The following is a 99905-nucleotide window of genomic DNA, read 5'->3' on the forward strand; positions in this document are numbered from 1 at the left end:
CTGAGCATTCCGGGTATCCGGGGCGAAGTGTTTCGGCCTGAAATAGTCGTAATTCATTATTTCGATACCGACTGGAACGAACACGAAGAAGAATATGAAGGTATGGCGGCTCGAATCATCCAGCATGAATACGACCACCTGGAAGGTAAACTCTTCACCGACTACTTACCTCCTATTCGCCGGACACTCATCAAGAAAAAACTGGCCGACATCTCAAAAGGCAAAACCGACGCCGAGTACAAAATGAAATTCCCAAAGTAATGGCATAGGGCTTAGGGTACGGGGCAAAGAGCATATTAACTCGCAGCCCATGCCCCACGCTCCATGTCCCATGTCCCATGCACATCACCCTCCTCCAAACCAACCTGTACTGGCAGGACCCCGTGGCAAACCGGGCCATGCTGGAGGAGCGTATTTTTAATCTGCCTGAACCTACTGACCTGATTGTATTACCCGAAATGTTTACCACGGGTTTTACGATGGATGCCTCTTCGGTCGCTGAACCCATGAACCTGACGACCTTCCGCTGGCTCAGGCAGATGTCCGCTCAAACCAATGCCGTAGTGACTGGCAGTTATGTAGTAAAGGAAGGCGGCAAGTTCTTCAATCGGCTCGTTTGGATGCAACCTGATGGGCAGTTCGATACTTACGACAAACGGCATCTGTTTCGGATGGCGGGCGAGGATAAAATTTATACGGCTGGTACTAAGCGAATTATAAAAGAATGGAAAGGCTGGCGGATCTGTCCACTTATCTGCTACGACCTTCGATTTCCGGTTTGGAGTCGCAATACGGATGGTCAGTCGAATGAGTTTGCATATGATCTGCTCCTGTATGTAGCCAACTGGCCAGCCGTTCGTCGGGCGCCCTGGAACACGCTGTTGCAAGGGCGGGCCATCGAAAATCTGGCCTATGTCGCTGGAGTGAATCGCGTGGGTAACGATGGTAATGGCCACCCCTATTCAGGCGACTCGGCTATCATCGACTTCAAGGGCGAGGTACTGGTCCGCCATACAGATACCGAAATCGTCCATCAACAAACGCTTTCTTTAGACGACCTACAAGCATTCCGCCAGAAATTTCCGGCCAATCTGGATGCGGATGCATTCGTTATTCAATAGTGGTGTATGAATAGTAAGCCAGTGACGCCCGGGAAACTCTTCGCATTTGACCTAGACGGTACACTACTCCGACGCGACAAAACCCTCTCCGACCGAACCGTTCGTGCCATCAATCTGCTGATCAGCAAAGGGCATTTGATTACGATAGCCACCGCTCGCCCGCCCCGAGACGTCGCTCGTCTTCTGGCCGATGTGCTCACGTATCACTACTGTATCTGCTATAACGGAGCCGAAGTGTATAAGGGTGGCACCCGCATTGCCCAGTATTCGATTCAGCCCGATTTAGCCTATAGTCTTGTTTACGAATTGGCGATGCTTAAGCATGACCTGTTTATCGGCATTGAATCCGATGATACGTTTCATGTCAATCGATCGCCCGTCCCTTTATTTGGGGAGGTCCCTCACCGGCAAATCGCTTTCTCCGAACAGCAACATCCCATTTTCAATCAAGGAATCACTAAAATTATTCATGAAGGCTTAGGGGCTTCGTCCGAAACGGTTACCCTTCAATCTGTCCACGATACTTGTGCCGTCACGCATACAGACAATGGCGCTATCGTCCAGATCATGGCACAGGGCGTAAACAAATGGGCCGCTCTACAAACCATCGCCCAACACGAAAGCATAAGCCTACAAAATATCATCGCTTTCGGTGATGATCATAATGACCTCGCCATGCTGACCTCCTGCGGCATGGGTGTTGCAATGGCCAATGCTACTGCGTCTGTATTAGCAGCCTCTGCACACAGAACCACATCCAATGATGAAGACGGTGTAGCCTGTTTTCTGGAAGATTACTTTTTATAGACCTCAGCCGCACATTTACCTGCTATCTCACGCATCAGAACAGAGCCAATAATTCCCGGGCACTTTCTAGCGTGGTAAATGACTTACCGATCAATTGCTCATCTTCTACCCGTTCGTGAATCCAGGTGATGGAATACGGAATATGAATTGCATGGCCGCCAATGTGTACGACGGGTAAAATGTCGGATTTTAGCGAGTTGCCGATCATGATAAAATCAGCCGGTTGCACATTGTACTTCTGTAACACCCGCTGATACGCCTGCTCGTTCTTTTCGCTGACAATCTCCATGTGCTTGAAGTAATGTCCTAAACCTGAACGGGCAATCTTACTCTCCTGATCAAATAAATCCCCCTTGGTCAAAAGCATTAAGTCGAAGTTTCTGGAAAGCGTATCCAACACTTCAGGAATACCATCCAGCACATCGATCGGGTAGTCAATCAGTCGGCGTCCGGTATCGATAATTTGCTGGATTTCAGAACCCGTTATGGCCCCATTGGTCAGTTCAATAGCGGTTTCGATCATCGACAGAATAAAACTTTTGGCCCCGTAGCCAAAGTGATTCATATTCCGGATCTGCGTGTCGTAAAATCGGCTCGAAAGTGTCTCCTCATCAATATGGTGCGAAAGCAGATCGCATAGTTTCTGCTTCACATCTACGTAGTTTGGTTCGTTAACCCAAAGTGTGTCGTCGGCGTCAAAAGCGATTAGTTTCATGGCAATGTATTAGTTTAGAGCCCGGCAAAGGTTCGTGATGAAAAAATGACCAAAGACGTGTAAAATTGGCATTTATTTATGTGTTTTTGCAATAAATTGATTTGCGTCCTATTGCCGAAATCAGCAATTTGCCACCCGTTCCAAACGTTATTTTCATCTTATGTCTATGCAGTTCACTGAGCAGGACCAGGATCAGATTCTGGTACAGGGCGTATCCCTCGACCAGATTGACCAGCAAATACAGCACTTCGTAGAGGGCTTTCCATACCTGAATGTCATTAAGGCCGCAACCATTGGCGATGGTATTGTTCGCGTTCCCGACGATCAAATAACGAACTATATCCATCGTTACGATGAAGCTGCCCATGAACGTGACTTAGTCAAATTTGTACCGGCCTCAGGAGCGGCTACCCGAATGTTCAAATCGCTGTTTGCTGCACTGGATGGAAAATCCGACAAATCGGTAGATGAATTCTTCGCACGTATCGTTGATTTCGCCTTTTACGAAGACTTAAAAGCCGCTATGGCCGCTGATGGGCTGGACCTGGACAAAGCAGTGGCCGAAAACGATCGCAAAACGGTGCTGACGTATTTGCTGACTGACAAAGGGCTTGACTACGGTAGCTTGCCAAAAGGACTGCTCAAATTTCACCAGTACATCGATGGTCCTCGTACGCCTGTCGAAGAGCATCTGGTCGAAGGAGCGGCCTATGCCAATGCGGATGGTCTGGTAAAAATTCACTTCACCGTTTCGCCCGAGCACCGTTCCCGCTTCGAGCAACTCATCGATGAGCAGAAAGCTGATTATGAAGCCTGGCTTGGCGTAACCTTCGACATCAGCTTTTCGGAACAGAAAAAGTCGACCGATACGATTTCGGTTAATACCGATAACTCGCCTTTCCGCAATGCCGACGGTTCGTTATTGTTCCGCCCGGCTGGTCATGGTGCGCTGATCGAAAACCTCAATGATATTCATGCCGACATTGTGTTTATTAAAAATATCGACAATGTGGTACCGGATGAAATTAAGGAACCAACCGTTACCTATAAAAAAGTACTAGCCGCCGTACTGCTTGACGCTCAGCAACAGATAGCCCGTTTACAGGGTTTGCTGGAAGGCGATGATGTCAGCGAAGGCTACCTGGCTGAAGCGGATGAACTATTCCGGCGAACGTTGTTTACGCTGCCGCCCGATGAGTTTAATCAGTTATCGAACGAGGAGAAAGTAGCGTATTTCCGTCGCAAGTTGGATCGGCCGGTGCGGGTATGCGGGATGGTTAAAAATGTGGGCGAACCTGGTGGTGGACCATTCTGGGCCAGAAATCAGGACGGCTCTGTATCCCTCCAAGTGGTTGAATCAGCCCAGATTGACCTGGCCAACCCCGCTCAAAAAGCCATTTTCGATGAAGCTACTCACTTCAACCCAGTCGATTTAGTGTGTGGACTGAACGACCGTCACGGCCGCAAATATGACCTTCCAGCCTACCGCGATCCACTGACCGGCTTTATCACGGCAAAGTCGAAGGATGGCAAAGAGTTGAAGGCGCAGGAACTACCCGGCTTGTGGAATGGCGCTATGGCCGATTGGAACACCATTTTTGTGGAAGTTCCGCTGATTACGTTCAATCCGGTAAAAACGGTCAACGACCTACTGCGGAAAGAACACCAGCCAGCCGAGGACTAAAGTTAAAAAGTTGTAGGGTTATACGGTTGTAAAGTTGGCAGACATATCGTCAAACTTTATAACCGTATAACCCTACAACTTTTTAACTTTATTTTACTTTACCGCTTCAGCAAGTTCAGGAGTAGTTTCCCCAACAGCTACGGTCAAGCCTGTGGCTTGAAATGTCAGTAGTGACGTATTTTCATATACGCTCAGGTTTGCATCCCGAACACGCTCCATAATTGGGCGCAGCGCACACGTAATTTCATCATCGCAGTCGTCGCATTTTACGTAAAAGTTAAACGACACACAGGGTGTGGGCGCAATGGGCCCATCGATAACCCGTAATACCTGCGCCAGATTAACGCGACTCGGATCGACCCGTAGCAGATACCCGCCCCCTTTGCCTTTCTGACTTTGCAGAATGCCGTGATTACGAAGTTCGAGCAGGATAGCTTCCAGAAATTTTTTCGGGATATTCTCTTTGGCTGAAATGTAGGAAATCAGTACGGGGCCTTTTCCATACTCTTCAGTCAATACCTTCAGGGCCTTAATGGCATACTTAGCCTTCTTGGAAATCATTGTTACGGTAGTTAGTGGGTAAACGGATATATTAAGCAATTACTGAACTCCTTTTCAGCAAATGAAAGGTGCCAAATTACTAAGTCCTTAATTGCCAGCCAAAAACTTGTCTAACTTCTATGCTAAATATTTTACTATTTTCATTTAATACGAAGTTGTAATACAAGTTTACTGCCGAACGTCGATAAACAGCCTAAAAGTTCATCGACTTAGTCGGGTATTAGACGAACACCCTGAGAAGAAGTAACAAGCAGTTAAAGTATATTTTTCTACTGCTGCTACTCCTGGCTATTGATTAAGCTTTTTTACTGCATTCAGGACTATATAATTCATAGGTTATCAAATCTATCTTTTTCTTAACAAATTCTTAACCATCTCAATCGGCTTCATAACATTTGCTTAACACCGGACGCGCTGATTTCCCTGAATTTTGCACCGGAATCAATGCGCTATTCGCAAATGAAGTCGATCGTATCTACCTTATTAATTATAGTAGTTTTCATCACCACTGCTTCGGTTGCCTGGGCACAGGTAACAACCAGTGGCCTTAGCGGTGTCATTATCGACGCCAAGAAGGAAGTTTTGCCGGGCGCTACCGTTCAGGCGACCTACATGCCCACCGGCACTAAATATGCCGCCGTTACGGATATTGAAGGCCGTTTTCGGATCAATAACATGAATGCCGGAGGACCTTATCAGATTGTGGTTACCTACGTAGGCTATAATCCTGAGACGCTGTCGGACGTGGTTTTACGCTTAGGCGAAACCACCAATTTGAACGTTACGCTACAGGATGCCAGTACACAACTCACTGAAGTTGTCATCAAAGGTAGCCGCGAAGGCGAGCGCCAGGGTGCAGGCAGCAGCATCAACAGCGAAGCCATCCGTCGCTTGCCCACTATCTCGCGAAGCCTGACGGACATGACCCGGCTGTCGCCCCAGGCAAACAATAATAACTCGTTTGCCGGTACAAACTTCCGATACAACAACGTAACCATCGATGGAGCCATTAACAACGATGCTATTGGCTTTAGTCCTTCGCTCGGCGGCTCTACCGGATCGTCAGGCCAGCCGGGCTCTAGTACCCGGACCAATCCAGTCAGTCTGGACGCTATTCAGGATATTCAGGTAGCCGTTGCGCCATTTGACGTTCGGCTTGGAAACTTCCTGGGTGGTTCTGTCAATGCGGTTACCCGGAGTGGAACCAACGAAGTAACGGGGTCTGTATACGGCTTTGGCCGGAATGCTACGCTGACAGGTGCCTGGAACGGTGCTTCGGATGCAAAAGAAAAACTTCCCAGCACGTTTTACGAATACCAGACCGGTGTTCGCGTTGGCTTACCGATCATTAAGAACAAACTGTTCTTCTTTACAAACGAAGAAATCACCCGTCGTCAGGACCCGGTTCAGTTCCAGGCTGGCACGCCTAGCTCATTGATTAAAGATGCAGCCGTAGCGCAGCAGATCAGCGATTTTGTAAAAACGAATTATGGCCTTGACGCCGGTTCGGCTGGTAACTACTCGATCTATTCCAACAGCACAAAGTTCTTCAACCGACTGGACTGGAATATCAATGACAAAAACCAGTTGACGATTCGGAACAATACCGTTTTCTCGGAGGCCACGAACCTGGAGCGTGATGCCGCTAACTTCCGCTTTGGCAGTATTGACTTCAAACAGACGAACAACCAAAGCAGCACTGTTGCCGAATTGAAAACGCAATTCAGTGGCCGGGCATCGAACAGCCTGATCGTCGGTTATTCGAGCGTGCACGATTTCCGCAACACCCTTTCCAACGTTCGGACCTTCCCACAGGTTGAAATCGGCTATAATGGTGGAACCATTTTCCTGGGTAATGACCGGGAAGCGTCTGTGTTCAACCTTCGTCAGAAAACCTTTGAAGTGACCGACAACTTCACGTTCTATCTGGGCAAAAACACGTTCACGCTGGGTACACATAACGAATTTTATACGATCGATTACGGCTTTGTCAACTCGCCAAACGGCCGGATTTCGTACCGGTCGGTCGATGAGTTTCTCGCCAAGGTACCCAACCGGGTTCGGGGTAGCTACCCATTTGGCGATGCGACCAACAATCTGGATAACCAATTCAACAATCCGTACGCTCATTTCAACGTAAATCTGTTAAGCCTGTATCTACAGGACGACATTCAGCTTACCGACCGGATCAAACTGTCGCCGGGCATTCGCCTGGACTACTCAGGCTTGCCAAAGAAACCTACGCTTAGTTCGCAGGTAACGGCTTCGGCGGGCGACGCGGCTAACTATGGCAAAACATACTCCTATACTCCGCTGAACCAGATCACAAACTCGTATCTGAATAATGTTCAGATATCGCCCCGCTTAGGCTTTACAATCGATGTGAAAGGTGATAAGAGTTTGGTTATTCGCGGTGGTACCGGTTTGTTTACGGGTCGGGTTCCGTTTGCCTGGTTAGGGTATGCCTTCTACAACAACGGCGTTGGCTATGGCGCTTATGACTTCAATAACAACGCTACGGCTACGACCAAACTGATTGGTGATCCGCTGGTTCCGAATGGTGGGCTGCTCATCAACAACAATCCAGCCAATGGTGGTGTAACCCGCACGCAGGTCGACCTGATCGACAACAACTTCAAAATGCCCCAAATGTTCCGCAACAACATCGCCGTTGATTACACAGTCGGTGGTTATAAGTTCACGGTTGAAGGGTTGTACACCAAAGTGATCAACGACCTGAAGTTTATGCAGGTGAATACCAAAGATGTAGTTCGGTACTACAGCTACGACACGCAGCAACAACAGCCTATTTACGTAGCCAGCAACGGAACCGCCGGAGCACAACGCATCGACAACAATTTCGCCAATGCCTATATGCTCACGAATACCAACAAAGGGTATCGGTATAGCCTAACTGGCCAGATTCAGCGGAATTTCCCAATGGGCTTTGGCTTCTCAACAGCCTATACCTACGGCAAATCGTTCGACCTTACCAACGGCATTCGGAACTCGATGGAATCGAATTGGCAGTTGAATCAGTCATTAACCCCGAACGATCCACAACTGGCTTACTCAAACTTCGATATTCGCCACCGGATTGTGGGTACGGTCAACTACCGCCATATCTGGAATCCACGCAATGCCACCACCGTTACGCTGTTCTACTCGCTGCAATCGGGCGCTCCTTTCTCATGGGGCTATGTGAATACAACCGTCGATGGTACGGGCCAGGCCAACAGCTTAGCTTATATTCCACGCGACCTGGCCGAAGCGCAGAAGCTGCTGCCGACGGGTACACAAGCCACTGATTTTATGGCCTTTGTTGAATCGGCCCCGTATCTGAAAACCCGCAAAGGCAACTTTACCGAGCGTAATGGTGGCCGGACGCCCTGGAACAACACGATGGACCTGCGCTTCCTGCACGAGTTCAAGCTGAAAGGCCGTCAGTCGATCCAGATCAGCTACGATATTATTAATTTCCTGAATCTGCTGGATAAGAAGCTGGGCTATTACTACTTCTCGCCCAACACCTTCAACTCGACAGCAACGATTGGTCTGACACGGGCAACGAACCCAGCTACGGGCGACCCCACCTTTACCTGGTCAAGACCATCCGCTCCTTATTCCATCGACCCACTCAGCTCACGCTGGCAAATGCAACTGGGAGCCCGGTTTAATTTTTAATCTTCCTCGTAAAAACCAGAAACCCCCAACTTGTGCCAAGTTGGGGGTTTCTGGTTTTATAGACCTCATCAACTATACACACGTAGACTTTTCATCCATTCGCCTTTCTATCTTCATGTAGTCTTAATCCTAGACAGCTCGCATGAAGCGTAAACTCAACTTATCCCTTTTGCTGATAACGCTTGCGTTTTCTACCATCGGTCAATCTTCCAAAACAAACACGTCGCCAGTAAACTACCTGCAAAATCGGACTCCTCTTCGGCCAAACTCCTATCTGGAATTACCGCTGGGTGCGATAAAGCCACAGGGCTGGCTCAGGGAAATGCTGATTCGCCAGAAAACCGGCTCGACGGGACAGTTGGATAAACTCTACCCGTTGGTTATGAACCAGCGGAATGGATGGCTGGGTGGCGACGGTGATCAGTGGGAACGCGGGCCTTACTGGATTGATGGACTTTTGCCCCTGGCGTATATTCTGGATGATCATGAGCTAATCGCAAAGGCGAAACCCTGGGTTGAATGGGCGTTGAACAGCCAGCAACCCGATGGCTATTTCGGACCATCGAAAGACTATCCGCACGAACCGGGTGTGCAACGCGACAACAGCCGCGATTGGTGGCCGAAAATGGTCATGCTCAAAATTTTGAAACAATACTATTCGGCAACGAACGATAGTCGGGTTATTCGCCTGATGACCAACTATTTTAGGTACCAGCTTCAGGAATTACCGCAAAAACCGCTCGATCACTGGACGTTCTGGGCACGCTACCGGGCTGGCGATAACCTGATGGTCGTTTACTGGCTGTATAACATTACCGGCGACAAGTTCTTGCTTGAACTGGCCGACCTGCTTCACAAACAAACCTTCGACTACACCGACGCTTTCCTGCATACCGATCTACTGGCCAAACCGGGAAGCATTCACTGCGTTAATCTGGCACAGGGGATTAAAGAACCCATTATTTATTACCAGCAGCATTCGGAACAAACCTATCTCGACGCGATCAAAAAAGGGGTTGCCGATATTCGAAAATACAATGGCATGGCGCATGGTTTGTATGGGGGCGACGAAGCGCTTCATGGCAATAACCCAACCCAGGGCTCGGAACTGTGTACGGCTGTTGAAATGATGTTTTCGCTCGAAAGTATGCTGTCTATCACTGGCGATGTGGCTTATGCTGATCAGCTTGAAAAGATCGCTTTTAATGCTTTACCCGCTCAGGCTTCCGACGATTTTATGAAGCGGCAGTATTTTCAGCAGGCCAATCAGGTCATGGCGACGCGACATCATCGCAACTTCGACGTTAATCATGGCGGTACCGATTTATGCTTTGGACTGCTGTCGGGCTATCCTTGCTGTACATCCAACATGCACCAGGGCTGGCCGAAGTTCACTCAAAATCTCTGGTATGCTACAGCCGATAAGGGATTGGCCGCGCTGATATATTCACCCAGCACGGTACAAGCTTACATAGCCAATGGGGTTAAAGTGACGGTGCAGGAAGAAACGGCTTATCCATTCGAAGAAACCATAAAATTCACCGTTAACCTGGAGAAAGGTACGTCTTCGGTTGCTTTCCCATTTCATCTGCGTATACCACAATGGTGTAACAAAGGGATCATCAACGTGAATGGCCAGGGCTGGCCATTCACCGCTTCGAATGGCGTTGCCATTGTGAACCGAACCTGGAAATCAGGCGATGTCGTTGAGCTGACCTTACCGATGCACATCGTTAAAAATACGTGGTTTGAAAACTCGGTATCGATAGAACGCGGCCCTATTACGTATGCTTTAAAGATTGGCGAGTCGGTAACGCCGGTCAAAAACGAAAAAGACCCGGTTGCCTACGGTGATACCTACGACGAAATCCGTCCAACTACCCCCTGGAATTATGGCCTGATAAAGGTTGCCGACAAGGATTTAGGTGCCAATTATACGGTCGAGAAAACAGGGCTGACAGGCTCATATCCATGGAATTCGGAAAATGTACCTATCCAACTTAGGACAAAAGCCCGACGCATTCCATCCTGGCAACTCTATAATGAGATGACGGGCCCTATTCCGTACAGCCTCACCTATGGTCTGGAAACGAATCCTGAAGCCGAAGAAATCATCCTGGTCCCCTATGGCTGCACACGGCTACGAATCTCTCAATTTCCGGTGGTTGGACGGTAAAATCCCAAGTAAATACCAGTGGGGAGCAATCGTTGGAAGCTAATCAACGGCTATTCAAAATCCGTCCAGATCTGGACGGCCAACCGTCCGTTTTCGGACGGTAAACGATCTTCTGAGAGCATAAAATAGGCCCTGATCGGCCCCGAAAGGGGATTAGGGCGATTGGCCTTCTATTTGCTATGCAAAGAGGAAAGATAGTATCGCTGTTGTAAAATCATCCTTACGATGTATGAAAGGCACCCAGCTTGGTGAGTTCGAAGAGATTGTTTTATTGATGATTGCCCGGCTTTTCGACGATGCGTATGGAGCAGCTATTGTGGAGGAACTGAGTGATTATTTAGAGCGACCTATAAGCTTAGGTGTTGTTCATCGTACTATGCAACGGTTAGAAGAGAAAGGGCTAGTTCATTCCCGCTTTAGTGAACCAATAGCTGAACGAGGTGGGCGGAGCAAACGGCTGTTTACAGTAACCCTGGCGGGCGAGCAAGCTCTGCGCGAAGCCCGACGCATCCGGAATGAATTGTGGGATGGCATCCCGAAAACTGCTTTTGACCATCTGACATGAATCAGAAAAATTCCATTCACAAACGCAGACAGGTCGATCCCCCACGCTGGGCCGAGCGACTGCTGACCAGAATTACGGCTCCTCATATTCAGGATGAAATTTTGGGCGATCTGTATGAATTATTCCAGAAGCGAGTTCAGCGATATGGCTATACCATTGCCCAACTGTTGTATGTGCTGGAAATGACATTATTGGTACACCCCCGTCTTTGGCGTAAACAAGCCCCAAATCCCCACTTGTACTCGAAATCGACTGTTTATTCAACACCAAACCCAATGGCCATGCTGAGCAATTATATTAAAATCGCACTGAGAAAACTGAATCGGCAGAAAGCATATACGCTGATCAATGTGGTAAGTCTGAGCCTGGGCATTGCCTGCGCCATTCTGATCTTTACGCTGGTCAAATACCACCTGAGTTTTGACACCTTCCATGCAGCTCAGGATCGTATCTATCGTATTTATACAACACTTCAAACAGAAAAAGTGTCCTACAGTACGGGCGTTCCCAGCCCGATGGGAGAAGCCTTCAAGCGGGGATATACAGTTGCGGAGGAGATTGGGCGAATCGGCTTTTTGAAGAAACGCGTGATTGCCGTATCACCCGAGAAAAAGTTTGAGGAAGACGTTGCGTTCGCCGATCCTGATTTTCTACGCATTTTCAATTTTCCATTGCAGGAAGGTAGCTCACAAACCGCGTTGCAGGAACGCAATACGGCCCTAGTCACGGAGCGAATCGCCAAAAAATACTTTGGCACTCAAGATCCTATCGGCAAACTTCTAAAACTGGACAATTCCCTGGTGTTCAGAATTACGGGAGTTCTTCAAAACCTGCCTGCTACGACGGACTTTCATACTGAAATCTATCTCCCTTACGACAATTTGCACGACCACAGCCCCTGGTTGGTCGAAAAAGACTGGTGGTTAGGTTTTAATAAAGAAATACAATGTTTTATCCGACTCAAACCGGGTGTATCGGCAGCTAGGGTCGACTCAGAAATTCTTCCGGCCATTTCCAATAAATACTATGACAACGTGAATGCAAAGCTTTTTCAGTTTAAGCTACAGCCACTGTCCGATGTTCATTTTAATCCGAAACTACGCGGCTACACAGAAAAAAAGAATCTCTGGACGTTTGTCCTAATCGGCCTTTTTCTGGTCGTTACGGCCTGCGTGAATTTTATTAATCTGGCAACGGCCCAGGCCCTTGGGCGCTCCAGAGAAATCGGCGTTCGGAAAGCGTTAGGCAGTCAGCGGGGAGCCCTTTTCTGGCAATTTATTACGGAGACCGCTTTCATCACTGGGTTTGCCTTAGCCGTTGCACTAGGGCTGGCGTATCTGGCTGTACCTTTTGTCAATCAATGGTTCGATATAGAACTGACCATCAATCCATTGGCAGATATGTATCTACTTGCCTTTTTGGTCGGCCTGCTACTAACCGTGGTGTTCTGTTCGGGTGCCTATCCTGGTCTGATTTTGGCTCGTTTTCAACCTGTGCTGGCACTAAAAGGCAAACTTTCTCAGCAGGCAGCGGGTAATTTTTCATTGCGTAGGGGATTGGTTGTCACGCAGTTTGCCATCTCACAGTTGCTCATTATCGGCACGCTGATCGTTACCAGCCAGTTACGGTATTCGCAACAGGCCGATATGGGTTTTCGGAAAGACGCAACGGTTATTCTACCGGTACCAGACAATAATCCGGCAAAAATAAGTACACTACGGGCACAGCTTTCGGAACTAGCCGGGGTAGAAAACGTAACGTTTTTCGATACACCACCCGCATCCGAATTCCTGGGAAGTACGGGAATTCGCTTTGATTCCCGCCCTAAAAATGAAACTTTCAACATCTCCATTAAAGCGGGTGACCATCAGTTTGTCCCTACATTCAAAATACCCATTCTGGCTGGTCGCAACCTGAATCCGTCCGATACCGTTCGGGAGTTTCTGCTCAATGAATCGGCTGTAAAAGCGCTGGGGTTAGCGTCCAATCAGGCTGTAATCGGCAAATCGGCGACAATCAATGGACGGCTGGGGACCATCGTTGGGGTGATGAAAGATTTTCACTTTAAGTCGTTTCGCGTTGCCATTGAGCCTCTCTGTCTAACGACCTGGAGCGAGGTGTATAAAAGTTGTGGGATAAAAGTCAATCTGGCGAATTTGGGAACAACCCTGACTGGTTTTGAAAAATCCTGGACGGCTTTATATCCGGCATCTATTTATACGTACCAGTTTCTGGATGAGGAAATTGACCGGCTCTATAAGCTGGATAACATGCTGCTTCGGCTCATTCAGGTATTTGCGGGCATTGCCATTTTTGTGGGTTGTCTGGGCCTGTATGGGTTGGTGTCGTTCATGGCGGCTCAGAAAACGAAGGAAATCGGTGTACGCAAGGTATTGGGAGCCAGTACAGGCAACATCCTTTGGCTATTTGGGAAAGAATTTATTCGTCTATTGGTGGCTGCGTTTGTACTGGCGGCTCCGCTGGCGTGGTGGGCTATGAACGAGTGGCTGGCTACTTTTGTGTATCGGATCGAACCGGGTGCTGGCATTTTTGGGCTAGCCATGCTGGTTACATTAATTGTTGCTCTACTGACTGTTGGTTTTCGAAGTGTGAAAGCCGCGCTAATGAACCCAGTAAAGACTTTACGAACAGAATAGCCGCCTATCTGTCATTACATTGTAATTGAAGTTTTCTGTCATTCCGACCGGGACGCGTAGTCGAAGATTCCTTCTTCGACTACGCGTCCCGGTCGGAATGACAGAAAACACTACAAAACTTAAGTTACAGTGTAGTCATTTTAACTGACGGAAGAAATCTTAAGGCTCTTAATAGGAAGGATTACCATTTCCCCCGTCGGTTAAAATGACAAAATCAGCTCGATATTATTTTTTGGGCAACTACACAAAGAAAAAAGCCAGCGCAAAGCTCTGGCCTTTCATGCGACACCAATATGAAAATGTATAGAATGGCTTAGCGGAATTAGCCAACCGACTACAGGACAAATCTACCCCTCTGTTGTTACCTCAACATTACGCCAGTATTACGCTTGAATTATACTTATCCAACGCGTTACTCTATCACGCCATTTTGCGGGCTACCCGTACTCAGCGGCCCCTCTTTCCAGAACCCGTTGACAAACTGATACTGAATTTGATCGTCTTTTTTCAACAGGAAGGTTGGTATCTGCTCCAGTTGAAGTGGCTGAGCGGGCAAGTCGCCTTCGTAAAGCAGATGAACCAGTTGTGACGGGAATTCTTTCTTACTTGATTTTCGAACCTTAAACGCAACAATTCCGTCGCGCCGTAAAGCAGGCAAATCCAACTTAGCCAAGTCAACCACTGTATCAAGCGTTTCAGGATATACCTGAGCTGGAACGAGTGTCAAGCCCGTAGCATCGATCTCTTCGATCCCGTAGAAGGTCGATAAATCGCCAATGTCTTCAACCGTACTTTTGTACTGAAACGTCCGGGCGGCTTCATCACTGACTTCAGTATGATTGATACCTACGTCGACAATAACCGGACGGCCTTCCCGGATGACAGTTGCATTACGAATGAGCACATCGAACAACGCGCGGCCATTTTCTGGAATCAACGGATAATCGGCAATGGATTCCTGCTTGTACGACCCATCGGCAATAGCTTTTAAGGCGGTTAGAATAGCGACGAAGTTCAACCGACGGATGGTCATTTTCTCCGAATCGCCTTTATACCCACCCGACTCAATCAAAATCAGCGTTGTACCCCATTTCTGGATGTTATCGCCAAACGCACGTGGTTCAAACTCATCGTCGTACCGCGCTATTTGCCCCGGCACAAACTGCTGCAACACCCGATTCATACTGACGATCAATTGCATAGAGCGTTGGCGCACGTCGTTTACGTTCCGGTCTTCGTCGTAAGCCGTTGCCAGAAACGATACTACGGCTTGTTTACCGGTTTTGCCTACGCCATAACGGGGATTCTGGTCGTGCAGGTTAAAGCCTACCAATGGTTTCAGTGTTTGTTGTAGGTTTTTCAGTAATGCTCCTTCGGGCGTTTGCAAGCGTAGTGCATCCCGGTTCATGTCGATGTCGGTAGCGGTTCGGCGCTGAAATCGCTCGGCCCCATCCGGATTGAGCATCGGCACGAAGTGCACTGTCATCTGGCCCAAAATGGACTGCCGTAGCGCATCGAAGCCATCATTTTTAGCCTGAAGAAAGTTAAAAATATCGAACAGGGCCATCGTTGCGGTAGCTTCATCGCCATGCATCTGGCTCCATAAAAGGATATTCGTTGCGCCCGTCCCGACTTTCACTTTATAAATCGCCCGATTCTCCAACGACTCACCAACCTGACTGACCGACAGAGGTTTACCCAGTGCATTAAGCAAAGGAATAATATCCTTGTGTTTGAATCGGCGGTGGTTGAGGGCTTTTTCTTTGAACGTTTCATGGGCATCGAATAACCGACGCGATATTTCCTGTGCCTGAAGGGCTGAACTCATTAGTGATAATAAAATATATGCTATGTACAGGTGTTTCATGGTTATATGCCTTTTCCAAGCGCTAGCCCACTAGCAGAGGCCATTAAGCAAAGCAGAACGTTTAAGCCAATATTAAGCAGCGCTGCGGTAAAGCGACCATTTTGCAATAGGACGACTGTATCATAACTAAAGCTGGAAAATGTACTGAGTCCTCCGCAAAAACCTACACCAATCAACAGACGCGCTTCTTCGCCAGCCGACCGGTTGATAACCCAGCCGACAACAGCTCCCAGCACAAAACTGGCCAGTACGTTCACGAGCAAAATGGCGTTTGGAAATGGCGTTCCTGTCAGCGTAGCCGGAATGAGTCGACCAGCGTAATAACGGAATAGGCTCCCTACTCCGCCCCCCACAAAAACCAGCACCGCAGGATGTGTAAGCAAGACTCTCATATCGACAAACTTACGAAAAAACAGGATTGAAGCCCGTTTGCGCCTATGTCCCTGACTGATACAGGAAAGTTTTTGCTATCATTGTAAATCAGGTTTATAGCAAAGCCAACCCACTCGAACGAATGGCCCAACATCAACTCAAGAAATTATTAGGCGTCGGCTTTGGCATTGCCGTTACCATTGGCGGTACCATTGGCACGGGTATTTTACGGAAGCCGGGGCCTATAGCCCAGGACATTGGCGATCCGACGCTTATTATCGCTGTCTGGTTGATTGTGGGAGTCTATGCGCTGGCCGGGTCATTGTCGGTAATGGAGTTAGGAACCATGCTGCCTAAAGCGGGTGGATGGTACGTATTTGCACACCGGGCTTTTGGCAACTATGCCGGGTTTATCATTGGCATCAGTAGCTGGCTGGGTAGTATATCGGCCATGGCTTTCGGAGCCGCCGTTATGAGTGAGTACACGGCACTATTATATCCATCAGTTGCTGATTATCAGAAAGGTATTGCGATTGGAATTCTGGTACTTTTTGTCGCCTTTCACTCCATAGGTGTCCGGTTGGCTAGTCGGGCGCAGGAAGTAATGAGTGTGCTGAAAGCTGTTGGCCTACTAGCCTTCGTCATTGTGTGCTTCACCGTGACGCCGAAAGAACCTGCTATAGCGACAACTGCCATCCGCCCACTGGCCGAAGGTGGCGTATGGCTGGGTATTCTGGCGGCCTTACAATCGGTTTTCTATACCTACGACGGCTGGCATACGGCGGCTTATTTTACGGAGGAAGATGTCGATCCGAGCCGGAATTTACCGAGATCGATGATCAGCGGTGTTCTACTGATCATTGGTATTTATATACTTGTCAATCTGGCGTTATTATATGTACTACCGGTGCCTGTTCTGGCAGGTTCCAAACTCCCCGCTGCCGATGCCGTTCAGCTTTTGTTTGGCCCCGGTAGCGCTCAGGTAGTTACCTTCCTGTTGATGATTTCGATCATGGGCATCATCAACGCACAAATCATGTTCAACCCGCGCGTCATTTTCGCCATGGGCCGCGATGGGCTATTCTTTCGATTCGTGAATCAGGTCAACTCGGGCGGCACACCGATGAATGCCACGATCTTAACAGCTAGTGCATCGATCCTGATGATTTTGACCAATACGTACAGTAAGCTTTCCGATATTGCTACCTTCTTTTTTGTGCTCTGTTACGCATCGGCCTTCGCGGCACTGATTCGCCTGCGCCAGACCGAACCGACTCTGCTCCGACCCGTGCGGGCCTGGGGTTACCCTTTCACAACCTGGGCACTCCTGATGGCGTCGCTGGCGTTTTTGATCGGGGTGGTTATCGGCGACTTTTCGAGTAGTATGTATGCCATTGGCTTCATCGTGGTCAGTTATCCAGTCTATTTGTTTATCAAGCGCTAAACCTGTAGGTAAACCAATTCAATTTGTAGCTTATACGACATAGCACTTTGCTTAACGTTGTTAATTGCTATGAACCGGTTTTGCCTCTTTGTCCTTGGCTTATTCTTCCTGATACGTTTTTCGTCAACGGCCCAGGTCGATCATCTGGCTACAGCCAATAAACTTCCAACCCATCCCCGATTACTTCTTTTAAAAGGTGAAGAAGAAAGCATAAAACGCACTATTGCTGCCGATAAAACCTGGAATAGCCTCCATCAGGCCATACTGGCAACCTGCGATGAACTGGTAGACAAAGCCCCACTGGAACGTATCAAGATCGGCCGACGATTACTTTCGGTATCCCGCGAAGCTCTGCGCCGTGTTTTTTATTTGTCCTATGCCTGGCGACTGACCCATCAGGCTAACTACCTGAAGCGGGCTGAAAAAGAACTCCTGGTACTCTCGGCCTTTGAGGACTGGAACCCAACGCATTTTCTGGACGTAGCCGAAATGACCATGGCAGTCTCCATTGGGTATGATTGGCTGTACAACGATTTATCGGAACAGTCCCGATCTGCCATCAAAGAAGCCATCCTCAAAAAAGGCATTGAACCTTCGCTAGATACCAAATATAATAGCTGGCTAAAGGCATCTCACAACTGGAATCAGGTTTGTAATGCGGGTATGACCTATGGCGCGCTGGCCATTGCCGACGACCAGCCCGAACTGGCCAAAATGATCGTAAATCGGGCTATTGACGCTGTTGTGTTGCCCATGGGCGATTACCGACCGGATGGCGCCTATCCCGAGGGTTATGGCTACTGGGGTTATGGCACCAGTTTTAATGTGATGTTGATTAGTGCGCTCGAAAAAGCCTATGGAACGGATTTCGACCTGTCAAAGAAACCCGGTTTTTTGCAGACGGCGGCTTATCTGGAAAATATGACCGGCCCATCTGGAAATGCCTTTAACTATTCGGACTCGGGCCTGTCAGGCGAATTACAGCCAGCCATGTTCTGGTTCGCACAAAAGCAGAATAACCCCTCCCTGCTGTGGGTTGAGCGCGGCCGGTTGATGACCAATGATCCCAAACGACATACGGGCGAACGGCTCCTGCCCGCCATTATGCTCTGGAGTAATGGTATTGGCATGTCAGCTATCGCTGAACCAAAGTCAACAATGTGGGTCGGCGAAGGTAAAAACCCGGTCGCGTTGATGCGTACGTCCTGGTCCGATCCCGCAGCCATTTTTATCGGGCTGAAAGCAGGGAGCCCTTCGGTCAATCATGCACACATGGATATTGGCTCGTTTGTGATGGAAGCCGACGGGGTACGCTGGGCAATGGATTTTGGGATGCAGAGTTATGAATCGCTGGAATCGAAAGGTGTAGATTTATGGAATAGTCGGCAGGATTCGCAACGATGGCAAATTTTCCGATACAATAATTTTACGCATAACACCCTTACGGTCAATAACCAGTTTCAACGTGTGGTGGGTAAAGCGGGTGTTACCAGCTCGTCAACGAATCCTTCTTTTTTAAACGCACAAACCGACTTGTCAGAAGTATATAAAGATGACGTTATGAAGGCCGTTCGGGGAGTTGCCATTGTCGATAAAGCGTATGTGGTAGTACGGGATGAAGTAGAGACATTACCGACCGAAACCACTGTTCGCTGGACCATGCTTACCCCAGCCTCGGTCACTTTGTTGGGCGGGAATAAAGCTGAACTGACTAAAGACGGGAAAAAGCTGGTTTTGGAAGTTGTTGAACCCACTGGTGCAACATTGAAAACCTGGTCGACTGACCCGCCCCAGGACTATGATGCAACCAACCCCGGAACAACACGGATCGGCTTCGAAGTCGCGCTACCGGCCAACAGCAAAACAGCCCTAACCGTACGATTACTTCCCGAGAAAGCCGCCAACGCCAAAACGGCTAGTCAGCCTCTGGCGCAGTGGCCCCGTTAATAACTTAACCTGTTCAACGTCTCTAGTACTGCTGCTAGTCGAGTGATGAGTTTGCCATTCTGAATGGAGATTGGAATCTCGCGTTTGATGAACGAGACGTTTAGGTAGTTCTGCGGGAAATTGACCACTAGTCGCCCAGAAAATTCGCTATTTGCCTTAAGTAGTACAAACAGCCATATCACGAAAAGAGCATTTTTGAGAATGGCGCTGCGCGTAAATCGGATATCAAATAAACAATCCATGCTTATTTATTACCGGACATCTTTTGTACGGTTTCGGACATATAAGTAATGTTCACTAGTCTAGTCTGCTAATAATTAGTTAGTTACAGAATTGGCACTCTATTTGTTCAACAAGTACTAAAGAAATACGCCTTTTTAACCTGCTTGTCATGAGTCGAACCTACCTGGGCGAGTTTGAAGAATTGGTCTTACTCGCCGTTGCCCTCCTCGAACAACAACCCACTGGGGCTTATGGCGTCACCATCGCCGACGAACTCCAGCAACGTACTCACCGGACCACCTCCGTGACGGGGGTGCATGTGGTCTTGTATCGCCTGGAGGAGAAAGGGCTCGTTGGCTCGGAATTAGGCGGAGCTACCCTGGCCCGGGGTGGACGGCGCAAACGCCTATTCACCCTGACGGCCGCTGGTCAGCAGGTGCTACGGGAGATGCGCCAACTCCGGATGGGTTTCTGGGAAGCTATACCCACCCTCTTCTATTCCTAGGCCATGAACAAGTCTTCACCCAGTCCAACACCTCAGCCTGAGCGCCGAACGTCGTTGGACCGACAATCGGCCCGGCCGCCCCGCTGGGCCGACCGTCTGCTGAGCTGGTTGACGCCCCCTGATCTGCTGGAAGAGTTGCAGGGAGATCTGCAGGAGCAATTTACCCAGCGAGTTGACCAGGTTGGTCCCTGGCGGGCCCGTTGGTGGTATGGTCTGGAAGCCCTGAAGGTCATTCGACCTTATTACCTACGCCGTCGAGTGGCCAGCCTGGCCAACCGGCAAAAGGAGCCCTTCCCGAATCGACGGGCTACCACCCCTCCTTACTTTACCACTCAACACCCCTCATCACCCCTACTAAATCCTGACATGATCCGAAACTATCTCAAAATCGCCTGGCGAAATCTGCTGAAATATAAACTGTTCTCGCTAATAAATATACTGGGTTTAAGCCTGGCTATTCCTATGGCCTTAATGGGCTTAATTCAGATCATCAATTATTACGAATACGATAACTTCCACCAAGATGAGGGCCAAATTGTCCGATTAATCACTGACGAAAGGCTGAACGATGGCCAAATTACCAACTGGGCAACCAGCCCGGTTCCACTAGCGCCTTATATGCGGAAAAATGGGACAGGCATTGAAAATTCAGCCACCATCGTCAGGGACATGAGCTGGGTATTAAGTAGTGCCATAAAAACGAAGAACATCAACGCCATTTATACCAAGGGCGCTTTTTTCCAGCTGTTTAATTTTCCCCTGGAAAAAGGCACTTATGCGGTTGACCCTAACACGATGGTGATAACCCAGGAAACCGCCCAGTGGTTTTTTGGTGATACCAATCCCATTGGTAACATTCTGGAACATCCCACCTTCGGCAGTTTTAAAATTGTTGGCGTTTTAAAACCCTTCAATAGCCTTAGAACCCAGTTCCGGGCCGATGTCTTTGTCCCTCTGACCGGATATCTGACCAGTAAAATTTCACTCAATGACTGGTCTGCACTGAACGCCTATACATTCCTGAAACTGGCCAAACAGGTAACGCCAGCCAACCTTGACCGCCAATTGGCAAAAACCGAGGGAGAAATAAATAAAGTACTGAAAACAACGACACCCAGTCGACTGCATTTCAAAGCCCAATATTTGGCCGACATATCCCCATCAAAAGCGATTTTAAAGAATGACTCCTATATTCAGGACATCCGGAGTATGTATGTCAATTTCGCTTTTCAGTTGATCCTCCTTTTACTGGCGTCCTTAAATTACATCAATCTAACGCTGGCCCGGTCAATGAACCGAAGTCGTGAAGTGGGGGTACGAAAAGTGGCCGGTGCCACCAAATTCCAGTTGGTGCTTCAGTTCCTGGTCGAATCGGTCTTAGTTTCATTTTTAGCGCTAGGGATTGGTTTATTACTATTAGGGTGGATTAGGACCCACATCCAGCTGACATGGCTTACCTGGGAAATTGACCATCTGGGTTACCTACTTCTGTTGTTTTTCGTTTTTAACCTGATCCTGGGCTTAGTAGCCGGTGCCGCTCCCAGCTTTATCCTCTCCTCCTACCAGCCGGTAACCGTGTTGAAAGGGACTATCGCACCAGCCGGTTTTGGAAAATTGGGCTTTCGTAAAGCATTGATAGTTATGCAGTTTACGATCGCATTGGTCTATATTTTCTTTATTGGGCATATTTATCATCAGGTAGATTACATGGCCACGGATAATGAAAATTACCAACGCAGGAATATACTCAATATAAACATTGTTGGAAACCAGTATAAAACCTTTGCCGCAGATGTAAGTACCATCAAAGAAGTACAAAATATAGGCTATACCTCCCTCCTGTTTGGCAATAAGCCTACGCAGGCAGACATTAAAAAAACGAAAGGGGAAGTGTCCAATCCTGCTTTTTATTATGCCGCCGATCATCAGTTTATTGACAATATGGGGCTACGGTTTGTGGCAGGCAAAAATCTCATTTCCAGTACCTCCGACTTGCCATCCCCCCTGGTTGTGGTCAATCAGAAAACGGTCGAAAAACTAAACCTGGGTTCGGAGCAGGAAGCTATTGGCAAACTCATCGTGTTAAATGACACCATTTCAGCCACCATTATTGGGGTGGTGGCCAATTTTTGCCACTATGATTATGAAAGTAAGATCGAACCGATCGTTTTTCAGTACCGGCCTGCTTTATTTAAGGTTATGTGTATAAAAACGAGCCCTGTCGGTGATCGCAAGGCATTTGAATCCAGCCTGAAAAGTCGATGGATGACCTACATGCCTTACCAGGACATGAATGCATTGTGGCTGGATACAGATATGTATGAGCGCTATTTTAACTACGATGAAATGCAGTTTATGGACATTGAAGGTGTTTCCATTTTTCTGATTGCCATGTTAGGGCTCATCGGCATCCTTACCTACAGTTTGGAGAAAAGAACCAAAGAAATCGGCATCCGAAAAGTTATTGGTGCTACGACACTCGAAGTCATCAAATTGATGTCCAAAGAGTTCATTAAACTCCTCAGCCTTGCTATCATGATTGCTTTCTGCCTGGGGATTGTCATCGGACGGTATATGAATAGTTATTATGTATTCAACAAGGGAATTGGGTATATGACCATGTCAGCCTTAGTATTTGTCACCCTGGGAATTACGTTGGCAACAATTCTCTGTTTATCCTGGCGGGCTGCCCAAGCTAATCCAGCCAAAACCTTGAAGGCCGAGTAGTGAGTGGTTGGTGGATCCGGTCAACCCTGTCCAACCGACGGTCTATGAAGTTAATAAAGGCGCTGCTCGATTTTATAACCTGCGGCTGAATCCGGCAGTCTCTGTTCAGGAAAGTCTAGCTAAAATTGAGCGAGTCTACAAAAAGAACGTGCCTGCTCTCCCTTTTCAGTATGGGTTTGTGGACCAGGAATATGCCGCCAAGTTTTCAGCCGAAGAACGAGTTGGCAAACTGGCCAGTATTTTTGCCTCCCCGGCCATCCTCATCTCGCGCTTAGGCCTGTTTGGTTGGCTTCCTTCACGGCGGAACAACGAACCAAGGAGATTGGTATTCGAAAAGCACTCGGAGCGTCGTTGACCAACCTTTGGCAGTTGCTTTCGAAAGGCTTTGTGGTGTTGGTCCTCATTGCCTGCCTGATTACGATCCCAATCATTTATTACCTGATAAACATCTGGCTGGATCACTATACCTATCGCGTGGATCTGTCCTGGTGGATCTTTGTGGTAGCCATTATGGGGGCTTTGCTGCTGACGTTACTAACCGTTAGCTTCCAGGCGATGGAAGCAGTCATGATAAATCCGGTAAAAAGTCTGCGTTCCGAATAAATCTTCTACTTGGGTCAATCTCTGATTGACCTAGAAACCTGAACAGGCTCGTTCGGAAAGGTAGCCATCGTCTAAAACCGTTCGTGGATTTCTTTCAGCAGTTCGCCTGTCCGTCGTCGCATCTCGCTTACCGTTTGAGTAAAGTTGTTATGCATGATGCTGAAGTAGAGAACTTTACCCGAACGGACCAACACATAGCCGCTAAGGTTATAGACACCCGTCATCGAACCGGACTTAGCGAATACATACGGTTTGCCGGGCATCGATATACTTCGCAATGTGCCCGATTGTCCAGCGGCTGGTAGTAGGGAAAATAGGCGCTGCTGGGGAACTTTGGCATAGATACGCCCGAGCAAATCAACCAACACATTCGGCGAAAACACATTATACCGCGACAACCCTGACCCATCGACCCATCGGATGGGTGAATGCCCTTCGGGAGCAGCCGAGAAACGTAAAACACTATCCACCATCCGATGCAATTCGGCAACGGGTGTAAGTTTACCTGCATTTCGCTCGGCCGATACCATAAACAAGACCTGCTCGGCAAACTGATTGTCGCTGACATACAGCATTCGTTTGTAGAGCGAATCAGTTGATGAACCACGCAGTAAACGAGCCGTAGCCGGAACTGGTACATGTACAACACTGATAGGTCGGTGCAGAGTATCCGCCAGTAATTGAGCCGCCAACTCCGCCGACCAACGAAACGGCACATCCTGCCGAACGGGCTTCTCCCCTACTGGTTGTATAAACTGATTACTAAATTCGTCCCTACGAATGCCTACTGGCCCTTTTTCAGCTGAAACGGCTTGCACACTATCGGCTAATCGACGGGGGCTAATTTTTTTATTTCTGAAGCGAACAACATTGCCGTATATGGGCAGCGATGCTAGTTCAGGGGAATAGTCATCATTGTAGTCGTCCCAGGCCCAGCCGGGACCGAAACGTGGCCCATCGTAATTAGCTGGTGAAAAAAACAGGCGTTCTGGCCGACTCCGTAGAAAAGCGAGTACAGTTGTATCGGGCAAATCGGGATGCAGCAAAAGTGGATTGCCCGTTCCCCAGAAAATCAACGAATCATGCCGCACCGTATAGCGCAACGTCGGCAGTGAGTCAGGTAGCGAAAGGAGTCCGGCGTAAAAGCTAAACAGTTTTGTATTCGACGCGGGTGTGAAAGGTTTATCGGCATTGTGCTGAATAAGTGCCCGTTTCTGAACCGGATCGTACAGGGCAACGCCCGTAAAATGATCAGTATAAATGGGTTTGGTGCGTAACTCACGGCTAATGCGCCGGGCAGGTGAGCACCCCACAATAATCCAGATCAGCAGAAAAGGAAGGCAAACTTTTATCATTGGAATTACAGCTATTATTCTCCGTTCGTAATAATAACCTTCTTTGTCAGAACTATATCACCCGCGGTCAATTGCAAGAAATACAAGCCATTGGGCAACTGGCTAACATCAAGTTGTTTATCCAGTTTTTTACTGCCAATTCGAATCGTCTGTTGTCGCAGCGACTGTCCTATCAGATTATTGACTGTAATGTCTACTTCGGCAACTGATTTTGGCAGATCGGCCTGAACACGAAGCTGACCATTACTGACCGGATTAGGATATACGTCAAATGTTGCTGCATTAACGGGATCAATTCCCAGAACCACCGGCGGAGGGGGCGCCTGAATCCGAAGATTATCGATAGCCCAGCCCCAGCCATACGATAACTGATCGGCAAACAACCGAAACCGGATCAGGATTTGGTCGCCAGCCTGAAACGCACTTTTGGGTTTTAACAAAAAAATTTCCCGCTGCCGGTAAAGTGCCGGACTTCCTACCGCTTCTGAATTCCATTCATTGTACGGCCCACCGACCAGATACAGGTTATAGAGGGTTAACCAGTCTTTTTTATCGACAGAACTGTAGGCATCAACCAGCGGTTTCCAGGTTTGGCCGTTATCGTTGGAACCTTCTACAACGACGTAATCGTAAAAATTAGCATCACCTAGTTTACTCCCCGTCTCACCCGGTTCAATCAGCACAATTTCGTCGAAACGAATGGTTGCGCTATCGGGATTGGCCTTGATCCGAATGGGTGAAAGCAGCCGATACTCATAATTCGTTTCCAATAGTAAATCGCTGCCATTGCGATACGGATGCACCGAATGAATGGCCGGATTACTGAATCCGGTTGGCGTAGCGATGCTAAATCCATAACCGGCAAAATCGCTTGTGGAGGCCGAAGCGTCGAAATTATTGATGTATTGATCACGCACCGGCTTTTGAGCCACTACGGTCAATTCATAAAAACCCGACGCTGGATTAACTGACTGATTCTTAGCCCGTGCAGCATCCTGCGCCACAATTCGGTAGGTAATCTTGTCGCCCACCTTCAATGAATTAGCCGGGAAATCGATTCGTCCAGCGTAGACACTATCAATTTCAATGTTGTTGATTTTCAAAAAATTATAACGCAATGGTATGTTTGGCTGTGCTACACCATTGATCTGATACTCAACGTACGCATTGGCAACTCCGGCTCGGTCGTCGGTAATACGGGCATAGATCGGGAGGCTATCGGCAACAGTGGTTGAGAATATGGTATTTTTTGCCGGTCCATACCAGATCGTCGGAGCCAGATTATCAGGGCCAACCAATACGTGATTCCAAAGCTGGGTTCCGGTAGTGCTTTTACCTGGATTCGTATACGTTCGCCCTAGTAGATCCTGTGCCTGAAAGTAATACCAGGTATCGCCGTTTGCCTGGGCAGCCGGAAGTGTGTACTGATACTCATTGGTGGAGCCCACCTGTTTTAGATCGACAAACGTAAAAACCGTATCAGTGGCTGTAGGCGTTTTTTTTCGATAAAAGAATCGCACCGAACCCGCCATTAGGGTCGTGTCGCTGATCACGCGTGTACTAAACACCAGGTCTTTTACATCTTCTGTATTTTTAATGGGGTCATGCAGCACCGACGTGGTTTTCCACTCCATATCGGTCATGAACTGCAACACCAGCGGCCCCGGTGTATGAATGGATTCGCCTAGCGCCAGTTGGGGGGTCATTAATGAATTGATGTTGCCCGGCGGATACTCCCGTTCATCCAGATGGTAAATACTGCCAGACCGGGTGTATTCATACGGCACCCACACTTTTATTCGCTGAGCAGATGCCTGTTTCAAATTGGCACCGTTCAGGTAGAGGTTATAGCCTGCCAACTGGAATTTCAACTCGACCGAATTATTCGGAAAATCTTTCGTTGAGGTAACCAGTCGTTTGCCCTGTCCCGTTTCCAGAAAATAGTCATAAACGGAGGGTAAGGCTTCCATATACACCCCATTGTCGCCTACCAAGCCAAAGAAGCCAATAAAGCCCAGCGCATGTCCTAACTCATGAAGTACGACCGTAACCAGATCCGTCTGGCTTTTCAGAGGTTTCCCATCGGTGCCATAATACCAATCGTTATTCCGGTTAAATTCCGCAACAATATCCGCGTCGTTTGGGTCATTTAGTTGGCGACGGGCAATTTTTTCGGCCAGGGCAATCGGATAAAATGCATAGTTCTTCTGCGCTCCATCGACATTATATCGGTACGAAGCGGGACCTGCCGAACCCAGTAAATTAGGATCATCGGAAATCCAACTTGCCTTAATCCGAATTGGTACTGGCGAAGAAATCAAGGTCGACCAGATATCAACAGCATATTGAAAAGCCGTACGGGCTTCGGCCGTGAAGTTGGTATAGTCGACAATAAATTGAGCTGTAGGCGCTGCTAACCGGCCATTGGCGCTAATTCGTTTCAGAAATGCGTCAGGAGCAGGTACCTGCGTCAATACCTCACGATTGTCTTTGTAATAGTTAATTTTTGAACCCGCCAGTGATAAACTAATCGGAGCAACAACGCTTGGGTAAACGCCTGATGAGTAAACTTTTTGGGCACGTACCGGATTTGCCAAAAACCAAATCAGACCAAGCAATCCCAGCCACTTCCCGTACTTCATAAAAGGATAGTATAGTTCAATCCATACAAATCTCGGTTCTGGTTACCGATTAACAAGGCCATAGGGTAAAATCGTCATTTTATTGTCATTCAATAGTCACTGATCGTCATTCGGTAGTCATTTACTCCAGGCTACTAATGACTACCGAATGACAATGAATGACCACTAATGACGATAAATTAAACGGTTTCAGTTGTTCGTTTCAACACCAGCGCCACCGAGTTCAGGCAATACCGCATGCCATTGGGTGGCGGACCATCGTTGAATACATGGCCGAGGTGGGCATCGCAGATGTTGCATAATACCTCAACCCGGGACATGCCGTAGCTAAAATCTTTTTCCAGCCGGACACGATCTTCTTCAATGGGTTCGGTAAAGCTTGGCCAGCCTGTACCTGACTCAAATTTTCGCTTCGACTCAAATAATTCGGTCCCGCAGCATAAGCAGGCATAGATGCCCGGATCATGGGCTTCACAATATTCACCCGTAAAGGCCCGTTCGGTTCCCTTCTCCCGGGTTACCCGATATTGCTCCGGCGTTAGAATTTTACGCCATTCTTCGTCCGATTTAATGACTTTCTGAATCATAGTTGTTCCCGTTGCTCTGTGCGAATTTACTTGTATTCCTTAAACTCCCTGCTCCGACTTCTGTTTTCAAACCGTAAATTCGCGCAATAGTCGATAGTCGAACGCCGTTAATCATCCACTTTTTCGGCTCTCTCCTGTCGGCAGCTGACTAACGACTTCAACTTTGACAACCCGGCAAATCTTACAGCACTTTTGGGGATACGACACCTTCCGGCCGATGCAGGAAGATGTGGTCAACACGGCGCTGGCCCGGCAGGACTCGCTTGTGCTCATGCCAACAGGTGGGGGAAAGTCGATTTGTTTCCAGGTTCCGGCGCTGGCCATGAAAGGTGTTTGCCTTGTGGTAACGCCCCTCATTGCGCTGATGAAAGATCAGGTCGAACAGCTACAACGACGGGGTATTCCGGCAGCGGCCGTGTATTCGGGTATGCATTACCGCGAAATCGACACCATTCTGGATAATTGCATTTACGGCAATACGAAGTTTCTGTATGTATCGCCCGAACGGCTGCGCACCGAAATCCTGATTGAGCGGGTAAAGCAAATGACGGTTTGTTTGCTGGCGGTGGATGAAGCCCACTGTATTTCGGCCTGGGGGTACGATTTCCGTCCACCGTATCTGCAGATTGCCGAATTTCGGGAGTTAATCTCCGAAACGCCCATCATTGCCCTGACAGCCTCGGCTACCCCCGATGTGCAGACAGATATTGTCGATAAGCTGGCATTACGGCAACCAACGGTATTCCGGCAAACCTTTGCCCGGCCTAATCTCTCCTACTCGGCGGTATCTGAAGAAAATAAAGAAGCCCGACTGTTACGCGTGTTGCAGAATGTGCCTGGTTGTGCCATCGTATATGTGCGTAGCCGAAAACAAACTCAGCAAATAGCCCAAGGGCTTAGTCGACAAGGTATTTCGGCCGATTTTTATCACGCCGGACTGACCACCCAACAGCGAACCGAAAAACAGGATGCCTGGATTCAGGATCGTACTCGCGTTGTGGTAGCGACCAATGCGTTCGGGATGGGTATCGACAAGCCAAATGTTCGGGTTGTTGTCCATCTGGATGTTCCCGATTCGCTGGAAGCCTATTATCAGGAAGCCGGGCGGGCTGGGCGCGATGGGCAGAAAGCGTATGCTGTTATGCTTTATTCCCCCAACGATCTGAGCAAACTTCAACTTCGGGTCGAACAACTGTATCAGCCGGTCGATATGCTCCGGCGGGTGTATCAGGCACTGGCCAATTATACGGCGGTTCCGGTAGGCGGGGGCGAATTCAGCAGTTATGATTTCGATCTGGGCGCTTTTACCAATACATTTAGTTTACCACCACAGGAAACCCATTACGCCCTCAAACAACTACAACTGGAAGGCTTTATTCAACTCAACGAAAACTACTTTCACCCATCGCGACTAGCTTTCGTTCTCGACAATCGGCAGTTGTACGAATTTCAGGTAATGAACCCCAAGTATGATTCGTTTCTGAAACTGCTGTTACGCATGTATGGGGGTGAATTATTTACTGACTTTGTGACCATATCGGAGTCAACACTGGCCCGAACGTTTTTGCTGAACCAGCCTGAAATTGAACAGATTTTGAAGCAATTGCACGAACGAAATGTGGTTATTTACGAAAAACAGAAAGACAAACCGCAACTGACATTTCTGACGCCCCGCTTCGACGCAACTACGCTACCCATTAATATACAGGAGTTGAACCGACGAAAGGAACTGGCCTTACGGAAGGTTCAGGCCGCTATCACCTATACCGAACACCCAACCCAATGCCGAACCCGACTGCTTCAGGCTTATTTTGGTGAGAAACCAGGTGATCGTTGTGGCATTTGTGATAACTGTCTGAAACAGAAAAAAGCGTCGGAAGCGGCTGCTCTGGCCGTTCGCAAACAGGTGCGAGACTACGTTGCTCTGGCCAACGGACCTGGCGTATCACCTAAACAACTGGCTCATCACTTTGCCTATACCAACGCCGATATCCTTGCCGAAATCCTGAAGCTAATGCTGGCCGAAGAAGAAATCCGTTACACAAAAACCGGCAATCTGACCTTAAATCTGGCGTAACCTGCTTTGCCAAACCACCCGGAATAAGCTGTCATTACTCCCAATAGTGCTGTTTATCCCTAAATCGTGCGGTTTGTCCCATCAATTTGCTCACTCACGAAGGGCATCTTTATGTTTGTGCTGTCAAACAATTCAACACAGCACACTTATGAAAACGATTATCGCTGCTATTCTCGCCAGTATCCTTTTTATCAGTACGCTTAGCAAGCCCTGTCTGGCTCAACAAGCCCCTTCAGCTACCGTTAGCAACACCTATTCATTATCGGTAGTGATCCATAATGTAAACAACCGGACGGGTAAATTATATGTTGGACTGGCCAACACGCCCGCCAATTTTGGTGGTGAATCCCTACAAAGAAAAGTGATCGATGTACCGGCTTCAGGTGAAATCACCTGCGTCTTTGACGGACTAGCTTCAGGTCGGTATGCTATTCGTCTTTTTCAGGATTTAAACGACAACAAGAAAATGGACTTTGCCGGACAAATGCCTGCCGAACCGTTTGGCTTTTCGAATGTGGCTATGCTCATGGGCCCACCCGATTTCGACCAATCGGCATTCGACCTAAACGAGAATAAAAGCATTCGGGTACGCGTAATTGAAATGTAACTTATCCTACTTATGCTTGATAAGCGTGCCACGGTTCGGAACCGTGGCACGCTTAAGATACAGACACAAAGAAAAAAAATGCCTACTGCTTGACCGAACGAAACGAAACCGTTTATATTTGTGCCCTCAATGCGGGGTGTAGCGCAGCCTGGTAGCGTGCTACGTTCGGGACGTAGAGGTCGTGGGTTCGAATCCCGCCACCCCGACCAAGCAACTGACGATAAATGACCACGTAAGTGGCTATCAATAAAATGAATAATACGGTTAATAACATGATTTGGTGGTGGCACTCTCCTACGTTGGGATGAGGGTTGCCGCTATTGTTGTTTACCAACAAACTTGCTAAAGGCTCACCGTCATCCCGGTGAGCCTTATTTTTTTCATCCCGTTGAACCATTGACAGATATAAACAGCATGACAACCGACTTTCCTTCAACAGTAACCTACCGAATTGTCAGCCGCCACAAACGGATGCTGGCCGACATCATCACGCCCGTAAGCATTTACCTGCGCATCCGTGACCGATTCCTCAACAGCATTCTGCTCGAAAGCTCAGACTATCACGGTAACGACAACAGTTACTCCTACATCGCTTTCGACCCGGTAGCCCGCTTTTCGTATGACAATTCCCGGCTGACCGTACAGTTACCCGGCGAATCGGAGCAAACGCGTGAACTACCCATTCAGGAAATGCGTGAGGCTTTGCAGCAGTTTAAAGACTGTTTTACCCACGAAAAGTCGAAGTTCCCGTTTATCACCAATGGCTTGTTTGGCTATTTCGGTTTTCCGTCCGTACAAGGTTTTGAAGACATAACCTTACAAGCTCCGGTACCGACCGAAAACCAAATTCCGGCGGCCGTTTTTACCGTATACCGCTATGTACTGGCTATCAATCATTTCAAAGACGAGCTTCACCTGTTTGAGCATAGCTACTTACGCGATGGCGATGTTGAACCGGAAAGCACACTGGACTACATCAGCGACCTGATCACCAGCCGTAATTACCCCATTTATTCATTCGATACCGCCGGGCCTGAGCAGTCCAATTTTACCGACGATGAATTCCGGGCAGTCATTCAGAAAGGGAAGGACCACTGCTACCGGGGCGACGTATTTCAGATCGTTCTTTCCCGTCGGTTCTCGACCCCGTTTACTGGCGATGAATTTAATGTCTATAGAGCCCTACGGTCGCTAAATCCGTCACCGTATCTATTCTATTTCGATTACGGCAATTACAAACTCTTCGGTTCGTCGCCAGAGTCGCAGATTGTGGTCAAGAATCGGAAGGCAACCATTTATCCGATTGCCGGGACCTTCCGACGCACGGGCGACGATGTTCACGATGCCGAACTGGCGCAAAAACTGTACGACGACCCGAAAGAATCAGCCGAACATGTCATGCTGGTCGACCTTGCCCGCAACGACCTGAGCCGCAACTGCGATGTGGTCAAGGTGGAGACGTTTAAGGAAGTGCAGTACTATTCGCACGTGATTCACCTGGTATCCAAAGTTGTAGGCGACCTGACCGAATCGGCCGATCCACTCCAAATCGTAGCCGAAACCTTCCCGGCCGGTACGCTTTCGGGCGCTCCCAAACACATGGCGATGCAGCTCATTGACCGGTATGAAAACATAAGCCGTAGTTTCTACTCTGGCAGTATCGGCTACATGGGCTTCGACGGTGAGTTCAACCACGCCATCATGATTCGGACGTTTATGAGTAAAGACAATACGCTGTATTATCAGGCGGGCGCTGGTATTGTAGCCAAGTCAGTCGTTGAAAGCGAATTGCAGGAAGTACATAACAAACTGGCAGCCCTACGCACCGCTATTGAGCAGGCAAAACAATTATAACGTATTAAGAGCGAGGAGTTAGACGTGAGAATGGCCGGGCCGCGCAGGCGGACGCAGACAGTTGCTACCGGATGGATTCTCACCGCTCCGGCGGCCCGGCCCTCGCTCCTCACTCCTCACTTCTGAAAAAAATGAAACTTTTAGTCTTAGATAACTACGATTCGTTTACGTACAACCTCGTGTACATCCTGCGGGAACTGGGCCATAAGCCCGATGTGATTCGGAACGACAAGATTGCGCTGGAAGCCGTTGACCAGTATGACAAAATCATGCTGTCGCCGGGGCCGGGTATTCCTTCTGAAGCGGGTATTATGCAGGACCTGGTTCGCGAATATGGTCCAACCAAAAGTATTCTGGGCATCTGCCTGGGGCATCAGGGCATTGGCGAAGTCTACGGAGCCACGCTCGAAAACCTCGGTGATGTACTCCACGGCATTGCCCACCGGGCAACCATTACCGACCGATCTGAACCCTTATTTGCCGGTATTCCCGACGAACTGACAGTTGGCCGCTACCACTCCTGGACGGTTATGCCCGATTCGATACCCGCTGACCTTCGTATTACGGCTGTGGATGAGAACGGCCGGGTAATGGGTTTATCACATAAACAGTATGATGTACGTGGATTGCAGTTCCATCCCGAATCGGTACTGACCGAAAACGGCGTGAAAATGATAGAAAACTGGTTGGCAATATGAAGCTGGCCCAAATTGTGCCCTGGGGTCGAACCCGAGAAGAGTATCAGCGTATGTTTAGCCTGACCGAGGCTGATTTACGGAGTCGAATGCTGGGGATAGGCGATGGACCGGCTAGTTTCAATGCTGAACAAACTGCAGTTGGAAACTCAGTTGTTTCGGTTGATCCGATCTATATTTTTTCAGCAGAGGAGATCGAAAAACGGATCGAGGACACTTATCAAACAATTATCGGGCAATTACAAAACGCTGGCGACCAGTACAACTGGACCTTATATCGAAACGCCGATGAATTAGGCAATGAGCGGATGAAGGCAATGAATCATTTTCTGGCTGATTATGAAATCGGGCGGCAACAAGGTCGCTATCTGGCTCATGCGTTACCCAAGCTGCCCTTTCCCGATCTGTCGTTTGATTTAGCGGTATGCTCGCATCTGCTTTTTCTGTACTCCGATCAGTTATCGGAAACGTTTCATCTGGAATCTATTCGGGAGCTGATGCGTGTGGCGAATGAGGTTCGCATCTTTCCCTTGATTTCGCTAGCCGGTGATCCCTCCCCTTACCTGAACTCTGTTCTGGCGGACTGTCAGACGGCTCGGATTCAGGCAGAACTAGTAGACGTACCTTATCATTTTCAAAAAGGAGCCTATCAAATGCTCCAGTTAACCCGAATCGTTTAACCATTTAACCGCTTCTTTCACGCATTACGTACGTATGAAAGCCATTCTAAATCATCTGTTTGAATACAAGTCGCTCACCAAAGGCCAGGCCCGTGAAGTGCTGCTGGGTATTGGCCGAGGGGAATACAATGCCGCACAAATCGCTTCGTTTCTGACCGTTTACATGATGCGTAGCCTGAGGCTCGAAGAATTGGAGGGATTCCGCGATGCGATGCTTGAACTTTGCCTTCCGGTTGATCTGTCAGCCTATGATCCAATGGACTTGTGCGGCACCGGGGGCGACGGCAAAGACACATTCAACATTTCAACTCTGTCGTCATTTGTGGTGGCGGGTGCCGGTCAGTGCGTAGCTAAACATGGGAATCATGGTGTTTCGTCGTTGGTCGGTTCATCGACGGTGATGGAGCGGCTGGGCTACACGTTTACCAACGATGTAGGCGAACTACAGCGCAAAATGGAAACGGCCGGTATTTGTTTTCTGCATGCGCCCCTCTTCCACCCTGCCATGAAAAATGTGGCTCCTATCCGAAAAGATTTGGGAGTAAAAACATTTTTCAATGTACTCGGTCCCATGATTAACCCAGCCAAACCTCAAAAACAGCTTGTTGGGGTATTCAGCCTTGAATTGGCGCGATTATATGCGTACCTTTATCAGCAAACCGACAAAAAGTTCATGATTCTTCACGCCCTGGACGGGTATGACGAAATCTCGCTGACAGGACCATTCAAAGTCATTAGTAATCAGACCGAACAGGTTGTGAAACCCGAACAGATGGGGCTGGATACTTTAACACCTGAATCGTTGGCAGGTGGACAGACATTGGATGAGTCGGCACAGATCTTTATGAATGTGTTGAACGATGAAGCCACTCCTGCGCAGAAGCAGGCCGTTTTAGCCAACTCGGCCATGGCACTGCTGGCAGCCGGAAAAGCCAGCACTCAGGAAGAAGCCGTTGCTATAGCTCGCGAATCGCTGGAAAGTGGCCGGGCGCTGGCAAGTTTTAAAAAATTGATCCATAAATAATGTACAGTGGACAATGCATAATGCACAATGAAAAGTGGGCTTATCCAGACACTACTATTTTTCATTTTACATTAATCATTATTCATTCATTCGGAAATGACCATTCTTGATCAAATCATTGCCCAAAAGCGAATCGAAGTAGCCCAGCGAAAAGAAGCCACACCTATCAGCGTGCTGGAACAAATGCCCGACTTTCGGCGAATGGGCCTGTCGGCACGGGATGCGGTTCAGGAGTTTCGCTCGTCGGGTATCATTGCGGAGTTCAAACGCAAGTCGCCTTCAAAAGGGATTATCAACGACATAGCCGACGTAGCCGAAACGACCCAGGGTTACGTTCGGTCTGGTGCTGCCGTTTTATCGGTACTGACCGATGAGCCATTTTTCGGCGGTACACCTGCCGATCTGCAAGCGGCTCGGCAGGCCAATCCGTCAACCCCGATTCTGCGTAAGGACTTTGTGATCGATCGGTATCAACTGCTGGAAGCCAAAGCCTGGGGGGCTGATGTGGTCTTACTGATAGCGGCCTGTCTGACACCCGACGAAGTGGCCGAACTTAGCCTGCAGGCCCACGACCTGAGCTTAGAGGTACTGCTTGAGGTACACGACGAAGACGAATTGGACAGAAGTTTCAACGTCAATGTTGATTTGGTCGGTGTCAATAACCGCAATCTGAAGACTTTTACTACCTCAATAGACACATCGCTGCGCCTGGTGGAGCGAATTCCCGACACGGTTGCCAAGATTACCGAAAGCGGGCTACATGATGCTGACACCATGCTAACCTTATTTCGGGCCGGTTTCGATGGCTTTCTGATTGGCGAAGCGTTCATGAAAACGGCCGACCCTGCCGCAGCATTACAGCATATAGTCACGGATTTTACGTCACGGATGTCCACTTCTACAAACTTGTACAGCTCATGAAAATCAAAGTGTGCGGTCTGCGAGACCCGAACAACCTGAAAGAAATTGCCGCTCTACACCCTGATTTTATCGGATTTATCTTCTACGATCAATCTCCTCGTTTTGTGGGTGAAGAGTTAGACGAAGAAGCGGTTAAGTCGCTACCTCGCAGCATACGAAAGGTAGGTGTGTTTGTCAACGCCAGCCCGGACACCATTCTGCGGACGGTGAAAAAGTATGATTTTCAATATGTACAGCTACACGGCAACGAAACGCCTGATTATTGCCGAAGTCTGCGAAACCGGGGTATCAACATCATCAAAGCGTTTCGGGTCGATTCGTCGTTCAACTTTTCGATGCTGAACAACTACAAAGCGCAATGCGACTTTTTCCTTTTCGATGCTAAAGGCGATCAACCTGGCGGCAATGGTATTACGTTCGACTGGAATATTCTGAGCCGCTACGATAACGAAAAGCCATTCTTCATCAGTGGTGGTATCGGACTGGATAACCTCAGTCAGTTGGATACCTTAAAAGGCATGAAACTGTACGGGGTCGATGTAAATAGTCAGGTAGAGATTGCACCCGGTATAAAAGACGTTGCCAAAGTAAAAGAACTGATCGACCGTGTAAGGCCTGTAGAGGAAGAAGAAACGGTGTAACTCGTCAGTAAATCATTCTGAACCCGATCTTGTTTAACCAGTAAACAGACAAGACTAATGGAAACGACGAAACAGATAGAAGATGAGATTCCTCCTCTGAGAAGAGGACAGAGTTATAAACCAGAAGATATTAAACGGTGGGGGGTTAAGAATTTCCTAGATACTATTATACCTAAAACACCATTTATACGTCAGTTCCCCGATTTTACAGAGGAAGAAAATAAGCGGATGAATGAATTACTGGCAGAAGCAGATAGGATATAAAAGAAAGTATGGTTCGACTAAAAAGGTTATTGGCCTGCTTTACTTTTACAACAATTCTATGGTTAACACTCTCCTGGCTTGGGCTGACTTGTAGCGACTTCATTCTACACAACTTCATTGGCAATACTTGGATTTTTCTCTCAGATCATGGATTAAGGCTTAACTGGAGCCGCTATTTTGTTACTATCACAAGCCTTCTTTTATTCTTCACTATTGAGATCGTAGCTATTATTTATAGCAAGTCCATATCTAATTTTTAAAGCTACCATGCAAACCACTCTCGAACCCCAAACCTCTTTTGAGGTATCCGATAAAGGATTTTATGGCCACTTTGGCGGAGCATTCATTCCTGAAATGCTTTATCCAAATGTCGAAGAACTTCGTCAGAATTATCTGAAGATTATCAACGATCCAGCATTTCAGGCTGAATTCTGGCAATTGCTCGAAGATTATGTGGGTCGGCCAACCCCGTTGTTTCAGGCTAAGCGGTTATCGGAAAAAGTTGGCGCAACAGTCTACCTCAAACGCGAAGACCTATGCCATACAGGTGCTCATAAGGTCAATAACACCATTGGGCAGATTCTGGTAGCGCAGCGGCTTGGCAAAAAACGGATTGTGGCCGAAACCGGGGCAGGTCAGCATGGTGTGGCTACGGCTACCGTCTGCGCGCTGATGGGTCTCGAATGCATTGTCTACATGGGTAGTATCGATATGGAGCGCCAAAAACCCAACGTCGATCGGATGCGGATGCTGGGCGCTACCGTTGTCCCAGCTACCTCGGGAAGTCAGACGTTGAAAGATGCTACCAACGAAGCTATGCGGCACTGGATTAATAACCCTGTCGATACGCATTACATCATCGGCTCGGTGGTTGGTCCTCACCCCTACCCAGATATGGTTGCTCGCTTTCAGTCGGTCATCTCGGAAGAAATCAAAAAGCAATTGTTTGCCAAAACCGGTCGCCAGAATCCCGATTATGTAGTAGCCTGCGTAGGTGGAGGCAGTAATGCAGCGGGTGCATTTTTCCATTATCTTAACGAGCCAACCGTTCGTCTGGTAGCGGCCGAAGCAGCCGGGCAGGGTGTCACCTCAGGCCATTCGGCAGCCACAACGGCACTGGGGAAACCCGGTGTCTTGCACGGAAGCCGCACGATTCTGATGCAAACGGAAGATGGTCAGGTCATTGAACCGTATTCCATTTCGGCCGGGCTTGATTATCCAGGAATTGGTCCACTTCATGCCCATCTGTTCGATTCGGGCCGGGGCGATTTCTATGCCATTACCGACGACGAAGCTCTGCAAGCGGGTTTTCAACTCAGTAAGCTGGAAGGTATTATTCCCGCGCTGGAATCGGCTCATGCCCTAGCAGCACTCGAAAAAATGGATCTCAAGCCGGACGATGTCGTCGTCGTTTGCCTGTCGGGCCGGGGTGATAAAGATTTAAGTACGTACTCAAAGCATCTGCTATCGTAACGCGGACAAGATGTCCGCATGCCCTAAGGCAAATTATATAGCTACCTTATTAGCCGTAAGACTTGCGGACAATATGTCCGCGTTACATCATGACTCAGGAACTTACCCAAAACCGCATTTCGGCACTATTCGCCAAAAAAAGTGAGCGGTTATTAAGCATTTATTTCACTGCTGGATTTCCAAATCTCAACGATACGGTACCCATACTACGCAGTTTAGAGGCCGCTGGGGTTGATTTTGTCGAAATCGGCATGCCTTATTCCGACCCCGTTGCCGATGGTGAAATCATCCAGCAAAGCAATGGCAAAGCACTGGAAAATGGCATGTCGCTGAAGACGTTGTTTGCTCAGTTAGAAGGCCTCCGGGAGGAACAGTCCAGCGCTCCGGTTCAGATGCCGGTTCTATTGATGGGTTACATCAATCCAGTGCTTCAGTTTGGGGTTGAAAATTTCTGTCGAAAATGTCGGGAAGTGGGTGTGGATGGCGTTATTATCCCCGATTTACCGCTTGATTTATACCTGTCCGACTATGCTGCTACATTCCGGGCATACGGCATCTTGAATGTGAACCTTATAACGCCCCAAACGTCTGAAAGCCGCATCCGAAAGATTGATAATGAGTCTGATGGATTTATTTATATGGTTTCTTCGGCCAGCATTACCGGTTCAACAAAGGGCGTGAGCGATTCCATGCGTGAGTATTTCGAACGTATTCAGGCCATGAACCTGCGCAACCCATACCTGATTGGATTTGGCATTAAGGACCATCAGACGTTCGATACAGCTAGCCAGTATTCAAACGGAGCTTTTATAGGAACCGCCTTCATCCGTCATCTGGAGGAAAAAGGTACATCGGCAGAGAGCATTCGAGAGTTTGTGCACACGATTCGGGCGTAGAGCTTACCTTTGCGACTATGAATTCCGAAATCAATTTTGATAAATCGCCCGACGGTCTGGTTCCTGCCGTTATTCAGGATGCTGATACGGGTAAAGTGCTGATGCTGGGCTACATGAATCGTGAAGCGTACGATAAAACCGTAGCTGAGAATATTGTCACGTTTTTTAGCCGTAGCAAACAGCGTCTGTGGACAAAGGGCGAAACGTCCAACAACTTCCTGCACGTCCGGGAAATTATGGTTGACTGCGATGGCGATACGTTATTGATCAAAGCTAGCCCTGCCGGACCAATTTGCCATACGGGCGCTGATACCTGTTTTAACGAAGTAAATCAGGGTAAAGGCCAGTTTTTGAACTATTTACAAAACATCATCCACGATCGGAGAGTAAATCCGTCTGAGCAATCGTACACGGCCAGCTTATTTAAGAAAGGCGTTAATAAGATTGCGCAGAAGGTTGGCGAAGAGGCTGTGGAGCTGGTTATAGAAGCAAAAGACAACAACGATAACCTGTTTAAAGGGGAAGCAGCCGACCTGATATTCCACTTCCTGGTGTTGCTGGAACAGAAAAATATTCAACTCGACGACATTGTGGCAGTATTACAGGGCCGACATTCAAAACAATAATTTCTGATTTGCAGTTTGTTGTTCGATATTAGCAACCATCAACGCGATTGTTGTGCTTAGTTTCTCACCAAACACAAACAGACTCTATGGGATTGATTATTCGCATTCTGATTAGTGCAGTAGCCGTTTACATCGCCAGTATATTTATTCCGGGCATTCATGTTTCGGGCGGGGCCGGTACCTACTTGATGGTAGCCATCGTTCTAGGTTTTCTCAATGCCTTTATTAAGCCTATTCTAACCGTACTGACTATTCCTATTACCATTATTACACTGGGACTTTTCCTACTGGTTCTGAATGTGCTCATGGTTTACCTGACCGCCTACCTGATTCCGGGTTTTCATGTGACAGGATTCATCGCAGCGCTGCTGTTCAGCTTTGTAGTGTCGATCGTGACTTCTTTGTTGGATGCCGTAGTGTAAGAACCGGTTTATGACGCTATTATTTGAATGCCATAGCCTGAAGCTGTGGCATTCGTCATTTTTCAGGGTCGTTGTTTTTCTGTAGGTTACGCCATGAATTTTTAAACCATCATGACTGAGCCGAATACGTGTTACGATGCGATTGTTGTTGGGGCAGGCTATGCAGGTCTGGCCACAATGAACGAACTCTTTAAAACCGGGAAGAGCGTTTTGTTGCTTGAAGCACGTGATCGCATTGGCGGCCGGGTCTGGACTCAACGGTTCGAAGATGGAACCTACGTCGACCTGGGCGGTGCCTGGGTTGGCCCAACGCAGGATCGGCTGTACGCACTGGCTCGTGAATTTGGTGTTGAAACCTATAAAACGTACGACGAAGGAAAGAGTACTCAATATTTTCGTGGTCAAGTCAAGCGCTATAAAGGCCTGATTCCTCCGTTACCCATTGGTGCTCTGCTGAGTCTGGATGCAGCCATCAAGAAACTGAACAAACTGTCGAAAGCCGTAAATCTGGCCGAACCCTGGACAACGCCCAATGCTCAACGTCTCGACTCAATGACGCTGGCCGAATGGATGAATCAGCAAATGCGTTTTGGCGTGGCCAGGCAATTTTTCAAAGTAGCCGCCGAAGCTATTTGGGCTGCTGACCCCGCTGAAATTTCGCTTCTTCATGCGTTGTTCTATACAAAGTCATGTGGGGATTTAGACAGGCTGATGAATATTAAAAACGGAGCACAGGAGGAGCGTTTTATAGGTGGTGCCCAGACTATTGCCGACCGGCTGGCGGCTACGTTCATCAACCAGATTATATTCGATTCACCCGTTAAAGCGATTCTACAGGATGGGGAGACTGTCAACGTAGTAACGACAAAGGAAACCTATAAAGCTAGGCGCATTGTTGTTACGGTTCCGCCTGCCCTTCAAAACTATATTGATTTCCAACCGATATTTCCGGCGCAACGAGCCCAATTGATTCAGCGAATGCCTATGGGATCGGTCTGGAAATGCTATGCCATTTACGAAAAGCCATTCTGGCGCGAACAAGGGTTGAATGGCCTGGCCGCCACTCCTGACGGACACATAACCGTTACATTCGATAATTCGCCTAATGACAGCTCTTATGGCGTGTTGATGGGCTTTGTACTGGGCAATCAGGCCAGATCATTTGCAGAATTGACCGAAGATGAACGAAAGCTATCTGCTCTTCACTCATTCGCTACTTTTTTTGGCAATCAGGCGCTAAAACCGGTCCGTTACCTCGATCATAGTTTTATGAATGAAGAGTGGTCGCGCGGTTGTTATGCTGGGCTTATGGGACCCGGAGTCTGGACCACACTAGGTCCTGCCCTACGCCAGCCCATTGGCCGAATTCACTGGGCTGGAACTGAAACCTCCGACATATGGAATGGCTATATCGACGGGGCAATTCGCTCTGGTGAGCGAGCGGCCAAAGAAGTGATGATGTATGATGTATGATGTATGATTCTACAAAATCATTTGGGTTTTCTTCAGTGTATTCGTAAACTATAAAGCAAAATGACGTTTATCCAGACACCCAATGCGCCCGTTCCGGGCGGCCATTATTCGCAAGCCGTTGTCCATAATGGGTTAGTTTTTGTATCAGGCATTTTGCCAATTACACCTGATGGCCAGAAACTAGCCGAGGCTACTATAGCCGAACAAACCAAACAGATTCTGGCCAATCTTGACGCTATTTTACAAGCAGCCGGAAGTCGTCGCGATCAGGTTTTAAAAGTTAGCGTATTCATTTCGGATATAACTGCCTGGGGAACCGTCAATGAGATTTACTCTACCTTCTTCGGTAGCCATCGCCCTGCCCGCTCTGTAGTACCAGTTGGTCCTTTACATTATGGCTTCGCCATTGAACTGGAAGCAACAGCTATCGTTTTCGAGCATTGATCTGACAGATACACGCTTATTTACACAATACACTTTCTACTATTCAACCTGTTTCACCCGTACCCGTTCGCCCGCTGAGTGTGCCGAAAATTCGGGCGCGTAGAAGCACTGAACAGTAGCGACACCAGCCGAGAAATCACCCGTTTGTGCCACGCGTAAATCGTACTCAAATACATGCGTTCCAACGGGCAGGTAACTCATGAAGAAATCGGTGCTGGCATCGCGGGGGGATTCGTAATAGCCAATGCCATTCTGGTATTTGTAACCCGACAAAGCGGCTACTGGCTCAAAACCAGATGCCCGACTGTCTTTCAGGTGGACATACTCCATAGTTCGGTCAGTTTTTAGTACCAGCCGCACTTTAATCAGGTCGCCGGGCTTGAGTGATGTTTTTTCGGTTACGGTCGAAATCACTGGTCCACTGGGTGAATCCCGTTGGACATACAGCGTCTTTTGCACCGATAGTCCGGCACTGCCCGGCATGACCCGATCGAGCGGTTCGAAATGCTGCCAGTACAACGCTCCCCAGGCTGGTCCGTCGGTTGTTTTCGTGATCTGAATCGTACCCATTTCAGGCTTGATTTCCGAAGATGCGTAGGTTACTTTTTCGTAGCCGGTAATGGCATCGGCTTTGGTGACCCGACTTTCAATTGGCTGGCCTCCCAAACTTACCTGCGTGCTTACGCCCGTGCCGAGCCAGTCAGTTCCTCGTAGCAACAGCGCATAAATAGCTTCGGTGGTTGCTTTGGTCGATGCCCACGATTGCGTTTGTTTCTGGCGCAATAGCCATCGTTTCATATCGTCTATTTCAGTCTGGTTCGGGTTAATTTCTCCGAATGCTTCAATGAGATAAGCCTGCGTTTCGATGGGTGTCTGATACCAGTAAAGACCGCTGGTATTGTCGGGCCAATACGTTCCCAATTCCTCACTTTTCCGCGTACGCTCCCGTAGCGATGCCAGAATGCCATTCGCGGTTTTGGTATCGCCAAACCGAGCGAGTGCTATGGCCGAAAGTGCTTGTCCCTGCAAACTTTGGTTCTGCCATTGCTCAGCAGTTTTACTTTTCAGATAAGCTAATACCGTTTTATCGACGGGCTTATCCACATAAAAACTTCGGGCGTATAGATACTGAGTCGCTGAGAAATACCAGTTGTATACTGTTTTTACGCCCTTCTTTGATTCAGCCTTTTGTTGTTCCTCAATCAATCGCTTCACTTCAGCATCCACAAACCGAATGGCGCGAGCTTGCATATCGGCCAATTTAGCCTGCATGTCATCGGGGAATTTAACACCTAGTTTCTGCAAATGCCCAAAGCCACTCAGGATATGTAAGGTCATTGATAAATCGGGAGTCATGCCACCAAACCACCGCAGTCCGCCACTTTCGGTTTGCAGTTGCTGCAACTTCTCAAACGCCCGCAGTTGCTCACTTTCCATCCGATTGGCATCCAGTAACTGACCTAATTTTGCCTGGCGCTCATTCTCCGACCGGGCACTTGCCAGCCAGGGCGAATTTTCCAGCGTAACGGTCTTTAGTTCTTCATTCGTTTGCAGTGGACTTTTAGGCGGATTCTTTTGCCATTCTGCAATTACCTGTCGGAAAATCGGCTTACTCCCTACAATATGTGCGGCCAAACTATTGGCATATAAACGGCTGAAGAGTTGCTCTGCACACTCATATTGATATTCCATCAAATACGGCAACGATTGCAGCGCATACCAACTCGGGTTGCTCGTTACCTCCACCGTTAATCGTTCATGCTGTACTGGCAATTCAGGATTTAAATTCGTCAGGGGCTTCAATTTGAACGCTTTGGTTTCTGTCGAACGCGACCCCGGACCATTTACCCAGAACGGCTGCGAATCGGTCACCAGGAGCCGATTGGGCAGAATCGGAATGGTGAATTCTTCGCCATCGGTGAACGTACCCGATTGCGCCGATAACCGACAGGTGACAGCCTCCAGCCCTTTTGGTACAATTATCGTCCAGCCAATTGATGTACTTAACCCAGGAGCCACCATAGCCACTTGTTCGCCAGCTATTCGTTGCGGTACTGGTAATGGCTCGCCAGTCAATGCGTTGGTTAGCGTTAGGTTGGTTGTAGCGTCATATAAAGGTCGTTCTGACAAATTGGTGAGCCTCGCCCGCACCTGAATGGTATCGCCTTCCCGCAGGAAACGAGGAGCATTGGCCGTAATCATCAATTCTTTCTGCGTAACGATTTCCCGCTCCAATGTTCCTGTTTTCAGATCTTTCGTATGGGCGAAGGCAAGCAATCGCCAGCGCGTGAGCGCTTCGGGCATCGTAAATTTCAGCACGACTCGCCCCTTCTCATCCGTTTTAAGTTGTGGGAAAAAGAAAGCCGTTTCGTTGAAATTCCGGCGCGGATTGATGAGCTCAGGCTGTTTGGGTGTATTCGATTTATTAGAGCTCCCACCTACTTGTTCGCTTGCATCGGCCGACTTTTGCATAGGAGCCGCCATAACACCCGGAGCGGCACCTTCAAGTTTTGCTACCGCACCTGTAACACCACGTCTTGCCTGTGTTCCGTACCCTACAACCACTACCTCACTCAATGCCTGTACATTGGGCAGGAGGTCCAGTGTCTGCTTTTTCTTCGTGATGGTTAGTTCACCTGTATTATACCCGACAAATGAGAAAACCAGTGTAATCGACTTATTTCCAGTACCTACATTCAGAGAAAATTCTCCTTTTGCATTCGTATTTGTCCCCTTGCTTGTTCCTTTCAGGCTAATTATAACACCGGGTGCCCCTATGCCCTGCGCGTCTTTGATAACTCCCGAAACTACTCCACCAGCCTGTGTAATTGTTACACGCAGCGCGTCATCCACTAGCCCAAATGGTCTATCAGGATGATACGGAAACGGACGGTTGCCAGTAGGGGAAAATCGGTAACCTAGCCAACTTAACTGGTCATAACGCCAGGCTGGTACGGCCAGTGTGGGTCTGTTTCGATAAAATAGGTCACGGCTACCCACAGCCGAAAAGCCTCCCGATTGCCAGTAGGTTGAATACGAGGTGTAGTTCTGATAAAAAGTGTTCTGCCAGTCGAGTCGGGCAAAGGCGTCGAGTGAAGCATCGTAAAGGGTAGCAACCGCTTCGGCCATTTCTTTATTTAAACCGCTAATTTTTAGGGTCCACTCTTCGCGTTGACCTGGCTTTAGCTTATTGCGGAATGTCTCTGTTTCAATCGTAAGCTGTTTGTTTGTAAAAGGTACCAGAATCGGTTGGCTTCGCTCATAAAATCGCCCATTCTGAATCATCGAGAAATGCACTGCAAAGCCTCCCCGTTGATTCTCCGTAATAGGCAACGTCACCTGCTTCGGACGCCCTTCGGTTTTGATCCATTCCTGACGAACAATTGCTCGTTTTTCTTCGACAGTCATCAGCACCCAACTGGGTTGGTTCGTTCCTACCCAGAAAACAGCTTTTTCTCCGGGATTAACCGTACTTTTTCGAACCTGCAACCAGCCATTCGGGCGGGCCGAAGCAATCGGTTGTTTTTCGTCGATAAGTGTAAAATACGCCTGTTCTTTAGCCTGCTCTCCCGCCGAATCGGTTACGGCTAATTCGGCTACATACTCGCCAGCAGCATACCGTTTCAGATCGGCCTTAACAATAGAATCCTTTGGTAATGTAACGGCCTGTTGCTGTACTATTTCACCTTTAGTCCAAGAACGCGGATCTATTTCATTCGCATACAGATCGTTGGGAAACAGCCTTTCGAACTCCGCCCGGCTCATGAGCTGCCGGTCGGGCCGCTGCCACAATCGCTTACGCAGCAGGCGAATCGGTGGTTGTAGTTTATAGACGATCAATTGGCCTTTTGCCGAAACCGACTGCCCCGACTGATTCGTGATTTTTATCGGGAAGTTGGATGGACTGTCTTTTTCGATTTCTGCCGGTATCTTCAATTCAGCCTGCAGCGCCGAATAGCCAATCCCCAGCGTTTGAGTCACGCTGCGCGTTTCTCCGGCAACGTCAGTAACATCCACCGTAACCTCAAAATCGAAGACTGGGTTATCTTTAGGTGATTGAGCAAGGTCTGGTGTTGCCGTAAATGAAATCTGTACACTACCCTGTTCGTCGGTAGTTGCCGTACCGTTAGCGATTTCTGCCTGGGCCATATTGCGTGGGCGATACCACCAGTACCACCGTTGCCGTAAACGTCGTGTAATCCTGTACCGAACTGACGCTTTATCGACTACTGCTCCCGAGAACGTTTTAGCTTCTGCCGTCAGCGAAACCGTCTGACCGAGTTTAAACGATTGCCGGATCGGCTTTACCTTCACTTCAAAGGTTGGGCGTTTATATTCTTCGACCCGAATGCTTACACTGCCATACTCTGTTTGCAACGTCATTTGCCCCGTCAGCCGACCAGTTGGAGCTGTAAACGTAGTTGTAAATGTTCCGAACTCGTTGGTTTTTAGCGTCTTTTCAGTTATTTGATCCCAATTCTGATCGCGCAGTTCAATAGTAACCTCTTCGCCCGCTTCGACTGTGTACTGATTCGCTTTTCCCTCATACAGTATGCCCTTTACATAAATCGGCTGACCAGGACGATAGATGCCACGGTCAGTAAATAAAACGACATGCTCTTCATGGGGCTCCTCCTGGTCACGATAGCCCGAAAAATAGTGAGTGTCAGAGAGCAACGTATCATTACCGGCTGTAATCTGATAATAAAAAGATCCATTGGACACCTCATACCCCGGTATTGTAACCCGGCCGTCCTTGTCACTCACAGCCACTTTTTTGCCTGACCTATCTGGTTTCAAACCGGCTTTATGAATGCTAACCGACGCATTGCTGATTGGCTGGCCCGTTGTCCGATTCGCTATAAACAGGGTTTGATCGGTTTTCGAAAGATTTGTTGGAACAACCAGATAGCTAAGTTCCGAGACGGTGAATGATGCCAACTGTACCGATTCTGATTTTGCAGTAAGCTTATCTTCGCTCGTAATTAGGAGCATATACTGCCCAGCAGGCAAGCCTGATATGGGAATTTCGACCGAGTGAGCATTCAAATCACCATCATCAGGTAATTTTATTACGCTTTCCAGTGCCTTAGTCCGGGCAAGCCATTTCGTCAGTAGGGCCTTACGGCGATCTTCGCCATACCGAAATTCGTCCTGATACGCCTGTCTTTCCGACATTGTCATCGGAATGATCCGGTACAAAAGCTTTGGAACGTTTCGGTAGGATACCAACGTCCGAAAAGGTTGCCTGGGAGTTGCGACATTTTCGATTTGAATAGAATAAGACGGTTCAACTAAATCGCTCAACAACGCCTTAGCTTTTTGCGACGACTGCGTAGACGGATACCGCTTAATGATGTCCTGGCAAATATCTTTAGCCTCTTTCCTGTACCAGTGATTAGGACCAATAAAGGGCTCGTCAGCGAAATCTTCGCCATCACCAGATCGAATAACTTCAGCATGTTGCGCCAAAAATTCGGCTAATCGATAGGCATATACCGCTTCGATAGGGTTATTTTTAAACCGATCAGTCTGCTTTTCAAGTGTTTGTCGATAAAGTGTATCCTTATTGGGTACTATACTGTATCTGTACACAAAAGCAAGGCGAAGTACATCAACATCAGCCAGCGCATCTGGATTAGTGTCTTTTAAATGAAGCGCCAGCAATTGCTGGTATAGCAACAAAGCCTGATAACGACCAGAAAGAGAATCCAGGCTTTTTATAGGGAGTTGAGCAAATACATCCGGCCCAGCCAGGTAATCGGCCTTATCAAGCTCAAATTTGAAAACAGGTTTTAGTAAATCAGGCTCTGTGTTCTGGAAGAAATCCAGTGCCCGATGGGCCAGCAAATCGTAGAGCGAAGGTCGGAGCGGTCGTGCTGCCGGGTCCCCTTTTTGCAACAACACGTCGAAATCGCCAATTGGTGTTTTCTGAAGAATGTCTTTCGACCGTACAGAAGCCAGATAGGTCGACGTGGCCGCTCCAACTAACTGACGAGCATCCCAGGTTCTAAAATCGGCGGCTAATGAATCCTTTGCATTGGTTGCGGCTGTGTTTACGACGGCCCGATTATAAAACTTATACCGGTTCTGCTGGAAATACTGCCAGTATATATCGGCCAGTACGGATTGTAGAACTGACCGGGCGGGTTCGGGTGTATCGTTAATATCGGCCTGTACGGATTGTACCAGTTCGGCATACGCGTTTTCGTCCGAAAAACTTCTGAAAATCATACGATGCATAGCTGCTTTGACCACCTGCGGGTAGTTCTTCTGCGCTTTAGCTTCCTTATAAATCCGATTGGCAATGTCCAGAGCCGATTTAGGTAACCCTTTGTTGGCTAATGAATCGGCCCGTTTCCAATCGCGGGCGTAGTCGGGTTGGCGACTCTGTGCCGATGCGGCTATAGTTATCAAGACAAAAAGAACCGATAAGTAAGCTTGCATAATTTTCGATGAATGTAGGTTGCTGGGATAGATGATAGCTGACTCGCTTTTCCACAACGTTTGGTACTAGGATTCGGATTTGTAGGAAATGGTTTAATAGGTATATTTAGCTTCTTCCGATCATCAACGCTCAATTCGATGGCGCCACTCCTTCTTATACTGACTTATTTCCTCTCCTTTTCAAACCCTCCCATTAAAGAAAAAACCTATCCGATTGGTCAGATCAAAACCAATATGGGTGAAATTCTTTTCTGGCTCTATGATGAGACGCCAAATCATAAAGCAAGTTTCATTAAGCTGGCGGATCACAACTATTGGGATACGCTTACGTTTAACCGGGTCATTAACAATTTTGTGGCGCAGGGCGGCTGTCCTGATACACCCGCTGGCTTTGCGGATTCGCCTTATTTGCTAAAACCCGAATTCAGACCAACTATCCGGCATATTTATGGGGCTGTTGGAGCCGGGCGCGACAATAACCCGGAGAAACTCTCGGCTGGTTGTCAGTTCTACATCGTCCAGAACAAGAAAGGCGAACACCGTCTCGACGATAAATTCACCGTATTCGGTCAGGTATTTAAGGGAATGGAGATTGTCGATGCGATCGTAGCTGTTAAGACCGACTCGACCGACACACCCCTCTCTCCGATTAAACTGGATATCAATGTCCTTAACCTCACCGCTTCTCAACTGAAAAAGCTGGGGTACGTAGTTAAGTAGTGTTTATTGTTTCAGCAAAAACGCCGTCAGATCAGCCAGTTGCTGGTCGCTGATTCCTAACGCTTTGGGGTCGGGCATCAGGCTGGTCTTGTATTGCCGACGCGAAAAAATCTGGTCGGTCGGAATCGTGTGTTTATAGCCTTTGATTCCCTTAACTACAACCGATTGGTCGCCATCGCTTACCAGGAAGCCGTAGAACGTCTGCCCTTTTTTCGTCGTAATCAGCCAGGGCTCATACCCAAAGGCAATACCCGCACTGGGGTTCATAATGGCATCCAGTAATCCATTCCGATCAAACTTCTGATGAATTTCTGTGAGTTCAGGGCCAACATCCGTTCCAAGCTGACCGTGTTTGTGGCAGGTGGCGCAATTGGTTTTAAACACAGTTTGGCCTTTTTTGGCGTCTCCGGTCAGCATAGCCACTTTAGCAATAGGAGAATCAGAGTCTATACTGGTTGATACAGACGACGTTTTCTCAGCAACTGTACGTTGATCGGTAGCCTGAGCCTGTAAGGGAACGGTTGACACGGGGGCTGTTTTGGCCGGTTCTGGCTCTGCGGGTTTATTCTGCGTGACCTCGACCGATTGAGAGGGTTCGTCCTGCGTGGCAGCCACCGATGGTACGGGATGTAAGGTCGGCTTCAGCGGGAAGAATTCGCGGCCCATTGTCCGTACGGTCTGGTCTTTATTCGTCCGAATACCTGGCCCAGCCGCTTTAATCAGATCGTCTGATAGCTTTTTATCAGCCGCTAAGCCGATCAACACTTTGGCTCCTTCAGGGTCTCTGGACATCGAAATGGCTATTTTTCGCTTTTCAGCATCTGATAAGCCTTCATCCAGCAGCAATTGTCGTTTATCCAGCATCTTTTGCTCTTCAACCGATACCTGTGGTTTTTCGGGTATCACCTGATCCCAATTCAGCAGTTTTGCCCAGTCGTTACCTTTCCGGAAGTCCAGCCAGTAAGCAGCCTGAGCAGCTATGTCTTTATCTGTTGATCTGGACAGGTCGACCATAGTCTTAGCCGCTTGCTCGGTTTTGATAAAACCTAAAGCCGTAATGGCCTGTTCGCGTGCTTCGGCTGTCAGATTTCCGCTCTCTGCCCGCTTCTTCAACAGTGGTACTGCCGAAGCCGGATGTAGCTCCCAAACCAGATTAGCGGCTCGTTGATCCCAGTCGACAGGATTTTGGGGCAAGGTTTGGCGAATATCAAAAAACAAGGCTTCTTCTTTTCCATCAGCCGCTTTACCTAGCGCATCCAGATACCAGCGATCCTGTCCATCATAGCCTTTTACCAGATTCATAAGCATAAATCGGCATTCATCATAGGGCACATCACGTAAAGCTATAGCCACTTCCCGACGAACAGCCGGGCTTCGGTCAGTCGATAAGTTACCGAGTAGAGGAAGTAACGCCCGTTGCGAAGCGGTCAACGCTGGAATCGATTTTGAGTTTTCGGGGGTAATGCTCCGTAGCGCCCGTAATGCTACTAATCGGACTGGCGCATCAACGGCTTTCAGCAATCGTTCTACTTCAAATTGTCCCTCCGCTCCCAGTTGGGCAAGCAGAAAAATGGCTCTCGCCCGATGAAATTGATTTGCTGATGACAACAGTGCCTTGACGGGTTCAATCACTTTTTCGCCCTGTTCCCGCAACGCATTAAAACCCAGCATCCTGACATTGACGGCCGGACTGAGTAAGGCCGCAATCTGCCCCTGGGTTGAGTTAAGATCGAGTTTGGGCGTTTTTAGCCGTTTCCCTTTGGGTGTGATGCGATAAATACGTCCGTAGCCTTTCTGGTCTTTCATCTGATGCCCGCCTACTATCGGATCGTACCAGTCGGCAATGTAAAGGGCGCCATCGGGTCCAACGGCGATGTCGCTGGGTCGAAACCATTTGCGCGTATCAGTAGTGGTCGCATTCCATTTATAATTGGCATCTACTTCGGGCATAGAGCTGATCAGATCAACCCGTGCCATTTTATATCCCGCGCCCTGTGGTTCAGGCCGATACCCAAAAATCACGTTCCGACCAGCATCGGCACTAAGTAGCATACCTCGATACTGCGGCCCAAGTTCGTCGCCTTCGTACATGACAACTCCTGTAGGTGATCCCGCACCGGTAATGTCGCCAACGGGCATAACGCCGGGGTCCTGCTGGTGCCAGTGTGCCACCGGAACGGGTTGTCCGGGGCGTTGATCGGCCTTCCAGGTTCGGGTGCCGTCGGAACTAAAAAACCCAGCGTTGGCCCCTTCCATTAACCAACTTGTTCGGCAGGCAACCACTTCATCGTCATTGTCGTTCTGCCACATATTTCCGTATGAATCCAGAGCGGTTTCGTAATTGTTACGGAAATTATGGGCCATCACCTTCAGCTTCGAACCGTCGGGGTTGATACGTAAGGCCAAGCCACCCGTCCAGACTCGTCCATCGTCGCTGACCTGGTTGCCATGATTCAGTTTATTATGGGGTGTTCCGCCCGTATACATGCTACCCGAGCGCAACGTCCAGCCGTCAATATCCGAAACCACATGAGGACCTGCATTGCCGGTATTGAAATAGTATTTTCCGTCGGGCCCTGCAACTACGGCATGTAGTGAATGGTCGTGGTCCATGCCGCCGAAACCCATGAGCATGACCTCCTTTTTATCAGCTTTGTCGTCACCATCTTCGTCGATATAAGCCACCAGATTAGGCGCAGCGGATACAATTACTTTATTACCGATTACGGCAATGCCTAGTGGTGAAACCAGATCGGGGTCAGTGACGAACACTTTGCTGTCGTCGGCCTTCCCATCACCGTTTTTATCCTCCAGGATCATAATCCGTTCGCCTTCTGGATGATTGAGCCGATCTTCGGGTTTATTGTTGAATTTCCGGTAGTTGACAGCCTCCGTAATCCAGACACGCCCTTTGGCATCAACATCCATGTTCGTTGGATTGTAGAACATCGGCGTTTCGGCCCATAAGGTAGCTTCCAGATCGTCGGGCAAGTAGAGCGTATTCGAATCGGCAATTGCCACTGAAGCCATGTTACGGACAGACTCCTTAGCCAGCAGATAGTCAGTCGATTTATCAGATTGAATACCCTGACCAGCCATGGTTAAAAAGCCAACGGTCGTCAACGCAAACGGAAATGGATTCAGCGAGAACAGCTTTTTCATATATGCCAAGTTTAACGTTCCAGGTTTCATGTTTCAAGTTGGCAGTCGTACAACGAATAGATGCGCCAGCCAACTTGAAACATGAAGCCTGAAACTTGAAACAGTAAACCTTTTATCAACTAAACAGCGCTCGTACTGTCTTATTGTTTTCAATATAACTTTCGAGTATAGGTTGCCCTTTGGGCACGGCGCCTTCTATATGCAACCAGCCTTTATAGTGGATAGCATCCAGTTCTTGCCGAACTTTTGCCAGATCGACAATACCTTGGCCGAGTAATTGATCATTCTCTTTCAGGTGAATTTCACAAATCCGGCTTTTACCCAGGTCGCGAATTTCCTCAAAAATATTGTAACCACGAATGGACGAGTTGCAGACATCATAATAAACCTTGATAGCTGGTGACCCAACTGCTTCGATAATCGCCATCAGCTCAGGGGCTGAAAGCCAGGATTCAATACCTAAAATGACACCTGCTTTTTCAGCTTTTGGTGCCACCGCTTTCAACCGTTCAATAACTACCTGAATACCTTTTGGGTCGTTTCGAAGGTCATTTTTGTTGAAGAACGCCAGCAATACCGCCTTGACATCTAGGGCAGCGGCTACATCAACACTGTCCTGTACCCACTGTTCTGTTCGAGGATCGGATTTGTAGGGAATTTCGTTTAATAAACCAATGGCTAATCCGCCAATGGCTACGCCCGCTTTCTGAGCAGCTACTTTATAGGCTCGCTGTTTTTCAGGGTTGCGCAGATGAACGTGGTCGGTCGATGTGTTTAAACTAACCTGAACGCCATCGAGCCCAATTTGTTTGGCAACGGCGAATGCATTTATATCGCCAACGGGGCCAATTGACCAGTCGCAGGCACCAATTTTGAAGCGAGCTTTAGCAGGCGTTGGCCGTGGTAAAGCTGATGAGGTAAGCATTGACAGACCAACACCAGCAGTATAACGTAGGGCATCCCGACGATTCATAACAGAGGTTTGCTTGAAAACACACCAAAGGTACAACCAGAGTAATTATCATAGACAAAATAGTATGGAAGCAAGAAGTAAGAAATTTTTCCGTCTACTTCCAACCGTTCCGGTTCAGATGTGGTCATATAGGTGTCAACAGTGCTATGCAGGATGATTACGCATTAGTCGAAGGATGCCGACGACAGGACCGTAGTATGCAGCGACTGCTCTATGAGCGGTTTGCCGGAAAGCTCTTTGTCCTTTGCAAACGCTATGTAAAAGACCCTGACGAAGCTGAAGACATATTACAGGATGCCTTTGTAAAGATTTACCGCCATATCGACTCATTTCGGTTCGAGTGTCCGTTGGAGGCCTGGCTGAAACGGGTTGTAATTAATACCGCTTTAAAATTTTTACGAAAGCAAAAACCCTGGGAGCATACCACCGATGTACAGGAACTGGCCCCGGTGCTGCCACAGGCCGACGAAAGTCTGCCAACACTGAATTATCAATACCTGTTGCAACTGATTCAGGAACTTCCGCCCGGTTGTCGAACAGTGTTTAATTTATACGCCATTGAAGGTTATACCCATCCCGAAATTGCTGAGATGCTGGATATAGCCGAAGGAACCTCAAAATCACAATTTGCCCGCGCCAGAAGCCTATTGCAACAGAAACTACTATCCGATGGACATCCTGCTGAAGGACGACCACGTTGAACAGAATAAAGATGGATGAATTAGAGAAAAATATGCCGGACGATTTTTGGCGAAAGGTATTCGACGAAGCCGCCGAAACACCGCCCCCTCGAGTATGGGACGCGATTGAGCGCCGGTTAGATGAGCCTGACAGTACCAAAATTCTCCCTCTTTGGGGAACAGGTCTGGCTTCGTCGCGACCAATGGTTTGGGGAACTCGTATGGCTGCCGCAGTAACCTTGCTTTTGCTTGGCTGGTGGGCTGTTCGTACCCTACCGTCGGAAAATTCATCACGCACGGCTGATGGCCCTCATGTAATTGCAGAACATGCGGACAGGACAACGGACAGGGCAATCCATAACCCGACTGAAAAAGGGCAAAAAACAACCACAGAGCAATCTGATCTGGCTAGCTCATCGACTGAACTACCTGAATCAGTTGTCCCTTCTTCACAGCCGCAAACAGAATTGGCGACAAAAAAACTGAAAAAATCCGGACGTCAGCAACTTACTCCATTTAGACCTTATTCAGTAAATAACACACTGGCCGCACTTGCGTCGAAAGCGAGAGTGAATAGCTCGATCGGTTCGGAGTTGCTAATGAAAACAGGTCAGCTAGCACAGGCAAGATCAGCCGCCAGACAGCCCGAAACAGCAACCAGTCGGGCATTGATAGCTTCCTTTGCAACGTCACGGGCGGTAGCTGATCATGCAGATGCGGCCAACCCGACTGTTACTATTGCCTTTGAGCCACTCTCGGGCCGTTCGTTACGTTTGCGTGAGTTTGGTCAGATTCATCGGATTGTCTGGTTCCGTCCAGCCGAACCCGAACTGAAACCAGAAACTTCGAAATCGAAGCAGAAATCTCGTGATGTCTGGGCATCGGCCAGTGTTATGCCAGGTTCTTTCAACCCGATGGTCGCCGTAAAGTCAACGTCCGTTGCATCGGTGGGTACGGCTTCATTGGATGCGCTCAAGGCATCGACAACAAGTCAGCAAACAGTGAGTAGCCAACCTAATTTCTCGGTAGCGTACCAGGCTGGCGCTGGTGTTCAACTATCCGAACGCTGGTCGATCGAATCGGGCATTGGGTATCTGGCTGGTCGGTCGACGATTGAAACACCAGCCCAATTTGCCTCTTCTTCGCTACAGGCAGGATTAATTCAAAATTCATCATCCAGCAATCTGTACGTTGATGCCCTTAAGAATAGCATCCACCGAAGTGATCTGGCTTATGCGGTTCCAACGGCCAATTATGCGAATGTTTCTAACTCATCCATCCAAAACAGCTATAATGGTCAGATACGGCAAGTGTTAACCAACAATTATCAATACATGCAGGTGCCTGTTCAGGTTGGGTATCAGTTGCGGCCCAAGAAAAAGCTTAGCCTGGCGTTGCTGGGGGGGATCATTACCAACATTTTCATCCGTAATACGGTCGAAAATGAAGTGGTCATTACGGCAAAAGATGGTGTTTACCGGCCGGTATCAATGGCAGCAGCCATGGGGGCTCGGTTCCGCTATCGCCCTACTCGCCAATGGTCGGCTTCACTGGCCGGGATTTATCAGTCTTCGTTAGGATTAGGCACACAAACTGATGCGCAGGTACAAAGTCAACCAACTACGACTGGTATGAGCCTTGGTGTCGATTACCACTTTTAATCAATCCGACGATGAAATCGAGTCTGTTATTAGCTGCTTTCATCCTCTTGTTTGGGCGCTGTTCGAGCAGTCTTTCTCCAAAGAAATTGACGGATGCCGATGGTTTGGTGATCCGTACAGGTACTTCGGCGGGCATGTGTGTCGGGTATTGTGTGTTCGACTATGTACTTAGTGGCACGAGTATAACACTCACCCAAAGTCCCAACCGATCTCAGTCGACCATTGCGACGAAAACCTGTCAGTCAACGCTCAGTCAGGCGGCTTGGAATGACCTGCTGACCACTGTTGATCTGGACGCATTCGAGAAACAACCTGCTGTGTTGGGCTGCCCGGATTGCGCCGATGGCGGAGCCGAGTATGTGGAACTACAACTTGGTGAGCAAAAACACCGGGTGACGTTCCAGTATGGCCAGACGATTCCGGGCTCCGAAGCATTGGTCGATAAATTACGGAGCCATCGGGCTACCCTTAAAGAATGTAAATGACCGATTACCGCACGGTTATGCTCCTGCCTGAACATACTAAACACAACTACTACATGAAAACGACTCTTTTCACCACGTTAGCGAGTGTAACAGCCAGTGTTTTGCTAACGACTATTAGCTGTACGAATTCGAACCTAACTCCTGATACGAGTACGGCAAGTGAATTGCGTGTATCGGCTCCTTTTGCCAGCCAGACCGCACAGTTTGCGTTCGACGTGACCAAACAGGTCGTTGCCGAAGAAGGACAGGCCAAAAACGTATTTATCTCTCCCCTAAGCCTGCACATTGCTCTGGGCATGATTATGAACGGCGCTAATGGCCAAACCGCCCAGGAGATACAGAAAACGCTTAAACTGGATGCTCAAACGCTGGCCGATGCCAACAAGACCTACCAGAACCTGATGGAAAACCTGCCGGGTGTTGATTCTAAAGTGGCGCTGAACCTGGCCAACTCGGTGTGGTATCGCAACACGTTCTCGGTTGAGACCTCGTTTCAGGATTTGTTGAAACAGTCGTTTCAGGCGGAAGTGTCGGCGCAGGATTTCAACGACCCCGCTACGTTAAACAAAATTAATGGATGGGCCAGCCAGAAAACGAATGGTAAAATTCCGAAAGTGCTTGACCAGATTCAGCCTGACAATATGATGTTTCTGATGAATGCGCTGTATTTTAAAGGCGATTGGAAAACGCAGTTCGATGCTGGCAAAACCGTCGATATGCCGTTCAAACTGGCGTCAGGCAGTACCACCAACGTTCGGATGATGCGGCTCAAAACAGAATTGAATCGAGCGTCCAGGCCAACCTATACCGCTTTTGAACTACCGTATGGCTCCGACAAATTTGCCATGACCGTGCTACTCCCAGCGGAATCCAGCTCGGCCGATGCCCTTGTCAATAGCCTGAACGACAGTGAATGGACTCAACTCCAGAAAGCGATGACGTCGGGCACCATCGACATCGGGCTGCCGAAGTTTACAATGGAGTATGAAATAAAGCTAAATAAGGCTCTGTCAGCATTGGGCATGCCCACGGCCTTTACCGATGCCGCCGATTTCACGAAAATTAATGCGAAGGGCGGTTTAACACTTAGCTTTGTAAAACAGAACACGTTTGTGGCTGTTGATGAGAAAGGCACTGAAGCGGCTGCCGTCACAACAGGAGGCATTTCGGTAACCTCAGCGCCCATGCCGGTACTGTGCGACCGTCCGTTCCTGTTTGTGATTCATGAAAAAACATCGGGTACAATCCTATTCGTTGGTAAAATTGCTGATCCAACCAAAACGAAGTCATGAAAGTCGGGATAGTAGCTGCTCTTGTGATGATGCTCTGCTTTGCCTGTGAACAGGCTCAGAATGGGCCCTTAACGACAACGGATACGCAGCAGTTGCTGGGTAACTGGCGGTTAATTAGTCCATCGTCTTCCTTCAAGACAACGCTTTCTATCGACATTGATAAACCATCGGGCGGGACAATATCGGGTATCTACTCGTTGAAATTTACGGGTGGAGCAGCCGTTAATACTTATATGACAACCGCCTTACTTGTTAACTCGGCAACGGGCTCAATCGATGTTGATGCCATTTCAACAACTAAAATGGCAGGATCGCCCGACGCTATGCTGTTTGAGCAAAGCTATTACACGAATCTAAAAGCGGCTAACAAATACGAATTAACCAACACCAATACGCTTAGGCTTTTTTTTCGAAGATCACCAACAGAAGTGATGATCTTCGAAAAACTAAACTGAATGAATAAACTACTCAACGTTATTTCTCTGCCCATTTGCTGCCTGCTACTAATAGCCGTTACGGTTCAATGCAAAAGCTCGGAATCGAAACTGGCTCCTAAAATAGCAGGGCTGATTGGCACCTGGAAACTAATAGAACCCGATTCAACCTATGGTGTGACCTTAGTTTTTACGTTGGACACGGCTCATCCTCCACAAGATATTACATCATTTAAGGCAAGTGGTCGATCAGCCGTTAACGCCTATAGCCTGAATTTATTTGCTGCCATCGATGGCATGATGATGGCCGATCAGGTAAGCAGCACAGATATGGCTGGAACACCCGCAGCTATGCAGTTTGAACAGAGCTATCTAAAAAATCTGAAGGCGGTAGCTCGTTATGAATTACTTACTGATCATCAGCTTCGGCTTTATCACGGTGGCGATCAGCCAAGAGTACTGGTGTATGAAAAACAAAACTGATTATGGCAAATCGACGGCTTATTCCCTGCATCATATTCCTGATTTTAGTCGTATTGAGTTGTGAGAAGCGCGTTTGTGGCTGTGTAAATCCTCCTGCACCACTGGCAGGCGACTGGACACTGAATACAATCACATACCCAATGACTCAAAAGACGGTTACTGCTTCAGAAGCTGGTTATTCCGAAATGTTGACATTTGATGGACTAAATGGTACCTATCGACAGGTTCGAAATGGCCTACCGATTCAAAACAGTACGTACACGCTCTCTTTTCCGAAAGGAGGCAGTACAGAAGGTATAGTCTACTACAGTAAAGACTCTACCGAGCAATCCTTTCGGCTGTCCAACATGAAACTTTATCTATCGGAGCGTATTCCACGGGGAGCGGTCATTGCAGACGGAGCTACGTACGAATACAAACAGCAATAATTTGCCCTTTTTGTGTAAGATCAACATTGCCAGGCCGTAATCAGGACAGCCTGGCAATTTTATTTTCATTACATTCCAACGGTCTTTCATACTTCAGAATCATAATACTATCCATAAGCCATGATTCTATGAAAAACCCTTTACTCTTCCTGCTTCTGCCTTTAGTATATCTGACCAGTTGTACCGACAACTGTGAGCGGACAACAACCTACCGAAAATATACTTCGGTTCAGCTACCGATTTCGGATGTACGGCAAGCCGTTTCGTCAGGTTCTCCACAGCCCCTGGTCGAGCCTGGAAAACTGTACGTCAAAGACCAGTATCTATTTATTGTTGAAATCAAGAAAGGCATTCACGTTTTTGACAATAGCAACCCTGCCAATCCGAAAGCGATCTCTTTTCTGAGTATTCCTGGGAATGTAGACATTGCGGTACGGGATAACATTCTGTATGCCGATAGTTATATCGATCTGGTGGCTCTGGACATCAGCAACCCAACGGCCATTAAGGAAGTAAATCGGGTCGAAACCGGTTTCACAAATGGTTTAGTTGGCCGTACATACTGGTCGTACGATAAGACAAGCATGAAGATCTACGATCAGAAGGAAGAAATAGCTACCACGACGGTAAAAACCGACTGCGAAGGCTCGTTTAACATACTTCCCTACTTAATACCAATCGCCTGGTTTGGCCGGTACTATGAAAGCTTTGCGTTTGCCGACGTGGCTTACAACAGCGCCAAGGCACCTACCACCACCACACCAACAACTGGCGTTGGCGGTTCTATGGCCCGATTTGCCATTTCCAACAATCAGCTTTATGTGGTTAGTAACAGTACCTTACAACTATTCGACATTACAAATCCAGCCAGTCCGGTAAAAGGAAAATCAGCGAACCTGAACTGGAACGTTGAAACCATTTTCCCCTACCGAAACAGCTTGTTTATTGGCACAACGACAGGCATGTACATTTACGATGTTACCAGTCCTGCCGAGCCCAAACAATTATCCGCTTTTTCACACGTGCGCTCCTGCGATCCTGTGGTCGTCCATGACAATTACGCGTATGTCACCCTTCGGGGTACCAGTACCTGTGGGGTTGCCGGTACGCAGGATGTATTGGATGTGATCGACATCAGTAATTTATCCGCTCCCCGTGTTGCCAAATCCTATCCGCTCGAAACACCCTATGGTTTAGGCATCGACTACCCAACCTTATTTGTCTGTCAGGGAAGCAAAGGACTTCGCGTGTTTGATGCTTCGAATCCGCTGGATCTAAAACCACAGCAGACTTTCGCCAATGTAAATGCGTTTGATGTCATACCCATTTCGAAGACGCTCTTAACCATCGGCAAAGATGGACTTTACCAGTACGACTATTCCAATCCGGCGGACCTGCGCTTATTGAGCAAAATTGCAGCCCAACCTGCTTATTAATCCTTATCCTACCATGAAAACCATTACGATCCTGGCTTTATGTCTGATGGCTCAGGTAGCCATTGGGCAAAACACTGATCTGAAAACCAGCCACTGGCGCACGACTATAGATATGGGTGTGCAGATGGGACAGGTAAAACCCGATGTGCCTGCCGGTTATCCATATTATGGATACGACATTATTTATACCCCTTATTACAACTACAATTATTCGTATTACCCTGTTCGGGATGCAGGAAACCGGATTGGCCTGACAATCCACGCCTTTACAGGCTATGTAGTACGCCCTCAATTAATAACCGGCTTATCGTTTGGTGTAGACTATTTCAACAACTCAGCTTTTCTACCCATCGCAGCGGCTGTGCAGGGCGATTTGTTTGGCCGCACGAAGAGACTGACGCCATTTTATACACTGGAAAGTGGGTACGCCATTGCCGGTCCTAATCCCCACGGTCGAGAATTAAAAGGCGGTTGGGTGTTGAGTCCAGGCGTTGGCGTACGTATCAACAAGGGCAATGGGACAGGCTTTCTGATTAGTGCAGGTTACAAACATCAGGAAGCAAAACAAATTGCTTCGGTCGATGGCGTTCAGACTTTATCGCAGATTGAATATCGATCTTATAATCGGTTATACTTTCGAATGGGCTTCAGTTTTTAATTTTTTCAGGTTAAGACATTGGTTTTATCCAACAATTCTTCCAATCTGAAGTTAGATACGCAGACCATCTACAGTTAACTCGATTAGAAACTGTAAACTCTTAATCTGAACACCGGATGAATAAATTTTTTAAAATTATTTATCTAAATCAGTAACCTAAAGCGGTTTGGGGCAGTCTTAACCTAAATCGAATGCTAACCGGATAATAAGTAACAGAGCGATTATTCGCGTATATACCCGTAAATTGACGCAGATTTTAACGAAACCCACGTTGGAACTGCATCCATACCTATTAAAAATGTACAAGGGAGCTACAACCGTTATGAAAAAGATTAGTGTCGCTGTTATCGGAGGTGTACTATTTGTTGCTGGGCATTACCAGGTCCGCCGACAAACTGAATATGTGTCAACAAGAGCTATGATGGTCAGCCCGGCTCCGGCAGTAAAGCCGATGGTAATTCCATTCAAACCCACCTCCACATTTGCCTTTCGGCTCGATGGAGCTTTTACAGGTACTCATTAGTAAATGTCTTTTTTCAACAGAACAAAAACCCCAGATGGATCTCCATCTGGGGTTTTTGTTAATCAATATTTATCAACAAATCAGGCCATTGCAAATTTGTTCTGATTGCGTTTGCGTTCGTTCTCATCCAGATAGATTTTACGAATCCGCATCGACTTTGGCGTTACTTCAAGGTATTCATCTTTCTGAATATATTCCATGTTCTCTTCGAGGGAGAACGAGATTTTCGGAGCAATTTTCACGTTGTTGTCCGAACCAGAAGCCCGCATGTTGGTCAATTGCTTCGCTGTTGTCACGTTAACAACAATGTCGTTCTGCCGGTTGTGCTCGCCAATTACCTGACCTGTGTAAATCTCATCACCTGGCTCGATAAAGAACGATCCCCGATCCTGAAGTTTATCAATCGAATAGGCGGTAGCTGAACCACTCGTCATCGAAATTAAAGAACCGTTGATCCGCTCTGGAATTGGCCCTTTATACTCCTGGTATTCTTTGAAACGGTGGCTCATAACAGCTTCACCATAGGTAGCTGTCAGAACGTTCGACCGGAGGCCAATCAGACCACGTGATGGAATATCGAATTCAAGGTGTTGCAGGTCGCCTTTGGGTTCCATAATCAGCAACTCGCCTTTACGCTGCGTCGCTAATTCGATAACCTTACCGGCGGTTTCTTCTGGCACATCCACAACCAGGGTCTCGATAGGCTCTAATTTACGGCCATCTTCATCCTCTTTGTACAATACTTGTGGCTGACCAACCTGCAATTCGTAACCTTCCCGACGCATCGTTTCAATCAGGACCGACAAGTGAAGAATACCTCGGCCATAAACCAGGAACCGATCTTCACTATCGGTGTTTTCAACGCGCAGAGCCAGATTTTTCTCAATTTCTTTGTAAAGCCGCTCACGCAGGTGACGCGAGGTTACGAACTTACCCTCTTTTCCGAAGAATGGCGAGTTGTTGATCGTGAACAGCATATTCATGGTCGGCTCATCTACCGAAATCCGGCTGAGTTGTTCTGGATTATCATAATCCGTCAGCGTGTCACCAATCTCGAAATCTTCCAGACCCGTTATTGCGCATATATCACCGCACTGAACTTCGCTAACTTTTTGTTTGCCAAGCCCTTCAAATGTATGCAGTTCTTTAATCCGAACCCGTTTTACTGTACCATCCGATTTGGCAAGACCCATGCTAACGCCTTCTTTCAGCGTACCACGGTGTACCCGACCAATAGCGATCCGACCTACGAAGGCCGAATAATCGAGCGAAGTAACCTGCATTTGCGGTAAACCTTCATTTATCGGAGCAGCAGGAATATTCTCAACAATTGTATCGAGCAGATAGGTGATGTTATCGGTTGGGGTTTTCCAATCGGGACCCATCCAGCCTTGTTTTGATGAACCATAAACGGTCGGAAAATCCAGCTGGTCTTCGGTTGCACCCAGGTTGAACATTAGGTCGAATACCTGCTCATGCACTTCATCCGGGCGGCAGTTCTCTTTATCGACCTTGTTGACGATTACGATTGGTTTCAGCCCTAACTGAAGCGCCTTGCTTAATACAAAGCGTGTTTGTGGCATAGCCCCTTCGAATGCATCGACCAGGAGGCATACCCCGTCAGCCATTTTCAGCACGCGCTCTACTTCACCGCCAAAGTCGCTGTGGCCAGGGGTGTCGATGATATTGATTTTTACGTCTTTGTACCGTACCGATACGTTTTTCGAGACAATGGTAATTCCCCGCTCGCGCTCCAGATCGTTGTTGTCCAGGATCAGGTCGCCGAATTCCTGATTCTCCCGAAAGAGCTTGGACGCATGAATAATTTTGTCGACCAGTGTCGTTTTGCCGTGGTCAACGTGGGCGATGATTGCTATATTGCGAATTGATTGCATACAATGTCTGAACCGGGATTTTTGTGATTTAACTGACCGACTTTGATTAGCCCTTCTCTGAAGGCTGGTAGAAAAAATCAAAGTCGGTCAGTTAAATCACAAAAATCCTAGTCATTTTTTCACAAAGGTACGAAATTTTACGCTGAAACACAGATTTTTACAACTTTTAAAACGAAAAAAGGCCCTTGTAAGGGCCTGTCTCTGATATAAATACAATTTCTTAACAAATGCTTAATGCTTCGGGCAACCACAAGGGTTTTTCTTCCGAAAAAGTCCGGTGTTGAACAGGCCTCCGCGTTTGGCTTTGTAGCCTTTTCGTTTACGACCAAAAATGGACACTTCGGTTGAATTTGTACTGGCAGATGCCTGGGTTTGAACAGGTACATCTATGAGTGTTAGCGTAACAGCCATCAGTAAAAGTATGCGCGACTTTTTCATTGATCAACCCTGTTTTATCTAATAACGTCAAAATTAACTACTTTCGTCGTCCCGTCAGCTTTTTTTATTGAATGACTAGTACTCCAGACTTTTTGATCGTTTACGGCACACTCCGCTCCCCGTTCGATAACCATTTTGCGCAGTATCTACGACAGCGTGGTCGCTATGTTGGAGAGGGTAAATTTACAGGGCGAGCTTTTGATATGGGTAGCTACCCCGGTGCCGTTTACGACGAAGCTAGCCAGAGGCATGTGCATGGAACGGTATTCAATATCGGTCATCAGAAAGAGTCTATTCTAACGTATCTGGATTACTATGAAGGAGTTGGCGACGATTTTGAACAGCCAACCGAATTTGTTCGGGCTATTATTCCTGTTCAGGTTAATGATACGCTAATCGATTGCTGGATTTATCTGTATAATCTTCCCACGACTGAAAAGCCGCTTATTGAATCCGGTGATTACGCACAATATATAGGCAATCCGTATAAACCTGCTTAATGGTTTTAAACACAGAGCCACAGAGAGCACAGAGGTAAAACGAAATCCTCTGTGCTCTCTGTGGCTCTGTGTTTAAAATCTATTGTTTATCAGCGCGGCCCACGTGATCGGCCACCGCCATAACCCCCACCATATCCACGACGGGCATTCGGGCTACCACCGCCGTAATAACGGGGGGCTGGGCTGTAATAACGAGGTCGAACGACCTGTGGACGGACCACTACTGGAGGGCGGTAATATCCGTAAGGGTTGCCATAGCCATAATACGGACGACCATAATAACCGCCATAACCCACCCCAGTACTTACATAAGCTGGGCCACAACTAGCCAGTAGCATTACTAGCAAACTGGCTACAAGCAAAGGCATTACTTTTAAGGTTTTCATATCTTTAAATAGCATTCGTTGAACCATCACTCACTCCCGCTAAGGAGCTAATTTTTAGTCCCTTAGCACTATGCACTCAATTTACCAGCGACGGCCGCGGCCACCATAACCACCTCGCCATCCCTGATTTCTGTATCCATAGCCGTAATTATAATTTGGATATGGGCGAACAACCACCGGAGGAGCTACGACGACCGGAGGAGGGGGAGGAACTATTACCACTCGTGGTGGTACAACAACCACTGGAGGTTGTGCTGGGTAAGGTCTTCCGTAGGGATTATAACCATTATTGTATCCATTGTTATACCCATAATTTGGACCATATCCGTTATTATACCCTCCATTATTATAACCTCCGTTTGGATAAGGTTGATTATAACCATAGCCATTCGGGTAATTTTGATTACAGCCATTGCCATTGGGATAGCCCTGACCATAACCATATTGAGCAAACGAAACTGTAGCAGCCCCTAAAACAAGGCTAGCTAGCAAAGCACTCCATTTTAGTAGTTTCATCGCAGTAGTGTGATTTTCACCCGGTTTGTCAGTTAGACTGATGAACACCCGCTGCGTTTAATTGTAACATTACAAAACTCGTTAAAGTTTAATTAAAAAGCCTGACCATCAGATAGTCAGGCCCTTCTATGAACTGTTTCGAAATCGTGAAAAGCTTCTACGCTTTTAACTTCTCCTTAAGGTAAGCCAAAGCCAGCTTATAGGCGTCATCGGCCGCTTCTTTATTGTAAATTGGGTTACTCGGATTGGCAAAGCCGTGATCAGCATCGTACATTTTTACTGTCACTTTCTTACCTGCTTTCTGCATATTTTCTTCAAACTGCTTTACCGATTCGGGCGTAATTCCTTTGTCACGGCTTCCAAAAATCCCTAGTACATCCGTATTCAGCGTTTTCAGTTTTTCAACGTCCTGCTCCGGGCGACCATAGTACATCACACACCCTTTCGCCTGCTGTCCTTCCATCAGGGCCGACTGCAGCGAAAGCATACCACCAAAACACCAGCCAACACTGCCAAATTCAGCTTTGGAACCAGCGTAGGCAATTGCTCCTTTTTGAATGCTTGTTAGCCGTTCTTTACTGGCCGAACTCATCAGCTTGCCCGCTTCAGCTCGTTCGGTGGCGACTTTGCCGTCGTACATATCAACTGCCAGCACGTTTACATCTTTCAGATCATTGTAGAACGCTTCAGCTTGCTGTTTGATGTTGTCATTCAATCCCCACCATTCCTGATAAACTAGCAGCCATTTATTCGATGGCTTCTTCGACTTCAGGAAAAACCCGTTTGCCGACTGACCATCGGGAGTTGAAAATTTAATCATTTCTCCGGCACCTGTGTAGGTAAAAGGCAGCGGATTTTCATGAAGGTTTTGGAAAGCTGGATCGGCTGCCATTAAGGCCATCTCGTTCGGTGTTGCCGCATCTGTATTATGGCAAACTGGAATCGTTTTTTGCTCCTTTTCCTGCACCGGGGTGAGGTAGGAAAACAAGGACATAAAGAAGGAAAGCCCGGTAATAAAAATGATTTTCATGTGCGTTTGATGGTTAATAAGTTAGTGTAACGCGTTGATCAGGCGGTTGGTTAAACAACAATTGGGTAAACTGTAAACGTTTCGCCTACAATTTACCCAATTGTTGTTAATCTGATTATACCGATCCTGGCGGAAAAACCAGTTGCAGACTAACGCCTGATAAACTAACTACGCTTTTACCAATTCGAAAATGGTAATCTCGGGAAGGATGCCCACCCGGCCAGGGTACCCAATATAGCCATAACCCCGGTTGACATACAGCCGCTGATCGCCCTCCTGATATAATCCAGCCCACTGGCGATAAAAGTACTGTGCCGGACTCCAGTGTACATCACCAATCTCGACACCGAACTGAGCACCATGCGTATGACCGCTGAAGGTAACGTCGATGTCCGAGTATTTTGGGCGCACTTCGGCATCCCAATGCGTGGGGTCGTGGGAGAGGAGGAGTTTAACAGGGTAATCGCTCGTGCCCTGGTAAGCTTTTGCCAGATTACCAGCGCGTAAGGCGGCCGGGCCAAAGCCAAGATTCTGGACACCAATCAGCGCGATTTTATCACCATTTTGTTCCAGAATTTTATGCTCATCCATCATTATGTTCCAGCCCATCTGTTTATGAGCCGCCACTACGTTCATTACGTTTTGACGTTCGGCCTGCGCACTCGGCCACCGTACGTATTTACCATAGTCGTGATTGCCCAGTGTTGAATAAACACCTAATGGGGCTTTTACTTTGTCGAATACGTCGATATAACTGTTCACTTCCTCGGCATGGCTGTTCACCAAATCACCGGTGAAAAACACAATATCCGGCTTCTGTTTCAGCAACAAATCTACTCCGCCCCGAACGGCCGTTTTGTTAAAAAAACTACCCGAATGAATGTCGGAAATCTGAGCAATCCTCATCCCATGAAAACCGGAAGGCAGATTTTTTAATGGAAGTTTAACCCTCCGGATACGGTAATCATGGGCACCCGACAGAATTCCCCAAGTGAAACCTACTAGTGGAACAGCACCCACAACCAGCGCGGTCTTCATCAGGAAATCGGACCGGGAGATGGCATCTTTCGGAATTCCATTTATAGTATCAGGAATGGTCTTTTGAGCTGAATCAACAACGGCTTCACGAATTTCGGGCTTATAGAAAAGCGAAACTATCCACCGAAAAAAACGGCCAATGTCATCAATGAAGATGATGAGCATAGCGAAAATCTTCGAAAAATAGGGGATAGCAATAGCCGCCCATAGAAAGGTTCGGGTATTTCGGCTGATGGAATCAGGTGGAATCAATTGCATGGCTACGTAGAGTACCAGCGAGAGGGCCGTAAATCCCCAAAAAATAAGGGTAATGACACGCTGAGTACCTTCCGTTGCTGTTCGGCTAAGTGTTTTAACCGCCTGGAATACGTACCAGTCGATCAGGAGGAGAATAGCAGGAAGTATAAAAAACAGGGTAGTACGATTCATGTAGTTATAAGCTAATAGGTGGCTAACGGAATGAACATTCGTAAAGTTTTAAATGCAACTACTCACCTTTCTGAAATTCAATGATATGCTCCGACATATACTCACTTTTTTCGGGTTTAATATTCTTGATGAATAACCTGGCGCGCTGACCTAGCCGTAAGCAGGTGTTTTTGTTTTTAATGTCTTCGGGAGTATTCATGGGTTGGAGCGACGGATACCAAAGAAAATAGCCCGGCTTATCAAGCAGTAACGTTGGCTTTGTCCAGGCTTGCGATTGAAGTTTTTCGCCCAAATCTTTGTTCGGGTTGAATGAAATATAAATACTACTCCCAGCCCATGATGGTCCCGTTGCCTTTGCCATCAGCATGACCCAGCTATTCAGGTAGGTATTCCAGCTAACTGATGGTCCCCAGTGAAACCCCGCTGCTGCGCCAGCAGCGGGCCCTCCCCCTGAATCCATCGGAATCTGTAAGGAAGCAACTGGAGTACCTACACCGTTGTAGGGCGCATTGAAGCCTTTACCATCCCACCGACGAGCTTTACCAACCGGATTGTCAAGGTCACTTAGCCGGATTCGAGCCATGCTAATGCACTGTCCACTCCATTCTTTTCGAGGATCATAGCCTTTTTCTCCATACTGCCCCGGATAACCATATTCCCCGTAGAAAAGGTATAGGTAGTCGCCACTAGCCACGGCCGACGGGTCGCCCACGCCACCGGCAAAGGTTTTCGATGTATTATGCGGCTTCAGAATCATCCGAGCTTGCAGGTCTTCGATAAATATGCCCTTGTTCTCCCACGATTTTCCACCATCTGTCGATTTCATAATACCGATACGGCAAACGGCGGCTGGCGATGTTGGACCCGTTATTCCCTGCGGCCACTTTTCGGCTTTATAGCCTTCGCCAGTGGATGAATTATACGGTAAGGTAGCAGGGTAGTTTTCGTTATGATAAACAGCATACAACGTTCGGCCCGACTGATCTTTTACATCCTGATACACCGTCTCGAACCAAACGGCACCGTGCAAACCTGGTGCGTTCACGGGTGCATTTTTTGGCATTATGGGCTCATGAAAATCGATCGCTTTACTCGCGAATGCTTCTTCGGCGTGACGTCCGTCGGCGTATTTCAAATCGCGGGCATTACCCCATAGAGGATCTTCGCCATATTTACCTGGAAAAATCCGAAACGTATCGCCAACCCAGACTTCGGCCATGTTACAGTCGACAAATGAATTGAACAGGGCTTTTTTCGCTGGAATCAATCGGTAAGTTGGTGGGTTCGCCAACGTGTCGGTTGCGTTTTTCTTATTCGAGCACGCTGCCAGCATTGCTACTGTCAAAATCAAGATTGATGGATAATTAGCCAGACTTTTCATTACCCTTTTTTCCATTAGAGTTGGATCTAAAAAACAATGTCAACGAGTAAAACCCGTTGACATTGATACCTACTACTTTAATCGTTATACTAATTCTTCTTGTGGTTCTTCTTCAGGCTCAAGAGCCGGATCTTTTTTACCAAACCACTTCATCCGAATCCGTTCATTGATCCAATACATACACGGTACGATCACAAGTGTCAGCACGGTGGAGAAGGTCAGACCAAAGATGATGGTCCAGGCCAGAATGTTCCAGAATACCGAACTGTCGCCACCAATGATCAGGTGAGGATCAAAATCGCGGAATAAACCGACGAAATCGACAGTGATACCGAAGGCTAGGGGAATCAGCCCTAACACAGCCGCTGAGGCTGTCAGCAATACAGGTGTAAGACGGATACCACCCGCTTCTATGATGGCTTCGCGCAAGGGAATACCCCGTCCGCGCAACTCTTCAATGAACTCGATCAGCAGGATACCGTTTTTCACCACAATACCTGCCAGGGCAATAATACCAACCCCCGACATGATAATGGAGAACTCTTTATTGAAGACTACGAAACCAAGCAGCACCCCAATCAGCGAAAACAGGATAGTAACGAAGATAATCAGCGGCTTAACGACCGAGTTAAACTGGGTCGACATGATTAAGTAAATGAGCAGCAAAGCGATCAGGAAGGCAGCACTCAGGAAGTTCATCGATTCCTGTTGGTCTTCCTGTTCACCGCCCATTTTCACGGTATAGCCATTGGGTACTTCCATCTGGTTTACAACCTGCTGAATCTGCGCTACAATCTGATTGGCATTATAGCCCGGAACTACATCTGAACTAAGGGTTACGACTCGTTCCTGATTCTTCCGGTTAATCTGGCTAAACGTAGTCGAGTAGCTGATATTTGCTACCGACGTGATCGGTACCTGCCGTAATTGACCTCCCATTACCATATCCCGATACACGATATTCAGGCTTAGTAGCCGATCAATCTGGCTACGATCGTCCTGTTTAAGACGTACCATAATTGGGTACTCATCTTTGGCATCGCGGAATTTCGATACTTCCAGCCCAAACAGAGCTGTCCGAATCGCCATGGCAATCTGTCCTGACGAAATCCCTTCGCGTTCGGCTTTTTCGCGGTCGATATCAATGACGATTTCAGGTTTATTTGTAATCAGATCCGACTTCAACTGGTCGATCCCTTTAATACCTGCTTTCGCAATAGCCTGTTTAACCTGCTTTTCCAGCTTTTTCAGCTCATTGAATTCCTCACCCGCAATTTCAACGGCAATTGGCTTACCTGTTGGCGGACCGTTAGACTCTCGTTCAACCGAGATTTCACTACCCGGCAATCCGCGCATGGCCGAACGAACTTTTGCCAGCAACGAATCGGTCGAGATACCGTGTCGGAATTCATTCGGTACAAACGCAACGGTTACTTTAGACTTATGGGGCGTTGCCGACCGATCGGGATTCTGTGGGTCGCCAGCATTTTTACCAACGTTCGAAATAACTGAGTTGACAATATCCGTTGCCTTGTTCTCATCAAGGATTTTAAATACACGCTTCTCAATAACTTTCGTTACAGAATCCGTTACCCGGGCATCGGTTCCTACCGGCATTACGTTGTAGACGTAAATATAATCTGGCTCACCGCTGGGGAAAAACAGCACTTTGGGTTTGGCAATACCGACAATAATAAACGTCACAATCAGTAAACCAAATCCGGCTAAGATGGCAAATACCGGGCGCCAGCCATGCAAAATCCAGGAAATCAGACTACGATAGCCATGCTTCAGCCTGGGAAGCAAGTTCTCCTGGAACGGCACAATCAGTTTCGGTGTCAGAACGAAGTGGTTGAAGACGTACAGAATCAGGAACAGAACAAATAGGTTTCCAATACCCCGATCGATCACATAACCTATTCCCGCCAGGACAGCCAAAATCAGCACTGGGCGCTTAATCTGCTGAAACGTTGGTTTTTCGTCATGACCGCTTTCGTCATGCCGTTTCATGAATGTAACGGCAAACACCGGGTTAATCACATAAGCCACAAACAACGACGCAAACAGGGTCAGAATAAGTGTGAGCGGCAGAAATTTCATGAACTCACCTACAATACCTGGCCAGAACAGAAGCGGAAAGAACGGAGCAATCGTGGTCATGGTACCCGACAGTACAGGCCCAAATACCTCACCAGCAGCGGCTTTCACAGCCTGTCTGATGTTCCATTCTTTATGCTGATTAAAGAGCCGGTGAGCGTTTTCAATTACCACAATGGCATCATCTACCACAAGTCCTAAGCCCAGAAGGAAGGCAAAGAGTACCATGATGTTCAATGTGAACGACGTACCTACAATTGGCCCCAGAACTGGCATCATCATAAAGGCTACCAGCGCCGATAGGGGTACCGACAAGCCTACGAAAATGGCATCGCGAACACCCATGAAGAACATCAGAACGAGTACCACGAAAATGAATCCTAGTACAACGGTATTGACCAGGTCGTTCACACTCTCGCGGGTACGCTCCGACTGGTCGGCCGTGATTTTCACGCTTAGACCTGGTGGAAAGTGAGATTCTTCGTACTCTTTAATCGTATGTTCAATCCGGTCGGCTGCTGAAATCAGGTTCGCACCTGCCCGTTTGATCACGTTCAGTGTCACGACCGACTTATTGTTCAGGCGAGCGAAATCCAGTTGTTCTTCAAAGTTATCCCGAACATCGGCAATGTCGCCCAGCCGAACCGTAGCACCGGTCGCCGTCCGAATTTGCAGGTTTTGAAGCTGCGACACATCCGTAAATTCACCTTTTACGCGCACCGTCCGACGAACACCATCCACGTTGAGTTCACCACCCGACACGTTGATATTTTCGCCCTGAATAGCCTGTTGAATATCCGTAAAAGCCAGGCCAGCCGACTGCATCCGGGGTAAATCGACGTTGATCTGAATTTCACGAGTTAAGGCACCAACGATATCGACACGACGGATTTCGGGCATCCCTTCAATCACATCCTGTAAATCCTCGGCATATTCCTTCAGTTGCTTCAGAGAGAAATTACCCGCCATATTAATATTCATAATGGGCATTTCCGAAATATCAACATCCTGCGCCGTTGGGCCCGCATCCAGCTTTTGTGGCAAGTCGGGTTTGGCTTTGTCGATCGCATCCCGAACACGTTGTAATGCTTCAGCCGATTCAACATCTGGGTTAAATTCGACCAGAATAACCGAAACGTCCTGTAAGGCATTCGATTTAATCCGCTTCACACCCGAAACGGACTTCAATTGCTTCTCAATCTGTTTATTGATAGTATTTTCAATATCGGCAGGAGCGGTTCCTACATACACCGTATTGATGTAGACCTGTGGGATTTTGATATCTGGAAACTGCTCTTTCGGCATGTTATTGTAAACATACAGCCCACCCAACGTAATCAGGAAAGTGAAGATGTAAATAGCCGTCCGGTTTTCAACGCACCAGTTGGTAAATCCGAGGGTTTTATAATGTTCTAATTTCATACATCGTGGTCATTAATGGTCATTGATTGGCATTGATTGGCATACAATTGTCTCTATCTCGTTATCGATAAATGACAATCTATGACAACGAGTGCCGATTCATGACTAAAAACTGATTAGTTGTCCATCAACCAAATCCTGATAGCCAGCCGTAACGATCTGATCGCCCGCCTGTAACCCTTGCGTCACCTCAATCTGGCCTCCGTACGATTGCCCCGTTTTTACCGTCTTCGCTTTTGCCATCTTCTTTCCACCTTCGTTCACAGCTACATAAACCAATTGTCCATTTTCTGTATCCTGAATTAGATTTTGATTAATAACAATGGCTTTAGCCTGTGTCTTATCGTTGATCTTGACACGAGCCAGCATATTCGGCTTCAATGCGTTGTCAGAAGGTAGGGGTGCTTCAATCAAGAACGTACGGCTGGACGGATCTACCGTAGTCGATACAAATGAGATCGTCGAATTTAGGGTGCGGTTCAGGTCCGGAAACTCAATCTGTACGCCATCCCCTTTCCGAACACTTCCCGAATAGGTATCCGATACTTTCGCGACCACTTTCAATTGCGATAGATTGACAACACGTACCAGACCTACGCCAGGCATTGCTGATTGGCCTACTTTCACAACCACCTGATCAACAACGCCTGAAATAGGCGCCGTAACCGTTGATTGATTTATCTGTGCATTAAGCGTTGCCAATCGGCGCTCAAGCGATTCCTTATTGGTCTTCGCCTGTAGGTATTGCATCTCGGTGCCGATTTGCTGCTTCCAGAGGTTCGCCTGTTTTTCGTACATCGTATTAGCCAGTGTGAGTTGCGTTTTAAGTTCGGCTATCGACTCACGCAGCAGTTCATCATCGACCTTGGCAATAGGCTGTCCGGCCCGCACATTATCACCTTCTTTCACATAAACAGCGGTAATAACGCCACCCGATTTTGGCGATACCTGCACATTGTTCTTCGCATCGATAGTGCCTTGCAATTCTACAAAGTGCCGAAATGTCGTAGCGGCTACAGGAGCTACTGTTACATCTTTTACCCGAACATCTTCCTGCTTGTTGGGGTCAAGTTTGGCTAACTCTGTTTCCAGACCTTTAATCTTAGTAGTTAGCTCAGCCTGTTGTGATTTCAACTCGGTTAGTTCATCACGTTTGCTTTGCAAGTCAGATTTTTTTTCCTGTGAGCAGGCGGCTAATAAGCTCACTAAGGCAATTAAGTAGTATGGTTTCATAGTGTTTGTGAACTGAATAATGCAGCGTATAAAATGACTAATGCTCTTCATTTCAGATCATTACTCATCGGTACATGCTTCATTATCCATTATCATTTTATAGTATTCATTAAAAATTATTGTCCTGTATAGAGCTTACCGCTGGCTTTGTCGGCGTCGACTTTAGTTTGCAGGAAGTTGTAAAGCGAGGCAAAGTAGTTGGTCTGCGCCTGACGATAGGAGTTCTCTGCATCCAGTACTTCAATGTTCGAACCCACACCTTCCTGATATTTGATCTTGGCTACCCGCGCTACTTCCTGCGCCAGATCAACGTTCCGCTTTTGAGTACGTAAGGTTTGTAAGCTATTTCCAAGCGTAATACTTGCCTGACGAATCTGTAGGTCGATCGAGTTTTTTAGCAACTGAGCACTGTTCTGCGCTTTCTGTAGCGTAAATCGTTTCTGCTGTGCCTGGTACTTCTTCTGAAATCCATCAAAAACAGGAACCGATAGGTTGATACCTACTATGGATGAGTTGAACCAGGGCGATACAAATAAATCGCCAAAGCTATTACGTCCTGTATTGTAGCCATAGTTAATAAAGGCTGTTAACCGGGGGTAGTACTGCTTGGCGATGTTTTGCAAATCCAGATCAGCCAGTTGAATCTGCGACTGGAGCGTTGAGAACTCAATGCGTTGATTATAATCAAACTCAGTCGCAGCCTTCAGATTTTCACGATCCAGGGCATCCAGGTCGATGTCCTGAATTTGCTCAGTCAGTGTGATATTATCATTGATACCCAGACCCATCTGAAACTTAAGTAGGTAATAACTTAAGTCGACCAGATTCTTGACATTTTGTCGCTCGGCTTTTAGGTTATTTACCTGTACTTCCAGTCGACTCACATCAATCTTTTCGGCAAATCCCTGCTTGTTAAGTCCCACTGTATTTTGATACAGGGTATCTACCCGGGCTATATTTAAGTCAAGCAGTTTTATTTGTTGCTCATTGACCAATACACCATAGTAGGCTTTCGCAACCTGCTCAGCTACTGTAATTTTCGAGGCTGTAATGTTTTTTTGAGACAACTGCCGATACGTCTCAGCCGCTTTTAACCCTAGCCGATACGATGCATCGAACAATAGTTGGTTAAGGGTACCCGTCAAATTGCTCGAATAGTTAACCCCAAATTGAACCGCAATTGGAGGAGCATCGGCAGGCGCATTAGGATTACCGAACTGCGCCGGTAAGAAAACCCGCTGAATAATCAGGTTGTCTGAAAGAGACCCCGCGACACTGATCTGCGGTAACGCTACTCCACGTACTTCCTGAATACGGGCTTCGGAGCTTAGGGCATCCAGGCCGGCATTCTTGATGTTGATGTTGTTTTGAATGGCGAACTGAATGGCTTCATTCAGTGAGAAATCCTGTTTGGTTTGGGCTAGCAATGTTCCAGAACCCACCAACGTGAGCAGCCAGATTGCCATGGCCGTTCGTATATTATTGAACCTCATGATTGTACTGATTAACATATTGATTATAAATGGTGAAGCCTTTTTCTGTCAACATTCCCCGTACAAAATGATGCATGAGTTCGTACTGAATTTGTTGCATAGTATACTGATCTGTTGGAAATATATCATTGTTGAAAGCTAATTCTATTTGCTCGACTCGTAAACGGGCTAAAATACCGGGATTAAGATCGGATCGGTATAGGCCTTGTTCAATACCTTTTTGAATATTTTCAAGAATAGAGCGTAAGACTTCACCCTCTTTGTACTGTTTGAAAAGCGCAAAAGCTTGAGGGTAATGCCGTTTCATGTCAATTAGTAGATTAGGACTCACTTTATCGGCGTTTTTTTGAATCATCGCCAAAACGTTCATAATCTCTGCTACCGGGTTTTCGGCTTCAATTGCCAGACATGCTATTTCGGAGTGATCTCTACCAAATTTATCCTGAATAACCTGCGATAAAATCTGCTCTTTATCCGTAAAATGCTGGTAGATTGTCTTTTTTGAAATCCCTAATTGTTTTGCTATATCCTCCATTGTTACGGATCGAATACCGTACCGCCAGAAGAGCCGTTCTGCCTCTGCCAGGATCCTTTGTTTCATCAAAAAATAGAACTTTTGCTAGATGAACTTTGGAAACTCAAATATAGTTCGTGGTTTCCAGAATATGTTTATTCTATATGATGAACGGCCTAAAAAGGGGAGTGAAACAACCGAATTTACCGACGAACTCCGGCAGGTTTCGACAAACTCGGACGGGTAGATTGGTACCAGCTTTTGCGTTAGAGGCAATAACAAAGCTAAATGTGGGGCTTTTTATAACTTTTTGGTAGATTAGACGCCTATTCTGCCCTGCCCAATCTCGAAGAAACGTACATCGGCCTGAACCCTGTTTAGGAGTTCGCGCGTACGCTCCGGGCGAGCATCTGTGACGAAGATCTGTCCAAATGCCCCTTCATCCATCTGCTGAATCAGCTTACCTATACGTCGGTCGTCCAGTTTATCGAAGATGTCATCCAGCAGTAAAATGGGCTTAACCTTTTTTTCTTCTTCGAGTGAATCGAACTGGGCCAGTTTCAGCGCAATTACAAATGTTTTCTGCTGCCCTTGCGAGCCAAATTTCTTCAGGGGGACTGATTGCCCGGTGCCGTTATCGATCAGAAAGATATAGTCGTCTTTATGAATGCCCATTGTTGTTCGTTGCAAAACGGTGTCTCGCCGACGAAAATGACGAAATTCTTCTGCAAAGCCTGGGTTGCTCACTTCCGATTCATATACAATCGATACCTCTTCACGACCATCACTCAGGTACGCATAATGCTCCCGAAACCCAGGCATGAATTCGTCGACAAACTGTTTTCGGCGATCATGTATTTTTTGTCCCAAATCGAGCAGCGGGTAATCGTAGGTATCCAACATATCATTGTCGACCTGGTTTCGCTCGGCAAACAGTTTGAGCAAACTATTACGCTGTTTCAGAATTTGCTGATACATTAAATAATTCTGTAAGTAATCAGCATCCATCTGAGAAAGTACACCATCGAAAAACTGCCGCCGTTCTTCGCTATGCTCACGCACCAAATCCGTATCGTTGGGGGCAATCAGCACTACGGGGAATCGGCCTATGTGTTCACTAAAGCGTTCATACGGCTTTTTGTCGGCCATCAGCACTTTACGCTGCCCTCGCTGTACGCTAATCGTAATCTGAACCCGAACCGGATGGCCGCCATGCTCATGTTCTTCGAAAATTCCATCGATTATGAAGTAATCTTCATCGTGAAGAATGCTGAATGCATCCTGGTTCTGGAAAGCACTTTTGCTTAGTGCCAGAAAATAAATAGCATCCAACAGATTGGTTTTACCGCTTCCATTTGGCCCTACGATCACATTTACCTGTTGCCCAAATGAATATCGGGCGTCTTCGTAATTTTTAAAATTGGTAAGGCTCAGTTTTTCGAGGTACATAGATGTAGCGCATAACGCGATAATGCGTAATTTCGCGGCTGTCAATTGCTTAATTAGATTACCAATCCGAATGAGCAATTGTATTGGCAACAAAGATACAGTCGGTTTGTTGTAGAAACAGACTCTCTATTCAGTTGGCATTGGCTGGCTGTTTGAAATTATCAATCACCAGCGATTGTCAATTTTATCGAACATACTCCTCATGGCAAGCGTCAAAGAGAAAACCCCGTCGGGAAAACCCAACAAAAATGGTCAGGCTCCGGCAGCCGCAAAAATGCAGCATCCGAAAGAGCGGTATATGTACTGGTATGAGTCGATGCAGTTGCAACGGAAATTCGAGGAGAAAGCCGGGCAACTCTACGGTCAGCAGAAAATCCGGGGCTTCTGTCATCTATATATTGGTCAGGAAGCCTGCTCGTCAGGTTCCTATACTGCCTTAACAAAAGACGACAAATGGATAACCGCTTATCGTGACCATGGTATCCCACTGGCGCTGGGTTCCGATCCTAAAGCGATCATGGCTGAGTTATTTGCCAAGCAGACCGGTTCTTCGAAGGGCAAAGGCGGTTCGATGCACATCTTCGATAAGTCGGTCAATTTTGTGGGTGGACATGGTATTGTTGGCGCGCAGATTCCAATGGGTGCTGGCATCGGTTTCGCTGAGAAATATAATAAGACCAAAAACCTCTGCATCACCTTCATGGGCGATGGCGCTGTTCGGCAGGGTGCTTTGCACGAAGCGTTCAACATGGCCATGCTCTGGAAAATCCCAGTCATCTTCGTCGTTGAAAATAACGGCTATGCGATGGGTACCTCGGTAGCTCGTACATCCAACGTGACAGACCTGTATACATTGGCAGAAGCGTATGATATGCCGGCTGAGCCTGTTGATGCCATGAGTGTTGAAGCCGTACACGAAGCCGTTAGTCGCGCTGCTGAGCGGGCCCGTGCTGGCGAAGGTCCTACCTTCCTCGAATTCCGTACCTATCGGTATCGGGGACACTCCATGTCAGATCCTCAGAAATATCGGTCTAAAGACGAAGTTGAAGAGTATAAGCAGCGAGATCCAATTGAGCAGGTTAAAGCTGCAATTCTGGAGAAAGGCCTTGCTACCGAAGAAGAGCTTGCCGCTATTGATCAGAAGATAAAAGGAATTGTTGATGAATCGGTAAAATTTGCGGAAGAGTCTCCTTATCCTCCCGCTGAAGAAGCCTTCAAAGATGTATACATGCAAAAAGATTATCCGTTTCTTCACGAGTAGTCTTCTTTTGTTTCCTTTACAACCAATGTCCAGATCGCTACATCTGGGCATTTTTTTTGGAACAATTTGCAAAAATTAATTGTATATACATTAAATGTCGATACATTTAAACTGAATTTAATCAATTTCACCCTCTAACTCATTTTTCAGACGTATGGAAACGCTCATCAATGGCCTTCACCACGTAACCACCTTAGCTGGCGATACGCAACGCAATGTCGATTACTACACAGATATTCTTGGACTGCGGCTGGTCAAAAAAACGGTCAACTTCGATGCTCCTGATGTGTACCATTTATATTATGGTAATGAGACAGGTTCGCCAGGCACCATTCTGACATTCTTTCCCTATGGTCAAATACCACGTGGCCGGAAGGGTGTAGGCCAATTAACGTACACCGCTTTCTCGGCTCCGACCGCATCGATGAGTTTCTGGATGGATCGCCTGCATGAACGAAACATTCCGTATGCTGGTCCTTATAAACGTTTCACCGAAACGTACCTCCGGTTTGAAGATTTCGACGGTATGGGCATTGAACTGGTCTTCAATGATGACGATAAACGGCCGGGTTGGGACAATGGCCGTATCCCGGCTGAGTATGCCATCCGAGGTTTTTATACCGTTACCCTGAATGAATTAAGAACCGACCGAACCATAACATTATTAACCGATCTGATGCAACATACATTAATAGGAGAGGAGGAGGGTCGATTCCGGTTTAAAGCTGGTGAGGGTGGTCCCGGAAATTATGTAGACGTTCTGCATTCGCCCAAAGACGTTCACGCTTTACAGGGTGCGGGCTCGGTTCACCACGTGGCTTTCTCGACCAATACGGACGAAACCCAGTTAATCATTCAACAACAATTGGCCGAGGCTGGTTATCATGTTACGCCCGTTCAGGATCGAAATTACTTCCATAGTATTTACTTCCGCGAGCCGGGTGGTATTCTGTTTGAAGTGGCTACCAATCCTCCTGGATTTGCCGTCGATGAGCCTGTTTCGGAATTAGGTACTGGACTTAAACTGCCTCCACAATACGAAGCTCGTCGGGCAAAACTCATTACTGAATTGCCAGAGATAACTGTCAGATAATTTGTTTCAGGATTAGTGTTTCAAGTTATCCAACTCAAACTTGAAACACTAATCCTGAAACCTATAGCGAACGATATAATGCTACATAATCCTAATAACATCCGTACCGCTGGTGTGCCCCTGGAAGAAGCGTCGAAAGTAATGGTTTTGGTACACGGCCGTGGAGGCTCGGCACGAGATATATTATCCCTTTCGCAATACATTCAGGATAAAGATTTTGCCTTTATCGCACCGGAAGCTCAGGGGAATACCTGGTATCCTTACTCGTTCTTAAGTCCTATCCAAGCCAACGAACCTTATCTGTCATCAGCATTAGAAGTGCTGGCCAGCCTACGGGGTCGACTGCAATCTGATTTCAACTTCAAGCTACCTCAGATCTATTGGCTAGGCTTTTCACAGGGAGCCTGTCTGGCACTCGAATTTGTGGCTCGGAACGCTTCTGAATATGGTGGTGTTTTCGGATTAAGTGGTGGTCTGATTGGCCCTCCTGAAACACCCCGACAGTATGAAGGTTCGTTGATGAACACGCCGATTTTCTTGGGCTGTAGTGATGTCGATTCGCACATACCGAAAGAACGAGTCTTGGAGTCAGACGCTGTGTTTCGTGGAATGGGAGCAAAGGTCACGACTAAATTATATACAAATTTTCCGCACTCAATTAACGAAGATGAATTAAAGATTGTTAATTTGCTTATAGCCGGAGAAGAACCTCCAGCCAGTACTTAACACCTGTTGCCTATGAGCCAATATATGGTAGAGTTTGATCTTCCGCCTGTGATGGATGAAGGTTTCCAAAATCGGATTCCCGCCCAGCGGCTCAAAGTGGAAGAACTTATGGAAAAGGGCTTCCTCTTGTCGTACTCACTTTCGATTGATCGGCAAAAGCTCTGGTGTATTTTTAAAGCCGACTCTGAGTTAGAAGTCATGGAATCCATCTCTGAATTTCCGCTGATAAAATACATGACACCCATGATCACCGAGTTGATGTTTCACAATATGGTAGCCGCTCGAATACCTCTATTTTCACTGAACTAATTTCCACGAAAAACCCTTCAATTAGAAGGGTTTTTTATTGGCATAGTAATTGCACTTTTTCTTTAGCAATTTACTAAAAACACGTAAGTAACCAGCAAAAAACTGGTTACATAATGTTACAAGTTACTGATAATCAAGTTTCACGTGAAACAATTATCACTTTACTTATCACCTCTATTTTGTAAAAAGTCATGACACCAAATGTCCTGATTAGCCAATCCGAACAGGAGTTAGAAGCTCGGTTTGCAAACGATTTCATCGCTCATATAGACGGTAAAAATGCCTTAACGCTCCGTCAGTTTTATGAAGAGCTAGCCGACCTGTTAGAGATTCCAGACTTCGGATTTTCGCTTGAACATTTAAACGATTCGCTGAATGACTTGCAGTGGTTGGACGATGAGCGGATCGTACTTTATTTCACTCATACAGCAGACCTCATCAGCAAAGAACGAGACCCAGCCAAATTGGGAAATTTACTGAGTATAATGGATGCAACTGCCGAAGATTGGAAATGGATAGAGGATGAACAGGACGAGAAAAAGGAGATTGTCCTGGTCTTTGAAGATAGTCAACGTATCCGAAAACTGCTGGATAAGGAAGGAATTGATTACTTGGAATTATCCAAATTGAAATAAAGCCAAAACGCAACAAATTTCCCGAACCTGCTGTTACCTAACTATGCCGCCGGAATTTTTCTTCCAGCGGCTTTTCGTGTTTGACATACAACCTGTATTCGCTTGAAACCAGAAGAATTACTCGGTCTATATACCGACGATAGTTTCATAAAATTACTGGCCGAACCCTTCAGCCACAAAACGACTAACGAGCCTCAGCGGCTACAAATCAAAGGTCTGGCGGGTAGCCTGGATGCTGTCTTAGCCTCGGCGATTTACAAATCGGTTGGCGGGAATCACCTGTTTATTTTAACCGACCGCGATGAGACCGCTTATTTCTTTAACGACTTACAGAACCTACTCAGTCGGGAAGTTTTGTTATTTCCAATGTCGTATAAAAAGCCGTATCAATACGAAGAAATCGAGAATGCCAATGTGCTGATGCGGGCGGAAGTATTGAATAAGCTGAACCCCGCTCCTAAGGGCGGAATCGTGCTAGTAACGTATCCAGAAGCACTGTCTGAAAAAGTGATCAACAAACGTTCACTTCAGGCGAATACGTTGACAATTCGGGTAGGGGAGAAGCTCGATACTCATTTCGTTGCCGAACTACTTCAAACGTATGAATTTGAAAAAACCGATTTCGTCTACGAAGCGGGTCAGTTTTCAGTTCGTGGGGGAATCATTGATGTGTTTTCATTTGCCAGCGAGTATCCGTATCGAATCGATTTGTTCGATGATGAAGTAGAAAGCATTCGGAAATTTAACCCAGAATCTCAGCTTTCGACCGACCCAGTTGACTTTATCAACATTATCCCAAACATTCAGACAAAGCTGATTCAAGAGACGCGAGAGCCATTTTTTGATTTTTTGCCGGCTGATACAACCGTTTGGGCAAAGGACGTTGAATTTACGCTTGAAATAATTGAGAACAATTACGAGAAAGCAGAACAGAGCTTCGCTTCAGTTGTAGCCGGTAGCGGTGGTATTCAGGTCGTATCGGACCCAAATGAGTTGTTCGAAACACGTAGGTCGTTTCTGAATGAATTGAAACGCTTTCGCACTGTTGAATTTGGCCGCAAATTTTACTTTAAAACTGAAGGCCGACAACAGTATACATCAAAGCCACAGCCATCATTTAACAAGGATTTCAAACGTCTGATCGACACGCTGGCCGATAATCAGGCAAAAGGGTTTACCAATGTGATTGCCGCTGAATCGTTCAAACAGTTGGACCGTTTGCGAACAATCTTCGAAGAGCTGGACCCGTTTGTGAAGTTTCAGCCTATGAATATTGGGCTCCGAGAGGGCTATATCGACGATGTCCTGAAAATTGCCTGCTTCACCGATCACCAGATCTTTGATCGATATTATAAGTACCGCGTACAGGATAAGTTCTCAAAATCAAAAGCGCTTACATTACGTGAGCTTAAAACACTACAGCCCGGTGATTATGTGACCCACGTCGATCATGGCATTGGTCGCTTCGCCGGTTTGGAGAAAGTAGATCATGCCGGTAACGAGCAGGAAGCCATTCGGCTGATCTACCGCGACAATGATATTCTGCTAGTCAGTATTCATAGTCTGCATAAGATATCAAAGTACAGTGGTAGAGAAGGTGGGCCACCGGTGATGAGTAAACTGGGGTCGCAGGAGTGGGAACAGAAAAAATCACGAATTCGGAAGCAGGTTAAGGATATTGCCCGAGAATTGATTGCGCTGTATGCCAAGCGTCGGACAGCTCCAGGATATGCTTACAGTCGCGATAGTTTCTTACAGGCAGAACTTGAATCATCGTTCCTGTATGAAGATACACCCGATCAGGCGAAAGCGACCAACGATGTAAAAGACGATATGGAACGCCCGCATCCCATGGACCGATTGATTTGCGGTGATGTGGGCTTTGGCAAAACGGAAGTGGCCATAAGAGCCGCATTTAAAGCTGTATCAGACAATAAACAGGTAGCTATATTGGTGCCAACGACCATCCTGGCTATGCAGCACTTCAAAACGTTTTCGGAACGTATGGCTGATTTTCCCGTCAAAATCGATTACATCAACCGTTTCAGATCGGCCGGTCAGATCAAGGAAATTGTAAAAGGTGTGGCTTCGGGCGAGATTGGCATTCTGATTGGTACCCATCGAATTGTTAATAAAAACATCAAATTCAAGGACTTAGGGCTGCTGGTAATTGATGAGGAGCAAAAATTCGGTGTAAAAACTAAAGATCGTTTGAAAGAAATGCGGGTTGAGGTCGATGTATTGACACTGACAGCAACTCCGATTCCTAGAACACTCCATTTTTCGCTCATGGGTGCTCGTGACTTATCGGTCATCGCAACTCCACCGCCCAATCGTCAGCCGGTTACTACTGAAGTTCATCCATATAATGAAGCCGTCATTCGTGACGCTGTCAGCTATGAAATTAGACGAGGTGGACAAGTGTTCTTCGTTCATAATCGGGTTAACGACATTGAATCCATTGGTAACCTTATTATGCGGCTAGTGCCTGATGCACGGGTAGGTGTCGCGCATGGTCAAATGGAAGGCGACCGTCTGGAACGGATCATGACGCGATTCATTGAAGGCGACTATGATGTGCTGGTGTCAACCAATATCATCGAATCGGGTTTAGATATTCCAAACGCTAATACGATTCTAATCAACAATGCACACTACTTTGGCTTATCGGATTTGCATCAGATGCGGGGTAGAGTGGGGCGTTCGAACCGAAAGGCATTTTGTTATCTACTAACACCTCCGCCATCAGTGTTAACAGCCGATGCCCGCAAACGACTCCAGACTTTAGAAGATTTTTCGGACCTGGGTGAAGGCTTTAAAATTGCCATGCGGGATCTTGATATTCGCGGAGCAGGCAACTTGCTGGGTGCTGAACAAAGTGGCTTTATCAATGATCTCGGTTTCGAAATGTATCACAAAATACTGGATGAAGCCGTTCAGGAACTGCGTGAGAATGAGTTTAAAGACCTGTTTGAAACAAAGCCCGGTGACTTAAAACTTTCACTGCCGGATACAGTCATAGAAACTGACTTGCAGGTGGTAATTCCAGAAAGATATGTGTCCAATATATCGGAACGACTGGCGTTATATACTCGGCTAGATAGCTTACAAAACGATGAAGAGCTTCAGGCATTCCGACAAGAAATTATCGACCGGTTCGGGCCAATGCCGGAAGAAGTCAATAATCTGATTAAAATGGTTAATGTTCGCTGGAAAGCAGAGCAATTATACCTTGAAAAACTGACGATTAAGAATAATATCCTGAAAGGGTACTTCGTTTCTAACGGGAACGACGACTTCTTCCAGTCCAACCAATTTGGCAAGGTAATTGAGTATATCAAGCGAAACCCAACCAAATGTTCATTAAAAGAGTCGAAGGGACGGCCAATTTTTACCCATACTGATGTTTTCTCAGTAGAGCAGTTGGATGAAATTTTAGGCGCAATGACAAATTAAATGGCATAAGAAGTAAGATTTTGAGTTAAAAGTATACCTATACTCGGTACTCAAGCGTCTTACAACGAATGTCTTACAGCTTTTATCTTATTTTTGCACCTACGTTTTTACACAAATAGAGCAATGATTCAAAAGTATCACCTGCAACGAGCGGCTTATGTGCTGCTGGCAACGGCGGCCCTGGCATCCTGTAAGCCCAAGCACCCGACCAGTGTGCAACCCGGTAAGAAGAGTACGGCGACGGGAATTGCTTACAATCAGAAAGATGGTTTTCAGGTAAAGAAATTTGCAGGCCAAAAGGCGGGTCCAAACCTGGTCTTTATTGAGGGTGGTCGGTTTACGATGGGTGCCCTCGAAGAAGATGTAATGAATACTCGGGACAACCGCGAACGGACGGTTTCAATCCAATCGTTCTATATGGACGAAACGGAAATGGCTAACGTACACTACCTCGAATATCTGAACGCGATCACTCGCGATTCGTCGGAGGAAGTAGTAAAAGCGGCTTTGCCCGATACAACTGTTTGGTCAAATCCCTTGTCCTTCAACGACTCGTATGTAACTCAATATCTGCGGTATCCAGCCTTTCGGTATTATCCTGTTGTGGGTGTCTCGTGGGTACAGGCAAACGATTATGCAATCTGGCGGTCGAATGCAGTCAATAATGAACTTGCTAGAGGTAGTGTTAAGCAAAAGGGGGGAGGTTTTTCGCTGAAACGGAAATCGAAAAAAGCCGATGATGCTGCACTAGCAGAAGCAACAACGGCCGCACCAGCTAAACCAAGCCTGGAAAGTGGCACAATTTTGCCAGATTATCGTCTGCCAACGGAAGCAGAATGGGAATACGCAGCCAAGGCTCTCATAGGGACGCAATACATGGACGAGAATCAAATTAATCAGCGGATATATCCCTGGGACGGTTCTTCGGTTCGAAACCCGAAAAAAGGCCGGAAACAAGGGCAAATGCTGGCGAACTTCAAGCGTGGTCGGGGTGACTATGCCGGTATAGCAGGACGCTCAAATGACGGAGCTATTATCACAGCTGAAATTTACGCGTATCCTGCCAACGATTTCGGTCTGTATAACATGGCTGGCAACGTGAATGAATGGGTAATGGATGTATACCGTCCGCTGTCATATCAGGATGTAAACGACCTGAACCCAGTTCGTCGGAATGGCTATGTGGATGATGCCAAAAACTATGATACCAAGAATAAGCAGTCGTTGATCGATGATAAACTGCGTGTGTATAAAGGCGGTTCATGGAACGATGTAGCTTACTGGTTATCACCAGGTACCCGTCGTTTCCTGGATCAGGATTCAGCAACGGCTATGATTGGTTTCCGCTGCGCAATGATCGGTGTTGGTCGGAACAAATAGAAAACATACTCTTAATTAAAAAAACGGTCATTCAGAAATGGATGGCCGTTTTTTGTTGTCAAAATGAGGCAATAGAGCAAGGTGTATCAGAGCTTATTTGCCAGCAGTTGCCAGCGTCAGAACACTTACAGCCGTACAGCCAGCATTCAAAAGTTCAATTGCACATGCTTCGAGTGTGGCGCCAGTAGTCAGGACATCATCGACCACTAAAACATGCTTTCCTTTAATCGCATCAGGGTAAATCACTCTGAATACCGTTTTTACATTTTCCCAACGTTCTAAGCGATTTTTATGCGTTTGAGAGGACTTGAATCGCTGACGAACAAGCACATCTGTGCGAAATGGAATAGTAAGTGATTCGGCCAGTCCATCGGCAATCCAATCAGCTTGATTATAACCTCGTTGCTGTAATCGACTTTTGTGCAACGGAACGCCAAGAATTACGTCTATAGTTTCACCTATTGTACTTTCTGATTTCAATTGATGTCCATACCAACCTGCTATTTCTTTAGCAGCCTCTTTATGCCCTTTGTATTTAATTCCATGAATTAATTTTTGAACAATGCCTCCTTTATTAAAGTACATGTAAGATGCTAAAAATTGAACGGGCACTTTTCCGGCAAACTTATTGAGGAGATTTTGGTCGTATGGTTCACGATGCTGTCCTGTTTCGGGCAAATTTATTCGACAATGCGTACACAGTACTTTTTCGCTGAATCCCAGCGGGTTATTGCATCCTAAACACAATTGTGGAAAAAGCAGATCAACAAAATCAGTAAGTACAGGGCGAATAAATCGAAACATTACAAACCATCGTTAAATAATTGTAAAACATTGTAATTTAGAGAGAAGAATAATCCTATGGGCGCCAACGAGGAAAAAAGTATAGATAAAGAGTGGGAAGAGTTACTTGACCAATTAAGTCAGGTTGTTGGGAAGCGTCCAGCCGATCTCAATGCGGTATTATTTTTAATTGGTGTACAAGAGTTAGGAACAGGCCCAAAACGTTTCTCTAAGGAAGCAAAACAGGACTTAATGCATATTGCTGTTTGTCGAGTATTAAGTCTATCGGGGTACTACACACTTGATGGCTACGATAAGGATGGATGGCCTCAATGGACACTGGCAAAGCCTATTCCACCCGGTGACCTGTTGACGCAGGAGAATTTCTTAAAGCAGCACGTAATTCACTATTTCGAAACCTTATTTGTTTAACTGCTCAACCTGAATTTTTATGCAATCATCAGCCGCTTACACAACGTTGCTGCAACGCATTGATGAGTATAAGAAACGCTACTTCCAGAACCAGTTGGTGAAAGGCAGTTTGTTTTTTATTGCACTCATCGGCAGTGGCTATCTGTTTGTCAATACAGCAGAATTTATTGGCCGTTTCAGTTCAACGGGAAGAGGCATATTGTTCTTTAGCTTTCTTTTGACTGCTGTGGCTGGCTTATATTTTTTCATCGTCCGACCATTAATGAGTTTATACGGTCTCAACAGACCGTTGTCCAATGATGAAGCAGCTCGTCAGATCGGTACCTTTTTTCCTGAGGTAGGGGATAAGCTTCTGAATACGCTTCAACTACAACGTATCTCTTCCGACCAGAGTGATTTGCTTCAGGCCAGTTTGAACCAACGCTCGCAACAGTTATTAATAAATCGTTTTGCCAATGCAATTCAGATCAGTAAGAATCGCGAGTTCTTGAAATATGCGATTCCTCCACTAGCTTTAATTCTGTTAATTCTAGTGGTCAATCCTACCTTCTTTACGAAGTCATCGACGCGTCTGGTGAATTATGATAAAGACTTTGTTGAGGAAGCTCCCTTTCAATTTGTGGTTCAAAACAAATCGATGAAAGCCTTCCGCAATGAAGACTTTCCACTCACGGTAAAGCTTACAGGTGATGCACTTCCACAGGCAGTATATGTGGTTGCAAATGGAACCCGATTTAAGCTTGACCAATCTGGGGATAAGTTTACGTACAACTTTGATAATCTACAGCGTGATTTAGATTTTCATCTGGAGGCTGCAGGGTTCAACTCATCGGCTTATAAAGTCACACTGATCGATCGTCCTGCGGTATTGTCCTTCAATGTCCGACTCGATTACCCTGCTTATCTGAATAAACCAACCGAGCAATTATCCAATGTTGGAAACTTGCTGGTTCCCCAGGGAACAGTGGTTAATTGGGAGTTTGCTGCTGACCACACTGACTCGCTTTTGTTGCGTTTCAACACTGACCCTAAACCGACACCGGCTAAACTTGTAGACGATAATACATTTGTTTTGAATCGACGATTGATGCAAAATGCTGTCTATACTGTCTCACTAAAAAATGGTCAGGTTGCTGCTCCGTCTACGATTCAATATAATGTACAAGTCATACCCGACCGCTATCCGCAAATTTCAGTCGACCGGCTTCAGGACACAGTCACATACAATTATATAGCGCTTTCAGGTCTGGTTTCTGATGATTATGGCTTCTCGAAATTGAAGCTGAATTACAAGATTATTCACGGGAATCAGTCGTCCCCATTATATGTCAAAGACATTCCGGTCAATCATTCGACCACTTCGCAAAACTTTGTATATAACTGGTCGCTCGATAGTCTTAAGCTTGGTCAGGAAGATCGCTTGGAGTATTATGTTCAGGTATGGGACAACGATGGGGTGAATGGACCAAAGTCAAGCCGATCAAACCAACTCAACTTTGTTATCCCATCGAATGCTGAAATACAAAAGCAGGTTGACAAATCGGCTGAGAAAACGGAGCAGCAAATTGATAATGCACTCAGTAAAACGCAGGCTATAAAGAATGAGTTGAACCAGATGGAAGATCGGATGCGCACTAAAAAATCTTCCGATTTTCAGGATAAAAAACAACTTCAGGATATCCTCCAGAAGAGAGAAGAACTGCTCAAAGAGATTCAAAAGCTTCAGGAACAGTTTCAAAAAACCAACGATACCCAGCAGCGTTTTGCCCAGCAGAATCAGGCAATGCAGGATAAATTGGAGCAGCTTAAAAAACTTTTCAATGAACTTCTTGATCCAGAATCCAAGCAATTGTACGAACAACTGAAGCAATTGCTGGAGCGCAAACAAGATGAAAAAGCCTCTGACCTGCTTGACAAACTTAGCCGCAAAGAGCGCAATATGGAACGTGACCTGGACCGTGCTTTAAAGCTTTTCAAGCAAATGCAGCTTGAACAAAAAGTGAATAACATTGCTGAAAATCTAGAAAAGCAGGCTGAGAATTTAGAGAAGCAGGCACAGGAAAATGCCAAGAAAAATGAAACGTCTGAAGATCAGCAAAAGCAACAGGAGAAGTCTCAGGAGGATTTCAAAAACACGGAGGAGCAGTTAAAAGAGCTTGAAAAGCAAGCTGAAAAAGAAGATCTTTCCAAGCCTGAATCGTCGGAAAATGAGCAGAAGGAGATTGAGAAAGACATGGAGGATGCTTCCAAAAACATGAAGGACAATCAGGGTAAACAGGCGGCCTCCAAGCAACAGAAATCAGCAAAATCCATGCGGGCTATGAGTAAGGCCATGAAGGAATCTATGCAGTCTGCCGAGATGCAGGAGATGCAGGAAAATATGGATGACCTTCGAAATATTCTGGATAACCTCATCACGTTGTCTTTCGGACAGGAGCGTGTAATGAAAGATTTCCGGGGTATGAGCCTTCAGGACCCACGTGTTACAAAGCTTTCACAGGAGCAATTAAAACTTCAGGACGATGCCAAAATCATTGAAGACAGCCTTAATGCATTGGCCAGTCGGGTCGTTCAGATTCAATCCTTTGTAACGCGTGAGTTGACCAACATGAAGGGGTACATGGACGAAAGTGTCCAACAATTGCGCGAGCGTCGGTTGAGTATGGCTTCTTCTAAGCAACAATTTGCCATGACTTCGATCAATAATTTGGCTCTTATGCTGAGCGATGTGCTGAAAAATATGCAGCAACAAATGAATGCAATGGCCATGCCTGGAAAAGGAAAAGGCGGAAAGAAAGGCCAAAATCCGAGTGGTGTGGGTGAGATGCAGCAACAACTGAATGGTAAAATGCAGCAGCTTCAGAAAGGTGGAAAAACAGGTAGAGGTCTCTCTGAAGAGCTTTCACAAATGGCTGCCGAGCAAGCGATGATCCGTCAAATGTTGAAAAAGCTCGAAGAAAATGCGAAAGGAACAGAAGCTGGAAAACAGCAGGAAAAGCAGATTAAAGAATTAATGGAGAAGATGGATGAGTCAGAAACTGACCTGGTTAATAAGCGTGTGAATCAGAATTTGATTAATCGTCAACAAGAAATTCTCGTTCGTCTGCTTGAATCTGAGAAAGCTTTAAAGCAACAGGAAGAAGATCCTAAACGTCAGTCAGAGGCAGCGAAGTTAGCTAAACGAAGCACACCTGCTTTTTTTGACTCCACTAATCTTCAGAATAAAACGAAGCAAGTTGAAGTTTTACGCTCTGTTACCCCTAATTATAATCTATTTTATAAAAAGGAAGCTAATCAATATTTGCAAAAAGTAAGTAAGTAGTTTACTTCTTACACATTTAAAACCGCTGACTTGGCACAAAGGTCAGCGGTTTTTTGTTGCCCGTATATCAAGTTTTATCTTTCAGTCAACTTTCATCAATTTTGTGAAAAGTTTCCACGTGAAACATTTTTCAAAAACTATTCAAGATGTATTCTTCTTACGATGTCATTGTAGTAGGAGCGGGCCATGCAGGGTGTGAGGCAGCAAGTGCAGCTGCAACCATGGGTTCGCGCGTTTTGCTTATTACAATGAATATGCAAACTATCGCACAAATGTCCTGTAACCCAGCCATGGGAGGAGTAGCTAAAGGACAAATTGTTCGCGAAGTTGATGCGCTGGGTGGCTTATCTGGAATTATCAGCGATAAAAGTATGATCCAATTTAGGATGCTGAATCGCTCTAAAGGGCCAGCTATGTGGAGTCCGCGCTGTCAAAGTGACCGAAATTTATTTGCCTGGGAGTGGCGAAAAGCATTAGAGAATAATAAAAACATTGATTTTTGGCAGGACACTGTAAACGAAGTTATTGTCAAAGATGGGATGGTTGTGGGTATAAAAACAAGTTTGGGCATCGAATTCCAGGCAAAAGCAGTTGTGCTGACTAATGGTACATTTCTGAATGGCCGCATGTTTATTGGTGAAAAAGTATTTGGAGGTGGACGAACAGCTGAACGGGCCGCCACAGGTTTGACCGAACAACTAGTCACTTTAGGATTCGAATCGGGGAGAATGAAAACCGGTACGCCACCACGAGTAGATGGCCGAAGCTTGAATTATGATAGTATGGAAGAGCAGCTTGGCGACGAGAAGCCGGGCAAATTCTCCTATACAGAAACCCCAACTTTGACAAAGCAACGCAGTTGCTGGATTACTTACACCAACCAGAATGTTCATGATGAACTGAAAATAGGCTTTGAAAAATCGCCCATGTTTACAGGTCGAATCAAAGGATTGGGACCCCGATATTGCCCATCAGTTGAAGATAAGATCAATCGATTTGCCGATAAAGATAGACATCAGATTTTTGTTGAGCCGGAGGGTTGGGATACTGTAGAAGTGTATGTGAATGGGTTTTCGACCTCACTGCCGGAAGATGTACAGTACAACGCATTACGAAAAATACCGGGTTTTGAGAATGTACGGATGTTCCGTCCAGGCTATGCTGTCGAATACGATTTCTTCCCGCCAACGCAATTGAAACCAACTCTGGAAACACAATTGGTCAAAAATCTTTTCTTCGCAGGACAGATTAATGGGACAACTGGATACGAAGAAGCAGCCTGCCAGGGCCTGATGGCAGGAATAAATGCACACCGAAATGCAGTCGAGGCAGAAGAGTTTACCATCAAACGATCGGAAGGATATATTGGAGTATTGATAGACGATTTGATCACAAAAGGTACCGAAGAACCGTATCGAATGTTTACGTCCCGCGCCGAATACCGAACGCTACTACGGCAGGATAACGCCGATTTGCGTCTTACTGAAAAAGGATACGCCATTGGTTTAGCCTCACAGGAACGGTATGACGCAATGGTAAAAAAGCGAACAGAAACAGCAAACTTAACCGAAGCGATTCGGGCTACTAAGCTAAAACCCGAAGAAATCAATAGTTGGTTAGAGTCGAAGGGAAGCTCAACTTTAAAGGAGAAAAGCAGTTTATACACGTTGTTGAAACGTCCGGAGATCGAATTAACCGATGTAAATCACTTATTACAGCTCGTGCCAGACTTACCCAGTAGGGTAGGGGAGGAGGTGATTGAACAAACCGTTATTGAAATCAAGTACGAGGACTACCTTAACCGAGAGAAACAGAACGCTGAAAAATTGGACAAGTGGGAGAATCTATCGATCAACCCCACGTTCGACTATGATCGGTTAAAAGCCTTATCCTTTGAAGGTCGGGAAAAATTGAAACGATTACGTCCATCGACTATAGGTCAAGCGTCGCGAATAAGCGGAGTAAGTCCATCCGACGTTTCCATATTACTTGTCTATATGGGCCGATAATTTGGTAAAAGTCTGGTCACTGTTCAGCAACAGTTCTCCAGACTTTTTTTATTCTCATCGCATTACATCATCTGAATTGGAAACAGTAGAACACTGCCCAAACTGTGGCAACACAAACTTCAGCGCTTTTTTAGTCTGTAAAGATTACCTGGTAAGCAACAGGGATTTTTCCATACAGCAATGTCAGCAATGCAATTTCCGCCTGACAAATCCGCGGCCAGATGCAAACTCAATTGGCAATTTTTATAAGTCGGACCAATATGTTTCGCATAACGATGAAAGCAGTGGTTTAATAAATACTGCTTACAGAGCAGTTCGAAAATATACACTTCATTCAAAACTTCAATTAATTAATCAGATTAATGGAAAACCTGGCCACCTGTTAGATGTTGGTTGTGGAACAGGGGCTTTTTTGGAAAACTGCCGGGAAGGGGGGTGGCGGATCACAGGCATGGAACCCGACAGTGATGCCAGAAAAATTGCAACAGAGAAGTTAAACACAACGATTCAAGCAAGCCTTAATGCATTAGCCGGTTCTGAAAAAGTCGATGTGATTACGCTCTGGCATGTACTGGAACACATTCCAAATCTGGCTAAAACAATCGACCAATTATACCAGCTTTTAACTGAAAAGGGGACATTATTGATAGCTGTTCCGAATTCGGCCTCCTATGACGCAAGCTATTTTAAACAGTATTGGGCGGCTTATGATGTACCCAGGCACCTGCATCATTTCACCCCATCAACAATAGAGTCTTTATTTAAAAAGCATGGGTTTGTCTTAACAGGTACAAGGCCTATGATATTCGATGCATTTTATATAGCAATGCTAAGTACTCGTTATCAGACAGGAAAGACTGACTATTTAAAAAGTATTCGTGTGGGGTTGGCTTCAAACTCCGAAGCAAAACGAACTGGGAATTACTCGAGTCTCATCTACCTTCTCAAGAAGGCATAATAATTGTGCTTTTTCCACTTAAAGGATGCCTTTTGAGCTTGATCAGGAAAAGGTCAATTCTAAATTAAAAAAGTGAAAATATTATGTGCATAACTATGTGTATAAATAAAACTTGTGCGTGGAAAACTTGTTTATAAGCCATCCTTCCACTGTGGATGAATTGAGGAGTAATCCACAACTCGTTTTAAAATGCAAAACAGTGTGGAGAAACAACAACATATCACAAGTAATTCCACACAATTTCCCCAACATAAATTGTGTATAAATCTTATGCACAAATCCACAAAAGAATAACACACAAATTGTGGATAAAATGTTATTATATTAACAATGAAGTAGTTACGTGTGGATAATTAAAGAAAAGCTTGTGGATATCATCGTATTCTTATCCACAATGGTTAACTTCAGGAGTGGACAACTTATTTGTACACATATCCACATAGATAATGGTTATAATAACGTTTCTTTAAAAAGATATTTTATAAAATGTTAATAAGGTCAAAAGTCATTATCGCATTCCTGTGGTTGTTGTCGGTTGGGCTGGCCTTGGGACAAGGTGGAGGTTCGTTGGCAGAGGAATATTACAAAGCCGGCGAATTCGAAAAAGCAGCGAATGAATATGCTAAGCTGTTGAAAACCGAAGTAACGTGGGAGCGTTTGTCGCGTTATGTAGTCAGTTTGCAAAAAAGCAATAAATCGGAAGATGCGGTAAAGTACTTGAGGAAGCAACAGCGTAGTGACGAGGCCAATCGACCATATTATGAACTGTTGACTGGGCAGCTAGCTACGCAACAAGGCGATACGACGCTAGCCAAGACACAATACACTGCCGCATTACAATCTAGTAAGTCATCACTGACTAAACTCGAAAAAATTGCAACGGCCTTTAACGAGGCAGGAGAGTCGCGCTGGGCGATTAAAGCACTTGAAACCGCCCGGGAGGTCAGTAGGGAGAGAACGGCCTATAGCGAGGATTTAATGGCGCTATACAAGGCCACTGGCCAAACGGAAAAAGCGATTGAGGAGATTATAACAACCAGTAAGCAATCCGATAAAAAAGAGACTGTACTGGCTTCGCTACAGGGTTACCTAAACACAAAAGAAGAACCCCTTGTCGAAAAAGCATTGTATACACGGATTCAACAGGAGCCAAATGAACTAGCCTACAATGAACTGTTGATTTGGTTCTTCGTTCAGAAACAAAAATTCAGCCGGGCGCTCTTACAGGAGAAAGCGACTGACAAACGATTAAAATTAAACGGTAGCCGAGTATACGATTTGGGTATGCTGGCCATGAATAACAAAGAATACAAAACCGCAGCAGAAGCTTTTGAATACGTCACAACAACGTATCCCCAGGGCCAGCTTTATCCATTCGCTCGTCGATTAGTGATCAACGCCCGCGAAGAACAGGTAAAAAACACATATCCGGTCGATAAAACTGAGATCCGTAAACTGATCGGTGATTACCAACGTATGCTTCAGGAAATCGGAACTAATGTAAAAACGCTCGAAGCGCTACGGAGTACGGCTAACCTCTATGGCAATTATCTAGACAGTAAAGACACTGCATTGACGGTTTTAGACCTGGCGATTGATTTAGGCAAAACCGATAAAAACTTTGTGGACCGCTGTAAGCTGGATAAAGGCGATATCTATCTCCTGAAAGGCGAGCCCTGGGAATCAACTCTACTTTATTCGCAGGTCGAAAAGTCGCAGAAGGAAGAGTTACTGGGATACGAAGCGAAACTGAAAAATGCTAAACTTCAATATTACAAAGGCAGTTTCGCCGTCGCAAAAGATCTGTTAGACGTATTGAAACTCGCTACTTCCCGTGAGATTGCCAATGATGCAGAACAATTGAGTTTGTTGATTGTGGATAATACCGGAATGGATAGCACCGAAGCGGCTATGCGTGAATATGCTGACATCGACCTAATGCTTTTCCAGAACAAAACGGATGAAGCAATAATAGCCTTAAACAAAATGTGGGCTAAGTATTCTGAACATACGATTGCTGATGAAGTGCTGTGGTTACGAGCCAATACATACATGAAACAGGGTAAAAACTCCGAAGCCCTTGAAGATCTGAAGCAAATCTCGGCTAAATATCCAAATGATATACTGGGCGATGATGCCATGTTTACACAGGGAAAAATCTATGAAGATCGACTAAAGGACAAGCAGGCTGCCATGGAAGCATACCAGAAAGTATTAACCCAATATCCGGGTAGTATTTATGGCGCCGAAGCACGTAAACGCTTTAGGACATTACGGGGGGATACTGTTAATTAAAGTGTTAATACTTATCCACAAAAAAGGCCTGAATATGTTGATTCAGGCCTTTTTTGTGGATAAGTAATTAGCAATGTGGATATTGCTTAAGAAACAGTTTGTAAAAATGATTCCTTAAATGCTTCATATTGAGCGGGAATTTGGATACTATGCTTCGTCCGATGGGCCAAAACAGCTAACCGCTCTGGTACCTCAACAGGAGTTTCTAAAACTCGTTCAACCAACGGTTTAAATTTGGACGGGTGCGCTGTAGCCAAAGCAATACCGATTTTATCCGTTGCTGAAGCATTGAGGTAAGTCTGTAAACCCAGGATACCAATAGCTGTATGTGGACAAGTGACGTAACCATACGTTTCGTAAAAACGCTTCATTCCAGCACGGGTTTGCTCATCATCGAAATAGTATCCCGAGACATTTTTTGACAAACGCTCATAACTGTCGCCATACAGATGCTTCAACCGAACAAAATTGCTGGGATTTCCCACGTCCATCGCGTTAGAGATGGTGGCAATAGAAGCTTTCGGTGAATAAGAGCCTGAGTCAAGATAGGAGGGAACAACATGGTTCAAATTCGTAGAGGCTATAAAGTGTTCAATAGGTAAACCCATTTGCTGAACCATCACACCAGCGCTCAAATTGCCAAAGTTGCCACTTGGAGTCGAAAACACCACTGGTTTACCAAATTTCTTGACCTGCCCGTAAGCACTCACATAATAAAAACCCTGAGGAATTAGCCGGAAGATATTGATCGAGTTGGCAGAGGATAATGAAAGATGGCTATTTAATTCGTCGTCAACAAATGCCTGTTTTACAATCGCCTGACAATCATCAAATGACCCATCAACTTCGAAAGCCTGAACATTGCCACCCAATGTCGTCAACTGCTTTTCCTGTAAATCACTAACTCGACCACTGGGATATAAAATAGAAACTCGTATTCCAGGCACGTTATGGAAACCCATAGCTACTGCGCCACCCGTATCACCTGACGTAGCCACCAGTATATTTACTTCCTTGTCATGGCGCTTGGAGTAAAAAGACATCAAAGCAGCCATGTAGCGAGCTCCCACATCCTTGAAGGCGAGGGAAGGGCCATGAAATAGCTCTAGTACACCAGTTTTACCAGACTCTAAATCAACAACGGGTGTTTCAAATGGAAAAGCCGAATGAGTTAATTCCTCCAGATCTGCTTTACTAATCTCATCCCCAAAAAGTGTTTGACTAAGCGAAAACCCAATGTCGGCCAAAGACTGATTCGCAATCGCGTTAAAATAACCAGCGCCCAATTGAGGCAACGGGGTTGGCATATACAATCCTTTATCGGCTGGCATACTATGAAATAAGGCCTCCTCTACCGACACAGTCACCGATGGACTGTTTGTACTATAAAAGCGCATAGAACATGTCAAAGTGAAAGTACAAAGTACGGGAAATCAGACCAATGAATCGAAAAGGAACTATTGAAATGTGGAAAACCATTTTGATACTGTGGATAACTTAGGCAATCCATAACTTTGTTGTAAAACACTTCACAACCTACAGAGTAGTGGTAAGTTGATAAAAACGTTTACCAATGCTCCCAATCGGGCCGGCGTTCCGGCCATTTTAAAATCCATGTCTTTTGGTATTTTTAATATCCCAGTACCGACGAATGAGCCGGTAAAAGAATATCGACCCGGATCGCCAGAGCGAATAGTACTAAAGCAGGCTTTGCAGGCTTTTCGCAGTCTGGAAACCGATATACCCATGTATATTGGTGGACAGGAGGTGCGTACAGAGCGTAAGTTAAGAGTTTCACCACCCCATGACCACCATCATACGTTAGGGTACTTTTATGAAGGTGATGCGCAGCATGTTGAACAGGCCATTGACGCTGCGATAAGTGCAAAACAAGCCTGGGCTAATCTATCCTGGGAAAATCGGGCAAGCATTTTCCTGAAAGCTGCTGATTTAATTGCAGGCCCCTATCGCGCTCGAATCAATGCAGCTACCATGCTTGGGCAGTCGAAGAATGCATACCAGGCTGAAATCGACTCAGCTTGTGAACTGATTGACTTTTTACGGTTCAACGTACATTATGCCGATGAGATTTACCGGCAACAGCCCAATTCATCTACTGGCGTCTGGAATAAGCTAGAATATAGGCCACTGGAAGGGTTTGTCTTTGCGCTAACGCCTTTCAACTTCACAGCAATTGCTGGCAATTTGCCTACTTCGGCTGCCATGATGGGAAATACAGTCGTATGGAAACCTGCCTATACGCAGGTGTTGTCAGCTAAAGTAATCATGGAAGTACTTCAGGAAGCTGGATTACCTGAAGGTGTCATTAACCTGATTTATGTGGATGGGCCGGTAGCCGGAGAAGTTATTTTTAATCATCCCGACTTTGCAGGTATTCATTTTACAGGGAGTACAGCCGTTTTTCAACAAATCTGGGGGACGATTGGAGCAAATATCCACAAATACAAAAGTTATCCACGAATTGTGGGTGAAACCGGTGGAAAAGACTTTGTGCTAGTTCATGAATCGGCAGATGTTGATGAAGTAGCTACTGGATTGGTCCGTGGAGCGTTTGAATTTCAGGGACAAAAATGTTCAGCCGCATCAAGAGCCTATATACCTTCAACGCTTTGGCCACAGATAGAGACAAAGCTGAAAGCCTTTTTAAGCGAATTGAAAATGGGGGGCACTGAAGATTTTTCTAATTTTATCAACGCCGTCATCGATGAACGAGCTTTCAAGAAAATAACTGCCTATATCGACGAAGCAAAAAGGAGTGAGGAGGTAGAAGTGGTTGCAGGCGGAAATTACGATGGTACAAAAGGTTATTTTATTGAACCAACAGTGCTACGCGTAACAAATCCAGCATATCGGACGATGTGTGAGGAAATATTTGGACCGGTGCTAACAGTCTATGTGTATGAACCAGCAGAATTTGAAAAAATCATTCAAACAGTTGATTCTACATCTCCATATGCACTAACAGGATCAATTTTCGCACGGGATAGATATGTCATAGAGCAGGTAACCCACAAGCTCCAAAACGCTGCAGGCAACTTTTATATCAATGATAAGCCAACAGGGGCAGTTGTAGGTCAGCAACCATTCGGAGGAGCGAGAGCATCGGGTACAAATGACAAAGCGGGATCAGCATTGAACCTATATCGTTGGGTTTCAGCCAGAACTATTAAAGAGACCTTTGTTTCGCCAACACATTACGGTTATCCCTTTTTAAAGTCAGAATAAATTTTCTAAAAAAGTTTGGCTGAAGGCTTGCGCTAAGAAATAAAAAAGCATAATTTTGCACTCCCAAATCGAAGGAAAGAGTACAGCAGAGTAATCTAACTGTCGTTCAATCAATTAGTTAGAAATGGGAATTCAAAAAGGTTGCAAAAATATTTTTTCAACTTTTTCTTGACAAAGCAAAATGAGTGCCGTACCTTTGCACTCCCAAATATAAGGAAGGCCAACAACGGTTGGCCACAATCTCGAAAGAGAGACAGTTCTTTGACGTTTTGACATCAACAGGTTAGCACTAAATAAGGCTAAAACATCGTGAAAGCATCGTCTTTCACACAAATATTTACGATGGAGAGTTTGATCCTGGCTCAGGATGAACGCTAGCGGCAGGCCTAATACATGCAAGTCGAACGGGCCGCAAGGTCAGTGGCAAACGGGTGCGTAACGCGTAAGCAACCTGCCTCA

77 protein-coding genes, 1 tRNA gene and 1 rRNA gene (1 of these 79 cut by a window edge) are annotated in these 99905 nt (G+C 46.7%); 55 read left to right on the top strand and 24 right to left on the bottom strand.

Annotated elements, in window-relative coordinates:
- The 3 genes from def to ACYVFD_RS13785 all read left to right on the top strand — a co-directional run.
- Window positions 1-261: the end of a peptide deformylase gene (gene def / locus ACYVFD_RS13775; protein WP_461090721.1), read on the top strand. It extends 312 nt beyond the left edge of the window; the window shows 261 of its 573 coding nt (coding positions 313-573); the start codon falls outside the window, past its left edge; it ends in the stop codon at window positions 259-261.
- Between the two features lie 77 nt (window positions 262-338).
- On the top strand, window positions 339-1121 hold the full coding sequence (locus ACYVFD_RS13780) for an amidohydrolase (protein ID WP_461090722.1): 783 nt from the start codon (window positions 339-341) through the stop codon (window positions 1119-1121).
- Between the two features lie 6 nt (window positions 1122-1127).
- Complete coding sequence (locus ACYVFD_RS13785; RefSeq protein ID WP_461090723.1) at window positions 1128-1928, top strand: HAD family hydrolase; 801 nt, start codon at window positions 1128-1130, stop codon at window positions 1926-1928.
- A gap of 34 nt (window positions 1929-1962) precedes the next feature.
- Here ACYVFD_RS13785 and ACYVFD_RS13790 read toward each other — a convergent pair whose 3' ends face one another.
- Complete coding sequence (locus ACYVFD_RS13790) at window positions 1963-2643, bottom strand: HAD family hydrolase (RefSeq protein WP_461090724.1); 681 nt, start codon at window positions 2641-2643, stop codon at window positions 1963-1965.
- A gap of 166 nt (window positions 2644-2809) precedes the next feature.
- On the opposite strand from ACYVFD_RS13790, the gene ACYVFD_RS13795 reads away from it, so the two are divergent.
- Window positions 2810-4327, top strand: a complete 1518-nt coding sequence (locus ACYVFD_RS13795; RefSeq protein ID WP_461090819.1) for a DUF4301 family protein — start codon at window positions 2810-2812, stop codon at window positions 4325-4327.
- Window positions 4328-4420: 93 nt separating this feature from the next.
- On the opposite strand, the gene ACYVFD_RS13800 is transcribed toward ACYVFD_RS13795, so the two are convergent.
- Window positions 4421-4888: an RrF2 family transcriptional regulator gene (locus ACYVFD_RS13800; RefSeq protein WP_461090725.1), complete on the bottom strand. Its 468-nt coding sequence runs from the start codon at window positions 4886-4888 to the stop codon at window positions 4421-4423.
- Window positions 4889-5332: 444 nt separating this feature from the next.
- On the opposite strand from ACYVFD_RS13800, the gene ACYVFD_RS13805 reads away from it, so the two are divergent.
- The 4 genes from ACYVFD_RS13805 to ACYVFD_RS13820 all read left to right on the top strand — a co-directional run bounded on the left by ACYVFD_RS13805 (window position 5333) and on the right by ACYVFD_RS13820 (window position 13970).
- Window positions 5333-8572 (top strand): TonB-dependent receptor, encoded by a 3240-nt coding sequence (locus ACYVFD_RS13805; protein ID WP_461090727.1) that lies wholly within the window; start codon window positions 5333-5335, stop codon window positions 8570-8572.
- A 142-nt stretch (window positions 8573-8714) separates the two neighbouring features.
- A complete protein-coding gene (locus tag ACYVFD_RS13810) occupies window positions 8715-10748 on the top strand; it encodes a beta-L-arabinofuranosidase domain-containing protein (protein WP_461090729.1) in 2034 nt (677 codons plus the stop codon).
- Window positions 10749-10977: 229 nt separating this feature from the next.
- The gene (locus ACYVFD_RS13815; RefSeq protein ID WP_461090730.1) at window positions 10978-11313 is read left to right on the top strand and encodes a PadR family transcriptional regulator; all 336 of its coding nucleotides are present in this window, start codon (window positions 10978-10980) and stop codon (window positions 11311-11313) included.
- Window positions 11310-13970: an ABC transporter permease gene (locus ACYVFD_RS13820; protein ID WP_461090731.1), complete on the top strand. Its 2661-nt coding sequence runs from the start codon at window positions 11310-11312 to the stop codon at window positions 13968-13970. Before ACYVFD_RS13815 ends, ACYVFD_RS13820 begins: the two co-directional genes overlap by 4 nt.
- A gap of 412 nt (window positions 13971-14382) precedes the next feature.
- On the opposite strand, the gene ACYVFD_RS13825 is transcribed toward ACYVFD_RS13820, so the two are convergent.
- Both ACYVFD_RS13825 and crcB read right to left on the bottom strand, forming a co-directional pair.
- Window positions 14383-15798, bottom strand: coding sequence for a M14 family zinc carboxypeptidase (locus tag ACYVFD_RS13825; RefSeq protein ID WP_461090732.1), 1416 nt, complete (start codon window positions 15796-15798; stop codon window positions 14383-14385).
- Between the two features lie 41 nt (window positions 15799-15839).
- Window positions 15840-16229: a fluoride efflux transporter CrcB gene (gene crcB / locus ACYVFD_RS13830; RefSeq protein WP_461090734.1), complete on the bottom strand. Its 390-nt coding sequence runs from the start codon at window positions 16227-16229 to the stop codon at window positions 15840-15842.
- 122 nt (window positions 16230-16351) lie between these two features.
- Here crcB and ACYVFD_RS13835 point away from each other — a divergent pair, with 122 nt between their 5' ends.
- From ACYVFD_RS13835 to ACYVFD_RS13855, 5 genes are all read left to right on the top strand, one after another.
- Entirely contained in the window at window positions 16352-17653 is a 1302-nt protein-coding gene (locus ACYVFD_RS13835) for an APC family permease (RefSeq protein WP_461090735.1), read from the top strand.
- A gap of 69 nt (window positions 17654-17722) precedes the next feature.
- The gene (locus ACYVFD_RS13840) at window positions 17723-19600 is read left to right on the top strand and encodes a heparinase II/III domain-containing protein (protein ID WP_461090736.1); all 1878 of its coding nucleotides are present in this window, start codon (window positions 17723-17725) and stop codon (window positions 19598-19600) included.
- Between the two features lie 391 nt (window positions 19601-19991).
- Complete coding sequence (locus ACYVFD_RS13845) at window positions 19992-20327, top strand: PadR family transcriptional regulator (RefSeq protein WP_461090737.1); 336 nt, start codon at window positions 19992-19994, stop codon at window positions 20325-20327.
- A gap of 3 nt (window positions 20328-20330) precedes the next feature.
- Window positions 20331-23054: a permease prefix domain 2-containing transporter gene (locus ACYVFD_RS13850; protein ID WP_461090738.1), complete on the top strand. Its 2724-nt coding sequence runs from the start codon at window positions 20331-20333 to the stop codon at window positions 23052-23054.
- 285 nt (window positions 23055-23339) lie between these two features.
- A complete protein-coding gene (locus ACYVFD_RS13855) occupies window positions 23340-23657 on the top strand; it encodes an ABC transporter permease (RefSeq protein WP_461090739.1) in 318 nt (105 codons plus the stop codon).
- A 71-nt stretch (window positions 23658-23728) separates the two neighbouring features.
- On the opposite strand, the gene ACYVFD_RS13860 is transcribed toward ACYVFD_RS13855, so the two are convergent.
- The 3 genes from ACYVFD_RS13860 to msrB all read right to left on the bottom strand — a co-directional run bounded on the left by ACYVFD_RS13860 (window position 23729) and on the right by msrB (window position 28241).
- Window positions 23729-25012: a D-alanyl-D-alanine carboxypeptidase/D-alanyl-D-alanine-endopeptidase gene (locus tag ACYVFD_RS13860; RefSeq protein ID WP_461090740.1), complete on the bottom strand. Its 1284-nt coding sequence runs from the start codon at window positions 25010-25012 to the stop codon at window positions 23729-23731.
- Between the two features lie 14 nt (window positions 25013-25026).
- Complete coding sequence (locus ACYVFD_RS13865; RefSeq protein WP_461090742.1) at window positions 25027-27654, bottom strand: T9SS type A sorting domain-containing protein; 2628 nt, start codon at window positions 27652-27654, stop codon at window positions 25027-25029.
- Between the two features lie 179 nt (window positions 27655-27833).
- Window positions 27834-28241: a peptide-methionine (R)-S-oxide reductase MsrB gene (gene msrB / locus ACYVFD_RS13870; RefSeq protein WP_461090743.1), complete on the bottom strand. Its 408-nt coding sequence runs from the start codon at window positions 28239-28241 to the stop codon at window positions 27834-27836.
- Window positions 28242-28404: 163 nt separating this feature from the next.
- Between msrB and ACYVFD_RS13875 the strand changes: the two genes are divergently transcribed.
- The 16 genes from ACYVFD_RS13875 (at window position 28405) to ACYVFD_RS13950 (ending at window position 42338) form a co-directional block, all read left to right on the top strand.
- Window positions 28405-30318, top strand: coding sequence for a RecQ family ATP-dependent DNA helicase (locus ACYVFD_RS13875; RefSeq protein ID WP_461090744.1), 1914 nt, complete (start codon window positions 28405-28407; stop codon window positions 30316-30318).
- 148 nt (window positions 30319-30466) lie between these two features.
- Complete coding sequence (locus tag ACYVFD_RS13880) at window positions 30467-30925, top strand: DUF2141 domain-containing protein (protein WP_461090745.1); 459 nt, start codon at window positions 30467-30469, stop codon at window positions 30923-30925.
- Window positions 30926-31057: 132 nt separating this feature from the next.
- A tRNA-Pro gene (locus ACYVFD_RS13885) sits at window positions 31058-31134 on the top strand.
- Window positions 31135-31339: 205 nt separating this feature from the next.
- Window positions 31340-32779, top strand: a complete 1440-nt coding sequence (locus ACYVFD_RS13890) for an anthranilate synthase component I family protein (RefSeq protein ID WP_461090746.1) — start codon at window positions 31340-31342, stop codon at window positions 32777-32779.
- A gap of 131 nt (window positions 32780-32910) precedes the next feature.
- Entirely contained in the window at window positions 32911-33477 is a 567-nt protein-coding gene (locus ACYVFD_RS13895; protein ID WP_461090747.1) for an anthranilate synthase component II, read from the top strand.
- Window positions 33474-34154 carry an SAM-dependent methyltransferase gene (locus ACYVFD_RS13900; RefSeq protein ID WP_461090748.1) on the top strand — a complete coding sequence of 227 codons (681 nt, stop codon included), beginning with the start codon at window positions 33474-33476 and terminating at the stop codon, window positions 34152-34154. Before ACYVFD_RS13895 ends, ACYVFD_RS13900 begins: the two co-directional genes overlap by 4 nt.
- A gap of 34 nt (window positions 34155-34188) precedes the next feature.
- Complete coding sequence (gene trpD / locus ACYVFD_RS13905) at window positions 34189-35178, top strand: anthranilate phosphoribosyltransferase (protein WP_461090749.1); 990 nt, start codon at window positions 34189-34191, stop codon at window positions 35176-35178.
- A 96-nt stretch (window positions 35179-35274) separates the two neighbouring features.
- On the top strand, window positions 35275-36099 hold the full coding sequence (gene trpC, locus ACYVFD_RS13910) for an indole-3-glycerol phosphate synthase TrpC (protein WP_461090750.1): 825 nt from the start codon (window positions 35275-35277) through the stop codon (window positions 36097-36099).
- On the top strand, window positions 36096-36740 hold the full coding sequence (locus ACYVFD_RS13915) for a phosphoribosylanthranilate isomerase (RefSeq protein ID WP_461090751.1): 645 nt from the start codon (window positions 36096-36098) through the stop codon (window positions 36738-36740). Before trpC ends, ACYVFD_RS13915 begins: the two co-directional genes overlap by 4 nt.
- 57 nt (window positions 36741-36797) lie before the next feature.
- Window positions 36798-37004, top strand: a complete 207-nt coding sequence (locus ACYVFD_RS13920) for a hypothetical protein (RefSeq protein WP_461090752.1) — start codon at window positions 36798-36800, stop codon at window positions 37002-37004.
- 267 nt (window positions 37005-37271) lie between these two features.
- On the top strand, window positions 37272-38477 hold the full coding sequence (trpB, locus tag ACYVFD_RS13925) for a tryptophan synthase subunit beta (protein ID WP_461090753.1): 1206 nt from the start codon (window positions 37272-37274) through the stop codon (window positions 38475-38477).
- A gap of 89 nt (window positions 38478-38566) precedes the next feature.
- Window positions 38567-39373 (top strand): tryptophan synthase subunit alpha, encoded by an 807-nt coding sequence (gene trpA / locus ACYVFD_RS13930; RefSeq protein ID WP_461090754.1) that lies wholly within the window; start codon window positions 38567-38569, stop codon window positions 39371-39373.
- A 17-nt stretch (window positions 39374-39390) separates the two neighbouring features.
- Window positions 39391-39999: a bifunctional phosphoribosyl-AMP cyclohydrolase/phosphoribosyl-ATP diphosphatase HisIE gene (gene hisIE, locus ACYVFD_RS13935; RefSeq protein ID WP_461090756.1), complete on the top strand. Its 609-nt coding sequence runs from the start codon at window positions 39391-39393 to the stop codon at window positions 39997-39999.
- Between the two features lie 86 nt (window positions 40000-40085).
- Window positions 40086-40421, top strand: coding sequence for a phage holin family protein (locus ACYVFD_RS13940; RefSeq protein WP_461090757.1), 336 nt, complete (start codon window positions 40086-40088; stop codon window positions 40419-40421).
- Window positions 40422-40532: 111 nt separating this feature from the next.
- Window positions 40533-41894 (top strand): flavin monoamine oxidase family protein, encoded by a 1362-nt coding sequence (locus tag ACYVFD_RS13945; protein WP_461090758.1) that lies wholly within the window; start codon window positions 40533-40535, stop codon window positions 41892-41894.
- A 60-nt stretch (window positions 41895-41954) separates the two neighbouring features.
- On the top strand, window positions 41955-42338 hold the full coding sequence (locus ACYVFD_RS13950) for a RidA family protein (protein ID WP_461090759.1): 384 nt from the start codon (window positions 41955-41957) through the stop codon (window positions 42336-42338).
- Between the two features lie 39 nt (window positions 42339-42377).
- On the opposite strand, the gene ACYVFD_RS13955 is transcribed toward ACYVFD_RS13950, so the two are convergent.
- Window positions 42378-48785 carry an alpha-2-macroglobulin family protein gene (locus ACYVFD_RS13955; RefSeq protein ID WP_461090760.1) on the bottom strand — a complete coding sequence of 2136 codons (6408 nt, stop codon included), beginning with the start codon at window positions 48783-48785 and terminating at the stop codon, window positions 42378-42380.
- A 138-nt stretch (window positions 48786-48923) separates the two neighbouring features.
- Between ACYVFD_RS13955 and ACYVFD_RS13960 the strand changes: the two genes are divergently transcribed.
- On the top strand, window positions 48924-49505 hold the full coding sequence (locus ACYVFD_RS13960; protein ID WP_461090761.1) for a peptidylprolyl isomerase: 582 nt from the start codon (window positions 48924-48926) through the stop codon (window positions 49503-49505).
- A gap of 3 nt (window positions 49506-49508) precedes the next feature.
- Here the strand turns inward: ACYVFD_RS13960 and ACYVFD_RS13965 are convergent, their stop codons facing one another.
- A complete protein-coding gene (locus ACYVFD_RS13965; protein WP_461090762.1) occupies window positions 49509-52667 on the bottom strand; it encodes a PVC-type heme-binding CxxCH protein in 3159 nt (1052 codons plus the stop codon).
- 115 nt (window positions 52668-52782) lie between these two features.
- Window positions 52783-53640, bottom strand: coding sequence for a sugar phosphate isomerase/epimerase family protein (locus ACYVFD_RS13970; RefSeq protein ID WP_461090763.1), 858 nt, complete (start codon window positions 53638-53640; stop codon window positions 52783-52785).
- A 146-nt stretch (window positions 53641-53786) separates the two neighbouring features.
- On the opposite strand from ACYVFD_RS13970, the gene ACYVFD_RS13975 reads away from it, so the two are divergent.
- From ACYVFD_RS13975 to ACYVFD_RS14020, 10 genes are all read left to right on the top strand, one after another.
- Entirely contained in the window at window positions 53787-54341 is a 555-nt protein-coding gene (locus ACYVFD_RS13975) for an RNA polymerase sigma factor (RefSeq protein ID WP_461090764.1), read from the top strand.
- Between the two features lie 32 nt (window positions 54342-54373).
- Window positions 54374-55981, top strand: coding sequence for a hypothetical protein (locus tag ACYVFD_RS13980; RefSeq protein WP_461090766.1), 1608 nt, complete (start codon window positions 54374-54376; stop codon window positions 55979-55981).
- 11 nt (window positions 55982-55992) lie between these two features.
- The gene (locus tag ACYVFD_RS13985) at window positions 55993-56466 is read left to right on the top strand and encodes a hypothetical protein (RefSeq protein ID WP_461090767.1); all 474 of its coding nucleotides are present in this window, start codon (window positions 55993-55995) and stop codon (window positions 56464-56466) included.
- Between the two features lie 53 nt (window positions 56467-56519).
- The gene (locus ACYVFD_RS13990; RefSeq protein WP_461090768.1) at window positions 56520-57758 is read left to right on the top strand and encodes a serpin family protein; all 1239 of its coding nucleotides are present in this window, start codon (window positions 56520-56522) and stop codon (window positions 57756-57758) included.
- Window positions 57755-58213: an META domain-containing protein gene (locus ACYVFD_RS13995; RefSeq protein ID WP_461090769.1), complete on the top strand. Its 459-nt coding sequence runs from the start codon at window positions 57755-57757 to the stop codon at window positions 58211-58213. The genes ACYVFD_RS13990 and ACYVFD_RS13995 overlap by 4 nt, the downstream gene beginning before the upstream one ends.
- Window positions 58214-58675, top strand: coding sequence for an META domain-containing protein (locus ACYVFD_RS14000; RefSeq protein ID WP_461090770.1), 462 nt, complete (start codon window positions 58214-58216; stop codon window positions 58673-58675).
- A 2-nt stretch (window positions 58676-58677) separates the two neighbouring features.
- Window positions 58678-59103: a hypothetical protein gene (locus tag ACYVFD_RS14005; RefSeq protein ID WP_461090772.1), complete on the top strand. Its 426-nt coding sequence runs from the start codon at window positions 58678-58680 to the stop codon at window positions 59101-59103.
- A gap of 128 nt (window positions 59104-59231) precedes the next feature.
- The gene (locus ACYVFD_RS14010; protein ID WP_461090774.1) at window positions 59232-60539 is read left to right on the top strand and encodes an LVIVD repeat-containing protein; all 1308 of its coding nucleotides are present in this window, start codon (window positions 59232-59234) and stop codon (window positions 60537-60539) included.
- 13 nt (window positions 60540-60552) lie between these two features.
- Window positions 60553-61197, top strand: a complete 645-nt coding sequence (locus ACYVFD_RS14015) for a hypothetical protein (RefSeq protein WP_461090776.1) — start codon at window positions 60553-60555, stop codon at window positions 61195-61197.
- Between the two features lie 322 nt (window positions 61198-61519).
- A complete protein-coding gene (locus tag ACYVFD_RS14020) occupies window positions 61520-61720 on the top strand; it encodes a hypothetical protein (protein WP_461090778.1) in 201 nt (66 codons plus the stop codon).
- A gap of 80 nt (window positions 61721-61800) precedes the next feature.
- Here ACYVFD_RS14020 and typA read toward each other — a convergent pair whose 3' ends face one another.
- Together typA and ACYVFD_RS14030 are read right to left on the bottom strand one after the other, a co-directional pair.
- Complete coding sequence (gene typA / locus ACYVFD_RS14025; RefSeq protein WP_461090780.1) at window positions 61801-63615, bottom strand: translational GTPase TypA; 1815 nt, start codon at window positions 63613-63615, stop codon at window positions 61801-61803.
- A gap of 231 nt (window positions 63616-63846) precedes the next feature.
- The gene (locus tag ACYVFD_RS14030; RefSeq protein WP_461090782.1) at window positions 63847-64053 is read right to left on the bottom strand and encodes a hypothetical protein; all 207 of its coding nucleotides are present in this window, start codon (window positions 64051-64053) and stop codon (window positions 63847-63849) included.
- A gap of 71 nt (window positions 64054-64124) precedes the next feature.
- Between ACYVFD_RS14030 and ACYVFD_RS14035 the strand changes: the two genes are divergently transcribed.
- Window positions 64125-64553, top strand: coding sequence for a gamma-glutamylcyclotransferase family protein (locus tag ACYVFD_RS14035; protein WP_461090784.1), 429 nt, complete (start codon window positions 64125-64127; stop codon window positions 64551-64553).
- 89 nt (window positions 64554-64642) lie between these two features.
- On the opposite strand, the gene ACYVFD_RS14040 is transcribed toward ACYVFD_RS14035, so the two are convergent.
- The 10 genes from ACYVFD_RS14040 to recF form a co-directional block, all read right to left on the bottom strand.
- The gene (locus ACYVFD_RS14040) at window positions 64643-64939 is read right to left on the bottom strand and encodes a hypothetical protein (RefSeq protein WP_461090786.1); all 297 of its coding nucleotides are present in this window, start codon (window positions 64937-64939) and stop codon (window positions 64643-64645) included.
- Between the two features lie 81 nt (window positions 64940-65020).
- Entirely contained in the window at window positions 65021-65455 is a 435-nt protein-coding gene (locus tag ACYVFD_RS14045) for a hypothetical protein (RefSeq protein ID WP_461090787.1), read from the bottom strand.
- Between the two features lie 157 nt (window positions 65456-65612).
- Window positions 65613-66485 carry a dienelactone hydrolase family protein gene (locus ACYVFD_RS14050; protein WP_461090788.1) on the bottom strand — a complete coding sequence of 291 codons (873 nt, stop codon included), beginning with the start codon at window positions 66483-66485 and terminating at the stop codon, window positions 65613-65615.
- Between the two features lie 168 nt (window positions 66486-66653).
- Entirely contained in the window at window positions 66654-67952 is a 1299-nt protein-coding gene (locus ACYVFD_RS14055) for a metallophosphoesterase (RefSeq protein WP_461090789.1), read from the bottom strand.
- A gap of 58 nt (window positions 67953-68010) precedes the next feature.
- Window positions 68011-69348 carry a hypothetical protein gene (locus ACYVFD_RS14060; protein WP_461090790.1) on the bottom strand — a complete coding sequence of 446 codons (1338 nt, stop codon included), beginning with the start codon at window positions 69346-69348 and terminating at the stop codon, window positions 68011-68013.
- 69 nt (window positions 69349-69417) lie between these two features.
- Entirely contained in the window at window positions 69418-72852 is a 3435-nt protein-coding gene (locus ACYVFD_RS14065; protein ID WP_461090791.1) for an efflux RND transporter permease subunit, read from the bottom strand.
- A gap of 105 nt (window positions 72853-72957) precedes the next feature.
- The gene (locus ACYVFD_RS14070; protein ID WP_461090793.1) at window positions 72958-74085 is read right to left on the bottom strand and encodes an efflux RND transporter periplasmic adaptor subunit; all 1128 of its coding nucleotides are present in this window, start codon (window positions 74083-74085) and stop codon (window positions 72958-72960) included.
- Window positions 74086-74201: 116 nt separating this feature from the next.
- Window positions 74202-75578: a TolC family protein gene (locus ACYVFD_RS14075; protein ID WP_461090794.1), complete on the bottom strand. Its 1377-nt coding sequence runs from the start codon at window positions 75576-75578 to the stop codon at window positions 74202-74204.
- Window positions 75565-76179, bottom strand: a complete 615-nt coding sequence (locus ACYVFD_RS14080) for a TetR/AcrR family transcriptional regulator (RefSeq protein WP_461090795.1) — start codon at window positions 76177-76179, stop codon at window positions 75565-75567. The genes ACYVFD_RS14075 and ACYVFD_RS14080 overlap by 14 nt, the downstream gene beginning before the upstream one ends.
- Before the next feature lie 231 nt (window positions 76180-76410).
- On the bottom strand, window positions 76411-77541 hold the full coding sequence (gene recF, locus ACYVFD_RS14085; protein ID WP_461090820.1) for a DNA replication/repair protein RecF: 1131 nt from the start codon (window positions 77539-77541) through the stop codon (window positions 76411-76413).
- 202 nt (window positions 77542-77743) lie between these two features.
- On the opposite strand from recF, the gene pdhA reads away from it, so the two are divergent.
- The 7 genes from pdhA (at window position 77744) to gldJ (ending at window position 86401) form a co-directional block, all read left to right on the top strand.
- Window positions 77744-78802, top strand: a complete 1059-nt coding sequence (gene pdhA, locus ACYVFD_RS14090; protein WP_461090797.1) for a pyruvate dehydrogenase (acetyl-transferring) E1 component subunit alpha — start codon at window positions 77744-77746, stop codon at window positions 78800-78802.
- Window positions 78803-78956: 154 nt separating this feature from the next.
- Window positions 78957-79895, top strand: a complete 939-nt coding sequence (locus ACYVFD_RS14095; protein ID WP_461090798.1) for a ring-cleaving dioxygenase — start codon at window positions 78957-78959, stop codon at window positions 79893-79895.
- Window positions 79896-79973: 78 nt separating this feature from the next.
- Window positions 79974-80621 (top strand): alpha/beta hydrolase, encoded by a 648-nt coding sequence (locus ACYVFD_RS14100; protein WP_461090799.1) that lies wholly within the window; start codon window positions 79974-79976, stop codon window positions 80619-80621.
- A gap of 12 nt (window positions 80622-80633) precedes the next feature.
- Complete coding sequence (locus ACYVFD_RS14105) at window positions 80634-80930, top strand: muconolactone Delta-isomerase family protein (protein WP_080059700.1); 297 nt, start codon at window positions 80634-80636, stop codon at window positions 80928-80930.
- Between the two features lie 191 nt (window positions 80931-81121).
- Window positions 81122-81565 (top strand): barstar family protein, encoded by a 444-nt coding sequence (locus ACYVFD_RS14110; protein WP_461090800.1) that lies wholly within the window; start codon window positions 81122-81124, stop codon window positions 81563-81565.
- A 102-nt stretch (window positions 81566-81667) separates the two neighbouring features.
- Window positions 81668-85021, top strand: coding sequence for a transcription-repair coupling factor (gene mfd / locus ACYVFD_RS14115; protein ID WP_461090801.1), 3354 nt, complete (start codon window positions 81668-81670; stop codon window positions 85019-85021).
- A 123-nt stretch (window positions 85022-85144) separates the two neighbouring features.
- On the top strand, window positions 85145-86401 hold the full coding sequence (gene gldJ, locus ACYVFD_RS14120) for a gliding motility lipoprotein GldJ (RefSeq protein ID WP_461090802.1): 1257 nt from the start codon (window positions 85145-85147) through the stop codon (window positions 86399-86401).
- Between the two features lie 93 nt (window positions 86402-86494).
- On the opposite strand, the gene ACYVFD_RS14125 is transcribed toward gldJ, so the two are convergent.
- The gene (locus ACYVFD_RS14125) at window positions 86495-87205 is read right to left on the bottom strand and encodes a ComF family protein (protein WP_461090803.1); all 711 of its coding nucleotides are present in this window, start codon (window positions 87203-87205) and stop codon (window positions 86495-86497) included.
- Between the two features lie 57 nt (window positions 87206-87262).
- On the opposite strand from ACYVFD_RS14125, the gene ACYVFD_RS14130 reads away from it, so the two are divergent.
- From ACYVFD_RS14130 to ACYVFD_RS14150, 5 genes are all read left to right on the top strand, one after another.
- Window positions 87263-87616, top strand: a complete 354-nt coding sequence (locus ACYVFD_RS14130) for a hypothetical protein (protein WP_461090804.1) — start codon at window positions 87263-87265, stop codon at window positions 87614-87616.
- Window positions 87617-87635: 19 nt separating this feature from the next.
- The gene (locus tag ACYVFD_RS14135; protein WP_461090806.1) at window positions 87636-90938 is read left to right on the top strand and encodes a DUF4175 family protein; all 3303 of its coding nucleotides are present in this window, start codon (window positions 87636-87638) and stop codon (window positions 90936-90938) included.
- Window positions 90939-91084: 146 nt separating this feature from the next.
- Window positions 91085-92947, top strand: coding sequence for a tRNA uridine-5-carboxymethylaminomethyl(34) synthesis enzyme MnmG (gene mnmG / locus ACYVFD_RS14140; RefSeq protein WP_461090807.1), 1863 nt, complete (start codon window positions 91085-91087; stop codon window positions 92945-92947).
- Between the two features lie 76 nt (window positions 92948-93023).
- A complete protein-coding gene (locus ACYVFD_RS14145; protein WP_461090808.1) occupies window positions 93024-93905 on the top strand; it encodes a class I SAM-dependent methyltransferase in 882 nt (293 codons plus the stop codon).
- A gap of 486 nt (window positions 93906-94391) precedes the next feature.
- Window positions 94392-96200 carry a tetratricopeptide repeat protein gene (locus ACYVFD_RS14150; protein ID WP_461090809.1) on the top strand — a complete coding sequence of 603 codons (1809 nt, stop codon included), beginning with the start codon at window positions 94392-94394 and terminating at the stop codon, window positions 96198-96200.
- A gap of 86 nt (window positions 96201-96286) precedes the next feature.
- Here the strand turns inward: ACYVFD_RS14150 and thrC are convergent, their stop codons facing one another.
- Window positions 96287-97597 (bottom strand): threonine synthase, encoded by a 1311-nt coding sequence (thrC, locus tag ACYVFD_RS14155; RefSeq protein ID WP_461090810.1) that lies wholly within the window; start codon window positions 97595-97597, stop codon window positions 96287-96289.
- Between the two features lie 217 nt (window positions 97598-97814).
- Here thrC and pruA point away from each other — a divergent pair, with 217 nt between their 5' ends.
- Window positions 97815-99446 (top strand): L-glutamate gamma-semialdehyde dehydrogenase, encoded by a 1632-nt coding sequence (gene pruA, locus ACYVFD_RS14160; RefSeq protein ID WP_461090811.1) that lies wholly within the window; start codon window positions 97815-97817, stop codon window positions 99444-99446.
- Window positions 99447-99785: 339 nt separating this feature from the next.
- Window positions 99786-99905 (top strand): 16S ribosomal RNA (locus ACYVFD_RS14165); the annotation flags it as partial.

The sequence above is a fragment of the Spirosoma gilvum genome, from assembly GCF_054776815.1.

Excerpts from the sequence above, each read along its gene's own strand:
- ACYVFD_RS13780 (WP_461090722.1), top strand. The coding sequence starts at position 339 with ATGCACATCACCCTCCTCCAAACCAACCTGTACTGGCAGGACCCCGTG.
- ACYVFD_RS13785 (WP_461090723.1), top strand. The coding sequence starts at position 1,128 with ATGAATAGTAAGCCAGTGACGCCCGGGAAACTCTTCGCATTTGACCTA.
- ACYVFD_RS13790 (WP_461090724.1), bottom strand. The coding sequence starts at position 2,643 with ATGAAACTAATCGCTTTTGACGCCGACGACACACTTTGGGTTAACGAA.
- ACYVFD_RS13795 (WP_461090819.1), top strand. The coding sequence starts at position 2,810 with ATGCAGTTCACTGAGCAGGACCAGGATCAGATTCTGGTACAGGGCGTA.
- ACYVFD_RS13800 (WP_461090725.1), bottom strand. The coding sequence starts at position 4,888 with ATGATTTCCAAGAAGGCTAAGTATGCCATTAAGGCCCTGAAGGTATTG.
- ACYVFD_RS13805 (WP_461090727.1), top strand. The coding sequence starts at position 5,333 with ATGCGCTATTCGCAAATGAAGTCGATCGTATCTACCTTATTAATTATA.
- ACYVFD_RS13810 (WP_461090729.1), top strand. The coding sequence starts at position 8,715 with ATGAAGCGTAAACTCAACTTATCCCTTTTGCTGATAACGCTTGCGTTT.
- ACYVFD_RS13815 (WP_461090730.1), top strand. The coding sequence starts at position 10,978 with ATGAAAGGCACCCAGCTTGGTGAGTTCGAAGAGATTGTTTTATTGATG.
- ACYVFD_RS13820 (WP_461090731.1), top strand. The coding sequence starts at position 11,310 with ATGAATCAGAAAAATTCCATTCACAAACGCAGACAGGTCGATCCCCCA.
- ACYVFD_RS13825 (WP_461090732.1), bottom strand. The coding sequence starts at position 15,798 with ATGAGTTCAGCCCTTCAGGCACAGGAAATATCGCGTCGGTTATTCGAT.
- crcB (WP_461090734.1), bottom strand. The coding sequence starts at position 16,229 with ATGAGAGTCTTGCTTACACATCCTGCGGTGCTGGTTTTTGTGGGGGGC.
- ACYVFD_RS13835 (WP_461090735.1), top strand. The coding sequence starts at position 16,352 with ATGGCCCAACATCAACTCAAGAAATTATTAGGCGTCGGCTTTGGCATT.
- ACYVFD_RS13840 (WP_461090736.1), top strand. The coding sequence starts at position 17,723 with ATGAACCGGTTTTGCCTCTTTGTCCTTGGCTTATTCTTCCTGATACGT.
- ACYVFD_RS13845 (WP_461090737.1), top strand. The coding sequence starts at position 19,992 with ATGAGTCGAACCTACCTGGGCGAGTTTGAAGAATTGGTCTTACTCGCC.
- ACYVFD_RS13850 (WP_461090738.1), top strand. The coding sequence starts at position 20,331 with ATGAACAAGTCTTCACCCAGTCCAACACCTCAGCCTGAGCGCCGAACG.
- ACYVFD_RS13860 (WP_461090740.1), bottom strand. The coding sequence starts at position 25,012 with ATGATAAAAGTTTGCCTTCCTTTTCTGCTGATCTGGATTATTGTGGGG.
- ACYVFD_RS13865 (WP_461090742.1), bottom strand. The coding sequence starts at position 27,654 with ATGAAGTACGGGAAGTGGCTGGGATTGCTTGGTCTGATTTGGTTTTTG.
- msrB (WP_461090743.1), bottom strand. The coding sequence starts at position 28,241 with ATGATTCAGAAAGTCATTAAATCGGACGAAGAATGGCGTAAAATTCTA.
- ACYVFD_RS13880 (WP_461090745.1), top strand. The coding sequence starts at position 30,467 with ATGAAAACGATTATCGCTGCTATTCTCGCCAGTATCCTTTTTATCAGT.
- ACYVFD_RS13890 (WP_461090746.1), top strand. The coding sequence starts at position 31,340 with ATGACAACCGACTTTCCTTCAACAGTAACCTACCGAATTGTCAGCCGC.
- ACYVFD_RS13895 (WP_461090747.1), top strand. The coding sequence starts at position 32,911 with ATGAAACTTTTAGTCTTAGATAACTACGATTCGTTTACGTACAACCTC.
- ACYVFD_RS13900 (WP_461090748.1), top strand. The coding sequence starts at position 33,474 with ATGAAGCTGGCCCAAATTGTGCCCTGGGGTCGAACCCGAGAAGAGTAT.
- trpD (WP_461090749.1), top strand. The coding sequence starts at position 34,189 with ATGAAAGCCATTCTAAATCATCTGTTTGAATACAAGTCGCTCACCAAA.
- trpC (WP_461090750.1), top strand. The coding sequence starts at position 35,275 with ATGACCATTCTTGATCAAATCATTGCCCAAAAGCGAATCGAAGTAGCC.
- ACYVFD_RS13915 (WP_461090751.1), top strand. The coding sequence starts at position 36,096 with ATGAAAATCAAAGTGTGCGGTCTGCGAGACCCGAACAACCTGAAAGAA.
- ACYVFD_RS13920 (WP_461090752.1), top strand. The coding sequence starts at position 36,798 with ATGGAAACGACGAAACAGATAGAAGATGAGATTCCTCCTCTGAGAAGA.
- trpB (WP_461090753.1), top strand. The coding sequence starts at position 37,272 with ATGCAAACCACTCTCGAACCCCAAACCTCTTTTGAGGTATCCGATAAA.
- trpA (WP_461090754.1), top strand. The coding sequence starts at position 38,567 with ATGACTCAGGAACTTACCCAAAACCGCATTTCGGCACTATTCGCCAAA.
- hisIE (WP_461090756.1), top strand. The coding sequence starts at position 39,391 with ATGAATTCCGAAATCAATTTTGATAAATCGCCCGACGGTCTGGTTCCT.
- ACYVFD_RS13940 (WP_461090757.1), top strand. The coding sequence starts at position 40,086 with ATGGGATTGATTATTCGCATTCTGATTAGTGCAGTAGCCGTTTACATC.
- ACYVFD_RS13945 (WP_461090758.1), top strand. The coding sequence starts at position 40,533 with ATGACTGAGCCGAATACGTGTTACGATGCGATTGTTGTTGGGGCAGGC.
- ACYVFD_RS13950 (WP_461090759.1), top strand. The coding sequence starts at position 41,955 with ATGACGTTTATCCAGACACCCAATGCGCCCGTTCCGGGCGGCCATTAT.
- ACYVFD_RS13955 (WP_461090760.1), bottom strand. The coding sequence starts at position 48,785 with ATGCAAGCTTACTTATCGGTTCTTTTTGTCTTGATAACTATAGCCGCA.
- ACYVFD_RS13960 (WP_461090761.1), top strand. The coding sequence starts at position 48,924 with ATGGCGCCACTCCTTCTTATACTGACTTATTTCCTCTCCTTTTCAAAC.
- ACYVFD_RS13965 (WP_461090762.1), bottom strand. The coding sequence starts at position 52,667 with ATGAAAAAGCTGTTCTCGCTGAATCCATTTCCGTTTGCGTTGACGACC.
- ACYVFD_RS13970 (WP_461090763.1), bottom strand. The coding sequence starts at position 53,640 with ATGAATCGTCGGGATGCCCTACGTTATACTGCTGGTGTTGGTCTGTCA.
- ACYVFD_RS13975 (WP_461090764.1), top strand. The coding sequence starts at position 53,787 with ATGCAGGATGATTACGCATTAGTCGAAGGATGCCGACGACAGGACCGT.
- ACYVFD_RS13980 (WP_461090766.1), top strand. The coding sequence starts at position 54,374 with ATGCCGGACGATTTTTGGCGAAAGGTATTCGACGAAGCCGCCGAAACA.
- ACYVFD_RS13985 (WP_461090767.1), top strand. The coding sequence starts at position 55,993 with ATGAAATCGAGTCTGTTATTAGCTGCTTTCATCCTCTTGTTTGGGCGC.
- ACYVFD_RS13990 (WP_461090768.1), top strand. The coding sequence starts at position 56,520 with ATGAAAACGACTCTTTTCACCACGTTAGCGAGTGTAACAGCCAGTGTT.
- ACYVFD_RS13995 (WP_461090769.1), top strand. The coding sequence starts at position 57,755 with ATGAAAGTCGGGATAGTAGCTGCTCTTGTGATGATGCTCTGCTTTGCC.
- ACYVFD_RS14000 (WP_461090770.1), top strand. The coding sequence starts at position 58,214 with ATGAATAAACTACTCAACGTTATTTCTCTGCCCATTTGCTGCCTGCTA.
- ACYVFD_RS14005 (WP_461090772.1), top strand. The coding sequence starts at position 58,678 with ATGGCAAATCGACGGCTTATTCCCTGCATCATATTCCTGATTTTAGTC.
- ACYVFD_RS14010 (WP_461090774.1), top strand. The coding sequence starts at position 59,232 with ATGAAAAACCCTTTACTCTTCCTGCTTCTGCCTTTAGTATATCTGACC.
- ACYVFD_RS14015 (WP_461090776.1), top strand. The coding sequence starts at position 60,553 with ATGAAAACCATTACGATCCTGGCTTTATGTCTGATGGCTCAGGTAGCC.
- ACYVFD_RS14020 (WP_461090778.1), top strand. The coding sequence starts at position 61,520 with ATGAAAAAGATTAGTGTCGCTGTTATCGGAGGTGTACTATTTGTTGCT.
- typA (WP_461090780.1), bottom strand. The coding sequence starts at position 63,615 with ATGCAATCAATTCGCAATATAGCAATCATCGCCCACGTTGACCACGGC.
- ACYVFD_RS14030 (WP_461090782.1), bottom strand. The coding sequence starts at position 64,053 with ATGAAAAAGTCGCGCATACTTTTACTGATGGCTGTTACGCTAACACTC.
- ACYVFD_RS14035 (WP_461090784.1), top strand. The coding sequence starts at position 64,125 with ATGACTAGTACTCCAGACTTTTTGATCGTTTACGGCACACTCCGCTCC.
- ACYVFD_RS14040 (WP_461090786.1), bottom strand. The coding sequence starts at position 64,939 with ATGAAAACCTTAAAAGTAATGCCTTTGCTTGTAGCCAGTTTGCTAGTA.
- ACYVFD_RS14045 (WP_461090787.1), bottom strand. The coding sequence starts at position 65,455 with ATGAAACTACTAAAATGGAGTGCTTTGCTAGCTAGCCTTGTTTTAGGG.
- ACYVFD_RS14050 (WP_461090788.1), bottom strand. The coding sequence starts at position 66,485 with ATGAAAATCATTTTTATTACCGGGCTTTCCTTCTTTATGTCCTTGTTT.
- ACYVFD_RS14055 (WP_461090789.1), bottom strand. The coding sequence starts at position 67,952 with ATGAATCGTACTACCCTGTTTTTTATACTTCCTGCTATTCTCCTCCTG.
- ACYVFD_RS14060 (WP_461090790.1), bottom strand. The coding sequence starts at position 69,348 with ATGGAAAAAAGGGTAATGAAAAGTCTGGCTAATTATCCATCAATCTTG.
- ACYVFD_RS14065 (WP_461090791.1), bottom strand. The coding sequence starts at position 72,852 with ATGAAATTAGAACATTATAAAACCCTCGGATTTACCAACTGGTGCGTT.
- ACYVFD_RS14070 (WP_461090793.1), bottom strand. The coding sequence starts at position 74,085 with ATGAAACCATACTACTTAATTGCCTTAGTGAGCTTATTAGCCGCCTGC.
- ACYVFD_RS14075 (WP_461090794.1), bottom strand. The coding sequence starts at position 75,578 with ATGAGGTTCAATAATATACGAACGGCCATGGCAATCTGGCTGCTCACG.
- ACYVFD_RS14080 (WP_461090795.1), bottom strand. The coding sequence starts at position 76,179 with ATGAAACAAAGGATCCTGGCAGAGGCAGAACGGCTCTTCTGGCGGTAC.
- recF (WP_461090820.1), bottom strand. The coding sequence starts at position 77,541 with ATGTACCTCGAAAAACTGAGCCTTACCAATTTTAAAAATTACGAAGAC.
- pdhA (WP_461090797.1), top strand. The coding sequence starts at position 77,744 with ATGGCAAGCGTCAAAGAGAAAACCCCGTCGGGAAAACCCAACAAAAAT.
- ACYVFD_RS14095 (WP_461090798.1), top strand. The coding sequence starts at position 78,957 with ATGGAAACGCTCATCAATGGCCTTCACCACGTAACCACCTTAGCTGGC.
- ACYVFD_RS14100 (WP_461090799.1), top strand. The coding sequence starts at position 79,974 with ATGCTACATAATCCTAATAACATCCGTACCGCTGGTGTGCCCCTGGAA.
- ACYVFD_RS14105 (WP_080059700.1), top strand. The coding sequence starts at position 80,634 with ATGAGCCAATATATGGTAGAGTTTGATCTTCCGCCTGTGATGGATGAA.
- ACYVFD_RS14110 (WP_461090800.1), top strand. The coding sequence starts at position 81,122 with ATGACACCAAATGTCCTGATTAGCCAATCCGAACAGGAGTTAGAAGCT.
- gldJ (WP_461090802.1), top strand. The coding sequence starts at position 85,145 with ATGATTCAAAAGTATCACCTGCAACGAGCGGCTTATGTGCTGCTGGCA.
- ACYVFD_RS14125 (WP_461090803.1), bottom strand. The coding sequence starts at position 87,205 with ATGTTTCGATTTATTCGCCCTGTACTTACTGATTTTGTTGATCTGCTT.
- ACYVFD_RS14130 (WP_461090804.1), top strand. The coding sequence starts at position 87,263 with ATGGGCGCCAACGAGGAAAAAAGTATAGATAAAGAGTGGGAAGAGTTA.
- ACYVFD_RS14135 (WP_461090806.1), top strand. The coding sequence starts at position 87,636 with ATGCAATCATCAGCCGCTTACACAACGTTGCTGCAACGCATTGATGAG.
- mnmG (WP_461090807.1), top strand. The coding sequence starts at position 91,085 with ATGTATTCTTCTTACGATGTCATTGTAGTAGGAGCGGGCCATGCAGGG.
- ACYVFD_RS14150 (WP_461090809.1), top strand. The coding sequence starts at position 94,392 with ATGTTAATAAGGTCAAAAGTCATTATCGCATTCCTGTGGTTGTTGTCG.
- thrC (WP_461090810.1), bottom strand. The coding sequence starts at position 97,597 with ATGCGCTTTTATAGTACAAACAGTCCATCGGTGACTGTGTCGGTAGAG.
- pruA (WP_461090811.1), top strand. The coding sequence starts at position 97,815 with ATGTCTTTTGGTATTTTTAATATCCCAGTACCGACGAATGAGCCGGTA.